This is a genomic window from Enterobacter sp. fkY84-1, assembly GCF_052974705.1.
The window spans coordinates 3,768,021-3,883,363 of the sequence record NZ_CP169393.1; the positions used below are offsets into that span (position 1 = coordinate 3,768,021).

Annotated in this window: 102 protein-coding genes and 3 tRNA genes (1 of these 105 only partly in view); 33 read left to right on the forward strand and 72 right to left on the reverse strand. The window is 56.7% G+C overall.

The annotated features are described in order from the left end of the window. Both ACEPLT_RS17975 and ACEPLT_RS17980 read right to left on the reverse strand, forming a co-directional pair. On the reverse strand, positions 1-61 hold the 5' portion of the coding sequence (locus ACEPLT_RS17975; RefSeq protein WP_008499594.1) for a non-oxidative hydroxyarylic acid decarboxylases subunit C. 1,367 nt of this gene lie to the left of the window's left edge; only the first 61 of its 1,428 coding nucleotides appear in the window; its start codon is at positions 59-61; its stop codon lies off the left edge, out of view. Further along, entirely contained in the window at positions 51-653 is a 603-nt protein-coding gene (locus tag ACEPLT_RS17980; RefSeq protein WP_008499595.1) for a non-oxidative hydroxyarylic acid decarboxylases subunit B, read from the reverse strand. The genes ACEPLT_RS17975 and ACEPLT_RS17980 overlap by 11 nt, the downstream gene beginning before the upstream one ends. Before the next feature lie 172 nt (positions 654-825). Between ACEPLT_RS17980 and ACEPLT_RS17985 the strand changes: the two genes are divergently transcribed. Further along, on the forward strand, positions 826-1,233 hold the full coding sequence (locus ACEPLT_RS17985; protein ID WP_008499596.1) for a MarR family winged helix-turn-helix transcriptional regulator: 408 nt from the start codon (positions 826-828) through the stop codon (positions 1,231-1,233). Here ACEPLT_RS17985 and ACEPLT_RS17990 read toward each other — a convergent pair. After that, positions 1,230-2,117: a LysR family transcriptional regulator gene (locus ACEPLT_RS17990; protein WP_232927405.1), complete on the reverse strand. Its 888-nt coding sequence runs from the start codon at positions 2,115-2,117 to the stop codon at positions 1,230-1,232. The two genes, ACEPLT_RS17985 and ACEPLT_RS17990, sit on opposite strands and share 4 nt — an antisense overlap. Positions 2,118-2,225: 108 nt before the next feature. Between ACEPLT_RS17990 and ACEPLT_RS17995 the strand changes: the two genes are divergently transcribed. Together ACEPLT_RS17995 and ACEPLT_RS18000 are read left to right on the forward strand one after the other, a co-directional pair. Beyond that, positions 2,226-3,428: an MFS transporter gene (locus ACEPLT_RS17995; protein ID WP_232927406.1), complete on the forward strand. Its 1,203-nt coding sequence runs from the start codon at positions 2,226-2,228 to the stop codon at positions 3,426-3,428. Next, complete coding sequence (locus ACEPLT_RS18000) at positions 3,425-3,805, forward strand: DUF4440 domain-containing protein (RefSeq protein ID WP_032675421.1); 381 nt, start codon at positions 3,425-3,427, stop codon at positions 3,803-3,805. The genes ACEPLT_RS17995 and ACEPLT_RS18000 overlap by 4 nt, the downstream gene beginning before the upstream one ends. Positions 3,806-3,857: 52 nt before the next feature. Here ACEPLT_RS18000 and rpoS read toward each other — a convergent pair whose 3' ends face one another. The 13 genes from rpoS to cysG form a co-directional block, all read right to left on the reverse strand. Beyond that, complete coding sequence (gene rpoS / locus ACEPLT_RS18005; RefSeq protein WP_008499600.1) at positions 3,858-4,850, reverse strand: RNA polymerase sigma factor RpoS; 993 nt, start codon at positions 4,848-4,850, stop codon at positions 3,858-3,860. Positions 4,851-4,909: 59 nt separating this feature from the next. Then, positions 4,910-6,034 carry a murein hydrolase activator NlpD gene (gene nlpD, locus ACEPLT_RS18010; RefSeq protein WP_008499601.1) on the reverse strand — a complete coding sequence of 375 codons (1,125 nt, stop codon included), beginning with the start codon at positions 6,032-6,034 and terminating at the stop codon, positions 4,910-4,912. Positions 6,035-6,150: 116 nt separating this feature from the next. After that, positions 6,151-6,777: a protein-L-isoaspartate(D-aspartate) O-methyltransferase gene (locus tag ACEPLT_RS18015; protein ID WP_008499604.1), complete on the reverse strand. Its 627-nt coding sequence runs from the start codon at positions 6,775-6,777 to the stop codon at positions 6,151-6,153. Continuing rightward, on the reverse strand, positions 6,771-7,532 hold the full coding sequence (gene surE / locus ACEPLT_RS18020) for a 5'/3'-nucleotidase SurE (RefSeq protein ID WP_021241911.1): 762 nt from the start codon (positions 7,530-7,532) through the stop codon (positions 6,771-6,773). Before surE ends, ACEPLT_RS18015 begins: the two co-directional genes overlap by 7 nt. Continuing rightward, complete coding sequence (gene truD / locus ACEPLT_RS18025; protein ID WP_023616746.1) at positions 7,513-8,562, reverse strand: tRNA pseudouridine(13) synthase TruD; 1,050 nt, start codon at positions 8,560-8,562, stop codon at positions 7,513-7,515. Before truD ends, surE begins: the two co-directional genes overlap by 20 nt. Then, positions 8,559-9,038, reverse strand: a complete 480-nt coding sequence (gene ispF, locus ACEPLT_RS18030; RefSeq protein WP_008499607.1) for a 2-C-methyl-D-erythritol 2,4-cyclodiphosphate synthase — start codon at positions 9,036-9,038, stop codon at positions 8,559-8,561. Before ispF ends, truD begins: the two co-directional genes overlap by 4 nt. Further along, positions 9,038-9,748 (reverse strand): 2-C-methyl-D-erythritol 4-phosphate cytidylyltransferase, encoded by a 711-nt coding sequence (gene ispD / locus ACEPLT_RS18035; RefSeq protein ID WP_023344811.1) that lies wholly within the window; start codon positions 9,746-9,748, stop codon positions 9,038-9,040. The genes ispF and ispD overlap by 1 nt, the downstream gene beginning before the upstream one ends. A 19-nt stretch (positions 9,749-9,767) precedes the next feature. Beyond that, positions 9,768-10,079: a cell division protein FtsB gene (gene ftsB / locus ACEPLT_RS18040; protein ID WP_008499609.1), complete on the reverse strand. Its 312-nt coding sequence runs from the start codon at positions 10,077-10,079 to the stop codon at positions 9,768-9,770. A 166-nt stretch (positions 10,080-10,245) separates the two neighbouring features. Further along, positions 10,246-10,572: a DUF3561 family protein gene (locus ACEPLT_RS18045; RefSeq protein ID WP_008499610.1), complete on the reverse strand. Its 327-nt coding sequence runs from the start codon at positions 10,570-10,572 to the stop codon at positions 10,246-10,248. Positions 10,573-10,630: 58 nt separating this feature from the next. Beyond that, complete coding sequence (gene cysC, locus ACEPLT_RS18050; protein WP_021241908.1) at positions 10,631-11,236, reverse strand: adenylyl-sulfate kinase; 606 nt, start codon at positions 11,234-11,236, stop codon at positions 10,631-10,633. After that, a complete protein-coding gene (gene cysN, locus ACEPLT_RS18055) occupies positions 11,236-12,660 on the reverse strand; it encodes a sulfate adenylyltransferase subunit CysN (RefSeq protein ID WP_039265531.1) in 1,425 nt (474 codons plus the stop codon). Before cysN ends, cysC begins: the two co-directional genes overlap by 1 nt. Before the next feature lie 9 nt (positions 12,661-12,669). Continuing rightward, positions 12,670-13,578 (reverse strand): sulfate adenylyltransferase subunit CysD, encoded by a 909-nt coding sequence (gene cysD / locus ACEPLT_RS18060; RefSeq protein WP_008499613.1) that lies wholly within the window; start codon positions 13,576-13,578, stop codon positions 12,670-12,672. A gap of 9 nt (positions 13,579-13,587) precedes the next feature. Continuing rightward, the gene (gene cysG / locus ACEPLT_RS18065; protein ID WP_165614934.1) at positions 13,588-14,937 is read right to left on the reverse strand and encodes a siroheme synthase CysG; all 1,350 of its coding nucleotides are present in this window, start codon (positions 14,935-14,937) and stop codon (positions 13,588-13,590) included. 246 nt (positions 14,938-15,183) lie between these two features. Here cysG and ACEPLT_RS18070 point away from each other — a divergent pair, with 246 nt between their 5' ends. Continuing rightward, the gene (locus tag ACEPLT_RS18070; protein WP_008499615.1) at positions 15,184-16,227 is read left to right on the forward strand and encodes an aminopeptidase; all 1,044 of its coding nucleotides are present in this window, start codon (positions 15,184-15,186) and stop codon (positions 16,225-16,227) included. Between the two features lie 96 nt (positions 16,228-16,323). On the opposite strand, the gene cysH is transcribed toward ACEPLT_RS18070, so the two are convergent. From cysH to cysJ, 3 genes are read right to left on the reverse strand one after another with little or no spacing between them, the layout of a single operon-like run. Continuing rightward, entirely contained in the window at positions 16,324-17,058 is a 735-nt protein-coding gene (cysH, locus tag ACEPLT_RS18075) for a phosphoadenosine phosphosulfate reductase (RefSeq protein WP_008499616.1), read from the reverse strand. Between the two features lie 15 nt (positions 17,059-17,073). After that, a complete protein-coding gene (cysI, locus tag ACEPLT_RS18080) occupies positions 17,074-18,786 on the reverse strand; it encodes an assimilatory sulfite reductase (NADPH) hemoprotein subunit (protein WP_008499617.1) in 1,713 nt (570 codons plus the stop codon). Then, positions 18,786-20,591 carry an NADPH-dependent assimilatory sulfite reductase flavoprotein subunit gene (gene cysJ / locus ACEPLT_RS18085; RefSeq protein ID WP_232927408.1) on the reverse strand — a complete coding sequence of 602 codons (1,806 nt, stop codon included), beginning with the start codon at positions 20,589-20,591 and terminating at the stop codon, positions 18,786-18,788. Before cysJ ends, cysI begins: the two co-directional genes overlap by 1 nt. 306 nt (positions 20,592-20,897) lie before the next feature. On the opposite strand from cysJ, the gene queD reads away from it, so the two are divergent. Continuing rightward, positions 20,898-21,260 (forward strand): 6-carboxytetrahydropterin synthase QueD, encoded by a 363-nt coding sequence (gene queD / locus ACEPLT_RS18090; RefSeq protein ID WP_023294450.1) that lies wholly within the window; start codon positions 20,898-20,900, stop codon positions 21,258-21,260. Between the two features lie 87 nt (positions 21,261-21,347). Here queD and queE read toward each other — a convergent pair whose 3' ends face one another. From queE to ACEPLT_RS18105, 3 genes are read right to left on the reverse strand one after another with little or no spacing between them, the layout of a single operon-like run. Beyond that, complete coding sequence (gene queE, locus ACEPLT_RS18095; protein ID WP_126348668.1) at positions 21,348-22,019, reverse strand: 7-carboxy-7-deazaguanine synthase QueE; 672 nt, start codon at positions 22,017-22,019, stop codon at positions 21,348-21,350. A 54-nt stretch (positions 22,020-22,073) separates the two neighbouring features. Continuing rightward, a complete protein-coding gene (locus ACEPLT_RS18100) occupies positions 22,074-22,781 on the reverse strand; it encodes an N-acetylmannosamine-6-phosphate 2-epimerase (protein ID WP_046091899.1) in 708 nt (235 codons plus the stop codon). Further along, positions 22,781-24,340: a PTS transporter subunit EIIC gene (locus ACEPLT_RS18105; protein ID WP_126348667.1), complete on the reverse strand. Its 1,560-nt coding sequence runs from the start codon at positions 24,338-24,340 to the stop codon at positions 22,781-22,783. The genes ACEPLT_RS18100 and ACEPLT_RS18105 overlap by 1 nt, the downstream gene beginning before the upstream one ends. A 165-nt stretch (positions 24,341-24,505) precedes the next feature. Between ACEPLT_RS18105 and ACEPLT_RS18110 the strand changes: the two genes are divergently transcribed. Together ACEPLT_RS18110 and ACEPLT_RS18115 are read left to right on the forward strand one after the other, a co-directional pair. Further along, positions 24,506-25,330, forward strand: a complete 825-nt coding sequence (locus ACEPLT_RS18110; protein WP_021241902.1) for a MurR/RpiR family transcriptional regulator — start codon at positions 24,506-24,508, stop codon at positions 25,328-25,330. Positions 25,331-25,688: 358 nt separating this feature from the next. Next, positions 25,689-26,798 (forward strand): SDR family oxidoreductase, encoded by a 1,110-nt coding sequence (locus ACEPLT_RS18115; RefSeq protein ID WP_179367053.1) that lies wholly within the window; start codon positions 25,689-25,691, stop codon positions 26,796-26,798. Positions 26,799-26,851: 53 nt separating this feature from the next. Here ACEPLT_RS18115 and eno read toward each other — a convergent pair whose 3' ends face one another. The 5 genes from eno to rlmD form a co-directional block, all read right to left on the reverse strand. Next, complete coding sequence (gene eno, locus ACEPLT_RS18120; RefSeq protein WP_003862715.1) at positions 26,852-28,150, reverse strand: phosphopyruvate hydratase; 1,299 nt, start codon at positions 28,148-28,150, stop codon at positions 26,852-26,854. 82 nt (positions 28,151-28,232) lie between these two features. Next, a complete protein-coding gene (gene pyrG, locus ACEPLT_RS18125; protein WP_008499626.1) occupies positions 28,233-29,870 on the reverse strand; it encodes a glutamine hydrolyzing CTP synthase in 1,638 nt (545 codons plus the stop codon). Between the two features lie 223 nt (positions 29,871-30,093). After that, entirely contained in the window at positions 30,094-30,885 is a 792-nt protein-coding gene (mazG, locus tag ACEPLT_RS18130; protein WP_008499627.1) for a nucleoside triphosphate pyrophosphohydrolase, read from the reverse strand. Positions 30,886-30,951: 66 nt separating this feature from the next. Further along, positions 30,952-33,183: a GTP diphosphokinase gene (gene relA, locus ACEPLT_RS18135; RefSeq protein ID WP_008499628.1), complete on the reverse strand. Its 2,232-nt coding sequence runs from the start codon at positions 33,181-33,183 to the stop codon at positions 30,952-30,954. Between the two features lie 51 nt (positions 33,184-33,234). Then, complete coding sequence (gene rlmD / locus ACEPLT_RS18140; RefSeq protein WP_232927409.1) at positions 33,235-34,533, reverse strand: 23S rRNA (uracil(1939)-C(5))-methyltransferase RlmD; 1,299 nt, start codon at positions 34,531-34,533, stop codon at positions 33,235-33,237. Between the two features lie 57 nt (positions 34,534-34,590). Between rlmD and barA the strand changes: the two genes are divergently transcribed. Beyond that, the gene (barA, locus tag ACEPLT_RS18145; protein WP_021241900.1) at positions 34,591-37,350 is read left to right on the forward strand and encodes a two-component sensor histidine kinase BarA; all 2,760 of its coding nucleotides are present in this window, start codon (positions 34,591-34,593) and stop codon (positions 37,348-37,350) included. Positions 37,351-37,439: 89 nt separating this feature from the next. On the opposite strand, the gene ACEPLT_RS18150 is transcribed toward barA, so the two are convergent. The 8 genes from ACEPLT_RS18150 to syd form a co-directional block, all read right to left on the reverse strand. Further along, the gene (locus tag ACEPLT_RS18150) at positions 37,440-38,579 is read right to left on the reverse strand and encodes a glycerate kinase (RefSeq protein ID WP_065101584.1); all 1,140 of its coding nucleotides are present in this window, start codon (positions 38,577-38,579) and stop codon (positions 37,440-37,442) included. A gap of 77 nt (positions 38,580-38,656) precedes the next feature. Beyond that, positions 38,657-39,994: a glucarate dehydratase gene (gene gudD, locus ACEPLT_RS18155; protein WP_023294457.1), complete on the reverse strand. Its 1,338-nt coding sequence runs from the start codon at positions 39,992-39,994 to the stop codon at positions 38,657-38,659. A gap of 15 nt (positions 39,995-40,009) precedes the next feature. Beyond that, positions 40,010-41,350, reverse strand: coding sequence for a glucarate dehydratase family protein (locus ACEPLT_RS18160; RefSeq protein WP_232927410.1), 1,341 nt, complete (start codon positions 41,348-41,350; stop codon positions 40,010-40,012). Next, positions 41,350-42,705, reverse strand: coding sequence for a galactarate/glucarate/glycerate transporter GudP (gene gudP / locus ACEPLT_RS18165; RefSeq protein WP_008499635.1), 1,356 nt, complete (start codon positions 42,703-42,705; stop codon positions 41,350-41,352). Before gudP ends, ACEPLT_RS18160 begins: the two co-directional genes overlap by 1 nt. Positions 42,706-43,039: 334 nt before the next feature. Then, entirely contained in the window at positions 43,040-43,489 is a 450-nt protein-coding gene (locus tag ACEPLT_RS18170) for a flavodoxin (protein WP_023325989.1), read from the reverse strand. A gap of 24 nt (positions 43,490-43,513) precedes the next feature. Continuing rightward, on the reverse strand, positions 43,514-44,290 hold the full coding sequence (gene truC / locus ACEPLT_RS18175) for a tRNA pseudouridine(65) synthase TruC (RefSeq protein ID WP_045408494.1): 777 nt from the start codon (positions 44,288-44,290) through the stop codon (positions 43,514-43,516). Next, positions 44,287-44,616, reverse strand: a complete 330-nt coding sequence (locus ACEPLT_RS18180; protein WP_023294461.1) for a YqcC family protein — start codon at positions 44,614-44,616, stop codon at positions 44,287-44,289. Before ACEPLT_RS18180 ends, truC begins: the two co-directional genes overlap by 4 nt. A 632-nt stretch (positions 44,617-45,248) precedes the next feature. Next, positions 45,249-45,794, reverse strand: a complete 546-nt coding sequence (gene syd / locus ACEPLT_RS18185) for a SecY-interacting protein (protein ID WP_055322085.1) — start codon at positions 45,792-45,794, stop codon at positions 45,249-45,251. 69 nt (positions 45,795-45,863) lie between these two features. On the opposite strand from syd, the gene queF reads away from it, so the two are divergent. From queF to xni, 5 genes are all read left to right on the forward strand, one after another. Continuing rightward, the gene (gene queF, locus ACEPLT_RS18190; protein ID WP_232927411.1) at positions 45,864-46,706 is read left to right on the forward strand and encodes an NADPH-dependent 7-cyano-7-deazaguanine reductase QueF; all 843 of its coding nucleotides are present in this window, start codon (positions 45,864-45,866) and stop codon (positions 46,704-46,706) included. Between the two features lie 116 nt (positions 46,707-46,822). Further along, a complete protein-coding gene (gene ppnN, locus ACEPLT_RS18195) occupies positions 46,823-48,187 on the forward strand; it encodes a nucleotide 5'-monophosphate nucleosidase PpnN (protein WP_021241893.1) in 1,365 nt (454 codons plus the stop codon). A 515-nt stretch (positions 48,188-48,702) separates the two neighbouring features. Continuing rightward, positions 48,703-49,998: an HAAAP family serine/threonine permease gene (locus tag ACEPLT_RS18200; protein WP_008499642.1), complete on the forward strand. Its 1,296-nt coding sequence runs from the start codon at positions 48,703-48,705 to the stop codon at positions 49,996-49,998. Positions 49,999-50,063: 65 nt separating this feature from the next. Beyond that, on the forward strand, positions 50,064-51,431 hold the full coding sequence (gene sdaB / locus ACEPLT_RS18205) for an L-serine ammonia-lyase II (protein ID WP_023294463.1): 1,368 nt from the start codon (positions 50,064-50,066) through the stop codon (positions 51,429-51,431). A gap of 112 nt (positions 51,432-51,543) precedes the next feature. Further along, positions 51,544-52,299 (forward strand): flap endonuclease Xni, encoded by a 756-nt coding sequence (xni, locus tag ACEPLT_RS18210; protein ID WP_021241892.1) that lies wholly within the window; start codon positions 51,544-51,546, stop codon positions 52,297-52,299. 63 nt (positions 52,300-52,362) lie between these two features. Here the strand turns inward: xni and rlmM are convergent, their stop codons facing one another. The 4 genes from rlmM to ACEPLT_RS18230 form a co-directional block, all read right to left on the reverse strand. After that, positions 52,363-53,463 carry a 23S rRNA (cytidine(2498)-2'-O)-methyltransferase RlmM gene (rlmM, locus tag ACEPLT_RS18215; protein ID WP_021241891.1) on the reverse strand — a complete coding sequence of 367 codons (1,101 nt, stop codon included), beginning with the start codon at positions 53,461-53,463 and terminating at the stop codon, positions 52,363-52,365. Then, positions 53,456-53,851 carry a DUF423 domain-containing protein gene (locus ACEPLT_RS18220; RefSeq protein ID WP_447088303.1) on the reverse strand — a complete coding sequence of 132 codons (396 nt, stop codon included), beginning with the start codon at positions 53,849-53,851 and terminating at the stop codon, positions 53,456-53,458. Before ACEPLT_RS18220 ends, rlmM begins: the two co-directional genes overlap by 8 nt. A gap of 39 nt (positions 53,852-53,890) precedes the next feature. Then, positions 53,891-54,808, reverse strand: a complete 918-nt coding sequence (gcvA, locus tag ACEPLT_RS18225) for a glycine cleavage system transcriptional regulator GcvA (RefSeq protein ID WP_008499647.1) — start codon at positions 54,806-54,808, stop codon at positions 53,891-53,893. Between the two features lie 349 nt (positions 54,809-55,157). After that, positions 55,158-55,385, reverse strand: coding sequence for a YgdI/YgdR family lipoprotein (locus ACEPLT_RS18230; protein WP_008499648.1), 228 nt, complete (start codon positions 55,383-55,385; stop codon positions 55,158-55,160). A 192-nt stretch (positions 55,386-55,577) separates the two neighbouring features. Between ACEPLT_RS18230 and csdA the strand changes: the two genes are divergently transcribed. Beyond that, positions 55,578-56,783: a cysteine desulfurase CsdA gene (gene csdA / locus ACEPLT_RS18235; protein WP_232927412.1), complete on the forward strand. Its 1,206-nt coding sequence runs from the start codon at positions 55,578-55,580 to the stop codon at positions 56,781-56,783. Continuing rightward, the gene (csdE, locus tag ACEPLT_RS18240) at positions 56,783-57,229 is read left to right on the forward strand and encodes a cysteine desulfurase sulfur acceptor subunit CsdE (RefSeq protein WP_045908462.1); all 447 of its coding nucleotides are present in this window, start codon (positions 56,783-56,785) and stop codon (positions 57,227-57,229) included. The genes csdA and csdE overlap by 1 nt, the downstream gene beginning before the upstream one ends. Here csdE and tcdA read toward each other — a convergent pair. After that, positions 57,220-58,026, reverse strand: a complete 807-nt coding sequence (gene tcdA, locus ACEPLT_RS18245) for a tRNA cyclic N6-threonylcarbamoyladenosine(37) synthase TcdA (RefSeq protein ID WP_008499651.1) — start codon at positions 58,024-58,026, stop codon at positions 57,220-57,222. The two genes, csdE and tcdA, sit on opposite strands and share 10 nt — an antisense overlap. A 75-nt stretch (positions 58,027-58,101) precedes the next feature. Continuing rightward, complete coding sequence (gene mltA / locus ACEPLT_RS18250) at positions 58,102-59,199, reverse strand: murein transglycosylase A (protein ID WP_021241890.1); 1,098 nt, start codon at positions 59,197-59,199, stop codon at positions 58,102-58,104. Positions 59,200-59,407: 208 nt separating this feature from the next. On the opposite strand from mltA, the gene ACEPLT_RS18255 reads away from it, so the two are divergent. The 3 genes from ACEPLT_RS18255 (at position 59,408) to ACEPLT_RS18265 (ending at position 59,726) form a co-directional block, all read left to right on the forward strand. Next, positions 59,408-59,484, forward strand: a tRNA-Met gene (locus tag ACEPLT_RS18255). 44 nt (positions 59,485-59,528) lie between these two features. After that, positions 59,529-59,605 (forward strand) — tRNA-Met (locus tag ACEPLT_RS18260). Between the two features lie 44 nt (positions 59,606-59,649). Beyond that, positions 59,650-59,726 (forward strand) — tRNA-Met (locus ACEPLT_RS18265). 87 nt (positions 59,727-59,813) lie between these two features. On the opposite strand, the gene amiC is transcribed toward ACEPLT_RS18265, so the two are convergent. Beyond that, positions 59,814-61,067, reverse strand: coding sequence for an N-acetylmuramoyl-L-alanine amidase AmiC (amiC, locus tag ACEPLT_RS18270; RefSeq protein ID WP_021242006.1), 1,254 nt, complete (start codon positions 61,065-61,067; stop codon positions 59,814-59,816). A gap of 227 nt (positions 61,068-61,294) precedes the next feature. Between amiC and argA the strand changes: the two genes are divergently transcribed. Next, positions 61,295-62,626 (forward strand): amino-acid N-acetyltransferase, encoded by a 1,332-nt coding sequence (gene argA / locus ACEPLT_RS18275; RefSeq protein ID WP_008499655.1) that lies wholly within the window; start codon positions 61,295-61,297, stop codon positions 62,624-62,626. Between the two features lie 34 nt (positions 62,627-62,660). Here argA and recD read toward each other — a convergent pair whose 3' ends face one another. From recD to rppH, 12 genes are all read right to left on the reverse strand, one after another. Next, on the reverse strand, positions 62,661-64,481 hold the full coding sequence (recD, locus tag ACEPLT_RS18280; protein WP_008499656.1) for an exodeoxyribonuclease V subunit alpha: 1,821 nt from the start codon (positions 64,479-64,481) through the stop codon (positions 62,661-62,663). After that, complete coding sequence (recB, locus tag ACEPLT_RS18285) at positions 64,478-68,020, reverse strand: exodeoxyribonuclease V subunit beta (RefSeq protein WP_232927414.1); 3,543 nt, start codon at positions 68,018-68,020, stop codon at positions 64,478-64,480. Before recB ends, recD begins: the two co-directional genes overlap by 4 nt. Next, entirely contained in the window at positions 68,017-70,899 is a 2,883-nt protein-coding gene (gene ptrA / locus ACEPLT_RS18290) for a pitrilysin (RefSeq protein WP_063616919.1), read from the reverse strand. The genes recB and ptrA overlap by 4 nt, the downstream gene beginning before the upstream one ends. A gap of 139 nt (positions 70,900-71,038) precedes the next feature. Beyond that, positions 71,039-74,413, reverse strand: a complete 3,375-nt coding sequence (recC, locus tag ACEPLT_RS18295; RefSeq protein ID WP_063922207.1) for an exodeoxyribonuclease V subunit gamma — start codon at positions 74,411-74,413, stop codon at positions 71,039-71,041. A 12-nt stretch (positions 74,414-74,425) separates the two neighbouring features. Continuing rightward, complete coding sequence (locus ACEPLT_RS18300) at positions 74,426-74,749, reverse strand: prepilin-type N-terminal cleavage/methylation domain-containing protein (RefSeq protein WP_063618223.1); 324 nt, start codon at positions 74,747-74,749, stop codon at positions 74,426-74,428. Then, the gene (locus ACEPLT_RS18305) at positions 74,734-75,135 is read right to left on the reverse strand and encodes a DUF2509 family protein (protein ID WP_126288459.1); all 402 of its coding nucleotides are present in this window, start codon (positions 75,133-75,135) and stop codon (positions 74,734-74,736) included. Before ACEPLT_RS18305 ends, ACEPLT_RS18300 begins: the two co-directional genes overlap by 16 nt. Further along, entirely contained in the window at positions 75,132-75,692 is a 561-nt protein-coding gene (locus ACEPLT_RS18310) for a prepilin peptidase-dependent protein (protein WP_045407119.1), read from the reverse strand. The genes ACEPLT_RS18305 and ACEPLT_RS18310 overlap by 4 nt, the downstream gene beginning before the upstream one ends. Next, positions 75,683-76,147, reverse strand: coding sequence for a prepilin peptidase-dependent protein (locus ACEPLT_RS18315; protein WP_126288495.1), 465 nt, complete (start codon positions 76,145-76,147; stop codon positions 75,683-75,685). The genes ACEPLT_RS18310 and ACEPLT_RS18315 overlap by 10 nt, the downstream gene beginning before the upstream one ends. A 184-nt stretch (positions 76,148-76,331) precedes the next feature. Beyond that, positions 76,332-77,126, reverse strand: a complete 795-nt coding sequence (gene thyA / locus ACEPLT_RS18320) for a thymidylate synthase (RefSeq protein WP_021242014.1) — start codon at positions 77,124-77,126, stop codon at positions 76,332-76,334. Between the two features lie 6 nt (positions 77,127-77,132). Then, positions 77,133-78,008 carry a prolipoprotein diacylglyceryl transferase gene (gene lgt / locus ACEPLT_RS18325; RefSeq protein ID WP_008499664.1) on the reverse strand — a complete coding sequence of 292 codons (876 nt, stop codon included), beginning with the start codon at positions 78,006-78,008 and terminating at the stop codon, positions 77,133-77,135. Between the two features lie 192 nt (positions 78,009-78,200). Beyond that, a complete protein-coding gene (gene ptsP, locus ACEPLT_RS18330) occupies positions 78,201-80,447 on the reverse strand; it encodes a phosphoenolpyruvate--protein phosphotransferase (protein WP_008499665.1) in 2,247 nt (748 codons plus the stop codon). Between the two features lie 12 nt (positions 80,448-80,459). Continuing rightward, positions 80,460-80,990 (reverse strand): RNA pyrophosphohydrolase, encoded by a 531-nt coding sequence (gene rppH, locus ACEPLT_RS18335; RefSeq protein WP_013098553.1) that lies wholly within the window; start codon positions 80,988-80,990, stop codon positions 80,460-80,462. 683 nt (positions 80,991-81,673) lie between these two features. Between rppH and mutH the strand changes: the two genes are divergently transcribed. The 3 genes from mutH (at position 81,674) to ACEPLT_RS18350 (ending at position 83,885) form a co-directional block, all read left to right on the forward strand. Next, a complete protein-coding gene (gene mutH / locus ACEPLT_RS18340; protein WP_021242015.1) occupies positions 81,674-82,366 on the forward strand; it encodes a DNA mismatch repair endonuclease MutH in 693 nt (230 codons plus the stop codon). Between the two features lie 128 nt (positions 82,367-82,494). Then, a complete protein-coding gene (locus ACEPLT_RS18345; RefSeq protein ID WP_008499668.1) occupies positions 82,495-82,713 on the forward strand; it encodes a YgdI/YgdR family lipoprotein in 219 nt (72 codons plus the stop codon). Positions 82,714-82,844: 131 nt separating this feature from the next. Further along, a complete protein-coding gene (locus ACEPLT_RS18350) occupies positions 82,845-83,885 on the forward strand; it encodes an NADP(H)-dependent aldo-keto reductase (RefSeq protein WP_021242016.1) in 1,041 nt (346 codons plus the stop codon). A gap of 92 nt (positions 83,886-83,977) precedes the next feature. Here the strand turns inward: ACEPLT_RS18350 and lplT are convergent, their stop codons facing one another. Next, positions 83,978-85,171, reverse strand: coding sequence for a lysophospholipid transporter LplT (gene lplT / locus ACEPLT_RS18355; RefSeq protein WP_248213936.1), 1,194 nt, complete (start codon positions 85,169-85,171; stop codon positions 83,978-83,980). Continuing rightward, positions 85,164-87,323 carry a bifunctional acyl-ACP--phospholipid O-acyltransferase/long-chain-fatty-acid--ACP ligase gene (gene aas / locus ACEPLT_RS18360; protein WP_008499671.1) on the reverse strand — a complete coding sequence of 720 codons (2,160 nt, stop codon included), beginning with the start codon at positions 87,321-87,323 and terminating at the stop codon, positions 85,164-85,166. The genes lplT and aas overlap by 8 nt, the downstream gene beginning before the upstream one ends. 425 nt (positions 87,324-87,748) lie before the next feature. Here aas and galR point away from each other — a divergent pair, with 425 nt between their 5' ends. Further along, the gene (gene galR / locus ACEPLT_RS18365) at positions 87,749-88,765 is read left to right on the forward strand and encodes an HTH-type transcriptional regulator GalR (protein ID WP_021242019.1); all 1,017 of its coding nucleotides are present in this window, start codon (positions 87,749-87,751) and stop codon (positions 88,763-88,765) included. On the opposite strand, the gene ACEPLT_RS18370 is transcribed toward galR, so the two are convergent. Beyond that, positions 88,726-89,211 carry a GNAT family N-acetyltransferase gene (locus ACEPLT_RS18370; RefSeq protein ID WP_023294480.1) on the reverse strand — a complete coding sequence of 162 codons (486 nt, stop codon included), beginning with the start codon at positions 89,209-89,211 and terminating at the stop codon, positions 88,726-88,728. The genes galR and ACEPLT_RS18370 overlap by 40 nt on opposite strands. Positions 89,212-89,431: 220 nt before the next feature. On the opposite strand from ACEPLT_RS18370, the gene ACEPLT_RS18375 reads away from it, so the two are divergent. Further along, positions 89,432-90,469, forward strand: coding sequence for a LacI family DNA-binding transcriptional regulator (locus tag ACEPLT_RS18375; RefSeq protein WP_232927417.1), 1,038 nt, complete (start codon positions 89,432-89,434; stop codon positions 90,467-90,469). Here the strand turns inward: ACEPLT_RS18375 and lysA are convergent. Next, complete coding sequence (lysA, locus tag ACEPLT_RS18380) at positions 90,439-91,701, reverse strand: diaminopimelate decarboxylase (protein ID WP_248213938.1); 1,263 nt, start codon at positions 91,699-91,701, stop codon at positions 90,439-90,441. The two genes, ACEPLT_RS18375 and lysA, sit on opposite strands and share 31 nt — an antisense overlap. Positions 91,702-91,822: 121 nt before the next feature. Here lysA and ACEPLT_RS18385 point away from each other — a divergent pair, with 121 nt between their 5' ends. Next, positions 91,823-92,749, forward strand: a complete 927-nt coding sequence (locus tag ACEPLT_RS18385) for a LysR family transcriptional regulator (protein ID WP_232927419.1) — start codon at positions 91,823-91,825, stop codon at positions 92,747-92,749. On the opposite strand, the gene ACEPLT_RS18390 is transcribed toward ACEPLT_RS18385, so the two are convergent. The 7 genes from ACEPLT_RS18390 to ACEPLT_RS18420 all read right to left on the reverse strand — a co-directional run bounded on the left by ACEPLT_RS18390 (position 92,744) and on the right by ACEPLT_RS18420 (position 100,622). After that, positions 92,744-93,436 carry an aspartate/glutamate racemase gene (locus ACEPLT_RS18390; protein WP_069598749.1) on the reverse strand — a complete coding sequence of 231 codons (693 nt, stop codon included), beginning with the start codon at positions 93,434-93,436 and terminating at the stop codon, positions 92,744-92,746. The two genes, ACEPLT_RS18385 and ACEPLT_RS18390, sit on opposite strands and share 6 nt — an antisense overlap. Positions 93,437-93,526: 90 nt before the next feature. Continuing rightward, complete coding sequence (gene wzz(fepE), locus ACEPLT_RS18395; RefSeq protein WP_163341690.1) at positions 93,527-94,651, reverse strand: LPS O-antigen length regulator Wzz(fepE); 1,125 nt, start codon at positions 94,649-94,651, stop codon at positions 93,527-93,529. Between the two features lie 208 nt (positions 94,652-94,859). Beyond that, the gene (araE, locus tag ACEPLT_RS18400) at positions 94,860-96,275 is read right to left on the reverse strand and encodes an arabinose-proton symporter AraE (RefSeq protein ID WP_023344841.1); all 1,416 of its coding nucleotides are present in this window, start codon (positions 96,273-96,275) and stop codon (positions 94,860-94,862) included. A 311-nt stretch (positions 96,276-96,586) separates the two neighbouring features. After that, on the reverse strand, positions 96,587-97,348 hold the full coding sequence (gene kduD / locus ACEPLT_RS18405; protein ID WP_008499679.1) for a 2-dehydro-3-deoxy-D-gluconate 5-dehydrogenase KduD: 762 nt from the start codon (positions 97,346-97,348) through the stop codon (positions 96,587-96,589). A 63-nt stretch (positions 97,349-97,411) separates the two neighbouring features. Beyond that, on the reverse strand, positions 97,412-98,248 hold the full coding sequence (kduI, locus tag ACEPLT_RS18410) for a 5-dehydro-4-deoxy-D-glucuronate isomerase (RefSeq protein WP_008499680.1): 837 nt from the start codon (positions 98,246-98,248) through the stop codon (positions 97,412-97,414). A gap of 235 nt (positions 98,249-98,483) precedes the next feature. Further along, on the reverse strand, positions 98,484-99,662 hold the full coding sequence (locus ACEPLT_RS18415; RefSeq protein WP_008499681.1) for an acetyl-CoA C-acetyltransferase: 1,179 nt from the start codon (positions 99,660-99,662) through the stop codon (positions 98,484-98,486). 93 nt (positions 99,663-99,755) lie between these two features. Continuing rightward, a complete protein-coding gene (locus ACEPLT_RS18420) occupies positions 99,756-100,622 on the reverse strand; it encodes a LysR family transcriptional regulator (protein WP_021242027.1) in 867 nt (288 codons plus the stop codon). Positions 100,623-100,727: 105 nt separating this feature from the next. Here ACEPLT_RS18420 and ACEPLT_RS18425 point away from each other — a divergent pair, with 105 nt between their 5' ends. Further along, complete coding sequence (locus tag ACEPLT_RS18425; RefSeq protein WP_008499683.1) at positions 100,728-101,189, forward strand: multidrug/biocide efflux PACE transporter; 462 nt, start codon at positions 100,728-100,730, stop codon at positions 101,187-101,189. Between the two features lie 119 nt (positions 101,190-101,308). Beyond that, positions 101,309-102,538 (forward strand): amino acid permease, encoded by a 1,230-nt coding sequence (locus tag ACEPLT_RS18430; protein ID WP_021242029.1) that lies wholly within the window; start codon positions 101,309-101,311, stop codon positions 102,536-102,538. A gap of 55 nt (positions 102,539-102,593) precedes the next feature. Here the strand turns inward: ACEPLT_RS18430 and ACEPLT_RS18435 are convergent, their stop codons facing one another. Beyond that, positions 102,594-103,046 (reverse strand): Lrp/AsnC family transcriptional regulator, encoded by a 453-nt coding sequence (locus ACEPLT_RS18435; protein WP_021242030.1) that lies wholly within the window; start codon positions 103,044-103,046, stop codon positions 102,594-102,596. A gap of 116 nt (positions 103,047-103,162) precedes the next feature. Between ACEPLT_RS18435 and ACEPLT_RS18440 the strand changes: the two genes are divergently transcribed. Then, a complete protein-coding gene (locus ACEPLT_RS18440; RefSeq protein ID WP_232927420.1) occupies positions 103,163-103,774 on the forward strand; it encodes a LysE family translocator in 612 nt (203 codons plus the stop codon). A 169-nt stretch (positions 103,775-103,943) separates the two neighbouring features. On the opposite strand, the gene ACEPLT_RS18445 is transcribed toward ACEPLT_RS18440, so the two are convergent. Further along, the gene (locus tag ACEPLT_RS18445; protein ID WP_008499687.1) at positions 103,944-104,216 is read right to left on the reverse strand and encodes a GNAT family N-acetyltransferase; all 273 of its coding nucleotides are present in this window, start codon (positions 104,214-104,216) and stop codon (positions 103,944-103,946) included. A 10-nt stretch (positions 104,217-104,226) separates the two neighbouring features. After that, positions 104,227-104,457 carry a 4Fe-4S mono-cluster protein YjdI gene (yjdI, locus tag ACEPLT_RS18450; protein WP_008499689.1) on the reverse strand — a complete coding sequence of 77 codons (231 nt, stop codon included), beginning with the start codon at positions 104,455-104,457 and terminating at the stop codon, positions 104,227-104,229. A gap of 176 nt (positions 104,458-104,633) precedes the next feature. Between yjdI and ACEPLT_RS18455 the strand changes: the two genes are divergently transcribed. The 5 genes from ACEPLT_RS18455 (at position 104,634) to ACEPLT_RS18475 (ending at position 111,123) form a co-directional block, all read left to right on the forward strand. Further along, a complete protein-coding gene (locus ACEPLT_RS18455) occupies positions 104,634-106,274 on the forward strand; it encodes an ATP-binding protein (protein WP_126288453.1) in 1,641 nt (546 codons plus the stop codon). Next, positions 106,258-106,953: a response regulator gene (locus tag ACEPLT_RS18460; protein ID WP_023326016.1), complete on the forward strand. Its 696-nt coding sequence runs from the start codon at positions 106,258-106,260 to the stop codon at positions 106,951-106,953. Before ACEPLT_RS18455 ends, ACEPLT_RS18460 begins: the two co-directional genes overlap by 17 nt. Positions 106,954-107,121: 168 nt before the next feature. Further along, positions 107,122-108,210 carry an ABC transporter substrate-binding protein gene (locus tag ACEPLT_RS18465; protein ID WP_126288451.1) on the forward strand — a complete coding sequence of 363 codons (1,089 nt, stop codon included), beginning with the start codon at positions 107,122-107,124 and terminating at the stop codon, positions 108,208-108,210. Positions 108,211-108,290: 80 nt separating this feature from the next. Beyond that, complete coding sequence (locus ACEPLT_RS18470) at positions 108,291-110,060, forward strand: ABC transporter permease (RefSeq protein ID WP_023294491.1); 1,770 nt, start codon at positions 108,291-108,293, stop codon at positions 110,058-110,060. Beyond that, complete coding sequence (locus tag ACEPLT_RS18475; RefSeq protein ID WP_232927421.1) at positions 110,053-111,123, forward strand: ABC transporter ATP-binding protein; 1,071 nt, start codon at positions 110,053-110,055, stop codon at positions 111,121-111,123. Before ACEPLT_RS18470 ends, ACEPLT_RS18475 begins: the two co-directional genes overlap by 8 nt. Positions 111,124-111,995: 872 nt before the next feature. Here ACEPLT_RS18475 and ACEPLT_RS18480 read toward each other — a convergent pair. From ACEPLT_RS18480 to ACEPLT_RS18495, 4 genes are read right to left on the reverse strand one after another with little or no spacing between them, the layout of a single operon-like run. Next, entirely contained in the window at positions 111,996-112,451 is a 456-nt protein-coding gene (locus tag ACEPLT_RS18480; RefSeq protein WP_023294493.1) for a hypothetical protein, read from the reverse strand. 3 nt (positions 112,452-112,454) lie between these two features. Beyond that, positions 112,455-114,158, reverse strand: coding sequence for a VENN motif pre-toxin domain-containing protein (locus ACEPLT_RS18485; protein WP_232927422.1), 1,704 nt, complete (start codon positions 114,156-114,158; stop codon positions 112,455-112,457). Further along, positions 114,155-114,817, reverse strand: a complete 663-nt coding sequence (locus tag ACEPLT_RS18490) for a hemagglutinin repeat-containing protein (RefSeq protein ID WP_032675458.1) — start codon at positions 114,815-114,817, stop codon at positions 114,155-114,157. Before ACEPLT_RS18490 ends, ACEPLT_RS18485 begins: the two co-directional genes overlap by 4 nt. Continuing rightward, positions 114,789-115,226: a hemagglutinin repeat-containing protein gene (locus ACEPLT_RS18495; RefSeq protein WP_059364535.1), complete on the reverse strand. Its 438-nt coding sequence runs from the start codon at positions 115,224-115,226 to the stop codon at positions 114,789-114,791. The genes ACEPLT_RS18490 and ACEPLT_RS18495 overlap by 29 nt, the downstream gene beginning before the upstream one ends. Positions 115,227-115,343 lie beyond the last annotated feature (117 nt).

A 115,343-nucleotide genomic window follows, 5' to 3' on the forward strand; every position in this document is an offset into this window, starting at 1 on the left:
TCAGCAGTTGCCCTTGCTCATCGAGCGCCTGCAGGAAGCTTCTCAGATCATCAAATGCCATCTTTATTCTCCTGTGAAAAATGTTTCGCCTCCCGCAACCCGTTCCAGCGGCGCGCCTTTTTATGCTCCAGGCCAAACTGGTCGAGCACGCGGGTCACAATATGCTGGGTAATGTCATCGGCGGTTTGCGGGTGGTTGTAGTACGCAGGCATGGGCGGCACCATCGCCACGCCCATGCGGGAGAGCGCCAGCATGTTCTCCAGATGAATGGTGCTGAGCGGCGTTTCACGGGGCACCAGCACCAGCTTACGCCCCTCTTTCAGCACCACATCCGCCGCACGGCCCACCAGCCCTTCGGCATAGCCCGCGCGGATCCCGGCCAGCGTTTTCATGCTGCAGGGAATGACGATCATGCCGTCGGTACGAAACGAGCCGGAGGAGATGGTGGCGGCCTGGTCAGCCGGGCTGTGGACGACGTCAGCCAGGGCAGCAACGTCCTGGGCGGTGTAAGGCGTTTCCAGCTCAATGGTGGTTTTTGCCCACTTCGACATCACCAGATGCGTCTCTACTTCCGGCATTTCCCGCAGCGCCTGCAGCAGCGCCACGCCCAGCGGAGCACCCGTCGCCCCCGTCATTCCCACGATCAATCTCATTCATCACCTCAATCAATTTGTTCGTGTACGAACATTGTGGGTAAACTACTCCCGGATTGTTTTTCTGACAAGATTGTTCGTACACGATCACACAAAATGCTAAAAAATGCCGCATTATCATCCTGGACTTTAGCGGCTATCATAGGGGGTGATTTTTTCTGTCGGAGTGTTCATGGAACTAAGACAAGAGGCGTTCCACCTGTTACGTCAGCTTTTTCAACAGCATACCGCGAAGTGGCAACATGCCCTGCCGGAACTGACCAAGCCGCAGTATGCGGTGATGCGCTCGATTGCCGAGCATCCGGGCATTGAACAGGTGGCATTGACTGAAGTCGCGGTCAGCACGAAAGCGACCCTGGCGGAAATGCTGAGCCGCATGGAGGCGCGCGGGCTGGTCAAACGCGAGCACGACCCTGCGGATAAGCGCCGTCGCTTTGTCTTCCTCACGCCAGAAGGTGAGGCCCTGCTTGCAGACTGTAAGCCGGTAGGCAATGAGGTTGATGAGGCCTTTTTAGGACGCCTTAACAAGGCCGAGCGGGAGCAGTTCTCTGCGCTCATCAAAAAGATGATGCACGATTAACTCACGCTGGTGCGCATAAAATCGATAAAGGTGCGTACTTTTGCGGGCACATGCCGGGCATCAGGATAGACCGCATAGATCCCCTGCCGCGCAAAGGTATACTCCGGTAAAATCGTCACCAGCGTTCCCGCATCAAGCGCATCGCGCACCAGCCATTCCGGCAGTAACGCCACCCCACCGCCTGCGAGCGCAAAAGCCATAAGGGCCTGAGCGCTGTCGGCAAACAAACGCGGCGCCTTTTTTATCTCCAGCACGTCAGGCGCACCGCGGGCATCTTTCACCTGCCAGCGCAGCGGCGAGGCTAAGCGCTCGTGGATAATCCAGTCGGCCTGCGCCAGCTGCGCAAGCGATTCGATCGGGTTTCCCGCAAGCCACTCGGGCGTCGCGACGGGGAGAATAGAAAAGTGAGAAATCAGTGCGGCGTGGTTGCGCGAATCAACAAGCGTTCCCAGCCGGATGGCCACGTCAAAGCGCTCCGAGATAAGGTCTGCGTGCAGTGACGACGAAACATGTCGGACGCGAAGATCCGTGTGCTGCTGGCTAAACCTGGCCAGCAGCGGCACCACGACCCGGGCGCCATATTCAGGCGTGGTCGTGATCCGCAGTTCGCCGGTGAGCCCCGCATGGTTCGCACGGACATCATCCTGCAGCCGTTCGGCCTCCTTCAGAAGCGCCACGCTGCGCTGATGAAAAAGCACGCCCGCCTCGGTTAGCGTCAGGCGGCGGGTGGAGCGCAGCAGCAGCGTAACGCCCAGCTCATCTTCAAGCTGGCGGATATTGAAGCTAATCACCGCTTTTGTCAGCCCCATCGCCTCGGCGGCCGCCGTAAAACTGCCGGTGTCGGCCACCGCGACAAACATCTGCGTCCGCTGCAGGTTAATCATCATCACACCCTTTACTGTCAAAATATTTTTGACAGTATATCGCGCTTTGTCAGGTTTATCCGTGCTTCCCGGATCGATACGATACGCCACCTCACCGGAGGATCCAACATGACGTATCGCAGCCAAGTTGCCGTTGTCTATCTGCTGGGCTTTTTTCTTGATTTGATCAACATGTTTATTGCCAGCGTCGCCTTTCCGGCGATGGCTCACGCCTTTAACACCACGCCTTCGGCCCTTACCTGGGTCAGTAACGGCTACATTGCCGGCCTGACGCTGGCGATCCCGTTCAGCAGCCTGCTCTCGCGCCGCATTGGGCCAAAGCGCGTGATCCTGCTCTCGCTTTTTCTGTTCAGCGCAGCCTCCGCAGCGGCGGGCCTGTCTGCAACGCTTGAAAGTCTGATTGCCTGGCGAGTGCTTCAGGGCGTGGGAGGAGGCTTACTGATCCCCGTCGGACAGGCGCTGACCTGGCAACAGTTCAGGCCTCAGGAGCGTGCGAAGCTCTCCTCGGCGGTGATGCTGGTCGCGCTGCTTGCCCCGGCCTGCTCCCCGGCTATCGGGGGACTGCTGGTACAGACGCTAAGCTGGCGATGGATATTTTTCGCCACGCTACCGGTGGCTATCGTGACCTTTGTTCTGGCCTGCCTGTGGCTTAAACACGAAATGCCTGCGATGAACGCGGCCAGACTGCTAAACCTGTCATTGCTCGCGGACCCGCTTTTGCGTTTTTCCATGCTTGTGTATATCTGCGTACCCGGCGTATTTATTGGGGTGAACGTCACGGGCATGTTTTATCTTCAGAACGTGGCGAACATGAGCCCAGCCGCTACGGGCATGCTCATGCTGCCGTGGTCTGTGGCATCGTTTATCGCCATCACGGCAACGGGACGTTATTTTAACCGTATCGGCCCCCGACCCCTGATCGTCATCGGCTGCCTGCTGCAGGCGACGGGCATTCTGCTTTTGATTGACGTCAGTTCGGCTACGCTGTTGCTTGCCGTCGCGTTTGCCCTGATGGGCGCCGGGGGAAGCCTGTGCAGCAGCACGGCTCAGAGCAGCGCGTTTCTGACAACGCGCCGGGACGAGATGCCGGATGCCAGCGCGCTGTGGAATCTCAATCGTCAATTGAGCTTTTTTGCCGGTGCCCTGCTGCTGGCGCAGGTGCTGAACCTGGCGCAGGCGTGGCTGACGCCACACGCCGCCTGGCACGGGATGTTTATTTTTGCCGCAGGCATGACCTTGCTGCCGGTACCGTACGTTTTTCGTCTTAACAATACGCAGGTGCTAAACCCGCTGCGACAGGAGAATTCATGACGCCTTTCGAACACGACATTATCGACCTCCACATTGCGCTTGAAGCATGGTTAGGCAAAGGTGAAGGCGAGGCCGACGCCCTGCTCGCCCGTTTCCGTCGCGATTTTCTGATGATCCCGCCGGGCGGTGTGCAGGTCGACTATAACGGCCTGGCCAGTTTTCTGGAAAAACAGCGCGGAAGCCGTCCCGGGCTGAAAATCGTCATTGACGAATTAACCACGATCCAGAGCGGCGAACGGGGTGCAGTGCTTCACTACCGGGAGACGCAAACCCGGCCAGACCTGCCCGTTAACGTGCGCTGGTCAACCGCGGTGCTTAATCAGGAAGGTGACAAAATAACCTGGCGTCTGCTGCACGAGACGGCGACGCAGCCGTAACACAAAAGAAAAAGGCCCGTCTCACGACGGGCCTTTTTTGACGAAAGGTTGCTTATTCGCGGAACAGCGCTTCGATATTCAGACCTTGCCCCTGCAGGATTTCACGCAGGCGACGCAGACCTTCAACCTGAATCTGACGAACACGTTCACGGGTCAGGCCAATTTCGCGGCCGACGTCTTCCAGTGTCGCAGCTTCATACCCCAGTAAACCGAAGCGACGCGCCAGCACTTCACGCTGTTTGGCGTTCAATTCGAACAGCCATTTGACGATGCTCTGTTTCATGTCATCGTCCTGCGTGGTGTCTTCCGGACCGTTATCTTTTTCATCGGCCAGGATGTCCAGCAGCGCTTTTTCGGAGTCGCCACCCAGCGGGGTGTCAACGGAGGTAATGCGCTCGTTGAGACGCAGCATACGGCTTACGTCATCAACCGGTTTATCGAGTTGTTCGGCAATTTCTTCTGCGCTTGGCTCGTGGTCCAGCTTATGGGACAACTCGCGCGCGGTACGCAGATACACGTTCAACTCTTTGACGATGTGAATCGGCAGGCGAATCGTACGGGTCTGGTTCATAATAGCCCGTTCGATGGTCTGACGAATCCACCAGGTCGCGTAGGTTGAGAAACGGAACCCGCGTTCCGGGTCAAACTTCTCAACTGCGCGGATGAGACCTAAGTTGCCCTCTTCAATCAGATCCAGCAGAGCCAGACCACGATTGCCGTAACGGCGGGCAATTTTCACGACCAGTCGCAGGTTACTTTCAATCATGCGACGACGCGAGGCCACATCACCACGCAAAGCACGACGTGCGAAATAGACTTCTTCTTCGGCCGTTAGCAGTGGGGAGTAACCAATCTCCCCAAGGTAAAGCTGAGTCGCGTCCAGTACACGCTGTGTGGCGCCCTGCGATAACAGCTCTTCTTCAGCCAAATCGTTATCACTGGGTTCCTCTTCTACTAAGGCTTTTTCGTCAAAAGCCTCTACTCCGTTCTCATCAAATTCCGCGTCTTCATTTAAATCATGAACTTTCAGCGTATTCTGACTCATAAGGTGGCTCCTACCCGTGATCCCTGAACGAGACACCCTGGCTGGCATGCCCCGTCAAATTATCGCTGCGGCAAGTACTGCAGCGGGTTTACGGATTTCCCCTTGTAACGAATTTCAAAATGCAAGCGTGTAGAACTGGTTCCGGTGCTACCCATGGTAGCGATTTTTTGCCCCGCCTTAACTTCTTGTTGTTCCCGGACCAGCATTGTGTCGTTATGGGCGTAGGCACTCAGGTAATCATCGTTGTGTTTGATGATGATAAGATTACCGTAACCGCGCAGAGCGTTACCGGCATACACAACGCGTCCATCTGCGGTCGCGATGATAGCCTGTCCTTTACTCCCTGCGATATCGATCCCTTTATTTCCCCCTTCGGAAGAAGAGAAGTTCTCGATAACCTTGCCGTCAGTCGGCCAGCGCCATGCAGAAATCGGCGAACTGGAGGTCATACTGCTGGCAGTCGGTTCAGTAGAGCTAACCACAGGTGCCGTAACCGGTGCTGTGACAGCAGTCGCAGTCCCTTTATTATTCGGCAACATTTTGTTAGCAGTCTGATCACCTGAATCCTCAGAATACGTAATTACAGGTTGTGAAGCAACCACCGTGGTGGATTTTTGTGCAGGCTTAACGCTGTTATTTTGAGCCGTCACATCGGCCGCTGAAACCGTGTTGCCAGGCGTAAGCGGCGTACCCGTCGCGTTGCCCACCTGGAGCGTTTGCCCGACTTCCAGACCATATGGGGCCTGGACGTTGTTGCGCTGCGCGAGGTCACGGAAATCGTTCCCGGTGATCCACGCAATGTAGAACAGCGTATCGCCGCGTTTCACGGTATAGGTGCTGCCACCGGTGTAGCTGCCTTTCGGAATGTTCCCATACTGGCGGTTATAGACTATGCGGCCGTTTTGGGTCTGAACAGGCTGTTCAACTGGCTGAACCTGCATTGGCTGTGTAACAGGATGTTGCACAGGCTGGATTTGTGGTGTTTGCTGCGGCGCAGCTGTTCCCATTTTAGGTGGCGGCGTGATTAACATTCCGCTGGACGTGTTACCGGAGCCGCTGTTTCCGCCGACGGAACTGACGGGCGCAGGTGCGTTGTTAGAACTTGTACAGCCTGCCAGCCAGAGCGAAACCAGTGATAATGCCGCAACACGGCTGATGGTGAATTTAGGGCTTCCCGCGCTCATTTATCCCCCAGGAATGTGTTAACTACCAGTGACTTAAAATTTACCGTGATGGCACGAATCTTTCGCGCCACACCATACGCTGAATTTGCCTTAATAACCCTGGATAATTCCGAGTCTCAGGCCAACTCCCCCTTCACCAGAGGCACAAAGCGCACGGCTTCCACGGTGTCGATAATAAACTCGCCGCCGCGCCGACGAACGCGCTTCAACAGCTGCTGCTCGTCCCCGACAGGCAGAACCAGAATGCCCCCCTCATCCAGCTGCGACAACAGGGCTGCTGGAATTTCTGGCGGGGCCGCCGTCACGATGATCGCGTCAAACGGGGCACGAGCCTTCCAACCCTGCCATCCATCACCGTGTCGTGTCGAAACATTATGTAAATCAAGTTGTTTCAGGCGACGACGCGCCTGCCACTGTAAACCTTTGATCCGCTCAACGGAGCATACGTGATGAACGAGATGCGCCAGGATCGCGGTCTGATACCCCGACCCGGTGCCAATCTCCAGCACGCGGGAGTCGGGCGTCAGCTCCAGCAGCTCCGTCATGCGAGCTACCATGTAAGGCTGCGAAATCGTCTGGCCCTGCCCGATGGGCAGCGCCACGTTTTCCCACGCTTTGTGTTCAAACGCCTCGTCTACAAATTTCTCACGCGGAACCAGGGCGAGCGCTTCAAGCACGTGCTCGTCGCGGATCCCCTGCGCGCGTAGTTGTTCCAGAAGAGTTTGTACACGTTTGTTTACCATTGCGCGTTCACTCCTGCGCGATCCAGCCAGCCCGACACCACATCATGCGCGCTATACGCGGTTAAATCTACGTGCAGCGGGGTAACCGAAACATAGCCTTCCTCCACGGCGGCAAAGTCGGTATCCGGACCCGCATCGCACTTATCGCCGGGAGGGCCGATCCAGTAAAGCGTGTTGCCGCGCGGATCCTGCTGCGGGATCACCTGATCGGCAGGATGTCGACTCCCGCAACGGGTGACGCGGATGCCTTTAATTTCATCGAGAGGAAGATCCGGCACGTTGATGTTGAGGATGCGCCCGGTACGCAACGGCTCGCGGCCGAGCGCCCGCAGGATCGAACAGGTCACCGCGGCGGCCGTGTCGTAGTGCGTGTAGCCGTTCAACGAGACCGCCAGCGCCGGGAACCCCAGATGGCGGCCTTCCATTGCGGCCGCCACGGTGCCGGAGTAAATCACGTCATCGCCGAGGTTAGGCCCGGCGTTAATGCCGGAGACGACGATATCCGGACGCGGCCGCATCAGCGCGTTCACGCCCAGAAAAACACAGTCGGTTGGCGTGCCCATCTGTACGGCAATATCGCCATTTTCAAAGGTAAAGGTGCGAAGCGACGACTCCAGCGTCAGCGAGTTAGACGCTCCACTGCGGTTACGATCGGGCGCCACAACCTGCACATCCGCAAACTCACGGAGGTGTTTCGCCAGGGTCTGAATGCCTGGCGCGTGGATCCCGTCATCGTTACTCAGCAATATTCGCATAATCACCCGAGGTGTTGATAAGTTCCCTGACAACACTGGTGGCAAAGCTGCCTGCCGGCAGCCAGAAGCGTAACTCGACGGTCACGTCATCCCACCAGTTCCAGCTTAACTGCTGCGGATAGAGCAGCATCGCGCGGCGTGCCGCGTCGACTTTTTCCCGCACCAGCAAGGACTGCAATTCTGGCGCATCCGCCACGGCTGACTGCTCGGCGGCCAGGGCCTCCCCCTGGGTTCCCCAGTCGCCCGTACCGGGCAACGCGGCGGTGATCAGCAGCCCTTTTGCGTCCACGCGCGACTGGACATCGGCCATCTCTTCGGCCGTTGCCACAAACCAGCTTCCGCGTCCCGCTAATTGTAGCGCATCGCCAACAACAACTTGATTCGCGTCCGGTTTTTTCAGCCTTTCGCTCACAATCTGATTAAACAACGCACTGCGGGCCGCCGACAACCAAAAACTGCGTTTATTCCTGTCACGCACCGGCGCGTCGCTTTGCGCCCAGCGCAGTGCGCCCTGCAGGTTGCTGCCGCCGATGCCAAAGCGCTGCGCGCCAAAGTAGTTCGGTACGCCGCGGTCGCTGATGGCATTCAGGCGTTTTTCAACGTCTTCACGGTCAGTCACTTCGCGCAGCACCAGCGTAAACGCGTTGCCTTTTAACGCGCCCAGACGCAGTTTGCGCTTGTGGCGGGCATATTCCAGTACCTTACAGCCCTCAAGCTCAAATTTGCTTAAATCAGGCATCGCATTGCCGGGAACGCGCGCGCAGAGCCACTGTTCCGTGACGGCGTGTTTATCTTTCTGCCCGGCAAAGCTCACCTCACGGGCATGAATTTTGAGGAATTTTGCCAGCGCGTCGGCCACAAAGCGGGTATTGCAGCCATTTTTCAGAATACGCACCAGGATATGTTCGCCTTCGCCATCCGGCTCAAAGCCCAGATCCTCCACCACGAGGAAATCTTCAGGGCTGGCTTTCAGCACCCCGTTACCCTGCGGTTTACCGTGCAGGTATGTCAGGTTGTCGAAATCTGTCATTTGCTCGCCTTCACCAGCAGCGCCACGGCTTCACAGGCAATGCCTTCGCCGCGACCGGTAAAGCCCAGCTTCTCGGTCGTCGTCGCTTTCACGTTCACGTCGTCCATATGGCAGCCCAGATCTTCTGCAATAAATACGCGCATCTGCGGAATGTGCGGCAGCATTTTTGGGGCCTGAGCGATAATCGTCACGTCGACGTTGCCAAGGGTGTAGCCTTTCGCCTGGATGCGGCGCCACGCTTCGCGCAGCAGTTCACGGCTGTCCGCCCCTTTAAACGCCGGATCGGTGTCCGGGAACAGCTTGCCGATATCACCCAGTGCGGCCGCGCCCAGCAGCGCGTCGGTCAGCGCATGCAGCGCCACGTCGCCATCAGAATGCGCCAGCAGCCCTTTTTCATAAGGAATGCGCACGCCGCCAATGATAATTGGGCCTTCGCCGCCAAAGGCGTGTACATCAAAACCGTGTCCAATTCGCATTATGCCTTCTCCTGATGGGTCGAACGGGTAAGATAAAATTCCGCGAGCTGTAAATCTTCCGGACGCGTCACTTTAATATTATCAGCACGTCCTTCAACAAGCTCAGGGTGGAAACCGCAGTACTCCAGCGCAGAGGCTTCGTCCGTGATGGTCGCACCTTCGTTAAGCGCGCGCGTTAAGCAATCGTGGAGCAGTTCGCGGGGGAAAAATTGCGGCGTCAGCGCGTGCCAAAGATCGACGCGATCGACGGTGTGGGCGATAGCCCGTTTGCCCGGCTCGGCACGCTTCATGGTGTCGCGCACGGGAGCGGCCAGAATGCCGCCCACTTTGCTGGTTTCGCTCAATGCCAGCAGGCGAGCGAGATCGTCCTGATGCAGGCACGGACGCGCCGCGTCATGGACCAGCACCCACGGCGCGTTACCGGCCGCCTGAATGCCTGCCAGCACGGAATCGGCGCGCTCGGCACCGCCATCGACAACGGTAATCTGTGGATGATTTGCCAGCGGGAGCTGCGCGAAGCGCTCATCGCCGGGGCTGATAGCGATGATCGCCCGCGTCACCCGCGGGTGCGCCAGCAGCGCCGCCACGGCGTGCTCGAGGATCGTTTTATCGCCAATAGAGAGGTATTGCTTGGGACATTCTGTCTGCATGCGCCGGCCAAAACCTGCGGCCGGCACCACGGCGCATACGTCCGAAAAAGTTACTGCCATGTCGTAATCCTGGGCCTGATTATCGATTGTTTTGTGCTGAGCCCTGATTGCGTTTAGACGCATCCGGAACCAGACGATAAAAGGTTTCGCCCGGCTTAGTCATACTGAGTTCATTGCGTGCGCGTTCCTCAATCGCCTCTTGCCCGCCATTGAGGTCATCAATTTCAGCGAAGAGTTGATCGTTTCGCGCCTTAAGTTTGGCGTTTGTTGCCTGCTGAGCCGCGACGTCATCGCTCACCCGGCTATAGTCGTGCAGTCCGTTCTTACCGAACCACAGCGAATATTGCAGCCAGATTAGCAAAGCCAGCAACAGCAGCGTTAGTTTACCCATCCTGCCCCCTGAAAAACGGCATCATCATCCCAAGACTTCCCCAGAGCACTACGCCGGGGTAACAGAGATGCCGCAACATCGCGGGCAAATGTACCACATTTTTTCCGCAGAATCGTCCTGCTCAATATCGTTACACAGTTGGTTACGGTTTGAATTATGGCTGAAGTTAGCCCATGAGCCACAAAAATAACAGACCAAACATCAGCACCACCGTCACAATCGTGACCACGGTACTGTACAGGAGCTTGCCGTTGAGCAGCGAGTGCAGCGCAATGCCGACGACAACCGCCACGGGCATCAGCGCCAGAAAGAAAGGCCAGGTGTAGAGAAAGAAGAACAGCGTGTTTCCGCCGTAGATAAGAAACGGGATACCCAGCGCCAGCAACCATGAGACGAAGCCAATGATGGCCCCAGGAAATGACCAGGTCGTTTCGTCGTCGGTCGCAAGCGGCTCCGACCCGGTGGTGGTGATGTAATGTTCACTGTTGCGCATAGCTAGTCCTGTGACCGTGACTCATCGTTCGGGAAGACAGCTCCCGAACGATACCGTCTCAGGATCTGATAATATCGTCCCGTCTGAGCAGGTCTAATAATTGGCTTACTAAATTTGTTACCAATTGTTGACCCTCCAGGTGAATTTCTGGCGATTCAGGCGCTTCGTATACCGCGTCAATGCCGGTGAAGTTGCGCAATTCTCCGGCACGCGCTTTTTTGTACAACCCTTTCGGGTCGCGCGCTTCGCAAACCTCCAGCGGCGTATCCACAAACACTTCGATAAAGCGATCCTGTCCGACCCGTTCGCGCACCATCTGGCGCTCGGCGCGGTGTGGAGAGATAAATGCGGTCAGCACCACCAGCCCGGCGTCGGCCATCAGGCTGGCAACCTCCCCGACCCGGCGGATGTTCTCTTTGCGGTCGTCGTCGCTGAACCCTAAATCGCTGCACAGGCCATGGCGCACGTTGTCGCCATCCAGCAGGTACGTGCTTACGCCCTGCTGATGCAATGCCTCTTCCAGCGCGCCCGCCACCGTCGATTTACCCGAGCCGGACAGCCCGGTAAACCACAGCACAACTCCACGGTGACCGTGGAGTTGTTCGCGCTGGGCGACGGTGACCGGATGAGGATGCCAGACGACGTTCTCATCATGGGCAGCCATTACTTGCCTCCCAGCAGATCGCGCGCGCCCCAGTGCGGGAAGTGCTTACGCACCAGCGCGTTCAGTTCCAGCTCAAAGGCGCTGAATTCTGAAGCCGCGGACGCCTGTTCGTTTGGCTCACGGACCATCCCCGCGCCGACGGTGACGTTCGTCAGGCGGTCAATAAAGATAAGCCCGCCCGTCACCGGATTTTGCTGATACGGATCCAGCACCAGCGGTTCGTCAAAGGTCAGATCGACCAGACCAATACCGTTCAGCGGCAGCTCGGTGACCTCGCGCTGGGTCAGGTTGTTGATGTCCACCTGGAACTGAATACCGTCCACGCGGGCGCGGGTCTTCTTGCCGGCGATTTTGATGTCGTAGCTCTGGCCCGGCGTCAGCGGTTGCTCCGCCATCCACACCACATCCACGGAAGCCCCCTGCACGGCGGCCAGCGTTTCCTGGGCATCCACCAGCAGATCGCCCCGGCTGATATCAATCTCGTCTTTCAGCACCAGCGTAACCGCTTCACCGGCGCCTGCGTCCTGCAGGTCACCGTCGAAGGTGACGATGCGTGCGATGGTCGATTCCACGCCGGATGGCAGCACCTTGACGCGCTGACCCACCTTCACGGCGCCTGACGCGAGAGTACCGGAGAAACCGCGGAAGTCGAGGTTAGGACGGTTCACGTACTGCACTGGGAAGCGCATCGGCTGAGTGTCGACCACGCGCTGAATTTCAACCGTCTCCAGCACCTCCAGCAGCGTCGGGCCGCTGTACCACGGCATGTTCGCGCTCTGGGAGGCGACGTTATCCCCTTCCAGCGCCGAGAGCGGCACAAAGCGGATATCCAGGTTGCCCGGCAGCTGTTCGGCAAAGGTCAGATAGCTCTGGCGGATCTCCTCGAACTTCTCTTCGCTGAAGTTCACCAGATCCATCTTGTTGACCGCCACCACCAGGTGTTTGATCCCCAGCAGCGTGGAGATAAAGCTGTGGCGACGGGTCTGATCCAGCACGCCTTTACGGGCGTCGATCAGCAGGATCGCCAGGTCGCAGGTCGACGCGCCGGTCGCCATATTGCGGGTGTACTGTTCGTGCCCCGGGGTGTCGGCAATAATAAATTTGCGCTTCTCGGTAGAGAAATAGCGGTAGGCCACATCGATGGTGATGCCCTGCTCGCGCTCCGCCTGCAGGCCATCCACCAGCAGCGCCAGATCCAGCTTTTCGCCCTGGGTACCGTGACGCTTACTGTCGTTATGCAGGGAGGAGAGCTGATCTTCATAAATCTGGCGCGTATCGTGCAGCAGGCGGCCAATCAGGGTACTTTTCCCGTCATCCACGCTGCCGCAGGTCAGAAAACGCAGCAGGCTTTTGTGTTGTTGCGCGTGCAGATACGCTTCCACGCCGCCTTCGTTGGCAATTTGTTGAGCAATAGTGGTATTCATGGCGGCTCCTTAGAAATAACCCTGACGTTTCTTCAGCTCCATGGAGCCTGCCTGGTCGCGGTCAATCACGCGCCCCTGTCGCTCGCTGGTGGTCGACACCAGCATCTCTTCGATGATCTCCGGCAGCGTCTGGGCGTTGGATTCCACCGCGCCGGTCAGCGGCCAGCAGCCGAGGGTGCGGAAACGCACCATCTGTTTTTTGATCACTTCACCCGGCTGCAGGTCGATGCGATCGTCGTCGATCATCATCAGCATGCCGTCACGCTCCAGCACCGGGCGCTCGGCGGCCAGATACAGCGGAACGATCTCGATGTTTTCCAGATAGATGTACTGCCAGATATCCAGCTCGGTCCAGTTGGAGAGCGGGAAGACGCGGATGCTTTCGCCCTTGTTAATCTGGCCGTTGTAGTTGTGCCACAGCTCCGGACGCTGGTTTTTGGGGTCCCAGCGGTGGAAGCGGTCGCGGAACGAATAGATACGCTCTTTAGCGCGGGACTTCTCTTCGTCACGGCGCGCGCCGCCGAAGGCCGCGTCAAAACCGTATTTGTTCAGCGCCTGCTTCAGCCCTTCGGTTTTCATGATATCGGTGTGTTTGGCGCTGCCGTGCACGAACGGGTTAATGCCCATCGCCACCCCTTCCGGGTTTTTATGCACCAGCAGCTCGCAGCCGTAGGCTTTCGCGGTACGATCGCGGAACTCGTACATCTCGCGGAATTTCCAGCCGGTGTCCACGTGCAGCAGCGGGAACGGCAGCGTGCCCGGATAAAACGCTTTACGCGCCAGATGCAGCATGACGCTGGAATCTTTGCCGATGGAGTACATCATCACCGGGTTAGAAAACTCGGCGGCCACTTCGCGGATAATATGGATACTTTCCGCTTCGAGCTGCCGCAGGTGTGTAAGACGTTTTTGGTCCATAACCGTTCCTTAAGCCAAATTTACAACAGAAGAACCAAAGCCTTCTGTATCGGTTGTGTGCTGAAACCAGGCGAGCGTGCTGTGCAGCTGCACCACTTCCCCCACCACGATCAGGGCAGGCATCGGGGCATCTTTCGCCAGGGTTGCAAGGTCTTGAAGTGTGCCGACAGCAACATGCTGATCGACGCGCGTGCCGCGAGAAATGACGGCGACGGGGGTCGTCGCCTCGCGACCGTGCTGAATAAGCTGTTCGCTGATGTCCGCCGCCTTCATCGTGCCCATGTATATCGCCAGCGTCTGGCGGCTCTGGGCGAGATGCGACCAGTCGAACGGCGTGCTGTCCGCCTTGTAGTGGCCGGTCACAAAGGTGACGCTCTGGGCGTAATCGCGGTGGGTCAACGGGATACCGGCGTAGGCCGTTACCGCAGAAGCCGCCGTGATGCCGGGCACCACCTGGAACGGAACGCCCGCTTCGGCTGCCGCCTGCAGCTCTTCGCCGCCGCGACCGAAAATGAACGGATCGCCCCCCTTCAGGCGCACCACGGTTTTGCCCGCTTTCGCGGCGTCAATTAGCATCTGGTTGGTGTCGTGCTGCGGCACCGAGTGTTCGCCCGCCCGTTTGCCGACGCAGATTTGCTCCGCGTCGCGACGGATCAGCTCGCGCACGCCGTCGGTGACCAGGTGGTCGTAGAACACCACGTCCGCATCCTGCAGCACCTGCAGGCCGCGCAGCGTCAGGAGCCCGGCATCGCCCGGCCCCGCGCCCACCAGAATGATCTCCCCGCCCGTACTGCCGGGGTTATCCAGTTCGTCCTCGAGGATTTTCTGCGCCGCTGTCTCATTACCGGCATGCATCAGGCTGGCAAAGCGGCCGCGAAACACGCGTTCCCAGAAGCGACGGCGTTCCGTCACGCTGGTCAGGCGGGTTTTCAGATGGTTGCGCCAGTAGCTGGCTTTCTCCGCCATGCGCCCGAGGCTGGTCGGCAGCAGCGCTTCGATTTTTTCCCGCAGCACGCGCGCCAGCACCGGTGCGGTACCGCCGGAGGAGATCGCCACCAGCAGCGGCGAACGGTCAACGATCGACGGGAAAATAAACGAGCATAAAGGCTGGTCGTCCACCACGTTCACCAGGCGGTAACGGGCCTGAGCGGCGTCGGAGATCCGCTGGTTCAGTTCACGATCGTCGGTCGCCGCAATTACCAGCACGACGCTGTCGATTTGTGACTCGTCGAAATCCGTCTCTTCAACGACCTGCACCTGGGCCCCTGCGCGCTGCAGAAACGCGATTTTACGATCGGCGATTTCACCCGTGCCAACCACCAGCACCGGTTTCTCTTTAATCGCAGCAAATAAGGGCAGATAGTCCACAGGCAACAACTCACTAACAACGAGGAATAGAGGGACTATAGGGGGCGGCTTAGACCGAATGAAATTACGAATTGGAATGAGTAGTTACTCAATGGAATAACGCTGTGAAAAAGCTAATACCAAAAAGTGCTTAACGCGCGAAATTTCGGGCATTTAAGAACGATTCAAATTGTGTATGGACGATCACAGTTTCATACTAGGCGGGTTATTATTTTGCTCTGTTTTTAAGGACTCACTATGTTTTCCGCAACGCGCCACCGTATTGCTGCCCTGGCGCTCGGCGTTTGCTTTATTCTTCCTGCCCAGGCAAAAAACCAACCTTATGGTGAAATCGCCACTATGCAGGCGCGGCATATTGCCACCGTTTTCCCTGGCCGCATGACCGGATCGCCTGCGGAAATGCTCTCCGCGGACTATCTTCGCCAGCAGTTTGCCGACATGGGTTACCAGAGCGATATCCGATCGTTTCACAGCCGCTACGTCTATACCTCACGCAATAAAACGAAAAACTGGCATAACGTGACCGGCAGTACGGTGATTGCGGCCCACGAAGGCAGCGCAAAAGAGCAAATTATCATTATGGCGCACCTTGATACCTACGCCCCGATGAGTGACGCCGATACGGATAACAATCTTGGCGGGCTGACGCTGCAGGGCATGGACGACAATGCCGCAGGCCTGGGCGTGATGCTCGAACTGGCCGAGCGGATGAAAGATATTCCCACCCAATATGGCATTCGTTTTGTTGCCACCAGCGGTGAGGAAGAGGGCAAACTCGGCGCTGAGAATCTCCTTAAGCGTATGAGCGCTGAGGAGAAGAAAAATACGCTGCTGGTGATCAACCTCGATAACCTGATCGTCGGCGACAAGCTCTATTTCAACAGCGGGCAGAGTACGCCGGGTACCGTGCGGAAACTGACGCGCGACCGGGCCCTGGCGATAGCCCGCAGCCATGGGGTTTATGCCACCAGCAATCCCGGCGGTAACCCGGATTATCCGCGAGGCACAGGCTGCTGCAACGACGGGGAAGTGTTCGATAAGGCGGGCATTCCGGTGCTGTACGTGGAAGCGACGAACTGGGCGCTGGGCAAAAAAGATGGCTACCAGCAGCGGGCTAAATCGAAGGCCTTCCCGGACGGGACGAGCTGGCACAACGTGATGCTGGACAATCAGCAGCACATCGATCGCGCGCTGCCGCAGCGGATTGAACACCGCAGTCGTGATGTGGTGAAGGTGATGCTGCCGCTGGTGAAGGAGCTGGCGAAAGCGGGGAAAGCCTGAGGCCGTTAAGCATAGTGCGGCCTGATGCCCTCACCCCACCCCTCTCTTAAGCCTTTGTAGGCCCGGTAAGCGCAGCGCCACCGGGCAAAAAGGTTATCACCCTTCGTGCAACCCGCACTCGCGCTTCAGCCCGAAGAATCGCGTCTCTTCTTCCGCCATGCCCGGTTCCCACTTACGCGTGGTGTGGGTATCGCCCACCGACAGATAGCCCTGGTCCCACAGCGGATGGTATTTCAGCCCGTGCTTTTGCAGGTACTGGTACACCGTCCGGTTATCCCAGTCGATAATCGGCAGCACTTTAAACACCCCGCGCTGCACCGCCAGCACCGGTAAGGTTGCCCGGCTGCCGGACTGCTCACGGCGCAGGCCCGCAAACCACGTCTGCGCATTAAGCTCTTTCAGCGCCCGGTTCATCGGCTCAACTTTGTTGATCTCATTGTATTTCTCAATGCCCTCAACCCCCTGCTCCCACAGCTTGCCGTAGCGCGCCTCCTGCCAGGCCGCGCTTTCCGTCGCGCGGTAAACTTTCAGGTTCAGCCTGAGCTTGTCCGTCAGCTCGTCAATGAACTGGTAGGTTTCCGGGAACAGATAGCCGGTATCGGTGAGGATCACCGGAATGTCCGGACGGATCTGATTCACCAGATGCAAACTGACCGCCGCCTGAATACCAAAGCTTGACGAGAGCACATACTCTCCCGGCAGGTTTTCCAGCGCCCACGCCACGCGCCCTTCAGCGTCCAGCTTTTCAAGGTGGGCATTGGTTTCTGCCAGCGCCAGAATGCGTTCGACTTTTGGCAGGTCATTAAGGGCGTTTAGATCGAGTACGGACATAATTACCTCTCGTGTTTACTCCCAGAAATCCCTGGCGGGATCGAGCACCGGGCGAATGATGCCCGCACGCACCGTAAAGTCGCCGAAGCCTTCACCCGCTTCGCGCTCTTTCGCCCAGCGCCCGACAAGCTCGTCGATGGAATCAAGAATTTCCGGCTCGGTGATGTTCTCGCGGAACATACGCGGAATGCGCGTGCCGATACGGTTACCGCCCAGGTGCAGGTTGTAGCGCCCCGGCGCTTTCCCCACCAGCCCCAGTTCGGCCAGCATCGCGCGACCGCAGCCGTTCGGGCAGCCCGTCACGCGCATAACAATATGCTCGTCCGGAATGCCGTGTTTTTCCAGAATCGCTTCTACCTTGTCAGTGAATGACGGCAGGAAACGTTCCGCTTCCGCCATCGCCAGCGGACAGGTCGGGAACGACACGCAGGCCATTGAGTTTTCACGCTGCGGCTTCACCGCATCCATCAACCCATGTTCGCGCGCCAGCTTCTCGATCTTCGCCTTCTGGCTTTCCGGCACGCCGGCAATGATCAGGTTCTGGTTAGCCGTAATGCGGAACTCGCCCTTATGGATCTTCGCAATTTCCAGCAGGCCGGTTTTCAGCGGACGCCCCGGATAATCCAGAATACGGCCGTTTTCGATAAACAGCGTCAGGTGCCATTTATTGTCGATACCCTTCACCCAGCCAATGCGATCGCCGCGACCGGTGAATTCGTAAGGGCGGATCGGCTCAAACTTGATGCCCGCGCGACGCTCCACTTCCGCTTTGAACGTCTCCACGCCCACGCGCTCCAGGGTATATTTGGTTTTCGCGTTTTTACGGTCGGTACGGTTACCCCAGTCGCGCTGGGTCGTCACCACCGCTTCCGCCACGGCCAGCGTGTGCTCCAGCGGCAGGAAGCCGAACTCGCTCGCGGTGCGGGCATAGGTTTTCTTGTTACCGTGCTCAATGGACAGGCCGCCGCCCACCAGCAGGTTAAAGCCCACCAGCTTGCCGTTTTCGGCAATCGCCACGAAGTTCATGTCGTTGGCGTGCAGGTCGATATCGTTCTGCGGCGGGATCACTACCGTGGTTTTAAACTTACGCGGCAGGTAGGTCTGGCCGAGGATCGGCTCTTCATCGGTGGTCGCGACTTTTTCCTGATCGAGCCAGATCTCCGCATAGGCGCGCGTGCGCGGCAGCAGGTGCTCGGAGATCTTCTTCGCCCACTCGTACGCTTCAGCGTGCAGCTCGGACTCATACGGGTTCGAGGTGCAGAGCACGTTACGGTTCATGTCGTTGGCGGTCGCCAGCGCGTCCAGCCCAACGGAGTGCAGCATCTGGTGCACCGGCTTGACGTTCTTCTTCAGAATGCCGTGGAACTGGAAGGTCTGACGGTTGGTCAGACGGATGCTGCCGTAGATCGTGTTTTCACCGGCAAACTTGTCGATCGCCTGCCACTGTTTGGTGGTAATCACCCCACCCGGCAGACGGCAGCGCAGCAGCATCGCGTGACGCGGCTCCAGCTTCTGCTCTGCACGCTCGGCGCGGATGTCGCGGTCGTCCTGCTGGTACATGCCGTGGAAACGGATCAGCAGGAAGTTGTCGCCTTTGAAACCGCCGGTGAGACCGTCATTCAGATCTTCAGCAATGGTGCCACGCAGATAGTTGCTTTCCAGCTTCATGCGCTCGGCGTCTGTCAGTTTACCTTCGACCACCAGTGGCCCTGGATGTTTTTCGCTCATTAGTAGACATCTCGCTGATAACGGCGCTCAACGCGCAGCTCACTTAAAAATTCATCCGCCGCTTCGGCATCCATACCGCCGAATTCGGCAATCACTTCCAGCAAAGTCTGTTCAACGTCTTTCGCCATGCGATTGGCGTCGCCGCAGACATAAATGTGGGCACCGTCATTGATCCAGCGCCACAGCTCTGCGCCCTGTTCGCGCAGTTTGTCTTGTACGTATACTTTTTCTTTCTGGTCGCGGGACCAGGCCAGATCGATGCGGGTCAGTACGCCTTCTTTCACATAGCGCTGCCACTCCACCTGGTAGAGGAAATCTTCCGTAAAGTGCGGGTTGCCGAAGAACAGCCAGTTTTTACCCGGCGCGCCGTCTGCCGCACGCTGCTGCATGAAGGCGCGGAACGGCGCAATGCCGGTGCCCGGGCCAATCATGATGACCGGCGTTTCCGGGTTTGCAGGCAGGCGGAAGTTGTCGTTGTGCTCGATAAAGACGCGCACTTCGCCCTCTTCTTCCACGCGGTCTGCCAGGAAGCCCGATGCCCCACCCGTACGGGCGCGGCCTTCGATGTCGTAGCGCACCACGCCGACGGTGATATGCACTTCGCTCTCCACCTCGGCCTGAGACGAGGCAATGGAGTACAGGCGTGGGGTCAGCGGACGCAGCAGGCCGATCAGCGCATCGGCATCCAGCTGAGCCGGAGAGAAGCGCACCATATCGACAATTGGCGTCGTCGCGGCGTAATGCTGCAGCTTCGCCTTGTCGCCCACCAGCGGCAGCAGGGATTCGCTGCGCGTTAAGGTGGCATAATTTTCGACGATATTCGGGGTATTCACCGTCAGCTCAAAATGCCACTGCAACGCTTCAGAAAGCGGCTGCGTTTTGCCGTCAACGGTGACGGGCTCGTCGCCTTTCAGCCACAGCAGCTCAACCAGCTCTTTCACCAGCGCCGGATCGTTCTGATACCAGACGCCCAGCGCATCGCCAGGCTGATAGCGCAGGCCCGAGTCGCCGAGATCGATTTCGATATGGCGAACGTCTTTTTCGGAATCGCGGCCGGTAATTTTCTGGTTCACCGACAGGCTCGCCGCCAGCGGCGCCTCTTTGGTGTACGGGCTGGTGTGGATGTCGTTAACAGCACCCGTCGCGGTGAACACGGCCTGCGTCGACGTCTCTTTCGGCACGCGCGCTTTTAGCACGTCAACGATGCGGGCACGCCATTCAGCGGCGGCGGTCTGGTATTCGACATCTGCGTCAACGCGGTCCAGCAGGCGCTCTGCGCCCAGCTCCGCCAGCCTGCTGTCGAAGTCTTTGCCGGACTGGCAGAAGAATTCATAGGAGGTATCGCCCAGGCCAAAGACGGCAAACGCCGTGCCATCCAGCTTCGGCGCTTTTTTCGAGAACAGGAACTTATGCAGCGCCACCGCTTCTTCTGCGGGTTCACCTTCACCCTGCGTAGAAGCCACCACCACCAGCAGTTTTTCTGACGCGATTTGCTTAAATTTATAATCCCCGGCGTTGACCAGGTTCACGTTCAGCCTGGCGGCCAGCAGGTCGTCACGCAGCGCTTCGGCCACGCGGCGGGCGTTACCCGTCTGCGAGGCGGAAATCAGGGTAATGGCCGGAATTTCTACGGCCGTGGCCGGTGCACCCGCCACAGCGCCAGGCTGCTGATTGAGCATTCCCCAGAAATAGCCGGAGACCCAGGCAAGCTGAGTGGGAGAAAAATCAGAGGTGGCAGCCTGAAGGCGCGCCAGCTGCTCCGGGTTCAGGGGAAGCAAGTTTGAAGGTGGGGCCTGTGTTGTCATGCGTCGTTATGTTCCAGTAGCCAAGCGGACTTTAAGCGAATAAATCCAAACTGAAGATAAGGTTAACGGCGAGGATAATAACAATTAAAGAAGGGATGGAAATAATAAATAACCAAATGGACTAACCTGTTTTGGTTGTCATGCTTAGCGATAAAACCGATTAAATAATTATTTGAAATATAATAAGAAATAGCGATAAACACCCCGTATACGAGGCGGTTGCCGCTCAGAGCCGTTTTAGTTAATGCTAAAAATTGTGCTTTCCGGTACTATGCGGCGGTTTTTTCCGCATTACTGAGAGCGATCATGTCCACCACACTGTTTAAAGATTTCACCTTCGAAGCCGCCCACCACCTTCCGCATGTCCCTGAAGGGCATAAATGTGGCCGTCTGCACGGGCATTCGTTCATGGTGCGTCTTGAGATCACCGGTGAAGTTGATCCGCATACCGGTTGGATCATGGATTTTGCCGAGCTGAAGGCGGCGTTTAAGCCGACCTACGATCGTCTGGATCACTACTACCTGAATGAGATCCCGGGCCTTGAAAACCCGACCAGCGAGGTGCTGGCAAAATGGATTTGGGATCAGATGAAACCGCGGGTACCGCTGCTGAGCGCGGTGATGATCAAAGAGACCTGTACGGCAGGCTGCATCTATCGCGGCGAGTGATGCTTGCCGGGTGCGGCTTCGCCTTACCCGGCCTACAAAAGCCTCGAAACCCAGGCCCGGTAAGCGCTCGCGCCACCGGGCTTTTTTTCAGGCGATATTCAGATACTTGTGCGTCTGCATCGACAGGCGCCAGTTGCGCGCAATACAGGTTTCAATGCACAGGCGCGTTGCATCGTCTTTCTGGCTGATAGGCTGCAGGGCAATGACCCGCTGCTTTTCGTCCGTCAGCGTGGCCAGCAGTTCATCCAGCGCTTCGATATCACGCACGCGCCCTACCGGGTGCTTAATCTCATCCGCGCGCTCCAGCGCCTGAGACAGCACGTCATACCCGCCGCGCATATTCACTTTTGGCGATACCGTCACCCAGGTGGTGTGCGAGCAGCGCACTTCATGGGTGCCGCTGGTTTCGATCTGGCAGCTGTAGCCGTTCTTTTCGAGCAGCTCGGTCAGCGGCGTCAGATCGTGGACGCAGGGTTCACCGCCGGTGATCACCACGTGACGCGCCGTCCAGCCCTGACGACCAATGATGGCGAGCAGATCTTCGGCACTGCCCGCGCCCCACTTATCGCTCTCTTTGGTTTTCGCCAGAATGCTAAACAGCGACACTTCCCGATCTGCGAGCTTATCCCACGTATGTTTGGTATCACACCAGGCACAGCCAACCGGGCATCCCTGTAAACGAATGAAAATAGCGGGAACGCCGGTAAAGTAACCCTCGCCTTGCAGGGTCTGGAACATCTCGTTAATCGGGTACTGCATAGTCATCTCAGTAAAAGGGATAAACGATAAGTATCGCAGATCCCCGCCGGATGGTCATGCTCCATCGGTGCTTTGCGCGTCAATCGCCGCCATAAACCGTTCGGTAATTTGCTGCGGACGGGTGATCGCGCCGCCGACCACCACCGTATGCGCGCCCAGCGCCAGACACCTGGCCGCACGCTCGGGGGTATCCACGTTGCCTTCGGCAACCACGGGCACCGTCACGGCCGCCAGCACCGCCTTCAGGAACGCGCAGTCGTTTTCCGGAAGTGAATGGCCCGCCGTTTCCGCCGTGTAGCCGTAAAGCGTGGTGCCGACGCAGTCAAAGCCCAGCGCCTGCGCCGTCACGGCTTCCTCCACGGAGGAGATATCCGCCATCAGCAGCACCGCGGGATAACGTGCGCGGATGCGTGAGACCAGCGTTTCCAGAGATTCTCCGCCGGGACGTGGCCGCGCCGTCGCATCAAGCGCAATGATGTCCGGCGAGACGCTCATGAGCTCATCCACTTCTTTCATTGTCGCGGTGATAAACACCTCGCTTTCGGGATAATCCCGTTTGATGATGCCGATGACCGGCAAAGACACCTGCTGCCTGATGGCCTCGATATCCACCACGCTGTTCGCGCGAATGGCTGCAGCCCCGCCCTGTGCCGCAGCCAGCGCCATGCGCGACATAATAAACGGGCTGTGCAGCGGTTCATTTTCCAGCGCCTGACAGGAGACGACCAGTTTTCCCTTCAGGGTATCCAGTACAGTTTTCATTACGATAAGATCTCTTCCACTTCGTTTTTGATAATCGTGACGTGCGGGCCATAAATGACCTGAACGCCGTTGCCGCGCACGATAACGCCGCACGCCCCGGTGGCTTTCAGTGCCGACTCATTCACTTTGCTGCCGTCTTTAACCGTGACGCGAAGACGCGTGGCGCAGCAGTCCACCTCGTCCAGATTCTCTTTTCCGCCTAATCCGGCGATCACCGCGGCTGCGCGTTCGTTTTGCGGCAGACTGACCTCATCAGCCATCGCCTCCTTTTCCCGACCTGGCGTCGCGAAATCAAAGCGGTTAATCAGATAGCGGAAGGTAAAGTAGTAAAGGAAGAACCACGGTACGCCGACCAGCGGAACGAACATCCAGTTGGTTTTGGCTTCTCCCTGCAAAATGCCGAACAGCACGAAGTCGATGAAACCGCCGGAGAAGGTTTGCCCGATGGTGATATGCAGCATGTGCGCGAGCATGAATGCCAGCCCGTCAAACAGCGCATGGATGACGTAGAGCACCGGCGCAATAAACAGGAACGAGAATTCGATAGGCTCGGTAATCCCGGTCAGGAACGAGGTTAACGCCGCAGAAAGCAGCAGCCCGGCAACGCGTTTTTTGTTCTCGGGTTTTGCCGTGTGGTACATCGCCAGGCACGCCCCGAGCAGGCCAAACATCATCGTAATAAAGCGCCCGGACATGAAGCGTGACGTGCCCTCATAGAAATGTTGCGTGTTCGGGTCAGCCAGCTGAGCGAAGAAGATCCGCTGCGTGCCTTCCACGAGGTGTCCGTTGACGATTTCACTCCCGCCAAGCGCGGTGGTCCAGAAAGGCAGATAGAAGATGTGGTGCAGACCGAACGGGCCCAGCATGCGTAAAATGAAGCCGTACAGCAAAGTGCCCAGATAGCCGGTCGCATCCACCAGCCCGCCGAGACCAAAAATCAGCTTCTGGAAATGCGGCCAGACCACGGTCATGAGCGCACCGACGAGTATCGCCGCCAGCGAGCTGATGATAGGAACAAAGCGCGAGCCGCCAAAAAAGCCCAGGAACTGCGGAAGTGCAATCTTGTTAAACCGATGATGGAGCGCGCAGGTTACCAGCCCAATCACCACGCCGCCAAAGACGCCGGTTTCCAGCGTCTGAATACCCAGCGTCATGCCCTGCCCCACCGCACCCGGGTTCTCATGCGCCAGTTTGCCGGTGAGGATCAGCAGCGCGTTGATGGTGGCATTCATCACCAGAAACGCGAGTAACGCCGCCAGCCCCGCCGTGCCCTTATCGCTTTTTGCCAGCCCGACGGCGACCCCAACCGCAAACAGCACCGAGAGGTTCGCAAACACGATGGATCCTGCGCTGCTCATGATGGTGAAAATGGCCTGCAGCCAGCTCACGTCTAAAAACGGATAGGCCGCCAGCGTGTTGGGATTGGATAGCGCGCCGCCTATCCCCAGCAGCAGACCCGCCGCAGGCAGCACGGCAATCGGCAACATAAAGGATTTGCCAAAGCGCTGCGCTTTTTCAAACCATCCCCCTGAAGAAGCCCCACTGAATATTTGCATCATTTTTTCATCCCCCCATTAATAGATGAAAATTTTTACCATATTAATTTTAAATAGTGAAAATTATCATCAAAAACCAGGATAACGATCATACTTTTTCGAAATGACTGGCATCCCGCCCCCGCTTTCCGCCACACTAGTCGCAGAGAAACGCATTAAGGATCGAGCATGTCAGACCATGAAAACCTGCTGCTGAAGCTACGCCAGGAGGCTTCCGGGTACAGCCCAACACAACAAAAACTCGGTGAGTTTGTTCTCAGCGATCCTGCCCGGGTGCTCTACCTGACGATCACCGAACTGGCGCGCGAGAGCCACACCAGCGAGGCCAGCGTGACGCGTCTTTGCCGCACGCTGGGCTGCAAGGGCTATAACGAATTTAAAATGGCGCTTGCGCTGGATATTCAGCAGGGCCAGCCCGCGCGTCAGGCGGGGGATGAGATTGATAACGTCGTGGATGAGTCGGTGCAGGCTTTGCAGGACACCGCCAGGCTCCTTGACCGCACGCTGCTTGAAAAGGCCGCGCTGGCTCTGCATCAGGCGCAGTCGGTGCAGATTTATGGTGTTGCAGCCAGCGCGATCCTCGGGGAGTATCTGCACTACAAGCTGTTGCGGCTGGGCAAACCTGCACAGCTGTTTAGCGATATGCACCGCGCGGCCATGAATGCGACAACGCTTTCGGAAGAGACGCTGGTGGTGGCAATCTCCAGTTCCGGCTCAACGCGAGATCTACTCCACGTGGTGAAGCTTGCCCGCAAGCGCGGCGCTAAGGTTCTGGCACTCAGCAATACGCCCCGCAGCCCGCTGGCGTCCCTGAGCGACATGCAGCTGGTGGCCGCCAAGCCAGAGGGGCCGCTTAGCGCGGGCGCGCTCAATGCCAAAGTTGGGGTCATGCTGCTGGTCGAACTGCTGACCACGTCCATGATTGCGCTGGATGGCCGTTACGGCGACGTTAGCCAGCAAACGGCCAGCGCCACGCTTCCTCTGTTACTCTAAAAACCCTTCGCAGGCTAAATAAAATAGCCTGCGCTTAATGTCGCCTGATTTAAGTTAAGTGGTGTTTAAATCATTTATCCGGTAAATGTTTGGTGTAACAAAGTATTATATTTATTACATTTAGAATTAAGTTCATCACCCGATAAGCACCACAAAAAGGACTTTAAAATCATCACGTTGAAATATTCATTTTAATAAATTGAATTTTCACCCTGCCTGTAATGTCCAATATCTCCACCTGAATTCCTTTCCTTAAAATAAGCTTAAGATGCTGTCTATTTCGGCGTTTTATTATTTAAATGCCGTTTACTTTTGCACGCCTACAATCCGCCTCATCAATCATAATGAGACGGTATTAATGAAGATGTTAATGATTACAGGTGTGACGGGGTTTCTGGGCGGTGCAGTACTGGAAAAAATTCTGACCAGCGATCAATCCGTAAAACTGCTTTTGCTCGCGCGTGCCAGCGATCCGCAGAGCGGGCTGGAGCGCGTGCTGGAGAACATGCGCAAGTTCAACGTTCCTGAGGACAAACTGGCCACTCTGAGCGTGGACAATATCCTCATTGGCGATCTCAGCCAGCCTGAAGCCTTCCTGAACGATCCGCGTCTGGACCAGGTCACGCATGTCGTGAACTGTGCAGCTGTTGCCTCATTTGGTAACAACCCGCTCATCTGGAAGGTCAACGTGGAAGGAACGCTGGCACTGGCGCGCCGCATGGAGCAGGTTTCAACGCTACAACGCTTCCTCCACGTGGGCACGGCAATGTCATGTACGCCGGAGCAGGATTCCCTGGTCGCCGAAAGCGCCGAATTCAGAGAGAATGCTGAACACCTGGTGGAATACACGTTTTCGAAGTCAACCATCGAACAGCTGATGCGCCAGGAGTGTCCGAACCTGCCGCTGCTCATCGCGCGTCCGTCCATCGTTGTCGGCCATACCCGCCACGGCTGCACGCCCTCGAGCAGTATTTTCTGGGTCTTCAGCATGGGCCTGATGCTGCAGAAGTTTATGTGCTCGATGGAGGACCGGATCGACGTTGTCCCGGTGGATTATTGTGCCGACGCGCTGTTAATGCTGCTCAGCAGCAACGCGCGTCCGGGGGAAGTGGTACACATTTCGGCCGGAGAAGAGAACAGCGTTCGCTTTGCGGATATTGATAATGCGATGGCGCAGGCGCTGGAGAAAGCACCCGTCGGCGATAAGTATGCACAGGTCAGCTACGAAACGCTGGTCAGAATGCGCCGTGAACTGAAAACGATTTTTGGCCCGTGCAACGAACGTCTGATGCTGAGAGCCATGCGGTTATACGGTGCGTTTGCCACGCTTAACGTGCGATTCAGCAACGATAAGCTGCTGAGCATGGGGATGCCGAAGCCACCCCGGTTTACGGATTATATTGCCCGCTGCGTGCAAACCACCCGGGGGCTGACCATTCCGGAGCAAATGGCGGTCGATTTTAAATAGCCAAAAAAAATGCCAGTCATTCGACTGGCATTTTCATGTTAAGGCTTAAGCGATTATGCCTGGCCTTTGATCTCTTTACGACCGTTGTATGGTGCTTTTTCGCCCAGCGCTTCTTCGATACGAATCAGCTGGTTGTATTTAGCAACACGGTCAGAACGGCTCATAGAACCCGTTTTGATCTGGCCAGCAGCGGTACCCACAGCCAGGTCAGCAATGGTCGCGTCTTCAGTTTCGCCAGAACGGTGAGAGATAACCGCGGTGTAGCCAGCGTCTTTAGCCATTTTGATCGCAGCCAGCGTTTCGGTCAGGGAACCGATCTGGTTGAATTTGATCAGGATGGAGTTAACGATGCCTTTCTCGATACCTTCTTTCAGGATCTTGGTGTTGGTTACGAACAGGTCGTCACCCACCAGCTGGATTTTGTCGCCCAGTACTTTAGTCTGGTATGCGAAGCCAGCCCAGTCAGACTCGTCCAGACCGTCTTCGATAGACACGATTGGGTACTGTTTGGTCAGGTCTTCCAGGAAGTGAGTGAACTCTTCGGAGGTGAACGCTTTGTTGCCTTCGCCAGCCAGAACGTATTTACCGTCTTTGTAGAATTCTGATGCTGCACAGTCCATCGCCAGGGTTATGTCTTTGCCCAGCTCGTAGCCCGCTGCTTTTACCGCTTCTGCGATAACAGCCAGTGCTTCTGCGTTAGAACCCAGGTTTGGCGCATAGCCACCTTCGTCACCCACAGCTGTGTTCATACCTTTAGCTTTCAGAACTTTAGCCAGGTTGTGGAACACTTCAGAACCCATACGTACTGCTTCTTTCAGGGATTTCGCGCCAACTGGCTGAATCATGAATTCCTGAATATCAACGTTGTTGTCTGCGTGCTCACCACCGTTGATGATGTTCATCATTGGTACAGGCATGGAGTATTTGCCTGGGGTGCCGTTCAGTTCAGCGATGTGCTCGAACAGTGGCATACCTTTAGCCGCCGCAGCCGCTTTGGCGTTCGCCAGGGAAACGGCCAGGATTGCGTTCGCACCGAAGTTAGATTTGTTTTCAGTACCGTCCAGATCGATCATGATCTTGTCGATGCCAGCCTGATCTTTGGCATCTTTGCCAACGATAGCCTGAGCAATAGGACCGTTAACAGCGCCAACCGCTTTCAGTACGCCTTTGCCCATGAAACGGGATTTGTCGCCATCACGCAGTTCCAGCGCTTCGCGGGAACCGGTAGAAGCACCTGATGGAGCAGCTGCCATACCGACGAAACCACCTTCCAGATGAACTTCGGCTTCAACGGTCGGGTTACCACGGGAGTCGATGATTTCACGACCGATGACTTTAACGATTTTGGACATTAGATTTTCCTCAGTACAAGTTAAACTAAAACTCCAGACAAACAACGCGTACCAAAGGTACGCGTTGCCGTTCTAACTTTTTTTACTTCGCCTGACGCTTCTGGTAGTCGCTGGCGGCCTTCACGAAGCCTGCAAACAGCGGATGCCCGTCACGTGGCGTTGAAGTAAATTCCGGGTGGAACTGGCAGGCGACAAACCACGGATGGTTTGGCACTTCGATGATCTCGACTAACTGATCATCCCCGGAGCGGCCCGCAACACGCAGACCCGCAGCTTCAATTTGTTTCAACAGCATGTTGTTGACTTCATAGCGGTGACGATGGCGCTCGGTGATGACCGGCTCGCCGTACAGCTTGCGAACCACGCTATCGTCAGTCAGCTGGCAGGCCTGTGCGCCGAGACGCATAGTGCCACCCAGATCGCTCTTCTCGGTACGGACTTCGACGTTACCGTCTTCATCACGCCATTCAGTGATAAGCGCCACAACAGGGTACTTACAGTCTGGCACAAATTCCGTAGAGTTCGCGTTTTCCATTCCCGCTACGTTGCGCGCAAATTCGATCAGCGCAACCTGCATACCCAGACAGATGCCGAGGTATGGAATATTGTTTTCACGCGCATAACGCGCGGTGGCGATCTTGCCTTCTACACCACGGTAGCCGAAGCCGCCAGGGATAAGGATAGCATCCAGATCTTTCAGGATTTCAACGCCACGCGTTTCAACATCCTGCGAATCAATCAGCTTGATGTTCACGGAGACACGGTTCTTCAGACCACCGTGTTTCAGCGCTTCGATCACGGACTTATAGGCATCCGGCAGCTCAATGTACTTGCCGACCATACCGATAGTCACTTCGCCTGCCGGGTTGGCTTCTTCGTAAATAACCTGTTCCCATTCAGACAGGTTTGCTTCCGGACAGTTCAAGCTGAATCGTTTACAAATATAATCGTCCAGACCCTGTGATTTCAACAGGCCCGGGATTTTATAAATGGAATCGACATCTTTCATTGAAATAACGGCTTTTTCAGGCACGTTACAGAACAATGCAATTTTCGCACGTTCGTTCGCCGGAATGGCGCGATCGGAACGGCAAACCAGGATGTCAGGCTGAATACCGATAGAGAGCAGCTCTTTAACAGAGTGCTGGGTCGGTTTGGTTTTCACTTCACCTGCCGCCGCCATGTAAGGCACCAGCGTCAGGTGCATGAACAGCGCGTGTTCACGACCAATGTCTACCGCCAGCTGACGAATCGCTTCGAGGAACGGCAGGGATTCGATATCACCCACGGTACCGCCGATTTCAACCAGCACAACGTCATGCCCTTCGCCACCGGCAAGGACACGCTCTTTGATGGCGTTAGTGATGTGTGGGATAACCTGCACGGTCGCGCCCAGATAGTCACCACGGCGCTCTTTACGCAGAACGTCAGAGTAGATGCGGCCAGTCGTAAAGTTATTACGACGGGTCATTTTGGTACGAATGAAACGCTCGTAGTGGCCAAGATCCAGATCGGTTTCAGCGCCGTCTTCAGTAACGAACACTTCCCCGTGTTGGGTTGGGCTCATGGTGCCAGGATCGACGTTGATGTACGGATCCAGTTTCATCATGGTCACATTGAGGCCACGGGCTTCAAGAATGGCTGCGAGGGAGGCTGCGGCAATGCCTTTACCCAGAGAGGATACGACCCCGCCGGTCACAAAAATATAGTTCGTTGTCATGCTGAACCTGAGAAGTTAGGGTGAAACGATGGAATAACCAGGACGGGAAAGTAGTATACCCGAACACGGCGAGCGCCACAAACTTTCATTCTCCGTCTCCATTCCAGGCCATGACAAACATAAGGAGTGAGAAAATAGCCCCTTTTGGGTAAATGTTTTTGACGCAAATCAAGCGCTTGTCATTTAAAAAATCACACAAATTGCGCTTGATCGCAAAATTTCGTTAGAGATCAGATTCCTGGCGCTTTACTTCCTGCCAGACTTCTTCCATCGCGTCGAGGTCAATACCGCTCATTTCCAGGCCTCGCGAGGCGACAATCCGCTCCACTTCGCGAAAGCGGCGTTCGAACTTAAGGTTGGCTTTTTGCAGCGCCGTTTCCGCTTTTACACCCAGGTGGCGAGAAAGGTTGACGGTCGCAAACAGCAGATCGCCCATCTCTTCCTCAAGCTTTGCTTCATCCACCACCGCCTGCTGCGCTTCGTGCATCACCTCGTCAATCTCTTCGTGCACTTTATCCAGCACCGGGCCGAGTGAGGTCCAGTCAAACCCCACGGCGGAGCAGCGTTTCTGGATTTTGTGCGCGCGCATCAGCGCGGGCAGGCTCAGCGGAATGTCGTCCAGCGCGGAGTGCTGGGATTTTTCTGCCCGCTCGGCGCTTTTAATCTGCTCCCAGCGGGCCAGGACTTCGGTGCTGGTTCCTGCGGTAGCGTCACCGAAAATATGGGGATGACGGCGCTCAAGCTTGTCGCTGATGGCAGCGCAGATATCGTCAAAGTTAAAGCGCCCCTCTTCCTGCGCCATCTGCGCGTAGAACACAACCTGGAAAAGCAGATCGCCCAGCTCGCCGCGCAGGTCGTCAAAATCTTCACGGGAAATCGCGTCCAGCACCTCGTAGGTCTCTTCAAGGGTGTACGGGGCGATGGTGGCGAAAGTCTGCTCTTTGTCCCACGGGCAGCCGTTTTCCGGGTCGCGCAGGCGTTTCATGATGCCGAGCAGGCGGTCGATTTGAGTCATAATACTGTCCTGATGAAAAAATGCCGGGTGGCGGCGTTGCCTTACCCGGCCTACGGAAGAGGATGTTTAGCCGCCGTGCAGACGACGCGCGTCAATCACATCCGGCACCTGGTTCAGCTTGCCAAGCACGCGGCCCAGCACCTGCAGGTTGTAGATTTCGATGGTCATATCGATGGTGGCAAGCTGCTCGCGGGTATCGCTGCGGCTGGCGACGCCCAGCACGTTGACCTTCTCGTTGGCGAGAATGGTGGTGATGTCGCGCAGCAGGCCGCTGCGGTCGTTGGCAGTGACGCGCACCACCAGCGAGTAGCCGGCGGAGTAGCTCTCGCCCCAGACCGCTTCCACGATGCGCTCCGGCGCATGGGACTGCAGCTCGGCAAGCTGGTCGCAGTCGGAGCGGTGAATCGAAATTCCGCGCCCCTGAGTGATAAAGCCGACGATATCGTCGCCTGGAATTGGCTGACAGCAGCGGGCAATGTGGTGCATCAGGTTACCGACACCTTCGACCACCACGCGGCCGTTGTCTTTGCTGCGCTGCTGCGGCGCGTAGGTTTTCTGCTGCAGCTGCTTCAGCGCCGCCGCGTCCTGCTCTTCCGCGCTTGGCTTATTGAACTGCGCCTGCAGGAAGTTCACCATCTGATTCAGGCGAATATCACCGCCGCCAATCGCCGCTAACAGCTCATCAAGCTCGTTGAAGTTGTAGCGCGGCAGCAGGAATTTCTCCGCCTCTTTCAGGCTGATCCCGATATGCTCCAGCTCGTCGTCAAGGATCTGGCGACCGGCAAGGATATTCTTGTCTCGATCCTGTTTACGGAACCAGGCGTGAATCTTCGAGCGCCCGCGGCTGGTGGTGACATACCCCAGGTTCGGGTTAAGCCAGTCCCGGCTCGGGTTCGGCTGCTTCTGGGTAATGATTTCAATCTGGTCGCCCATCTGCAGCTGATAGGTGAACGGTACGATACGCCCGCCAATTTTCGCCCCGATGCAGCGGTGCCCCACATCGCTATGGATGTGGTAGGCAAAATCGAGCGGCGTAGAGCCGGCCGGCAGGTCGACAACGTCCCCTTTCGGGGTAAAGACGTAGACGCGATCGTCAAAGACCTGGCTGCGCACTTCGTCGAGCATCTCGCCGGAATCGGCCATCTCTTCCTGCCACGCAATCAGCTTACGCAGCCAGGCAATGCGGTCTTCGTGGCCTGAACGCGCCCCGCCGGACGTGCCTTCTTTGTATTTCCAGTGCGCGGCAACGCCCAGCTCGGCGTCCTCGTGCATCTGTTTGGTGCGGATCTGAATCTCGACCGTTTTACCGCCAGGGCCAAGCACCACGGTATGGATTGACTGATAGCCGTTCGGTTTGGGGTTGGCGACATAGTCGTCAAACTCATCGGGCAGATGGCGGAAGTGCGTGTGCACTATCCCCAGCGCGGCGTAGCAGTCCTGCAGACGCTCCGCCACGATACGCACGGCGCGCACGTCAAACAGCTCGTCAAAGGCGAGGTGTTTCTTCTGCATTTTGCGCCAGATGCTGTAGATGTGCTTTGGTCGACCGTAGACTTCGGCGCGCACGTTCTCTTCTTTCATCGCCTGGCGCAGTCCGCCGACAAACTCCTCGATATAGTGCTCGCGATCGATACGGCGCTCGTGCAGGAGTTTGGCAATCCGTTTGTATTCCGCCGGGTGCAGATAGCGGAAGCAGTAATCTTCCAGCTCCCACTTCAGCTGACCAATCCCTAAGCGGTTCGCCAGCGGCGCATAGATGTTCGTACACTCTTTGGCAGCCAGCACGCGCTCGTCTTCCGGCGCATCCTTCACCTCTCGCAGATGGGCAATACGCTCGGCCAGCTTGATGACCACGCAGCGGAAATCATCCACCATGGCCAGCAGCATCCGGCGAACGTTATCGACCTGCTCTGAGGAGACGGAATCCGTATGCGCGGCTTTGAGCTGACGAATGGCTGCCATATCGCGCACGCCGTGGATCAGCGCGACGACGGATTTTCCGACGCTGTCGCGCAGCACGTCTTCGCTGACTACGTCCGCATCCGCGAGGGGGAAGAGCAGCGCGGCCTGCAGCGTTTCGATGTCCATGTTCAGCATGGACAGGATTTCAACCATCTCCACGCCGCGCCACAGGAGAAGATCGGCGTCGGGATGCCCCTGCGTGGTGCGCAGACAATAGGCCCAGGTTTCGGTTAAGCGTTCACACGACTGCTGGCTGGAAATTCCCAGACTTGCGATCCATTTTTGTGGGTCAAACTCCCCAGCTTTATTGAGATGTGCACTTCTTACCGCAACCATTGTCCTCTCCTTTAGGGACCAGGGCCTGTCGAAGTCGACAAGCCAAACAAATTAGATGTGCTCGAACAACACCATCGATTCCAGATGCCCAGTGTGCGGGAACATGTCCAGCATTGCCAGACGCTGAATCTGGTAACCCGCGCTGAGCAGTGCCTCGCTGTCCCGGGCAAGCGTTGCCGGGTTACAGGAAACATAGACCACACGCTTTGGCGCGAGTTTAATAATATGTGCCATCACGCCCGGGGCACCGGCACGCGCCGGGTCGAGCAAAATTTTATCAAAGCCCTGCTTTGCCCACGGCTGTTGGGTGACATCGTCCTCAAGATTTTGATGAAAGAATGTCACATTTTGCAAGCCGTTCTGCCGCGCGTTCTCCTGCCCTTTCGCCACCAGCGCCTCAACGCCTTCCACACCGACGACGCTGGCCGCTTCTCGCGCCAGCGGCAGCGTGAAGTTGCCCATTCCGCAGAACAGATCGAGCACCCGGTCGCTTTTCTGAACGTCCAGCCACGCCAGCGCTTTCGCCACCATCTGCTGGTTAACGCCATCATTCACCTGAATGAAATCCCGCGGGCTGAACGTTAAGCGTAGCCCGTTTGACGCATACCAGGGCGCCTCACCGGTAACCTGTTCAAGTATCTCGCTTTGTGATGCAAGGAAAAGCGCCAGGTCGTGGGAATGCGAAAAGCGTTCCAGTTTTTCGCGATCTTTCTTCGACAACGGCGCGGTATGACGCAGCACCATCAGCGGGCCATTGTTTGCCATGACCAGTTCGACGTGCCCAAGATGGCGTACGCCGTCCAGCCCGGAGAGGCAGATGCGCACTTCCGGAAGCAATGCCTCAAGATGGGGCACCAAAATGGGGCACTGCTTCACGTCAACGATGTCGCTGGAGCCGGCCTTGCGAAACCCCATCTCCAGCCGCTCCGTTTTTGGCTGATAGCTGAGGCTCAGGCGCGCGCGACGACGATAGCCCCAGGGCTCATCGGCAACAATTTCGTTAACGTCATGTTTGAGCAGACGCGCCAGCGCGCGGCTTTTGCTTTTTTGCTGTAATTCTGTGCTCGCATGCTGTTGCTGGCAGCCGCCGCACACGCCAAAATGGGGGCAGCGGGGTGCCACACGCTCCGGGCTATCGCTGAGGCGACGCTTAACCTGCCCGCGCGCAAACTGGCGTTTATCTTCCGTCAGCGTAATTTCTGCTCGTTCTGCTGGCAGTAAACCTGTTATAAACAGAGCCTTACCATTGTGGCGTGCCACTCCCTGGCCAAACGGATCGAGGTCCGTGGCCTCAACAGTGATGATTTGACGCGTCGTCACGCGTCGCTTTGCAGAGTAGAATTGCGCCATCGCCGAGATTTTTCTCACATAACCATAATTATCTTAATTGTCCCATAACGGAACGCCATGACCAACTACAGCCTGCGCGCGCGCATGATGATTTTGATCCTCGCCCCCACCGTTCTCATCGGTTTGCTGCTGAGTATCTTCTTTGTGGTGCACCGCTATAACGATTTGCAGCGACAACTGGAAGATGCCGGCGCCAGCATTATCGAACCGCTTGCCGTCTCCAGCGAGTACGGCATGAACCTGCAAAACCGCGAATCCATTGGGCAGTTAATCAGCGTACTCCACCGTCGTCACTCGGATATCGTACGCGCCATTTCCGTTTACGACGAACATAACCGCCTGTTCGTCACCTCAAACTTTCATCTCGATCCGGCAGCACTGAAAATCCCAGACGGTACGCCGTTCCCGCGCCACCTCACCGTATTGCGGCGCGGCGATATCATGATCCTGCGCACGCCGATCGTGTCGGAAAGCTATTCCCCCGATGAGTCTGCGCAGTCCGACGCCAAATCCAGCAATAATATGCTGGGATATGTGGCGCTGGAGCTGGATCTCAAGTCGGTCCGGCTACAGCAGTACAAAGAGATTTTCATTTCCGGCGTGATGATGCTGTTCTGCATCGGCATTGCGCTGATCTTCGGCTGGCGCCTGATGCGCGACGTGACGGGCCCCATCCGCAACATGGTTAACACGGTTGACCGCATTCGCCGGGGACAGCTCGACAGCCGTGTGGAAGGGTTTATGCTGGGCGAGCTGGACATGCTGAAAAACGGCATCAACTCGATGGCGATGTCGCTGGCGGCCTATCACGAAGAGATGCAGCACAACGTTGACCAGGCGACGTCCGACCTGCGCGAAACGCTGGAGCAGATGGAGATCCAGAACGTTGAGCTGGATCTGGCGAAAAAGCGCGCTCAGGAAGCGGCGCGTATTAAATCGGAATTCCTTGCCAATATGTCGCACGAGCTGCGCACGCCGCTCAATGGCGTGATCGGCTTTACCCGTCTGACCCTGAAAAGCGAGCTCAACCCCACTCAGCGGGATCACCTGCACACCATTGAACGTTCGGCCAACAACCTGCTGGCGATCATTAACGACGTGCTGGACTTCTCCAAGCTGGAAGCGGGCAAGCTGATCCTCGAGAGTATCCCCTTCCCGCTGCGCAGCACGCTGGATGAAGTGGTGACGCTGCTCGCGCACTCGTCGCACGACAAAGGCCTGGAGCTGACGCTTAACATTAAAAACGACGTGCCGGATAACGTTATTGGCGATCCGCTGCGCCTGCAGCAGGTCATAACTAACCTTGTCGGGAATGCCATTAAGTTCACCGAAAGTGGTAATATCGACATCCTGGTAGAGAAACGCTCCATCAGCAGCAATAAGGTCCAGATTGAAGTCCAGATCCGCGATACCGGCATCGGCATTCCGGAGCGCGACCAGTCGCGTCTGTTCCAGGCGTTCCGTCAGGCGGACGCCAGCATCTCCCGCCGTCATGGCGGTACCGGTCTGGGGCTGGTGATCACCCAGCGCCTGGTGAACGAGATGGGCGGCGATATCTCATTCCACAGCCAGCCAAACCGCGGTTCAACCTTCTGGTTCCACATTAATCTGGACCTTAATCCGAACGTGCTGACCGATGGCCCGGTGACGGACTGCCTGAAAGGCAAGCGTCTGGCCTACGTTGAACCTAACGCTGCGGCGGCGCAGTGTACGCTCGACATCTTAAGCACCACGCCGCTGGAGGTGGTCTACAGCCCCACCTTCTCGGCGCTTGCCGTAGAGCATTACGATATTCTGCTGATGGGCATTCCGGTCACCTTCACCGGCGAGTTGACCATGCAGCAGGAGCGCCTGGCGAAAGCCGCGTCGATGACCGACTACCTGCTGCTGGCGCTGCCGTGCCATGGGCAGCTCAACGCAGAAGAACTGAAAAACGACGGCGCGGCCGCGTGCCTTTTGAAACCACTGACCGCAACCCGTTTGCTGCCAGCCCTCACGGAATATTGCCGTCTTAGCCAGCATGCCCTTCCGCTGATTAACGATGAGCAAAAATTGCCGATGAGCGTGATGGCGGTGGATGATAACCCGGCCAACCTGAAGCTCATTGGCGCATTGCTTGAGGACCAGGTTCAGCATGTGGAGCTGTGCACCAGCGGCGCGCAGGCGGTTGAACAGGCTAAGCAGATGCAGTTCGATTTAATCCTGATGGATATTCAGATGCCGGGCATGGACGGCATCCGGGCCTGCGAGCTGATCCACCAGTTGCCGCATCAGCAGCAAACGCCGGTTATTGCTGTCACCGCGCACGCGATGGCGGGCCAGAAGGAGAAGCTGCTGAGCGCCGGGATGAATGACTATCTGGCAAAGCCCATCGATGAAGAGAAACTTCATAGCCTGCTGTTGCGCTACAAGCCGGGTCATATTGGCGGAACGTACACGGTTTCCAGCGAGCAGGCTGAGATAAGCGTTAATCAGAACGCCACCTTTGACTGGCAGCTCGCGCTGCGCCAGGCGGCAGGTAAACCCGATTTGGCCCGCGACATGCTGCAAATGCTGGTCGCGTTTCTGCCAGAAATTCGCAACAAGGTGGAAGAGCAGCTGGTGGGTGAAAACCCGGAAGATCTGCTGGACGCAATCCACAAGCTGCACGGCAGCTGCGGGTACAGCGGCGTACCGCGGCTGAAAAACCTCTGTCAGTTGCTGGAGCAGCAGCTGCGTGCCGGTACGCCGGAATCGGAGCTTGAACCGGAGTTCCTGGAGCTGCTGGATGAAATGGATAACGTGACGCGGGAAGCGATGAAGGTGTTGGGGAGCTGAGGTAAAAGCCCGGTGGCGCTACGCTTGCCGGGCCTACAGGTGCACTAACGTAGGCCGGGTAAGGCAAAGCCGCCACCCGGCAATCACAGTTAAAATGCCTGCCCCACTTTCAGCACCGCCGCGATATTCCTTGCGGCCATCCTGACGTTCTCGCCGGCATTTTCCAGCGCGTCTTCCAGCGTGCAGATGGTGTAAATCACGCTAAACACGGCATCAATGCCGTGATCGTGTACCACGCCAACGTCCGCCGTCAGGCTGCCTGCAATGCCAATAACGGGTTTGTTAAAGCGTTTTGCCACCTTCGCCACCCCCACCGGGACTTTGCCGTGGATCGTCTGGCTGTCAATGCGGCCTTCCCCCGTGATCACCAGATCCGCATCGGCCACCTGGTCGGCCAGGTGTAGCGCATCGGTCACGATCTCAATGCCCTGGCGCAGCTGCGCGCCGCAAAAGGCGTAGAGCGCCGCGCCCATGCCCCCCGCCGCGCCGCCGCCAGCAAGGTTCAGCACGTCGATATCCAGGTCCCGGGCAATCACGCTTGCATAGTGCGCAAGCGCGTTGTCCAGGGTGACGATCATCTCGGGTGTGGCGCCCTTCTGCGGGCCGAATACCGCTGACGCGCCATCCTTCCCGGTAAGCGGATTGGTTACATCGCAGGCCACCTCAATCCGGCATTCCACCAGACGCTTGTCCAGCCCGCTCAGGTCGATACGCGCGAGTTTTCCCAGCTCGCCCCCGCCCTGCCCAAGAAGCTGTTCATTGTCGTCCAGCAGCTTCGCCCCCAGCGCCTGCACCATCCCTGCGCCGCCGTCGTTGGTAGCGCTGCCGCCAATGCCAATAATAATATGCTTAACGCCCACATCCAGCGCGTGACGAATCAGTTCGCCCGTGCCCCAGGAGGTGGTTTTCAGCGGATTACGCTGCGAAGGCGCAACCCGCTCCAGGCCGCTTGCCGCCGCCATTTCAATAAAGGCGCTCTGCTTATCTCCGGATAAGCCATAAAACCCCTCCACGCGCTCGCCCAGCGGGCCGGTCACCGGAACATGTACAATGCTTCCCTGCGTTGCCGCGATCATCGCCTCAACCGTCCCTTCGCCACCGTCCGCGACCGGCAGCTTCACGTAAACCGCCTCGGGAAAGATCTCGCGAAAACCACGCTCTATCGCTGTCGCAACCTCAAGCGCACTCAAACTTTCCTTATACGAGTCCGGTGCGATAACAATTTTCATAAGCCATCCTTACGCATAGTCGTTACGTTAAGCATACACCACGTAAAAGACCGCTCATGGGAGCGGTCCCAATGCGTTTATCGTACCATGCACGGGCGTTTATTGTCGAATGTCCAGTCAGGGATCAGATACTGCATCGCCATCGCATCGTCGCGCGCGCCCAGGCCGTGTTTCTGATACAGCTCATGGGCCTTCATGACCTGATCCATATCCAGCTCAACCCCCAGCCCCGGCGTGGAAGGCACCTGCACCATGCCACCTTTGATCTCAAACGGCTGCTTAGTGAGACGCTGATTACCTTCCTGCCAGATCCAGTGGGTGTCGATAGCAGTGATCGTGCCCGGCGCAGCGGCGGCGACGTGCGTGAACATCGCCAGCGAGATATCGAAGTGGTTGTTGGAGTGCGAACCCCAGGTCAGGCCAAACTCATGGCACATCTGCGCCACGCGAACCGACCCCTGCATCGTCCAGAAGTGCGGGTCAGCCAGCGGAATATCGACTGACTGGAGGGATAAGGTGTGTCCCATCTGACGCCAGTCGGTCGCAATCATATTGGTCGCGGTCGGCAGCCCCGTAGCGCGACGGAATTCCGCCATCACTTCACGGCCAGAGAAGCCTTGCTCAGCCCCGCACGGGTCCTCCGCGTAGGCCAGCACGCCTTTCAGCTGCTTGCCGATCGCAATCGCTTCATTGAGAGACCAGGCCCCGTTCGGATCGAGCGTCACACGCGCCTGCGGGAAACGTTTTGCCAGCGCGGTGACGGCTTCCGCCTCTTCTTCCCCGGCCAGCACGCCGCCCTTCAGTTTGAAATCGTTGAAGCCATATTTTTCGTATGCCGCTTCCGCCAGGCGCACCACCGCATCCGGGGTCATTGCCTCGTCGTGGCGAAGCCGGTACCAGTCGCATTGTTCATCCGGCTGGCTCTGATACGGCAGTGGCGTCAGCTTGCGGTCGCCGACAAAGAACAGATAGCCCAGCATTTCCACTTCGCTGCGCTGCTGCCCCTCGCCCAGCAGCGACGCAACGTTAACGCCCAGATGCTGGCCCAGCAGATCCAGCATCGCGGCTTCAATGCCGGTCACCACGTGGATAGTGGTGCGCAGATCGAAGGTCTGCAGACCCCGGCCCCCGGCATCGCGATCGGCAAAGGTGTTACGCACGGTGTTGAGGACATTTTTGTACTCACCCAGCGTTTTGCCCACCACCAGCGGAATGGCGTCCTCCAGCGTGTTGCGGATCTTCTCCCCGCCCGGAATTTCACCCACGCCGGTATGGCCGGCATTGTCTTTGATGATGACAATGTTGCGCGTGAAGAACGGCGCGTGCGCGCCGCTCAGATTCATCAGCATGCTGTCATGGCCCGCAACCGGAATGATTTGCATGGAAGTGACGACAGGGGTCGTAAAAGTACTCATCGTGTAATCCTTTTATCAGTGACGTCCGAAAACAGGGCGCTTACGGTCAAATGTCCAGCCGGGAATAAGGTACTGCATCGGGCCCGCATCGTTTCGCGCGCCGCCCGGCAATTTTTTATACGCCTCATGGGTTTTATGGATCCGATCCCAGTCCAGCTCCACGCCCAGGCCCGGCGCATCCGGTACGGCAATTTTGCCATTGATGATTTCCAGCGGATTTTTCGTCAGGCGGGCTTCGCCTTCCTGCCAAATCCAGTGCGTGTCGATGGCGGTCGGGTTACCCGGCGCCGCCGCGCCAACGTGGGTAAACATCGCCAGCGAAATATCAAAGTGATTGTTCGAATGACAGCCCCAGGTGAGTCCCCAGTCATCGCACAGCTGCGCCACGCGGACCGCGCCTGAGAGCGTCCAGAAGTGCGGGTCCGCCAGCGGTATGTCCACGGCGTTCAGCATCACCGCATGGCCCATTTCGCGCCAGTTGGTAGCGATCATATTGGTCGCCACCGGCAGTCCGGTGGCCCGACGGAACTCGGCCATCACTTCGCGGCCCGAAAAGCCCTGTTCCGCGCCGCAGGGGTCTTCCGCATAGGACAGGATATCCCCCAGCCCTTTGCACAGGCTAATCGCTTCATCCAGCAGCCATGCGCCGTTGGGATCGACGGTGATCCGCGCATCCGGGAAGCGCTTTTTCAGCGCCCGGGCCGTTTCAATCTCCTGCTCGCCGGGCAGCACACCGCCCTTCAGCTTGAAATCCTTAAAGCCGTAGCGATCCTGCGCCGCCTCGGCCAGCCGCACCACCGCGTCGCTGGAGAGCGCTTCCTGGTGGCGCAGGCGATACCAGTCGTGATCGCCCGTGGATCGAGCCAGATAGGGGAGATCGGTTTTATTGCGATCGCCAATGTAGAACAGATAGCCCAGCACGGTGACCGCATCGCGCTGTTTGCCCGGCCCCAACAGCTCGCAAACCGGGACATTGAGCGCCTTCCCCAGTAAATCAAGCAGAGCCGCTTCCAGGGCGGCAACCGCGTTGACGCGCAGTTCAAACGTCCAGGCACCGTTACCGAACGTCTCAAAGTCTGCCGACTGGTTGCCTTTATGCACCCGCTGAACCACCTTGTTCAGACGGGCAATCTCCTGCCCCACGACCTGCGGAATGGCATCGACCAGCGTCTGGTAAATCACCTCTCCGCCAGGGGCCTCGCCCACGCCGGTATTCCCTGCGCTGTCTTTTAGCACGACGATATTACGGGTAAACCAGGCGTTATGCGCGCCGCCAATATTGAGCAGCATGCTGTCCTGCCCGGCCACCGGGATGACCTTCATCTCGGTGACGATAGGGCTCGATTGCGTTGTCATCAGCCACGCTCCGCAACAGGTTTAAGTTCGACGCGTTTGATATCCCCCACCAGCACCAGGTAACTCAGGACCGCCACCAGCGCATGCACACCCACGTAGATTAGCGCACCGTTGAAAGAGCCGGTGGTACCGACGATGTAGCCGATAGCGATGGGCGTCACAATCCCGGAGATGTTGCCGAACATGTTGAACAGACCGCCGCTCAGGCCGCTGATCTCTTTAGGGGCCGTATCCGCCATCACCGCCCAGCCCAGCGCGCCAATGCCTTTGCCGAAGAAGGCCATCGCCATAAAGCCGATAATCATCCACTCGGCATTGACGTAGTTACAGAACACCATGGTCATGGAGAGCAGCATGCCGAGCACGATGGGCGTTTTACGCGCGATGTTCAGTGAACCCGTGCGGCGCATCAGCCAGTCGGAAATCACCCCGCCGAGCACGCCCCCCACGAAGCCACAGATGGCCGGGACCGAGGCAACAAACCCCGCTTTCAGAATCGACATGCCGCGTGCCTGCACCAGGTACACCGGGAACCAGGTGATGAAAAAGTAGGTCAAGGCGTTGATACAGTACTGGCCCAGATAGATCCCGATCATCATGCGCGATCCGACAAGCTGCCTGATCTGCGCCCATTTCTGGCTGAACGGCACTTTCGCCGTCGAGGATTTCTGATCCATGTTGATCAGCGCGCCACCTTCAGCGATGTACTCCAGCTCTTTTTTGTTTACGCCAGGGTGCAGGTTGGGTTCGTGGATCACTTTCAGCCAGATAAAGCTGATGACGATCCCGAGTCCGCCCATAAAGAAGAACACGTGCGACCAGCCCACCTCATGGGTTAGCCAGCCCATAATGGGCGCAAAGATCACCGTCGCGAAGTACTGTGCGGAGTTGAAAATCGCCACCGCCGTTCCCCTCTCCTGCGCCGGGAACCAGGCCGCCACAATGCGGCTGTTGCCCGGGAAGGAAGGCGCTTCCGCTAAGCCCACCAGGAAGCGCAGCGTGAAGAGCGCGACGATAATGCCGAAGCCGCTGAAGATATCGACGAAGCCCTGCAGCAGAGTAAAGGCAGACCAGATGAAGATGGACCAGAAGTAGACCCGTTTCGAGCCAAAGCGGTCGAGCAGCCAGCCGCCAGGAATTTGCCCGATGACGTAGGCCCACGAGAAGGCGGAGAAAACGTAACCCATGCCCACGGGATCAAGGCCGATATCTTTTGCCATTTCCGAGCCGGCAATCGACAGCGTGGCGCGGTCACCATAGTTAAAGGACGTGACGATAAACAGCATCACCACTATCCAGTAGCGGGCATTGGTGCGCTTTTCAGCGCTGCTCGCTGCGTGGCTTAATGAACTCATTGTTGCACTCCTGAAACATAGCTTTCGCCTGGTTCATTCTGTACAGCACCGGTAGGGTAAGCAGAATGAGATTGGTTTTTGTCGTTTTGGTACGGCCTGAAGCCGTTTTATCGTGACCGGAAAAGTATATGAAGGAGTGCCTCTTCACCTCACCGTGCAAAAACACAGTATTAAAGGGCGTGAGGGAGGTTGTTTAGGGCATAAGCCCAGAGGAGTGGAAGGTGGTTCACGGAAATGGCGTTTGGTGCGGAGTGTGATGCCGGGTGGCGGCTACGCCTGACCCGGCCTGGAAAACCCGCAGGCCCGCGCAAGCGAAGCGCCGCCGGGCAGAGCGTTATTTGAGAAGTGAGGCCCAGTTCTCCACCCACGGGTTTGATTCGCTTTCTGGCTCCGGGTGCTCACCCGCATCAATCAGCAGCATCTCGCCGACGCGCTGGGCGCTCTGCTCCTGCAACAGCGCATCGAACTGCTTGCCGCCGCCGCAGAAGTTGGCGTAAGCGCTGTCGCCGAGGGCGATGATGCCGTAGTGAACGTCTGGCTGATAGCCAAGCTGGTCTTTAATGCCCTGGAACAGCGGCACGATGCTGTCCGGCAGATCGCCCTGCCCGGTAGTGGAGGTCACCACCAGAATGTATTTATCTTTATACTTTTCCCAGTCCGCCAGCTCCGGATCTTCATAGACCGTGGCTTTATGACCCTGGCTTGCCAGAATCGCCTCCGCCTCTTCCGCGACCAGCAGCGAGTTGCCGTACATTGTACCGACAAAAATGCCTACTTCAGCCATGCTATTTTCCCATAGTGAATACGCTTACTCTTCATCCTGAACGTTGCCCGATACAAACTCAACCCTTTCATTTTCGGGGAGTTGTCCCAGCCAGCCAAACTGTGACAGCGCCTGCATCCAGACGTCGTCCAGCCCCGCGCGGAGAGTCAGCGGCTCGCCGGTAAACGGGTGCATCAGGCTGAGCTCGCTTGCGTGTAACATCAGACGATGGCAGCCAAAGTGTTCGGCCGCGCTGCGGTTCTGGCGCAAATCACCGTGTTTGCTGTCGCCAATAATCGGGTGGCGCAGATGCGCAAGATGGCGTCGCAGCTGGTGCTTACGCCCGGTTTTGGGCAGAAGCTCAACCAGGCTGTAGCGTGTGGTCGGAAATTTGCTGGTGGCCACCGGCATTTCCGTCGTCGCCATGCCGCGATAATCCGTCACGGCGGGCTGCGGACCTTTGTCATCCCGGGCAAATTTATCGGCGATTTTGTCCAGTTCCTCCACCAGCGGGTAGTCCAGGGTGGCAGACTCGGTCAGCCAGCCACGCACGACCGCGTGGTAGCGCTTCTGGATCTGGTGCTGTTCGAACTGCTGCGCCAGCAGTCGGCCAGCTTCGCTGGAAAGCCCCATCAGCAGCACGCCGGAGGTCGGCCTGTCGAGGCGGTGGGCGGTAAAAACATGCTGACCAATCTGGTCGCGCACGGTCTGCATCACCACCACTTTCTCGTCGCGATCCAGCCAGCTGCGGTGCACCAGCCAGCCTGACGGTTTATTCACCGCCACCAGCCACTCGTCCTGATAGAGGATCTCAAGCGTCATGCATCTTCACCGGCAAACAGGGCATCCAGCTTTTCCAGTTCGACCAGCATGACGTCGCGCGCAGGGTGCGTCGCGTCGAGCGCCATTTCATAATAGGGAGAGACGGCAAACGCCTGCGGCAAGGGGTGTCCCCCCTCAAGCAGGGCGTGCATGCGCGGAATTAACACCCACTGCAGCCACTCGAAAGGCGCCAGCGTATCCAGGCAGAAAGGCTGGGTGCTGGCGAACGCTTCTGGCTGCGGCGCGGTCTCCTGCCACAGCTGATGTTGGCGCAAAAGGGCTTCGATGGCGTGCAACTGAGCACGAACGCTATCGTGTTGCGTCATAGTAACCTCAACTGAAAATGTGAACGGCGCGCAGCATAGCATTGCGAAAGGCAGAAATAAAAAAAGGGAGCACTGTAAAAACAGTGCTCCCGGTTCGTTCCGCAGCATTCCAGCTACAATTCGTGCTCCCTGCTCATCCGTGACAACTTTTCCTGAAGCCCGAAGGCCTGGTCATCCGTCTACCTTTCGCATCCTGCACACATCTTCCTGACGTGTTTGTTTCATCCTGAAACGTCCTGGCCTTCCTGACCCACCGACCATCCTGACCGGCTCTCGTTCTCCTTCCTGGAGGTGTCCCTTACGCATCCTGCGTTATCCACTTCGCTTCATCCAGAAGCCTTCCTGCTGCGCCATCCTGACGAGTCCTGTGTGAGAAACGCCATCATCCTGATGTTCGTTTCTCGTGTCGGCTTCCTGTCGACGGAGATAGAATCCGCTATTCCGCTTCGTCTTACAACCCACTCAGCCAGCGTTGTAAGACGCGGGGACTCCCTAAAAATAATAGGAGGAACAACTAATTCGTTGAAAAATAGAGTGATATTAATCTGAATTTAATGAGGTAATACTGAATGTTCCAGCGATCTCTCACAAACCTTGTAAGAGATCTCTCACACGCGCTGTAGCAGCATGGATTACAGAAGGGGCTCAAGTCGGGTGAGGAAATCCGCAAGAGAAGGGGCGAGAGTCTCGCGATTGCGGGTACCGATAGTCTCTTTAATCACTTCGCCTGACAGGTTACAGACGGAGATAACGTCCAGTTCGCTGTCCAGCGTGGCAATAAAGAGCGTCGGAGAAAGCTTAAGGCGCTTTTGCGTGACCAGATGACCAATCAGGTTTTCCTGAACACGCTGCAGATCGTCTTCGCTCCAGGTCTGCAACAGCGTCAGCGTCATGTCCGCAAAGCGCGCGGGCATATCCCCTGCAAACTGCGTGGCATAAAACGCATGAACCGCTGGTTGTACCACAATGTCCATTGCCCGTTCAACCGCATTTACATTCTGCTCGCCGTTATTCGGCTTCGGCTGCCAGATCACGTAATCATCAAGCGAAGAGATAATGCACGGCGAAGGGACGCCATATAAATCAGCACTTTGCGGCCACGTGCCCTGCTTTTCATGCCATGCGTCGCAGTAGCGGGTCGTGAAGGTAGTGAGGGCATTTGCAGTTTCGATGTCCACCGATTTCTCTCTTCTTGTCAGACAGGATAAACTCAGGCCATAAGTGTACCTGTAAAGTGGCTATGAAACATGTCTTACGAAAATCATCAGGCGTTAACCGGCTTAACGCTGGGTAAATCGACCGATTACCGCGATACCTACGATGCAAGCCTGCTGCAGGGCGTGCCGCGTAGCCTGAACCGCGACCCTCTGGGACTGCACGCGGACGCGCTGCCGTTCGTGGGTGGCGATATCTGGACGCTGTACGAACTCTCGTGGCTCAACGCGCGCGGCCTGCCGCAGGTGGCGGTGGGACACGTTGAGCTGGACTATGCCAGCGTGAATCTCGTCGAGTCCAAAAGCTTTAAGCTCTATCTCAACAGTTTTAACCAGACCAAATTCAACAGCTGGAACGACGTTCAGCACACCCTGGAACGTGATTTAAGCGCCTGCGCGCAGGGAAAGGTGAGCGTATCACTGTATCGCCTGCACGAACTGGAAGGCCAGCCAGTCGCCCACTTCAACGGGACCTGCATCGACGATCAGGATATCGAGGTGGAGAATTATGAATTCAGCGCCGATTACCTCGAAAACGCGGCGAGCGGCAAGGTGGTTGAAGAGACGCTGGTGAGCCATCTCCTGAAATCCAACTGCCTGATTACCCACCAGCCGGACTGGGGCTCGGTGCAGATCCAGTATCGCGGGCCAAAAATCGACCGGGAAAAGCTGCTGCGCTACCTGGTGTCGTTCCGCCATCACAATGAATTCCACGAGCAGTGCGTGGAGCGCATCTTTAGCGATATCCAACGCTTCTGCCAGCCGGAAAAATTGAGCGTTTACGCGCGCTACACCCGCCGCGGCGGCCTGGACATCAACCCGTGGCGCACCAATACCGATTTTGTCCCGGCGACGGGCCGGCTGGTGCGTCAGTAATATAAATATTTTCACAATATGCGCGGTATCTTCCGCGCTTTAGGTTGTGAAACGTCACGCGCCAGGGCTATTGTAATCAACAGGGAAAGACGATAATCGTCCCGTAAGGAGCTCACTTGATTACACATATTAGCCCGCTTGGCTCAATGGATATGTTGTCGCAGCTGGAAGTGGACATGCTTAAACGCACGGCCAGCAGCGATCTTTATCAACTGTTTCGTAACTGTTCACTTGCCGTTCTGAACTCCGGAAGCCTGACAGACAACAGTAAAGAACTGCTGTCCCGCTTCGAAAGCTTTGATATCAACGTGCTGCGCCGCGAGCGCGGCGTGAAGCTTGAAGTCATCAACCCGCCGGAAGAGGCGTTTGTCGACGGACGCATCATCCGTTCACTTCAGGCTAACCTGTTTGCCGTGCTGCGTGACATCCTGTTTGTTAACGGGCAGATCCACAACGCAGGCCGTTTCCAGCATCTCGACCTGGAAAGCTCGGTCCATATCACCAACCTGGTGTTCTCTATTTTGCGCAACGCCCGTGCCCTGCACGTGGGTGAAGCGCCGAACATGGTCGTCTGCTGGGGCGGTCACTCCATTAACGAAACCGAATACCTTTATGCGCGTCGGGTGGGCACCCAGCTTGGCCTGCGCGAGCTGAATATCTGTACCGGATGTGGTCCGGGTGCGATGGAAGCGCCAATGAAAGGTGCCGCAGTGGGTCACGCGCAGCAACGCTACAAAGAGGGACGGTTTATCGGCATGACCGAGCCGTCCATCATCGCCGCTGAGCCACCTAACCCGCTGGTTAACGAGCTGATTATCATGCCGGATATCGAAAAACGTCTTGAAGCGTTTGTCCGTATCGCCCACGGCATCATCATCTTCCCGGGCGGCGTAGGGACAGCGGAAGAGCTGCTCTATCTGCTGGGTATTCTGATGAACCCGGCCAACAAAGATCAGGTCCTGCCGCTGATCCTGACCGGACCAAAAGAGAGCGCCGACTACTTCCGCGTGCTGGACGAGTTTATCGTGCACACGCTGGGTGAATCCGCGCGTCGTCACTATCGCATCATCATCGATGATGCTGCGGAAGTGGCGCGCCAGATGAAAAAAGCGATGCCGCTGGTGAAGGAGAACCGCCGCGATACCGGTGATGCCTACAGCTTTAACTGGTCAATCCGCATTGCGCCGGATCTGCAGATCCCGTTCGAGCCTTCACACGAGAACATGGCGAACCTGAAACTCTACCCGGACCAGCCGGTGGAAGTCCTGGCCGCCGATCTGCGTCGCGCCTTCTCCGGGATTGTGGCGGGCAACGTCAAAGAGGTCGGTATCCGCGCCATTGAGCAGTACGGTCCGTACAAGATCCACGGCGACCCGGAGATGATGCGCCGCATGGATGACATGCTGCAGGGCTTTGTCGCCCAGCACCGCATGAAGCTGCCGGGCTCCGCCTATATTCCTTGCTACGAAATCTGCACATAACGCTTAGCGGCATCTCATCAAAGCCGGGTCGCCCTGTCGCGCGTTCCGGCTTTTTTTATTCCTGATGTAATTCATAGGCATCACTTATATCTTTTACAAAATCGCCACAAACGCAAACGATTACCTGTATTTTTCAACCGTAAATTATCAGCCTTAATCCAAATTACCTGCCAGAAAATACTAAAAACCCATTTCTTTACAGCGAAAGACACCTATATCAAGGGCCAGTCTTTCAGCGCACATGTCGTTGGTGGTAGCCTTCGCGCGCGTAAATTCTCTTTGATGTTTTTTTAACAGATAAATGGTCTAAAGATGCCCACATCATAAGTGGATTATTGCATTTGGGATCGCGATCACTGATAGATTCATAACGAGAATGTATCTTTCCGCCCGCCAATAGTTACGGGCGAAAATTATTAAAAAACCGTCACTGAACGAATTTCATATTACCGTCAGGCACTTTTTCATCGGATTTGACTAAAAACCTGACAATTTGCTTCCTCCAGGAGATACAGATGGAAACCACTCAAACCAGCACCGTTGCTTCGATTGAATCCCGAAGTGGTTGGCGCAAAACGGATACCATGTGGATGCTTGGCCTTTACGGCACGGCAATCGGCGCTGGTGTACTGTTCCTTCCTATCAACGCAGGCGTCGGCGGTCTGATTCCGCTGATCATTATGGCTATCATTGCTTTCCCGATGACCTTCTTTGCACACCGCGGTCTGACCCGCTTCGTGCTGTCCGGTAAAAACCCGGGCGAAGACATCACTGAAGTGGTTGAAGAGCATTTCGGCGTGGGCGCAGGTAAACTGATTACCCTGCTCTACTTCTTCGCGATTTACCCTATCCTGCTGGTCTACAGCGTGGCGATCACCAACACCGTTGAAAGCTTCATGCTGCACCAGCTGCACATGACGCCGCCACCGCGTGCCATCCTGTCTCTGATCCTGATTGTCGGCATGATGACCATCGTGCGCTTCGGTGAGCAGATGATTGTGAAAGCGATGAGCGTACTGGTGTTCCCGTTTGTGGCCGCACTGATGCTGCTGGCCTGCTACCTGATCCCACAGTGGAACGGCGCAGCGCTGGAAACCCTGTCCCTGAGCAGCGCGTCTGCGACCGGTAACGGCCTGCTGATGACCCTGTGGCTGGCGATCCCGGTAATGGTCTTCTCCTTCAACCACTCCCCAATCATCTCCTCTTTCGCCGTGGCGAAACGTGAAGAGTACGGTAATGGCGCAGAGAAGAAGTGCTCCAGCATCCTGGCACGCGCTCACATCATGATGGTGCTGACCGTTATGTTCTTCGTCTTCAGCTGCGTACTGAGCCTCTCCCCGGCGGACCTGGCGGCAGCGAAAGAGCAGAACATCTCAATTCTGTCTTACCTGGCGAACCACTTTAACGCACCGCTGATTGCGTGGATGGCACCGATCATCGCGATGATCGCCATCACCAAATCCTTCCTGGGTCACTACCTCGGCGCACGTGAAGGCTTCAACGGTATGGTGATTAAATCTCTGCGCGGTAAAGGCAAGAGCATTGAAATCAACAAGCTGAACAAAATCACTGCACTGTTCATGCTGCTCACCACCTGGGCGGTAGCGACGCTGAACCCAAGCATCCTGGGCATGATTGAAACCCTGGGCGGCCCGGTCATCGCGATGATTCTGTTCCTGATGCCGATGTACGCGATTCAGAAAGTCCCGGCTATGCGTAAGTACAGCGGTCATGTCAGCAACGTCTTTGTGGTTATCATGGGGCTTATCGCTATCTCTGCGATCTTCTACTCCCTGTACACCATGTTCTGATTCTCACCTGCGCCGTCCCCGGACGGCGCACACCCTCCTCTCTGACTGAAAGCAATGGACGCATCATGATTAGCGTATTCGATATCTTCAAAATCGGTATTGGTCCTTCCAGCTCTCACACCGTCGGACCGATGAAAGCCGGTAAGCAGTTCACGGATGACTTGATTGCACGCGGCATCCTGCACGACATCACCCGCGTGGTTGTCGATGTATACGGCTCACTTTCCCTGACCGGGAAAGGCCACCACACCGATATCGCCATTATCATGGGCCTGGCGGGAAACCTGCCGGATACCGTTGATATTGATGCGATCCCTGGCTTTATCCAGGACGTGAACACCCACGGGCGCCTGCTGCTGGCGAACGGCGAGCATGAGGTTGAATTCCCGGTTGACCACTGCATGAATTTCCATGCGGACAACCTGTCGCTACACGAAAACGGCATGCGCATTACCGCGCTTGCCGGCGACAAAGCGGTATACAGCCAGACTTACTACTCTATCGGCGGCGGTTTTATCGTCGACGAAGACCACTTTGGTCAAACCAGTACCTCTTCTGTCGAGGTGCCGTATCCGTACAAAACGGCGGCAGACCTCCAGCGCCACTGCCAGGAGACGGGACTTTCCCTCTCCGGTCTGATGATGAAAAACGAGCTGGCGCTGCACAGCAAAGAGGAGCTGGAACAGCACTTCGCTAACGTCTGGGAAGTGATGCGCGGCGGTATTGAGCGCGGGATCACCACCGAAGGCGTTCTGCCGGGCAAGCTTCGCGTACCGCGTCGTGCGGCAGCGCTGCGCCGTATGCTGGTAAGCACCGACAAAACGACTACGGACCCAATGGCCGTGGTGGACTGGATCAACATGTTCGCCCTGGCGGTAAACGAAGAAAACGCCGCAGGGGGCCGTGTGGTCACCGCGCCAACCAACGGTGCCTGCGGCATCGTTCCGGCCGTACTGGCGTACTACGACAAGTTTATCCGTGAAGTGAACGCGAACTCGCTGGCACGCTACCTGCTGGTGGCCAGTGCGATTGGTTCGCTGTATAAGATGAACGCCTCCATTTCCGGTGCGGAAGTGGGCTGTCAGGGTGAAGTCGGCGTGGCGTGCTCCATGGCGGCGGCAGGTCTGGCGGAGCTGTTGGGCGCAAGCCCGGCGCAGGTGTGCATCGCTGCGGAAATCGGCATGGAACACAACCTGGGGCTGACCTGCGATCCGGTTGCCGGACAGGTACAGGTTCCGTGCATCGAGCGTAACGCGATTGCCTCCGTGAAGGCGGTAAACGCGGCGCGTATGGCGCTGCGCCGCACCAGCGAACCGCGCGTCTGTCTCGATAAGGTTATCGAGACCATGTACGAAACCGGTAAAGATATGAACGCCAAATACCGCGAAACCTCTCGCGGGGGCCTGGCGATGAAGATCGTGACCTGCGATTAAGCCTCTCAGGAAGCCTCGTTTTGCGAGGCTTCTTCCTGATTTCCCCACCATTCATAGTTTCACGCTGCTGACAGTGTTACCCTTCTTGCATGAGATAGAAGGGAGATTATCTGTGGCCGTTCATTTACTTATCGTCGATGCACTTAACCTGATTCGCCGTATCCATGCGGTACAGGGGACGCCCTGTAAAGACACCTGCCTGCACGCGCTGGAACAGCTTATCCGCCACAGCGAGCCCACCCACGCGGTCGCGGTTTTTGATGACGAAGCCCGCAACACGGGCTGGCGGCACCAGCGTCTGCCCGACTACAAAGCCGGACGCGCACCGATGCCGGACGATCTTCACGCCGAATTACCCATGCTGCGCGCCGCATTTGAACAGCGGGGCGTCCCCTGCTGGGGCGCACAGGGAAATGAAGCCGACGATCTCGCGGCCACCCTGGCCGTAAAGGTGGCGAGTGCCGGGCATCAGGCCACGATCGTTTCAACGGATAAAGGCTACTGCCAGCTGCTCTCCCCGACTATTCGCATTCGCGACTATTTTCAAAAACGCTGGCTGGACGCGCCGTTCATTGCCAGCGAGTTTGGCGTATCGCCTGAGCAATTGCCGGATTACTGGGGCCTGGCAGGCATCAGCAGCTCTAAAGTTCCGGGAGTAGCCGGTATTGGGCCGAAGAGCGCCGCGCAGTTGCTAACCGATTTTCAGAGTCTGGAGGGCATTTACGCCCGTCTGGACGAGGTGCCAGAAAAATGGCGCAAGAAGCTGGAGGCGCATAAAGAGATGGCGTTTATCTGCCGGGAAATCGCAACGCTCCAGACGGATTTACAGCTGGACGGGAATTTACAGCAGTTGCGCTTAGAACGTTAAAACGACTACAGGGTTTTTGTAGGCCCGGTAAGCGCAGCGCCACCGGGCAAAACAAAGTACGTGCTATCGCTCGTCGCGACGCCCGCCTACGGCCGCCCACCAGCGACGAATATGCACCGTCACCTCTTCGCGGTCGTGATACAGCTGACGCGCCTGGATCTCCACGTTAATCCCGTGTTCGTCCAGTTGCTCCTGAATGTAGGCCAGGTTCTGCGACACCTCCTCATAGCGCTTTTTCATCGGCAGCTTGAGGTTGAAAATGGTCTCGCGACACCAGCCGTTCACCAGCCAGGAGGCCATCAGCGCGGCCACTTTCGCCGGTTTCTCAACCATGTCGCACACCATCCATGAGATGTTGTTGCGGTTCGGGCGATAGCGGAAACCGTCTTCACGCAGCCAGGTGACCTGTCCGGTGTCCATCAGGCTTTGCGCCATTGGGCCGTTATCAACGGACGATACCCACATGTTGCGTTTCACCAGCTGATAGGTCCAGCCGCCCGGGCACGCGCCGAGATCGACAGCGTACATGCCGTTTGCCAGACGCTCATCCCACTCATCCGCCGGGATAAAGACGTGGAACGCCTCTTCCAGCTTCAGCGTAGAACGGCTTGGCGCATCGGCCGGGAAGCGCAAACGCGGGATGCCCATAAAGAAAGGAGAGTTGTTGGTGGTGTACGAGTAGCCCGTATAGCAGCAGCCCGGTGCAATAAAGAAGATATGCACCACCGGACGCTTCGGCGTTTCGTAGTTCGTCAGCACGCCCGCATCACGCAGCGCGGCGCGCAGCGGAACGGTGAACTTACGGCAGAACTTCATCAGCTCTTTACTTTCGTTGGTATCCGCCACTTCAACGCGCAGATCGCCGCCCTTCTCCACCACGCCCTGCAGCATGCCCACGATTGGCGTGATGCGGTCTTCAGGGGGAAGGTCTTTGAGCAGCTCACCCGCGACAAACATCTGGCGCGCAAAAATCAGCGAGCTGAACGGCAGCTCGCGCGCCAGCTTATCCGCATCTTCAGGCTGATAGCATTCGAATACCACATAGCCCGCGTTTTCTTTTACGCGGGCAAAGCCGAAGATTTCGCGCTTCGCCGCTTTATCGGTAATTTCCGCGGCGCACTCTTTCTCAAACCCCGGGCGACAATATAAAACAACCTTATTCATGAACAACGCCCTTGCGTTTCAGACGGATAGCTCCGATAAACATTAATACCCAACCCGCCAGCAAGCTGACGCCACCGACAGGTGTAACAAACGCCCACAGGCGTAAATGCGAAAGTGCCAGACAGTAAAGGCTGCCGCTGAAAAGCACCGTACCCAGCGCCAGAAAGACGCTGCTCCAGTAAAACCAGATGCTGATACGGCGCTGCATCGCCACCGCCAGCCCAAAGATTGCCAGCGTATGGAACGCCTGATATTCAAGGCCGGTCTGGATCCAGCCCATCTCTACAGCGCCCAACGACTTGCTTAAGACATGTGCGCCAAAGGCGCCCAGTGCAACAAAAATAAAGCCACTCACCGCGGCAAAAATCAGCATGAATCGGCTGGTCATGTTTAAGTCCTGAATTGATGCGTGCCCGGCACACAAACGTTATTGTTCATACCTGAAGCGGAATTTTTCTTGCTCGCTTGCCGCCTTCGCCAGTATCCACTGCCGGAAGGCGGCTATTTTACCCAGTTCTGCCTGACTGTCATGACAAACCAGATAAAACGCATTCTTGCTGACCAGTACATCATTAAAAGGGCAGACCAGGCGACCTGCCTCTATTTCGGACTGCGCCATGACGTTGTTCGCCAACGCCACGCCTTGCCCGTGAATGGCAGCCTGTAACACCATCGCACTGTGGCTAAAGATGGGTCCCTGCTGCACGTTTATATGTGTAAGACCTAATTGACGGGTATAAGTTTGCCAGTCGCGTCGAGAGGCATCATGCAAAAGCGTATGCTGCGCCAGGTCAGCGGGAGACTTCAGCGCTTTGTCGCCCGTTAATAGCAGAGGGGAACAGACCGGCAGGAGATATTCTGCGTATAATTTCTCAACACGCAAGCCCGGCCAGTTACCGCGCCCATAAAAAATCGCGACATCCACGTCATCGGCCAACTTGTCTTCCTGACGATCCACGGCCTGGATTCGAACGTCTATCCCCGGATAAGCTGAGTTAAAGCTTGAGAGTCTTGGCACCAGCCACTGAATGGCAAAACTGGGCAATAAACTAACAGTCAGAGCACCTTTTGCACTGCGGGCCTGTAGCTTACGCGTGGCTTCAGTAAGCTGCGAAAAAATCTCTTTAATATCCTGAAAATAGCTCTGCCCCTCTTCGGTCAACAGCAACGAGCGGTTGCGTCGACGAAACAGCTTAAGGCCCAGAAAATCCTCCAGAGACTTGATTTGGTGACTTACTGCGGCTTGTGTCACAAAAAGCTCATCGGCTGCGCGGGTGAAGCTCAGGTGACGTGCTGCTGCATCAAAAACACGTAATGCGTTGAGGGGGGGCAATCGCTTTGACATGGTTATATGGCTTAGATGTTAAAGGAATTTAACAAATAGGAAACAACGTTTAACCTATTAGTTTTTTTTATCTGAGCCATTATAATTTGTCCGTTGAGGAACTACCAGCAAATACCTATAGTGGCGGCACTTCCTGAGCCGGAACGAAGAGCTTTTTTCGGAATGCGTGTTCTGAAGGGCTTTTGGCTTACGGTTGTGATGTTGTGTTGTTGTGTTTGCAATTGGTCTGCGATTCAGACCACGGTAGCAACGCTACCAATTTTTCACTTCCTGTACATTTACCCTGTCTGTCCATAGTGATTAATGTAGCACCGCCAACTTGCGGTGCTTTTTTTTCGCCTGCGATCGGTTAATGCTCGATCTCTTTCATCTCTTTCACGTCCGTGCGGTTGATCTGCTGCTTGTTCCCGTTAGCATCTTTGTACGAAATCATCCCGGTATCGTTATCGGTTGTCGGTTTCCCTTCCGAAACGATGGAACGACCATCGTTGGTGTGCATCACGTAGTTGTTACCGGAACAGGCGCTCAGGGCAAAAGTAAACGCACAGGCAGAGATGATTGCAGCTGTCTTATTCATGATTATTCTCCTTTAGCAATTAATGCTATTCAAACCTCGATTTATAACAGGCTAAAACATCCGCCTAACACTATTTAGCATAACCTGCTTTTTTGGGGTCATGAGGATAAGCAGACAATTCTGATAGATATCAACCTCCTTGCCCTGCCGCGGAAATTGCGCGACGATCGTGATATTGAAATGAGGAATCCCATGAACGCTTTCAGTCCTGCGCAGTTCCGCGCACAGTTTCCGGCGCTGGCCGATGCCGGTATTTATCTGGACAGTGCCGCCACCGCCCTTAAGCCACAGGCGGTCATTGACGCCACGCAGCAGTTTTACAGCCTGAGCGCCGGGAACGTGCATCGCAGCCAGTTTGCCGAGGCGCAGCGATTAACCGCGCGCTACGAAGCCGCACGCGATCGCGTGGCGCACCTGATCAATGCCGAAAGCGGGAAAAATATCGTCTGGACGCGCGGCACCACCGAGGCCATCAATATGGTGGCCCAATGCTACGCGCGCCCGCTGCTTCAGCCGGGCGATGAGATTATCGTCAGCGAGGCGGAACATCACGCCAACCTGGTGCCGTGGCTGATGGTGGCCGAACAAACGGGTGCACGCGTGGTGAAGCTTCCGCTGGGCGCAGACCTTCTGCCCGATGTGGCCCGTCTCCCCGAGTTGATTACCCCTCGCAGCCGCATTCTGGCGCTCGGACAGATGTCTAACGTCACCGGTGGTTGCCCGGACCTGGCTCAGGCGATTCGCATCGCGCATGCCAACGGTATGGTGGTGATGGTTGACGGCGCCCAGGGCGTGGTGCATTTCCCCGCCGACGTGCAGGCGCTGGATATCGACTTCTATGCCTTCTCAGGACATAAGCTCTACGGGCCAACCGGTATTGGGGTGTTGTACGGCAAGCCGGAACTTCTGGCAAAAATGACCCCGTGGCTCGGTGGCGGCAAGATGATCGCTGAAGTGTCGTTCGAGGGCTTCAAAACGCAGGATGTCCCCTATCGCCTTGAAGCCGGTACGCCGAACGTGGCCGGCGTGATTGGCCTAAGCGCGGCGCTGGAGTGGCTGGCAGAAACAGACAGTGTTCAGGCTGAAAGCTGGAGCCGGGGGCTGGCGACGCTGGCAGAGGAAGAACTGAAAAAGCGCCCGGGTTTCCGCTCGTTCCGCGTTCAGGATTCAAGCCTGCTCGCCTTTGATTTTACGGGCGTGCATCACAGCGACATGGTGACGCTGCTGGCGGGGTATGGCATCGCCCTGCGCGCCGGGCAGCACTGCGCGCAGCCGCTGCTGGCGGCGCTCGGCGTGAGCGGCACGCTGCGCGCCTCGTTCGCGCCCTATAACACACAAAGCGATGTTGACGCGCTGGTTGCCGCCGTTGACCGCGCGCTTGAAATACTGGTGGATTAATGACTCACGCTGCTTTAGCCGGACATCCGTTTGGCACCGTCATCACTGAAGAGACGTTAAAACAGACCTTTGCCCCGCTTTCACAGTGGGAAGATAAATATCGCCAGCTGATTCTTCTTGGTAAGCAATTACCGACCCTCTCTGACGATCTCAAGGCGCAGGCGAAAGAGATCGCTGGCTGTGAAAACCGCGTCTGGCTGGGCGTAAGCGTTTCCGGCGAGAAGCTGCACTTCTTCGGCGACAGCGAAGGCCGCATCGTCCGGGGTCTGCTGGCCGTATTGTTGACCGCTGTGGAAGGGAAAAGCGCGGCGGAACTGCTGGCACATTCGCCGCTGGCGTTATTTGATGAGCTGGGGCTGCGCGCGCAGCTCAGCGCCTCGCGCGGTCAGGGGTTGATCGCGCTCAGCGACGCGGTACTGGACGCCGCACGTCAGGCTCAGGCCTGACGTTCCGCCTTCGCCATCATCTTCTTCAGGGCGTGAGACACCGCCACAAAGCCAAAGGAAGCGGTCACCATGGTGGCCGCGCCAAAGCCTGAGGCGCAATCCATTCTCTTTGGCCCTTCCGCCGTGCTTTTCATCGCACACACGGAGCCATCCGCCTGCGGGTAGACCAGCGCTTCGGTCGAGAACACGCAGTCTACGCCCAGCTTGCCCTTGCTGTTCTTCACCACGTTGAAGTCGCTCTTCAGGCGTTCACGCAGCTTGGCGGCAAGAGGATCCTGAATGGTTTTCGCCAGATCGGCCACCTGGATCTGCGTAGGGTCGATTTGCCCGCCCGCGCCGCCGGTCGTCACCAGGGGAACCTTGTAACGACGACAGTAGGCGATCAGCGCCGCTTTTGGACGCACGCTGTCGATGGCGTCAATCACATAGCTGTAGCCTTTGCTCATGTATTCGGCGACGTTATCAGCCGTCACAAAATCATCAATCACCGTGACCCGACATTCCGGGTTGATCAGGCGGATACGTTCCGCCATGACCTCCGATTTTGCCAGGCCGACGCTATCACGCAGGGCGTGGATTTGACGGTTGGTGTTGGTGACGCACACGTCATCCATATCAATCAGCGTGATTGCGCCAATACCGGTTCTCGCCAGCGCTTCTGCGGCCCACGACCCCACACCACCAATGCCCACGACGCAGACGTGCGCATCCGCAAACAGCTGCAGGGCTTTTTCACCATAGAGACGTGCCGTGCCGCCAAAACGCTGGCGCCAGGCATCGCTGATTACCACAGACATAACACCTCAGATGTAAAAAGGGTGAGGTTCTCCTCACCCTGAACAGTAATCCGTATTGCGCTCAGAATACCACAATCAGCCGCTGAATACGTTTCCGGCACCCGGTGCCGCCTTAAGCACCCACACGCGTCCGTAGTGGTTATACCAGCCTGCGCGGTGGCCTGCATCCGGGCCAATGCCCTGATAGATATCGAAGTGCTGCCCTTTGATCGCGCCGCCAACGTCCAGCGCCACCATCAGACGCAGCTCATACTGGCCGTTGAACTTGCCGTTGTTGTCCAGCAGCGGGACCTCTGCCAGCAGCGTGGTGCCCGCAGGAATAATCGAACGATCCGATGCCACCGACGCGCGGCCAATCAGCGGTACCGCACTCGCCCCTTTCACCGGCGCGAAGTTTTGCGGTTTAAAGAAGACGAACGACGGGTTCTGCTCCAGCAGCTCACGCACCTCGGCTTCGCTGTGCTTTTCGCCCCACTCGCGGATCGCCTGCATCGACATGTCTTCTTTCTTCACTTCGCCGCGGTCGATCAGCACCTTGCCAATACTGCGATAGGCGTGGCCGTTTTTACCGGAATAGCTGAAGAAGTTAAGCGGCGAGCCGTCGCCAAAATCAATATAGCCGCTGCCCTGAACGTCCATGATGAAGTTGTCCATCAGGGAGTTGCTGTAAGCAAGAACGTAGTTTTCGCTCAGCGCACCGGCGTAGATCTCAGCGCGCGACGGCAGACGGCCGCGTTTTGGCGGCATACGGTAGATAGGGTACTGGAACTCGCCCTGACGCGTGTGTCGTGCCTGAATAACCGGGGTGTAATAGCCGGTGAACTGGACGTTGCCGTAGTTATCGGCCCCTTCCATCTGCCAGGCGTCGATACCAAACTGGCGCATGTTGCGCGTATCGCCGCCCGCCCGCAGCCAGTCCTGTACCGCGCTATAAACGTTATTCTGTGCGCTATATAAACGCGGTGACGCGTTGCGGATCTGGTAAACCTGCTCGGAGAAATCTCCGGCATTGATCGGTGCGCCGACCGCATCAGGCTGATTAACTAAAGAGAAAGGCTGGGATAACTTCCCGTCTTTATACTGTTGACCGCGATCGGTCGGTTTGGAAGAACAGGCCGCAAGAATCGCTACCATTGCGCCCGCCATCAGATACTTCGCCCAACGTCCTTTCATTCTGTCTCGTCTTTAAGTTGCCCATTTCCGCGTGATGAAGATAACAAACCGCCAGGGCTAATGAAATGCGATCGCATGCCCTTTGGCAAATTTTGCGCAAAAAATAGTCCAAACCGCGCCATGTCGTTCAATTTGCATACAAAATCATGATAAATGTGAAAAAGGGGTTGCATCACAAGTCTATCCGAGTATAGTGCGCATCCACGGACGCGGGGTGGAGCAGCCTGGTAGCTCGTCGGGCTCATAACCCGAAGGTCGTCGGTTCAAATCCGGCCCCCGCAACCAATTAAAATTTGATGAAGTATCTTCTACGACTGTAGAAAGACGGACGCGGGGTGGAGCAGCCTGGTAGCTCGTCGGGCTCATAACCCGAAGGTCGTCGGTTCAAATCCGGCCCCCGCAACCAATCAAATTTGAAGAAGTAAGTTTCTGCGAGAGTAGAAAGACGGACGCGGGGTGGAGCAGCCTGGTAGCTCGTCGGGCTCATAACCCGAAGGTCGTCGGTTCAAATCCGGCCCCCGCAACCAACACTTCTAAAACAATAAACACCCTTAAGGGTGTTTTTTTGTATCTGTCGTTTGTGAATTTGCCGGGCGTTTACCCGGCCAAAAGATCTACCCGCGCCGCGCCAGCGTCGCCCCGTCAGAGAAATACGCACGAATCCCTGCCAGAATCGACTCCGCCACTTCCTGCTGGAATTTTGCCGTCTTGAGCTTACGCTCCTCTTCCACGTTACTGATAAACGCGGTTTCAACCAGGATGGACGGGATATCCGGCGCCTTGAGTACCGCAAATCCGGCCTGTTCAACGCTGTTCTTGTGCAGCTTATTGATGTTGCCCAGCTTGCCCAGCACCGCTTTACCAAACTTCAGGCTGTCGTTAATGGTCAGCGACTGCACCATATCGAACATGGTGTGGTCAACGTAGCGATCGCCGCTTTTGCTCACGCCACCGATCAGGTCCGAGGCGTTCTGGGTGTCCGCCAGGTATCGCGCGGCGGTACTGGTTGCGCCTTTGGTTGAGAGCGCAAACACCGACGAGCCGCTTGGCTGACGGCTGGTAAACGCATCCGCATGGATCGAGACGAACAAATCTGCGCGCTGCTTCTGCGCTTTCGCCACCCTGACCTTCAGCGGAATAAAGACGTCTTCATTACGCGTCATATAGGCGCGCATGTTGCCTTCTTTATCAATCAGCGCCTTCAGACGACGGGCAATTTGCAGAACCACGTCTTTTTCACGCGTGCGGTATTTCCCCACCGCACCGGAGTCTTCGCCGCCGTGGCCTGGATCGAGCATGATCACAATCGGACGATCGCGCCCTGCTTTCCCCGGCTGCGGACCGCTTTGCGCCGGCGGAACCTGACGCTGCAGATCGCCTTTGTTGTAATCTTCCAGCAGGGCAAGAAGCGGATCCTGAATATCCGTCGCATTGGCCGGGTAGAGATCCATCACCAGGCGCTCTTTGAACGTCGCGACAGGCGCCAGGGCAAACAGCTGCGGCTTCACGTTCTGCTTCAGTTCAAACACCATGCGTACGGTTTGCGGATCGAACTGCCCGACGCGCGCCGATTTAATAAACGGATCGTCGCCGCGGATCTGCGCCGCCATCCCTTTCAGCACGGAGTTGAGGTTAACGCCTTCGAGATCCACCACCACACGTTCCGGGTTGCTGAGGGCAAATTGCTTATATTTCAGCACGCGATTGGATTCGACCGTCACGCGCGTATAGGTCGACGATGGCCAGACGCGCACCGCCACGACCTGACTGGTGGCGGCAAGACCGACCTGACTGACGCTAAGCAACCACATTGCCCCGGCCCCTTTTAACAAACGGCGGCGGCTTATTGCTGAATTGGATCCCGACATGCTTCTCCCGAGCAAGAACACTGACTGATATACAAAATGTCCAGATTGACCGAAAACTTTAACGAATGACGCATAAACTGTCATCTATAAAAGGGTAAACAATCATACGCTAACGCACGGATTACTTATCATTTTCTGTGGGTCGCGGAAAATTTGCGCTTGCACACGCGGCCACAATCGAATAAAAATACAGAAATTACGAATAAACATTCATTAAGGGTTGTGCCATGGTGAAGGAACGTAGAACCGAACTGGTCCAGGGATTCCGCCATTCTGTTCCCTATATCAACGCCCATCGGGGAAAAACGTTTGTCATCATGCTTGGCGGCGAAGCCATTGAGCATGAAAATTTTTCCAGCATCGTCAATGACATTGGCCTGCTGCACAGCCTGGGGATCCGCCTGGTGGTGGTCTATGGCGCGCGCCCGCAGATCGACGCTAACCTGGCCGCTCACCACCACGAGCCGATTTACCACAAGCATACCCGCGTCACGGATGCCAAAACCCTTGAGCTGGTGAAGCAGGCGGCAGGTCTGCTGCAGCTGGATATCACCGCTCGCCTGTCCATGAGCCTGAACAACACGCCGCTGCAGGGCGCGCATATCAACGTCGTGAGCGGCAACTTCATCATTGCCCAGCCGCTCGGCGTGGACGATGGCGTGGATTACTGCCACAGCGGCCGCATTCGTCGTATTGATGAAGAAGCCATTCACCGCCAGCTGGACAGCGGCGCCATCGTCCTGATGGGCCCGGTCGCCGTTTCGGTGACCGGCGAAAGCTTTAACCTCACCTCAGAAGAGATCGCCACGCAGCTGGCGATCAAGCTGAAGGCGGAAAAAATGATTGGGTTCTGCTCCTCCCAGGGCGTCGTGAATGATGAAGGAACGATCGTGCCGGAACTCTTCCCGAATGAAGCCCAGGCCCGCGTGGAGGCGCTGGAAGCCGAAGGCGATTATCACTCCGGCACGGTCCGCTTCCTGCGTGGCGCCGTGAAGGCCTGCCGCAGCGGCGTGCGCCGTAGCCACCTGATCAGCTATCAGGAAGACGGCGCCCTGCTGCAGGAGCTGTTCTCCCGCGACGGTATTGGTACGCAGATTGTCATGGAGAGCGCGGAGCAGATCCGCCGCGCCACCATTAACGACATCGGCGGTATTCTGGAGCTGATCCGCCCGCTGGAACAGCAGGGTATTCTGGTGCGTCGTTCGCGCGAGCAGCTGGAGATGGAAATCGACAAATTCACCATTATTCAGCGCGATAACCTGACCATCGCCTGCGCCGCGCTCTATCCGTTCCCGGAAGAGAAGATCGGTGAAATGGCCTGCGTGGCGGTGCATCCTGATTACCGCAGCTCTTCACGCGGTGAAATGCTGCTTGAGCGCGTGGCGGCACAGGCGCGCCAGATGGGGCTGAGCAAGCTGTTCGTCCTGACGACGCGGAGCATTCACTGGTTCCAGGAGCGCGGGTTCACGCCGGTGGATATTGATTCTCTGCCGGAAACGAAGAAAGAGATGTACAACTATCAGCGCCGTTCAAAAGTGCTGATGGCGGACCTGGGATGATACGACGCCCTCACCGTCCGGCGAGGGCGTTCGTTCAGAGTGACTCAAATATCGCGCCCAGCCCGCTTCGGCGTTCCGTTCGGGTGGCAATCGCCTGCACCAGCACGCGTTCATCGGTATACAGCGACAGGCGCTGACGCGCGCGCGTAATGGCGGTATAGATCAGCTCGCGGGTAATGACGGGGGAAAGCTGCGTGGGCAGGATCAGCGCCGCGTGGTTAAACTCGGAGCCCTGGGATTTATGCACCGTCATCGCCCAGGCGGTTTCATGCTCGGGCAAACGGCTGGGCTGGAAAGACTTCACGCTCCCGTCCGGCATCTGAAACCAGACGCGCAGCCCCTGGCCGCAGTCGAGCGCAATCCCGATATCCCCGTTAAACAACCCCAGCGCGCTGTCGTTGCGTGAAATCATCACCGGCCGCCCTTCATACCAGCGCGAGTGCGGGGTGCGGTTTATTTTACGCTTTTGCACCAGCAGCTGTTCCAGCCTGTCGTTCAGGCCCCGGACACCAAAGGGACCTTCCCTCAGCGCACAGAGCAGCTGATATTCACCAAACGCGGCAATGACCTGCTCCGGCGAACGCTGCTGTTGTACGCCCGTCAGAAAGTGCTGATACCCCTGCAGGGCATCATCCAGCATCGCCTGATACTCTTCCCCGGTCTGCAGCGATTTTTTCTCAATATCCGTAAAGGTGCCGTCAAACACCGCAGTGGTTGTTCGCCGGTCGCCCCGGTTCACGGCCGCCGCAAGCTGGCCGATACCGGAATCGCTGCCGAAGCGGTAGCTTTTCTGCAGCAGACACAGGCTGTCGCGCAGCGCTCCTGCAAGCGAATGGTTTTCAGAGGTGAGCGAGCATCCGGTGAGACGGGCTAATTCCTGAGCGCGTTCTGCGGTATATCCCAGGCTGGCATAGGTGCAGATATCGCCCAGCACAGCCCCCGCCTCCACGGAGGCAAGCTGGTCGCGATCGCCCAGGAAAATAACGCGCGCGTGCGGCGGTAGCGCATCAATCAAACGCGACATCATCGTCAGGTCAATCATCGACGCCTCATCCACCACCAGCACATCCAGGTGCAGGGGATTACCGGCATGGTAGCGCAAACGCTGGCTGCCGGGCTGAGCGCCAAGCAAACGGTGCAGCGTGCTGGCTTCGTTGGGGAAAAGCGCAAGCTGCTCCCCGGTAAGCGGCAGCTTTTGCAGCGCGCCGCCTAACGATTCCGTCAGACGCGCCGCGGCTTTACCGGTGGGGGCCGCCAGGCGAATACGGCACTTTTGCTCACCCGAGAGCTGAATTAGCGCGGCAAGCAGTTTTGCCACGGTGGTCGTTTTCCCGGTGCCCGGTCCGCCTGAAATCACCGAGATCCGACGCGTTAAGGCCACGGCTGCCGCCACTTTCTGCCAGTCTGTCGCCTCGTCAGAGGAAAACAGCGCATCCAGCGTTTGCCGGAGCTGCGTTTCATCACAGGGAAGCGGGGCGTTGGTCTCGCTGAAGAAGCGCGCCACCGTCAGTTCGTTACGCCACAGCCGGTTAAGATACAAACGCTCGCCGACCAGAATCATTGGCGTCCCGGTATCGGCCCCGCTCACGGCAGGCGAACCGCGTAGTATCGCCTGCCAGTCCACGGCGTCACCCAGCAGCGCGAAACACGCCTGTAAAGCCGGAGGCATTTTCTCATCCACCGCCAGACGCGACAGCGGCAGACATACGTGCCCCTCCCCCGCATCTTTGCTCAGAATGGCGGCGGCAAGCATGACGGCAGGCTCCTCGCCTGCCACCATCATGGCAAACTGCACGTCCAGGTGGCGCAGTAATCGTTGTTCAACCGCGTCCAGCAGTAGCGCCTGCATCGTCATGCCATCTCCTCCGTGCCTGCGGCAAACAGGTTATCCATTTTTTCAATCAGTTCCACAGCCGGACGCGTGCTAAAGACGCCGGAATGCGGGTCGTTGGCATCCACGCCGCGCAGGAACAGGTAAATCACGCCACCAAAATGCGCGTCGTAACGGTAATCGGCAATACGATGGCGCAGGTAACGGTGCAGCGCCAGGGTATAAAGCTGGTACTGCAGATCATAGCGATGCAGTTGCATAGCCGACGCCATCGCCTGTTGGGTATAGGCTGTGCTGTCTTCGCCCAGCCAGTTCGATTTGTAATCCAGCAGGTAGTAGCGCCCGTCGTGGCGGAAAACAAGGTCGATAAAGCCTTTTAGCATTCCCTGCACCTGGCGGAAGTTCAGCGGCGGGCATCCGGCGGACAGCGGATCGTACTCGCGGATCAGCGCATCAAGCGCCTCGGCCCTGAGCGGGCAGGCGATGGGGAGGTAAAACTCCATCTCCACCTGCTTATCTTTGGTAGTCAACTGGCTAAGCGAGATCCCCTGTGCGGTGAGCGGGGCGTGCAGAACCGCGCGGATCCATTCAGTAAGAACCGGCTGCCATTGCGCGTCGTAACCACCGCTCTGTAGCATCTTCAGCACCCACTCTTCGGAAACCGGCTGGGTAAAATCCAGCTCTTCAAACAGGCTGTGTAAAAACGTGCCCGGCGAGGCGCCGCGCGGGAACTGGTGCGGCGTCAGCACCGGCTCAGCGGGTACGCTACCGGCGCCTGCGGCATCCACGTCCAGTTTTGGCATCAGATCCTGGGCAATACTCTGCCCGTGCTGCTGTAAGCCAGAGTAGCTGGTAACGCGCCAGTCGTCGGCAATCGTGCGTATCACCCGACGGGCATGGAGATCTGACTCGTGCGGCTCCGGCATGTGCCAGCGGCTGTTGTCGGGCAGCGATGGAATATGAAGGGCAACATGCTCAGTACAAAGCGATTCGATGCACTGTCGCAGGCCCGCCGCGTCTTTGGGTTCACCCTGCTGAATAAGCCGCCCCAGCGCGCTCAGATGAAAATCGCTCTCTCCGCTCTTTTCGCCACGGCGACGGAACAGCGGCGCAACGCCCAGGCTGCAGTGCCATACCGAGCGGGTCAGCGCCACGTAGAGCAGGCGCAAATCCTCCGCCAGACGTTCGGCCTCTGCCAGCTCAACGCTGGACTCCGCGTTGCTGAGATCGAGCACCGCCTCGAACGACTCGCGATCGTGGTAAAAAGCCTGATCCTGCACGCGGTAATTGGCGATAAACGGCAGCCAGACCAGCGGATATTCCAGGCCTTTCGACTTGTGGATGGTGACGATCTGCACCAGATGTTTATCACTCTCGAGGCGCATCTGCTGGCTGGAGGAATTGCTGTTCGGATCGGCAATCTGCTGCGCCAGCCAGCGCACCAGGGCATGCTCGCTCTCCAGCTGCGTACCCGCCTCCTGCAAGAGTTCGCTGATGTGTAAAATATCGGTCAAACGCCGCTCGCCACCTGCGGTAGCCAGCATATTCTCGGCAATGTGGCGCTGAGCCATGAGCTCGCGCACCATCGCCATCACCCCGCGCTTCTGCCATCTTTCCCGGTAGTGGACAAACTCTTCCACCACCGCATCCCACGCGGCTTCGTCATTGTTGAGGGTATCAATATCGCGCGCGTTCAGTCCGAGCATCGCGCTGGCTAATGCGCTGCGCAGCGTGCTTTCCCGCTCCGGGGCCAGCACGGCCTGCAGCAGCCATAACATCTCCTGCGCCTCCAGCGTTTCAAAGACGCTGTCGCGGTTCGAAAGGTAGACGGAGGGGATATTCAGTAACGTCAGGGCGTCGCGGATGAATGCGGCCTCCTGACGGCTGCGCACCAGCACCGTAATATCCGATGCCTTTACCGGGGTGGGGTTATCCCCCTTCCACAGCAGCGCCTCGCCTCGCGCTCCCGCACTGAGCCAGTCACGGATTTGCGCAGCACAGTGCTGGGCCATGGCATTTTGATAGTCGGCAACGCCGCAGCCTTCCCCATCCAGCAGCCAGAAGTTCATGGCAGGCTGCGTCACGCCGTTAAACTCGAAGCGCAACGAGGCATTTTTCGGGGCAAATTTTACCGGCTGAAACGGGATCTCATGGAACATAAACGCCGTATCCATGCGGCTAAACAGCGCGTTGACGCTTTCCACCATGCCGGGGGAGGAGCGCCAGTTGGTATCGAGCGTGTAGTGCGCGGCAACCTCGCTGCGGGCCTTCATATAGGTGAAAATATCCGCACCGCGGAAGGCGTAAATGGCCTGTTTCGGATCGCCGATTAACAGCAGCGCGGTGTCGGGCTGCTGGCGCCAGATACGGCGGAAAATGCGGTACTGCTGAGGGTCGGTGTCCTGGAATTCGTCTATCATCGCCACCGGGAAGCGGGTGCGAATCGCGGCGGCAAGCGCTTCGCCATTTTCACTGCACAGCGCCGCATCCAGGCGGCTCAGCATATCGTCGAACCCCAGCTCGCCACGGCGGCGCTTTTCGCGTGCCACGGCCTCACGAATTTCGGTCATGGCGCGAGCGATCATCAGATCGTTGAGCGTAAGGGGCTCCGCCAGCAGGGTTTCAATCGCCACAAACAGGGGATGCTCAGGTACAATGCCGTCGGCTTTTGTCCGCTCAGCCAGGAAACGTTGGGAGAATTTCTCCAGCGCGTCCGGGAGCTGGTAGCCCCGCGTCTCTTCCTGCGCCCAGGCGCTGACCTTGTCGATCCATTTTCCCTGATTGCCACGGTTGAACTTGCGACGATCGATGCCGGAATTTTCGATGATGGCGTCAATCTCGCCGACTGACTCCATCCACTTTTGCTTGATGTCCGCAATTTTCGCGATGATTTTTTCATGCCGCGTGGCCAGGGTTTCATCTGCCGGCGGCGGGGATTTGATGACCGGCGCTTCCCCCTGCAGATAACGATCGATCGCGCGCAGCAGCGCCTCCGGGCCTTTCCAGAGCGCGTGTACCGCTTCGGCAATATCGCGCTGTAAGGGGTAGCAGTGGCGACGCCAGAAATCCGCGCAGGCCTGATAGCGAAGCACGGATTCATCTTCAATAAGCTGCTGTTCGAACAGCATACCGGACTCGAACGCGTTCAGGCTCAGCATGCGCTGGCAAAAACCGTGAATGGTAAAGACGGACGCTTCGTCCATCTGCCGTTCAGCGAGCAGCAGCCACTGGGCTGCCTGCTTCTTATCGGCAATCTCTTCCAGAAGGCTGGCGTAGAGGGGGTTATCCGTGCTCTGACGTAGACAGGCGATGCGCAGCTCGTGGATATTGGTACGAATACGGCCCCGCAGCTCCGCGGTAGCGGCCTCGGTGAAGGTGACCACCAGCAGCTCTTCCACGCTCAAAGGGCGTGGAAAAGCGGCGTTGCCGCCAAGCCCTAACAGCAGGCGCAGATAGAGGGCGGCAATGGTGAAGGTTTTTCCCGTTCCCGCTGAGGCTTCAATCAATCGTTCACCCTGCAGAGGTAAACGTAAGGGATCAAGGGACTCAGCGGTATCGGTCATTCTTTCTTACTCCAGGGCATAGATTGCTGCAGCGCGCTGACGCTCTTCCAGACTTTCCAGCCTTTCGGGTTCACGTATTCCGTTTTCCCGTTCTGGCTACCGGAAACCTGGGACAGGATGGTGATTCCCTGCGGCTTAATGACCGCCTGATGGAAGAAGTCGGCAACCTTCTGCGGCGTCAGCTGTTTTATCTCGGCCACTACTTTATCACGCGAATCAAATTTCAGATTACCGCGATCGAAATCTTTGCTCAGCTGCGAGGCTTCTTCACCCAGCGTCTGCGGCGGCTGCATCACCTGCGCGATGACGGCCTGCTGGATCTGGGCAAACTCTTCCGGCTTCATGGCACGCAGTTTTGCTTCCACCTGCGGGAAGAAGGCCTGGTAACGCTGCCAGAGATACGCCGGTTGTTTATCGCTGCTTTGCAGCAGGAAACCCAGCCCCCACTGACGACCGACGTTCATGGAGAAGGCAAACACCGCGTAGCCAAGCTGCTCCTCTGTGCGTAACTGGTTATAGAACCACGGCTGAATAATCTGTCCCAGCACGGCGCTCTGCGCTGAACTGGCGAATTCATCGTAGCCCGTTGGCACAAAGACCGCGGCCAGCGCGGAATCCGTGCTGTTGCCCGCCTTTTCAAAAATCACATTCTGTTTTTTCTCAACCAGCACGTCCTGGTTGCGGCACCACTCGTCGCCTTTAGAGCCGAGCTGAGTGCGAACATTCTGCGCCAGGGTTTTGGCCTGCTCCTCACTCATGTTGCCAACGATCAGGAACTCCGGACGCGTGTTGGTTTTCAGCGCGTCGCGGTACGCGAGCACGTCTTTTAAGGAGATGGAAGGCAGCAGCGCGCGGCGATCCTCACGCTGGAAATAAGGAACCTGAGACAGCATTTGCGCTGGCATAAGCGCCAGATCGTAAGCCTTGCCCTTCTCGGCTGAATCCATCATCTGGGCATACCAGGATTTAGCCTGCTCAAGCTGCTCTTCCGTCGGCGTGTAGCTGAAGTAGCCCTCCAGCAGGGCCTGGAACAGCTGAGGCAAGCGCTGGGTATAGCCGTTTGCATTAAGCATCAAACCGTTATTGGCGTTGGTGGAGAAGCTGATCCCGCCCACGGCGGCCTGGTTGCTGAGCTGATCGAGCGCGATACCGGCGAGATAGTCATTGAGCGCGAACATCACCTGATTTTTGGCGCTGTTCATGGCTTTCGGGTTACGCAGCACCACGCTGACATCGGCCTTTGGCTCGCTGGCGAAATAGCGGCTTGGGGTGTACACGACGCGCAGCGTTGGCTCATCAATGATGAGTTCCGGATGCGGGTAATCTTTCGTCGTTTTGATCAGCGAGAAGTCATCCGGAATGTAGGGGTTCAGCTCCGGCAGCTTCAACGCAATCTCACCGGCCTTCTTCTGCCAGTCGGCGAAGGTCTGGGCGCTGATTTTATCCACCTGATAAGGGGCATCGACAAAGTACGCCGTCTTGTTATGCGGTTCGTTCGGGCTGATGTACCAGATGCGGGCATTCTCCGGCGTCATCATCGCCAGGCGGGCTTTTACCGCCCCGGCATCGTACCGGTCGGCAATATTCACCGCGTCGAGGGTATGTTCCACCGGCACGCGGATCATGGTGTCAGCAAGCCACTCCACATAATCCATGTCGCGGGTGATGGACGGGTAGCGGAAATCGAGATCCAGCACGTGCGCGAGTTCATCAAAATAGCGCTTATCGACGCCTTTCTCACGCAGTAAGGAGAGGTAGCTAAAGATAGCCGCTACGACTTCATCACGGTTGGCCTGTCCTTTGTCAGTCAGGGTCGCGGAGATCGCCAGCACGCCGCTATTGCCGTTCACAACCGGATCGGAGTCGGCGCGAATGCCTTCCGCCAGCCCCTGCTTTTGCAGCCAGTCAGACAGCGTACCCGGGCTACGGTTACCAATCAGATAGGTGACCAGCTCATCGGTTTTACTGCGAAACTGTGCCGTGTTGTTATCAATGCGGAATTCCACGCGCAGCACTTTGCGCGGCATGGCAGGAACGTAGTGGATCACGATGCCTTTTTGCGCGTCCGTGACCACCGGAACGGTTATTTGCGGCAGGTCGATATTTTTATTCGGCACCCGGCCAAAGGTTTTGGCCGCCATGGCTGCCAGCTCCGGCAACGGTTTATTGCTGTAGATGACCGCTTTCATCAGGTTGGCGGAGTAGTATTTATCGCGAAACGCGTGCAGGGCATCCAGCACCGGGCTGTTCGGTTTGTCGCTCAAGGTTTCCAGGTTACCGCCGGAGAAGCGCGAACCCGGGTGCGCAGGGTTGATGGTTTCGGCGCTGACCTGCGCCATGCGCATACCGTCTCGCGTGCGGGCCATGGTCAGCTCGGCATTCACCGCATTGCGTTCACGCTCGGCGTATTTTTTATCCAGCAACGGCGCGGCGATGGAATCAGCGAGGCGATCGACCGCCCCTTCCAGCGCATCATTTTCGACTTCGAGATAAAAGGCCGTGCGGTACGGTGCCGTACTGGCATTGTGGCTGCCGCCATGCATCTTCAGAAATTCGGACAGGCTATCTGGCTGCGGGTATTTTTTTGACCCCATCAGCGTCATATGTTCCAGATAGTGTGCAAGCCCTGGATGAGCGTCAGGATCTTCCAGCGACCCAACCGGCACCACTAATGCCGACAGGGATTTCACCGCCTGCGGGTCGGAAACCAGCAGCACGGTCATCCCGTTATCAAGGCGAATAGCCTGATATTGACGGGTATCTTTTTCGCTCTTACGGATAGTTTCCTGAACGGGTTGCCAACCGGAGTCTGCGTGAGTGACGGGCGCCCAAAGGGCAATAAACAAAACAAACGCTTTAAACAAGGTGCTGCCTGGCATTACGACCTCTTTATCACGGCTACATCATTAACAAACTGCGTGCTGGACACGCCAACATCTCTTTCTTTGGGTACATCAGTCCGTGATAAGAAGTGCATCATAAATGAACACCTTTATCTGCGCAATTTTTATACAGCACTCAGGACTGATTAAATCTAAACAACGGCAACAGGTAGCGCTGCGCCTCTTCCGTGATCGCCTCAAAGTATTCTGGCTCGAGCGCTCGCCACAAACGCTGATACCAGACATCCTCACCTTCACCCCGCACCATCATGTTTCCTTCATAGGCCTGCATAAACTTACTGCGCGCTTTCTGGAGCGAAGCCTCATCCGTTAACATCGCATCATTCTGCGCGTCATAACAGGCTTTTATCCAGGCGCCGCCACTTTCCGGTAGTAACAGGAGCGGTTTGTTCATTCCCTGACGGTAGCCTTCAATGTACAAAGACAGATAACCTAACGCCTGCTCGGCTTCCATCGGCGGGAAGCGCCATTCGCCCTCTTTGCGCACGAAAATTCGGCTTTCGCCTTTATGCCCACCCGCACTGTAGACAAGATGTTCCAGCCAGAGTTGCAATCCTTGCGAAACGCTTAGCATTGAGGGCCGCCAGCGCAGCAGCCCATCCGGCTGTACCTGGGTTAACCAGCCCGTGAGCTGTACCCCGTTGCAGTTGAGATCAATTTCAATACTTTTCCCCGGCTGTCGGCACGCTCTTACGCGCTCTGCCAGAGCGGTCATCTCCTGGCACTGCGCCTCCCAGACGATCTCCCCGAACGCTCCGTAGGGCAACTGACCCGCAGCACGGTAGCGACGGTAAAGTTTGTCCGCATCTTCCTCTTCAACCAGCGCATTCAGCAGCTGCAGGTTTAACTGGTAGCGCTCCAGACCTTCCAGCGTAAACGGTTCTGCATCAGGAATTTCACTCTCTTCAGAGCGGAAGTTGACCTGCAGTCGCTGCTGGAAGAAGGCGCGCACCGGATGCGCCCAAAACCGCTGAAGCTGCTCGAAGGTCAGGGTGTCGATAGGGCGCGGGGCAAGTTCCTGAATGAAATCGGTATGCGCATTCCCTTCCTTTTTCGCCGCCGGCAACCACTCAAGGGCGTAGCTCTGGCGCTCGCCGGCAATATAGTTCACCGGGTCAAACGGCATGCGGCTGTGGAAACAGGTGATATGGGCTTTCACCCTCTGCTCGCTTTCATCACAGTTGCGCTCTTCATCTCCCGGCAGGTAGTGGCTCTGGCCGATATAGTCCACCAGCTCCTGCACCAGTACGGAGGGGAAACGCTCGCTGTTGTCCTGAATAGAACGGCCGATATAGCTGATATAGAGCTTGCTCTGAGCAGAAATGAGCGCTTCAAGGAAGAGGTAGCGGTCATCATCGCGGCGGCTACGATCGCCCCGTTTTGGGTTTGCGCTCATTAAGTCGAACCCCAGCGGCGGCAGCGCGCGCGGATACACACCGTCGTTCATGCCAAGCAGGCAGACCACCCTGAACGGGATAGAACGCATGGGCATCAGGGTGCAGATATTGACAGGCCCCGCCAGGAAACGCTGGCTGATTCGCTCCTGGTCAAGCCGCTGCGTCAGCTCATCACGCAACAGCGACAGCGGGATGGCCTCGTGGTAGTGGGAATTCACGCCTTCGTCGATGATGGCCTGCCACTGGGTTTCAATGAGCGCCATCGCCGCTTCGGTGTCATTGTCCGGCAGGAAGAAATCATTGAGTAACGCCCTGCAGACCGGGAGCCATTCTTCAAGTGGACGCGGCTGCAACAGCGCATATCGCCAGCGATTAAGCTGCATTAATAGCGATGCTAAATGCCCCACCAGTTCAGCAATTAACCCGCTGGACTCATCGTAAGGCAGCACCTCATTCCACTCGCCCTGGCTGCTTTCCATGGCGTAGCCCAACAGCATACGCGTCAGGCCAAATCGCCAGGTGTGCTGTCCGGTTGCGGGAAGCTCGAACTCCTGAACGTTATCGTCATCGATCCCCCAGCGCACGCCAGACTCGTTCACCCACTGACGAAGGTAGCGCAGACCCTCTTCATTAATGTTGAAGCGTGCGGCCAGCACGGGAACATCCAGCAACGCCAGGACATCTTCGGAGATAAACCGGCTATCCGGCAGTGAAAGCAGAGTGATAAACGCCTGCAATACCGGATGCGACTGGCGGGCACGACGGTCAGAAATCGCATAAGGCAGGTACCGTTCCCCCGTCGCGCTGCCAAAGACGGCCTGAATAAAGGGACTGTAGGTGTCGATATCCGCCACCATCACCACGATATCGCGTGGCGTCAGATCGGGATCCTCCTGCAGCATCGCCAGCAGCTGGTCGTGAAGCACTTCGACCTCACGCTGCGGGCTGTGGCAAACGTGGATCGTGACGCTGCGATCGTCAGGATCGAGTTTTCGCTTATTGTCGCTGCGTTCGAACTCGTTCGCCGTCACGCCCATGACGGCGCGGTTTTCCAGATCCAGAATATCTAACTGAATATTATGCAGCAGGCAGTCCGGGGCGATCTCAACAAAGGCATCCACATCACCTTCACCTGAGGAAGTGATGTCTGAAAGCATGTGAATGTAGTCACGCCCCAGCTTCCCCCACGAGGCAAGCAGCGGATTGGGCAGGTTCTGGATACCGTCTTCATCGAAAAGCTGCCCGGCAGTCGAACCGTCTTTAAACAGCGGGATGGATCGTTCTTCAAAAAGGCGTTTTCGTTGGCGGGTTACCAGCCGTGCAAGCCAGCGTTCGTCGAGAATATCCCCCCAATACTGTCGGCAAGGGTTGGTAAACAAAATATGAATATCAATATGTTTACCCAGCGCATTCAGCGCCTTCAGATAGACAGGGGGTAATGCGGATATCCCGCAGATAAAAACGCGTGACGGCAGTCGGGCCGGGCGTTCCGACCCATTTTCAAGTATCGAAATAAACCGATCGTAGAGATTGGCACGGTGCCACTTAGGCTGGCCCAGTCTCTCAGTATGCTCCACCAGCGCTTTCCACAGCGGGGCCTGCCATATTTGCGCCTCCGGCAGGCCTTCAACCAACTCGCCCGCTTCCCAACGAATTAACCAGTCAGAGCGGTAAACAAGGTATTGGTCGTAGAGATCGGCAGTGCGCGATGCCAGCTGGAACAGCTTGCGCTTGTCGGTATCGTCATTGAGGTAGTGGCGCAGCATGGCAAATTCATCGTGCTGCAGCATTTCCGGCAGCAGCGCCATCAGCTTCCAGCTCATGGCCTGCTTGTTGAAGGCGCTCTGCTCCGGGATATCCGGCAACACGCGGACAAACATCTCCCAGATGAAGCTCGCAGGCAGCGGGAAATCAATATTCGCGGCAATACCAAACTTGCGGGAAAGCGACATTTGCAGCCACTGCGCCATACCGGTGCTCTGCACCAGCACCATTTCAGGCTCAAAAGGATCGTCAAGCCGCTCGCGCTCAACGATAAACTCCATCAGTGCTTCCAGCACATCCAGACGATTTGAGTGGTAGACCCTTAACATAGACGCTCCCGACTACTGGCTAACCGGGCAATGCAGACGCGTTAACTCACCGCGCCGACCCAGAGGAGAAATAAGTGTAACCGTGATGCTGACACATCCTGCGAGCGTTGTCTGCCCCCGACTGGCCTGCCAGCCTGCCGGGAGAACATTTGTTGAGAGCTGAGACTGGTTCCAGGCATGGTGCCAGAGCTGGCGATACTGATTAAACACGGTGAACCGCGCCGCCAGCGCCCGGTGATACCCCGACAGTGCCGTCACGACCACCACCAGCAGCATCATCGCCAGCAGGACCTCAACCATGCTAAACCCTTTTTCTCTGCTCACGGCAGTTGACATAACGCACTCTCCTTAAGGGGGCAAAAATCGCTCCAGCCGTGAGGCGAAAAGCGCACTATCCCGTCGACGATCTCTCCCCTGCGCCAGAGCAGCAGGTCGTTGCCGCCGGCTATCAGCAGTACCCGCGCCTCGCTCAGCTGACGCAAACACACCCGCCATGTCGATGTCGTTTTGCACTGGACTGGTGGCGCTGACGCCCAGGGCTGAATACGTCCCCACTCAAGCGCGGACTGAACCGTCGCCTGCTGCTGAAGCGAGCGGCTCTCACCGCCAACGAGCGCACTGAACGTTATGACCTGCTGATTGAGTCCCGTCAGAATCAAAGTACCGAGCACCAGTAAAAGCAGAACCAGCGCCAGCGAAGATATGCCGCGTTGACGATTCACAGGTTGTACCCCGTGACCGTATACAACGCCTGCCAGGGTTCCCCTTTTTCATCTTTACGCCTCGCGGCCAGTTCGATATTCAGCTCTGGCGCAAAACCGGCATGTTCGACTCTCCTCACCACAAAGTGTGCTATCGTAAGCCTGTCCGGGTCCGTGAGCTTTTCCCACCCTTTTCCTTCACACGACGTCGCGCCACGCAGGGTTTCCAGCGCCCCCGATTCCAGACGAAAACCGGTGCTGTCATTTTCTGATGCGCTGCTATCCCAGTAGCCGTTACTGTTGGCATCCCACCGCGCAATGATGCAGCGCCCCTGCCTGCCGATCGTCAGCGCCTGTCCCTGGCAATTTCCCGCGCAGTACCCCGCACGCTGAAGCTGTTTGCCGAGGGCGAACAGGCGTTGCCAGACCTCTTCTTCCAGCTCTCGCTGGGCAGATTGCAGTAATACCGCCCGCTGCAATCCGGGTAAAAAGCGCGATGCACTTATCAATAACAGGCTGCTGATGGCCGTAGCAATCAGCACTTCGGTAAGCGAAAAGCCGCCCTGTCTCATCGACATTGTCCTCCCTCGGAGACCTTACACATCCTGATGCGCCCTCCGTCTGAAACGATAATCAGCCAGTCTCCGGCACGACTTTGAACGCGTATCCGCCCTGCCCATGCCGTATCCCGTAATCCATAGAACCCCAGCGACGGCGTGACCTCGCCGATCGCGACCTCAGGCCAGAGGGGGAGCAGCACAAAGGGACTGTCCTTCTCACAGCCCTGCATGGCAGAGCTCACCAGACAGTCCCTGTCGCCAACCCGCTGACGGGTAATTTGATGGTCGCGGTTGTGGCGGTTGGCATGGTTGCGCAGAAACAGCAGGTAATCTCGCACCTGACTGGCGGTTTGCCACAGCCGCTGATGCCGTTGCCAGCTGTCCCAGCCGTACAGACCTGAAGCGCTGAGGATAACGACAAGCGAAACAGCGACCAGCGATTCGATAAGCGTAAAACCGTTCTCTTTTTTCATACCGGGAGTGTGGCGAAGCGCCGTGAACATGACGAGCATCGGATTATCGTTTTACGAGGCGTCATCCGCAGAATTGGGAGGGTTGCAGCGCGTTGCACGCCTTCTGGATAGCGCTTCGGGAAACGGGAGAAAGGCGAAAAAAAACCGGCGCTAAACAGCACCGGTTGTGTCAGGCTTTACCGCATCAGATAGCGACAGGCGCTTTGATGCCCGGATGGGGGTCGTAGCCCTCAATCTCGAAATCTTCAAAGCGGTAGTCGAAGATGGATGCCGGTTTGCGTTTGATAATCAGCTTCGGCAGCGCACGCGGTTCGCGGGTAAGCTGGAGATGCGTCTGTTCCATATGGTTGCTGTAGAGATGGGTATCCCCACCGGTCCAGACGAAATCACCCACTTCCAGGTCGCACTGCTGCGCCATCATATGAACTAACAGCGCATAGCTGGCAATGTTAAACGGCAGGCCGAGGAACACGTCACAGGAGCGCTGGTAGAGCTGGCAGGAGAGCTTGCCGTCAGCGACATAGAACTGGAAGAACGCGTGGCACGGCGCCAGCGCCATTTTATCCAGCTCGCCGACGTTCCAGGCGGAAACGATGATGCGGCGCGAGTCCGGATCGTTTTTCAGCTGGTTCATCACGGTGGTGATCTGGTCAATATGGCGGCCATCAGGCGTTGGCCATGCGCGCCACTGCTTGCCATAAACGGGGCCCAGGTTACCGTTCTCGTCTGCCCATTCGTCCCAGATGGAGACGTTATTTTCGTGCAGATACGCAACGTTAGTATCGCCTTGCAGGAACCAGAGCAGTTCATGAATGATCGAGCGCACGTGGCAGCGCTTTGTCGTCACCAGCGGGAAGCCTTCTTGCAGGTTGAAGCGCATCTGGTGGCCAAAAATGGAGAGCGTACCGGTACCGGTGCGGTCGTTTTTCGGCGTGCCCTCATCGAGCACTTTTTTCATCAGTTCAAGATACTGTTTCATGGTTCCTCAGGAAAGTTGTTGCTGTGGACGACGACGATACGCCCAAATCATCATAATGGCACCCGCGACGATCATCGGAATGGAGAGGATCTGCCCCATGCTGATGTACTGTACCCACTCGCCGGTAAACTGTGCGTCAGGCTGGCGGAAGAATTCGACGATAATACGGAATGCACCGTAGCCGATCAGGAACAGGCCGGAGACAGCCCCCATCGGGCGCGGTTTGCGGATAAACAGGTTGAGGATGATAAACAGCACCACGCCTTCCAGCGCCAGCTCGTACAGCTGAGACATATGGCGCGGCAGCACGCCGTAGGTATCGAAAATGGACTGCCACTCAGGATGCGACGGCAGCAGCGCCATGTCTTCCGCGCGCGAGCCCGGGAACAGCATGGTAAAGGAAACGCTCGGGTCGACACGCCCCCACAGCTCACCGTTGATGAAGTTGCCCAGACGGCCTGCCCCGAGACCAAACGGGATCAGCGGTGCGATGAAATCTGACACCTGGAAGAAGTTGCGTTTGGTGCGTTTGGCAAAAATCACCATCACCAGGATCACCCCAATCAGGCCGCCGTGGAAGGACATGCCGCCGTCCCAGACGCGGAACAGATAGAGGGGATCGTTCAGGAATACCGGGAAGTTATAGAACAGCACATACCCAATACGGCCACCGAGGAACACGCCGAGGAAGCCCGCATACAGCAGGTTTTCAACTTCGTTTTTAGTCCAGCCGCTGCCAGGACGGCTGGCGCGACGGCCAGCGAGCCACATGGCAAAAATGAAGCCCACCAGGTACATCAGACCGTACCAGTGAAGCGAAACAGGTCCTACTGAGAAAATGACCGGATCAAATTCCGGAAAATGCAGATAACCACTGTTCATCTGTCACCACAAGATGTTGTTATTCCGCTGAAAGTGGACAGCGGTAGAAATGCGATTCTGCCGTAAGCAGAGGCTCCAAAGTTGCGAATCATAGCACAAGGCGGGCGCGGAGGATGCGCCCGAGATGTAAAAGATGTGTATAGGGTTTTATGCGCGCTGGTGCCCTCTCCCACAGGGAGAGGGAGAAAGGCTTTAGCGGCCGCCGCGGATCAGACCGCCCATACCGCGTCGTTCCATAAACGCCGCGACCTGGTGGCGAACCTCAGCAGCCAGCTGCGCCTCAAGGCTACGTTCTGCCAGTTCGCGGGCATCATTGATGTCAATATGCCGCAACAGATACTTCACGCGGGCAACAGCGCGACCGTTCATTGACAGATGGCGGTACCCCAGACCAATCAGGATTGCAACGCACATGGAGTCCCCGGCCATTTCACCGCACAGGCGTAAATCAATGCCGTACTGCTCCGCTTCACGGGCAATCATCGCTAAGGCGCGAATGATCGCCGGATGCAGGCTGTCATAGATACTGGCGACGCGGGTGTTGTTACGGTCTACGGCCAGAATATATTGCGTCAGGTCGTTCGTGCCGACAGAGATAAAATCAACCCGGTTCGCCAGCTGCGGCAGCATAAAGACCATAGACGGCACTTCAAGCATGACGCCGATCCGCGGTTTCGGAATCGCATAACCGATCATCTCTTCCACTTCACGGCCTGCACGTTCGATCAACCGACGCGCTTCGTCGATCTCGTCGATGCTGGTGACCATCGGCAGCAGGATGCTGAGATTGCCCGTCGCCGCGTTGGCGCGGAGCATCGCGCGCACCTGGATCAGGAAGATCTCAGGCTGGTCGAGCGTAATGCGGATCCCACGCCAGCCAAGGCAGGGGTTCTCTTCGCTGATCGGCATATAGGGCAGCTGTTTATCCGCCCCGACGTCCAGGGTTCGCAGGGTGACAGGTTTGTCGTTAAACATTTGCAGCATGCCCTGATACTGCGCCACCTGCTCCTCTTCAGAGGGGAAACCGCTTTGCAGCATGAAAGGGATTTCAGTGCGGTACAGGCCAATGCCGTCGATGCGGCTGCCCAGCTTCTCTTCATGCTCAGGACTTAAACCGGCGTTGAGCATGACTTTGATCCGCTCACCGCTCTTAAGCTGGGCGGGCAGGTTAACGTCATCTTCCGCCAGCTTGCTTAATTCATTCTCTTCGCTGATAAGACGCTGGTATTCCTGGAGCAGAACTGGCTCAGGATCGACCAGTAGCTCACCGCGATAGCCGTCGACCACCAGCGTACGGCGATGAAGCACCGACGGCTGAATGTCCGCCCCCATAACGGTAGGGATACCCAGCGCGCGCACCATAATGGCGGCGTGCGAGTTGGCGGCACCATCGCGCACCACCACACCGGCCAGCCTGTCCTGCGGCAGTTCAGCCAGCGTCGTTGCTGAGAGTTCATCGGCGACCAGAACAAACCGTTTTGGCCAGGCGTTAGGCCCCTGAATGGTGTCATCAAGATGGAACAGCAGGCGCTGCCCCAGGGCGCGCAGATCGCCTGCGCGCTCTTTCAGGTAACCGTCGGTCAGTGCCGCAAATTGATCGGCAAATTTTTCGATGACCTTCTTAACCGCCCACTCCGCGACCGAGCCTTTATCCACTTCCGCAAAAAGCTCACGACGCAGGCGCGCATCGGAAAGCAGGTGCGAATAGAGGTCAAAGATGGCCGCCGTCTCTTTTTGCGCGCCTGCGGCAAAGCGCTTGCTGTAGCGACGAAATTCATTCGCGGCCTCTTCCAGCGCGGCGGTAAGACGCTCGCGCTCCAGCGCTTCATCAAGCGTTGAGGCTTCATAAACCTGCTCCATGAGCGGCAGCGTGGCATCCATCCAGCCTTCAGCAATCGCCACGCCTGGTGAGGCCGGAAGGGCACGAATGCGCGTATGGCGATACTGGCCAAAGAGCGCGGCAAGCTGAGACTGGGAGAGGATCGCCGCCATCTGCGTGGCCAGCGTGACGAGGAATGACTCCTCGCTTTCGTCGTACTGACGTAGCTCACGCTGCTGGACAACCAGCACGCCGAGAAGCTGGCGACGCTGGATAATCGGCACGCCAAGGAAAGCGCGGAAGCGCTCTTCTTTTACGGAAGGAATGTATTTAAAGCTGGGGTGTTTTTGCGCGTCAGCAAGGTTAATGGGTTCAGCCAGTCGCCCAACCAGACCCACGATACCCTCATCAAATGCGAGCGTTACGGTACGTCCACGCGGTTTTTTCAAACCACGGGTCGCCATCAGGTAATAGCAGCGCCGATCGTGGTCGGCCAGATACACCGAACAGACCTCGGTCTCCATCGCAAGACAGATGTCGGTGACCAGAATATTCAGCGCCTCGTTCAGACGCGGCGCGCTGGCCACCTTCTCGACTATTTCTCGCAAGCGGGTGAGCATGATTTGCGTAGCTTAACCTCTTTTACGTCGCCAGGCAGGTGCGCTCTGCGGCTTAGGCGGGATCTCCTGAAGCTGCATCACCACACTTGCAAATTCTTTCATCACCCTACGGTAAACATCGCGCTTAAATGACACGACCTGACGAACAGGATACCAATAGCTCACCCAGCGCCAGCCATCGAACTCCGGCGTACTGCTGGTTTGCATATTGATGTCTGAATCGTTGCCCACCAACTGCAACAGAAACCACTTCTGTTTCTGGCCGATACAAACCGGCTTTGTGTCCCAACGCACCAAACGTTTCGGTAACTTGTAACGCAACCAGTTGCGGGTCGAAGCCAGGATGCGAACATCTTTTCGGCTCAAACCGACCTCTTCAAAAAGCTCCCGGTACATCGCTTGTTCTGGGGACTCTCCAGGATTGATCCCGCCTTGCGGGAACTGCCAGGAGTGCTGACCATATCGACGGGCCCACATCACCTGGCCCTGACGATTACAAATTACTATTCCTACGTTTGGGCGGTAGCCATCGTCATCAATCACCGGACTACCCCAAACTAAACCTTATATATGAATGATTGTTTCACACTACAGGGAGGCGGTAAACCACTCTCTTACAGGCCTGCAACCTAATAACAATTGAATAACTCACAAATATGTGCGGAGTTATAAACAGATGTGAGACAGCAAAGGGAATTTTATTCACCTTTTCTGTGGATATAGTTGTGAAGAAGTGTCTGATTACCGATGAACAACCTCAAGTACCACAAAACGTCCTTTTATACCCCACTCCATTAATATGATTATTTTCATATGGTTATACGCATTGAGATAAACAAAAAACTGATTAGCGTGACGATCGTCACATCAGGGATCGTCGCACTGATGAAAGATCGAACAGCGTCGGTTTTATCCACAGATTGTGCCAATAAGTTAGTCACAATTTGTTTGAAAATTCGATTTTCATCGCACGTCAAGGCTGTAAATGGAAACAGTAGTCAGGGTTATGCCCAGTTATCCCATTTTTCTGTGGATAACATGGTGTAAGATCCTGTTCATTGTCAGTGACCAGATTTGAACAACCGGTTTTCTCACCCAGGCGGAACGATTTCAAACCAATAAAAAATCCTATAAATCATAGAGATGTCATATTGGTACAGAAATAGTTAAACTCTATCCACAGGGGACAATTTCTTCGTTTATTTTTTAATCAAAAGGTTACCGTCATGCACCCGCTTACACCCTTGCTCTCACCACCGTCCAGCGAGAGCCAGTTGCTACTGCAGGCACAGCGTCTGGCTGGCTTTTCGCTTGGCGAGCTGGCGGCAATGGCCGGGCTTCCGATCCCAAAGGATCTGAAGCGGGATAAAGGCTGGATCGGTATGCTGCTGGAGCTGTGGCTGGGTGCCAGCGCAGGGAGCAAACCCGAGCAGGATTTTGCAGCCCTTGGCGTGGAGTTAAAAACCATTCCTGTAGACCGCCAGGGCAAGCCGCTTGAGACCACCTTCGTCTGCGTTGCGCCATTAACCGGCAATACCGGTGTAACCTGGGAAACCAGCCACGTTCGCCACAAGCTGAAGCGCGTATTGTGGGTACCGGTTGAGGGTGAGCGTCAGATCCCCCTGGCCGACCGACGCGTCGGCGCGCCGCTGCTCTGGAGCCCTGACGAGGATGAGGAGCATCAGCTGCGTCTGGACTGGGAGGAGCTGATGGACATGATTGTGCTTGGGCAGGTAGAGCGTATCACCGCCCGACACGGAGAAGTATTACAGCTGCGTCCGAAAGCGGCCAACAGTAAAGCACTTACCGAGGCAATCGGCGCGCAGGGCGAGCCTATCCTGACGTTGCCGCGCGGTTTTTATCTCAAAAAGAATTTCACCGGTGCACTACTCGCACGTCATTTCCTGTTGAAAACATAGTTTTTTACTTATTTTGAGAGCTCTCGAACATAATCGACTGCTTTTTAAGATTTTACCGCTTCCTCAAGTCGCCATATCGGGTTAATACTAGATGATGATTTGATACAAGCCAGATGAGGACGATAACGATGAAAAAATGGGCAGTGTTAGTGTCAGCAGTCGGTTTAGCGTTTGCTGTATCGGGCTGTAGCAGCGATTACGTCATGGCGACAAAAGATGGTCGAATGATCCTGACCGACGGCAAACCCGAAGTCGACGATGATACCGGTCTGGTCAGCTACCGCGACCAGGAAGGCAATAAAATGCAGATCAATCGCGACGAAGTCTCGCAAATTATCGAGCGATAAACAGAGAGAGGTCAGTCGCTTGCTGGCCTTTTTGATTTTTTTCTTCCCCTTTTGCTTCCCCTCTGCCATGTTTATATTCCTTTGTCGGGCACGGCCTGACGCGGTCTTTAAGTCTATTGAGGAAGCCGGCTATGCATTATCACCGTATCCCCCACAGCGCTCTGGAAATTAGCCAACTGGGGTTGGGCACGATGACATTTGGTGAACAAAACAGCGAAGCCGATGCCCATGCACAACTCGATTACGCCGTCAGCCAGGGCATTAACCTGATTGATGTCGCAGAGATGTACCCTGTTCCGCCACGTCCTGAGACGCAGGGACTTACCGAAACCTACGTCGGTAACTGGCTGGCAAAACGCGGCAACCGTGAAAAGCTGGTAATTGCCTCCAAAGTCAGTGGCCCCGCGCGCAACAACGATACCGGGATCCGCCCGAACCAGATCCTCGATCGCAAAAATATCCGCGCCGCGCTGGACGCCAGCCTCAAGCGCCTGCAAACCGACTATCTCGACCTCTACCAGGTGCACTGGCCGCAGCGGCCTACCAACTGCTTTGGTAAGCTCGGCTACAGCTGGAATGAGAGCGCCCCCACCGTGACGCTGCTGGAAACGCTGGAAGCGCTGACCGAATGCCAGCGTGCGGGAAAAATCCGCTACATTGGCGTGTCTAACGAAACGGCCTTTGGGGTCATGCGCTATCTGCACCTGGCGGATAAGCACGATCTGCCGCGTATCGTGACTATCCAGAACCCGTACAGCCTGCTTAACCGCAGCTATGAAGTGGGTCTGGCCGAAGTGACGCAGTATGAAGAGGTGGAGCTGCTCGCCTATTCCTGTCTCGGCTTCGGCACGCTGACGGGGAAATACCTGAACGGTGCGAAACCGGCCGGTGCGCGTAATACCCTCTTTAGCCGCTTTACCCGCTACAGCGGCGAGCAGACGCAGAAAGCCGTTGCCGCCTATGTGGATATCGCGAAGCGTCACGGTCTTGACCCTGCGCAGATGGCGCTGGCCTTCGTGCGTCGTCAGCCGTTTGTTGCCAGTACCCTGCTGGGTGCAACCACGATGGAACAGCTGAAAACCAATATTGAGAGTTTCCATCTGAACCTGAGTGAAGAGGTGCTAGCGGAGATTGAAGCGGTGCATCAGGTTTATACTTATCCTGCACCGTAGCCTGATACTTTTGCCCGGTGGCGCTACGCTTACCGGGCCTGCAGGTGCGCAAACCCAGGCCGGGTAAGGCGAAGCCGCCACCCGGCTATATATCAACGGCGACGTTGCCACATCCACAAGCCCGCAATCGCAATCGCAAACAGCCCGCCAAACCCGACGCCAATCCCCACCACCGGCACACCCACTTTTACCGCCAGCGAGTAGAGTCCCAGCATTAACAGCATCGCCAGGTTTTCACCCAGGTTTTGTACCGCGATGGCATTCCCCGCCCCGACGGTTTGCTTGCCCCGTTCCTGCAGTAACGCGTTCAGCGGCACCACGAAGAAGCCCCCCAGAATACCAATCAGGATCAGGAGGACATACGCAGGCAATAACGCATGCTGCAGCGAGAAGATAAGCACCACCACGCCAATCAGGATCCCGGCGGGCATGCAGCGTGCAACCGTCTCAAGCGTCACCAGCTTCGCTGCCGCACCTGCCCCCACAACAATGCCAATGGCCACCATCGCATTAAGATAGGTTGGCGTCGCGTTGTCCGTAATGCCCAGCGCCACCGGCACCCACAGGACCAGCAGGAAGCGCAGCGTAACGCCCGCGCCCCAGAACATACTGGTCCCCATCAGGGAGAAACGCGTTTCACCGTTACGCCACAGCACGCGGCAGGCATTAAAGAAGCTGCCGGTCATTGGTTTAACTCGCCAGGACTGGCCCGGGCGAGCCACCGGCAGCTTCGGAATAAACAGGTTCGCCACGACCGCCCCGCCATACACCACTGCACACACGCCCAGTGCCGCCAACACATGCCAGTCGGCCAGCACGCCGCCCGCAACGGAGCCAATCAGGATAGCGGCAATAGTGGATGACTCCATCAGACCATTGGCTTTCACCAGCTTATCCCCCGTGGTCAGCTCTCCGAGGATGCCGTACTTCGCCGGCGAGTAAGCGGCGGCCCCAATGCCCACCAGCGTATAGCCAATAAACGGATTGAAGCCAAAGCAAATGCTGGCCGCCCCCAGCAGCTTGAGGCCGTTGGCGAACATCATCACCCGGCCTTTCGGGAAGCTGTCCGCCACCTGTCCCACAAACGGAGCAAAGATAATGTAAGCGCCCACAAACACCATCTGCAGGATCGGCTGACTCCAGTCGGGGTAAAACTCGGCTTTCAGCAGCGCCAGCGTGGCAAACAGCAGCGCGTTATCACCGAACGCAGAGAGAAACTGCGCGGCGATGACGGCCATCATGCCTTTCGACCTGAGGGATGTGTTAGTGTGTACTGACTCACGCATTTTGCTGTTCCGCCTCTTCAACCATGCCTTTCAGGGTCACGAAATCGGGCTTCCCGCTGCCCAGCACCGGGAGCTGTTTCAGGTAGCGAATATCGCGCGGCACGGCCAGTTCAGGAATACCGTGTTCGCGTGCATAGCTCAGTAATCTGTCGCGCTTAAGCTCACTGTCGGTCGTAAACAGTACCAGCGCCTCACCTTTGCTGGCATCGCTCTTCACGACGGTGGCGTGCATCTTCTCGGCGGACACGGCCGTCGCCAGCTGCTCCACCATTTCCAGAGAGACCATTTCGCCGGCAATTTTGGCGAAGCGTTTCGCGCGTCCCTGGATCTGTACAAAGCCTTGTTCATCAAAGCGGACAATATCACCGGTGTCGTACCAGCCGGTTTCAACCTCGCCGTTGACGTTCTCCGCCGTCGGCGCTTCCAGCACGCCTGGATTTTCCACGCGCAGATACCCGTTCATCACGTTTGGCCCTTTCAGCTGCAGGCGGCCGCCGTCCTCTATGCCCGGCACCGCCAGCAGACGCGCGTCCATCCCCGGCAGAATGCGGCCAACCGTTCCCGGTTTCGCCGCCATCGGCACGTTAATCGAGACCACGGGCGCACACTCGGTCACGCCATAGCCTTCGAGGATGCGCAGGCCAAACTTGTCCTGCCAGATCTGCCGCGTGCTCTCCTGCAGTTTTTCCGCGCCAGCCACCACGTACCGCACGCGATAGAAGTCATACGGATTGGCGAAACGCGCATAGTTCCCCAGGAAGGTAGAGGTCCCGAACAGCACGGTGCAGTTACGGTCATACACCAGCTCCGGCACGATGCGGTAATGCAGCGGGCTTGGGTAAAGGAACACTTCTGCACCGGTCAGGAGCGGCGTGAACAGCCCCACCGTCAGGCCAAAGGAGTGGAACAGCGGCAGCGCCGACATAAAGCGGTCGTTCGCGGTAAAGTCGGCGATGCTTTTAATCTGCTCGACGTTCGCCAGAATGCTCTTGTGGCTGTGGACGACGCCTTTCGGGTTGCCCTCCGATCCCGACGTGAAGAGGATAATCGCGTCATCTTCCGGCTGCTGTTTGACCTGGGCCAGACGCGGCATCAGCAGATGCGCAAAAATCCACAGCTTGTCGCCGGTGGTCACGTCCGCTTTCAGATCCTCCAGGAAGACCCAGCGCACCTGAGTGAGCTGCTCGGGAAGATGCCAGAGCTTGCCTTTGTCCAGGAACTGGCGGGAGGTGAATACGGTATTGATTTGCGCAGCGGTTATCGCGCTGGTCAGCCCCTTCACGCCCGCCGTGTAGTTCATCATCGCCGGAATACGGCCTCGGGAAACCGCACCGAAAATCACCGCCGCGCTGATGCCCGCGTTAGGCAGCATCAGGCCAATCTTTTCGCCCTTTTTGCTGTACTTCTCCAGAATACGCCCCACAAACAGGGTTTTGGTCAGCAGCTTGCGATAGGTATCCGGGGTAAAGTTAATGTCTTCGATGCAGTTTTTCTTCGCGCCATAGCGGTACTGCGCGGAAAGCAGGGATTCGTAGAGCGTTTCGCGCGGGCGCACGGCCATACGCGCTTCCATCATGATCTGATGCAGCATTTCCCCGGCGATTTTACGGCGATCGCGGGCACGCGGCGCGTCGGGCATCGGTAACGACGTTGGCGGCAGAATATGCAGCGTGATTTTGGGGAACAGACGCTGCTTCACCAGCCCCTTCAGACGGCTGAAATGGGTCAGCTCCGCGCCTTCAATACGCAGCGGCACCACGGTCGCTTTTGACTTCGCCGCAACAAACCCCGCGCCGTCGTAGATTTTCATCAGCGAACCGGTCACGGAGATCCGTCCTTCAGGGAAAATGACCACCGGACGCCCCTGCTCGACCAGACGTACCAGATGCTTAATCATCATCGGCTTTGTCGGGTCGAGCGGCACAAAATCAATCAGCGGCGAGAGCCAGCGCATGTACCACTGCTGGCTGATGGAGGTATACACCGCAAACACCGGACGCACGGGCAAAAACAGCGCCAGCAGGATGCCGTCTATAAAGGAAACATGGTTTGGTGTGATCAAAACGCGTTCGCCGCTAAGCGCCCGGGTGTCGCCAGTGATGCGGATGCGAAAAAGAATACGGAAAAGCGTACGGAAGAACCCAAATAGCATCTCAACTCCCTTTGCCAGCCAGTGTGGAGGGTTATTAGTAAATGGTGGCAGATTACACGAGAAGTGATAAGGGAGCGACAGCAAAAGTGGAGGCGAAAAAAAACCTGCGCATCCGCGCAGGTTGGTGCAAGAGATGAGTACGAAACCGTACTAAGAATTCTCACCAATCAATACCTCTGGGATCTCAACTGTATCAACCTCTTTAACGCCCTTGCTATCGGACAATCGCAACAGCCTGAGGCAAAGTGTAACTAAAGGTTCAGATTCACATTTTTCAGACATGACTGGGCGTGTAACGATTACACCGCCAGGGGTGTGCTGCGTCACGTTTGTGGAGAGCGGAAATCCGCTCCCCTTGAATGCACGCCGCTTTTCCGCAACACTATTTGGTGTGTAAACGCTTACCCCCAATAAGAAGGTAATGAATGGCGACAATAAAGGATGTGGCCCGTCTGGCTGGCGTGTCGGTGGCCACCGTCTCGCGCGTGATTAATGATTCACCAAAGGCCAGTGACGCATCACGTCAGGCGGTACAAAGCGCCATGGAATCCCTGAATTATCATCCCAATGCAAACGCTCGCGCGCTCGCCCAACAGTCAACAGAAACGATTGGTCTGGTGGTGGGCGATGTTTCTGATCCCTTTTTCGGCGCCATGGTGAAAGCGGTTGAACAGGTTTCCTATCAGACAGGCAATTTTTTGCTGATCGGCAATGGCTATCATAACGAACAAAAGGAACGCCAGGCCATTGAACAGCTGATCCGCCACCGCTGCGCGGCGCTGGTGGTTCACGCTAAAATGATCCCGGATGCCGAACTGATTCACCTGATGAAGCAGATGCCCGGAATGGTGATTATCAACCGTATCATTCCCGGCTTTGAGAAACGCTGTGTGGCCCTCGACGACCGCTACGGCGCCTGGCTTGCCACGCGGCACCTCATTCAGCAGGGCCATACCCGGATTGGCTATCTCTGTTCCAATCACCCCATTTCTGATGCGGAAGACCGTCTGCAGGGCTACTACGATGCCCTGCGTGAAAACGGGCTGCCGTGTAATGACCGTCTGGTGGCCTACGGTGAACCGGACGAGAGCGGCGGTGAACAGGCCATGACCGAACTGCTGGGCCGCGGACGGAATTTCACGGCGGTTGCCAGCTATAACGACTCTATGGCCGCAGGGGCAATGGGGGTGTTGAATGACAACGGAATTGAGGTACCGGCAGAAATTTCGCTGATTGGCTTCGACGACGTGCTGGTCTCCCGCTACGTTCGCCCGCGTCTGACCACCGTGCGCTACCCAATCATCACCATGGCAACGCAGGCCGCCGAGCTGGCGCTAGCGCTGGCTGAACAGCGCCAGCCGCCGGAAATTACCCATCTGTTTAGCCCGACGCTGGTCCGTCGTCACTCCGTTGCGTCGCCTGCAGAAGCACAGAGCGAATAACGATAGAGATGCACTCGCGTGTTGGGGTATTCCAGCCCATCACCGATATACTGCCAGCCGTAACGTTCGTAGAAGTCGCGGCAGGCAGACCAGAGATGGAGCTCCTCATACCCGGACTGCGCGGCGTAAGCGATAACATGCTGCTGAAGCTGCCCCGCCAGCCCTTTGCCTCGCGCCGCGTCGTCAACGTAGAGCGCCGCCAGCCACGGACAGAGATCCTGACGGGTGATCAAATCGCAGCGCCAGAGTCCCACCGTGCCAAGAAGCTGTTCGCCGTCAACGGCAATAAACGTCAACGGTAATGCCCCAGGCGTCTGGCTGTGCTCAACAATGCTGTGGAAAAATGCCCGAGGAAGCCCTTCGCCAAAGGCCTGCCAGATCCAGTCGGTAACCTGCTCTGCGAAGTGTGGCGCCTTGTAAAGCGGGAGGATGACAGCCTTATTCATGTTTCACCTGCATTTTCTCATGTATTTACTGGCCTGATGCTCCAGCCCGGTTCGGTGATTATCTTACCAGAGTCAGGCTATTGAGTTTGACTTCAGGCTGGCCGGACGAATCGTTACCAAAAAGCGTGATCGTGGCAGAGTTTTTGCGCTTCCCGCATCGCTTATACGGCATAAGCTCTGTGGTAAACTGCAGATCGTTACGTGGAAGCAGGAATATAGAATGGCAACAATGCTGGATGTATCACTGCGCGCGGGCGTGTCGAAGGCCACGGTATCGCGCGTGCTGAACGGCACAGGTCAGGTAAAAGAGAGTACGCGTCAGCAGGTGTTTGCTGCGATGGAAGAGCTGGGCTATCGCCCGAACTTTCTCGCGCGCTCGCTGGCTAACCAGACCAGCAACAGCATTGGTCTGGTCGTCTCGACCTTTGACGGCTTTTATTTTGGCCGCCTTCTCCAGCAGGCGTCGCGGCAGACCGAAACTCACGGGAAACAGCTGATCGTCACCGACGGTCACGACGCGCCGGAACAGGAAGAGCAGGCGGTGCAGATGCTCGCCGATCGCCAGTGCGACGCCATCGTGCTTTACACGCGCTACATGAGCGAAAAAGCGATCGTCAAACTGATGAACACCGTGAAAACGCCGCTGGTGGTCATTAACCGTGAAGTGAGCCAGGCGCCGGATCGCTGCGTGTTCTTCGAACAGCAGGATGCCGCGTTTAAGGCCGTGGACTATCTGATCGATCAGGGCCATCGGGAGATCGCCTGTATCACCGTCCCGATCCATACCCCAACCGGGAAAGCGAGGCTGATGGGCTATCGCAAGGCGCTGGAAAAGCATGGTATCCGTCTGGACGAGCGTCGGATAAAGTACGGCGATGCAGGAATGACGCGGGGATACGAGCTTTGCAAGGAATTGATTGCCGACGGAGTACCGTTTAGCGCCCTGTTTGCCTGTAACGACGATATGGCGCTGGGGGCGTCCAAAGCGTTGCACCAGGCGGGGCTGAAAATCCCGCAGGATATCTCCCTGTTCGGCTTTGATGATGCCCCAAGCGCGAAATGGCTGGAGCCTGCGCTCTCGTCGGTTTATCTGCCCATCGACAATATGATTGTCACCGCCATCGATCAGGCGATCCGGCTGGCAAGAAACCAGCCGGTCGATGCCATCCCGCCGTTTACCGGCACGCTGGTGTTACGCGATTCGGTCACAACGGGGCCGTATTTTCATCAGACGAGTTCTAAAGCCAGCAGTTCCTGAATGGTCTGGCGACGGCGTATCAGCCGCGCCTTGCCATTATCAAACAGCACTTCCGGCAGCAGCGGGCGGCTATTGTAGTTAGAGGACATAGACGCCCCGTAGGCACCGGTGTCGTGCAGCACAAGAAAATCACCCGGTTTGACCTCTGGCAGCGCGCGGGTCTCCACTTTGCCGCCCTCCTGCTGGGTAAACACGTCACCCGATTCGCACAGCGGCCCCGCAACGACCGTCTCAACGCGCGGCGCCTGCGTTAAATCGCGGCCGTCGGCAGCCAGGGCGGTAATGTGGTGATAGCTACCGTACATGGACGGACGCATCAGGTCGTTAAAGCCTGCATCAATCAAGACGAAGTGGCGAGACCCCATCTCTTTCACGCTGCGCACCTGAGAAACCAGCACGCCGGCTTCCGCCACCAGGAAACGACCCGGCTCAATTTCCAGCTTCACCGCGTGGCCCAGATGCGCGGCGATTTGGTCACGCGCGGCGCTCCACAAACCGTAATAGTGATCGGTATCGATCGCCTCTTCCCCTTCGCGATAAGGAATGGAGAGACCACCGCCCGCAGAGATCGCCTCCAGATCCTGACCGAAGTCGACAACCTGACGCACCATCGCGCCGCACACCTGTTCCAGGTGGCCGTAATCCACCCCAGAGCCAATGTGCATATGAATGCCCACCAGCTTCAGGTTGTAGCGCTGTAACACCTCCAGCGCGGCAGGCATGTCGGCATACCAGATCCCGTGCTTGCTGTTTTCGCCGCCGGTATTGGTTTTTTGGCTGTGGCCATGACCAAAGCCCGGGTTTACGCGCAGCCAGACGCGGTGGCCGGGAGAAACCTGACCGAGCTGCTCGAGCATATCCACAGAACCGGCATTTACCGGGATCTGCAGTTCGTGAACGCGCGCCAGCGTCGCATCGTCGATCACATCGGCAGTAAAGACGATCGCGTCGCTGTCGGCTTTCGGATCGTATCCGGCTACCAGCGCGCGCTCGATTTCGCCGAGTGAAACGGAGTCAACCTTCACGCCCTGCTCGCGCATCAGGCGCAGAATATGAATATTGGAGCAGGCCTTCTGGGCAAAACGCACCACGTCGAACTGATGCAGGGCGGCGATCTTCTCGCGGACGATCTGCGCGTCGTAGACCCACACCGGACAGCCAAACTCGGCAGGCAGGCGCAGCAGGTTGTCGGCGTTCAAATCGGTATCAGTCTGGTTCAGCGGGCGTGGCATGGTCTTCTCCGGATAAATGCGTTTTGATGATTACGCCACAGCGCAAAGAGAATAAAAAATATCGTTTTATCGCGAGTCTATGCAAAAATGATATGGTCACTTCTCTGCTTTCAGGTGCCCTATGCCCGCCGTCAATTTACGCCATATCGAGATCTTTCACGCCGTGATGACCACCGGCAATCTCACCGAAGCCGCACAGATGCTGCACACCTCGCAGCCGACGGTGAGCCGCGAGCTGGCGCGCTTCGAGAAAGTGCTGGGGCTGAAGCTGTTCGAACGCACCCGGGGCAGGCTTCACCCAACGGTACAGGGGTTACGCCTGTTCGAGGAAGTTCAGCGCTCCTGGTACGGGCTGGACAGAATAGTAAGTGCCGCGGAAAGCCTGCGCGAGTTTCGCCAGGGCGAGCTGTCGATCGTCTGCCTGCCCGTCTTTTCGCAATCCTTTTTGCCGATGCTGCTGCAACCCTTTCTGGCCCGATACCCGGAGGTCAGCCTCACCATCGTGCCTCAGGAATCTCCCCTGCTTGAAGAGTGGCTTTCGGCTCAGCGCCATGATTTAGGGCTAACCGAAACCCTCACCCCCCCAGCGGGCACGGCGCGCACGGAGCTGCTCTCGTTAGATGAAGTGTGCGTTCTGCCCGCCGGGCATCGGCTTGCCGGTAAGGCGGTGCTCACGCCGGAGGATTTCCACGGGGAAAACTACATTAGCCTGTCGCAGACCGACAGTTACAGACAGCTGCTGGATACCCTGTTTGCCGAGCATCAGGTCAAACGGCGAATGGCGGTGGAAACGCACAGCGCGGCCTCGATTTGCGCGATGGTGCGTGCCGGCGTCGGCGTCGCGGTGGTCAATCCGCTCACGGCGCTGGATTATGCGGGAAGCGGGATCGTCATCCGCCGCTTTAGCGTGTCCGTCCCGTTCACCGTGAGCCTGATCCGTCCGCTACACCGTCCGGCTTCCGCGCTGGTGGACGCTTTCACCGAACACGTCATGGAGCACGCGCGTCAGGTGGCGCTTCGCTTACCTGACCTGCAGGACCCATTATGACAACATAAACGCCACGGCATCCGCAGCATGAATAGCGGTGGTATCAAATACCGGAAGAGGGCTTCGCTCAACGGGTACCAGCAAACCGATCTCCGTGCAGCCGAAGATCACCCCTTCAGCCCCCTGCTGCGCGAGTTTTTCGATGACGCTGACGTAGAAGGCGCGGGAGGTTTCGCTGAAGGTGCCGAGACAGAGCTCGTCAAAGATAATCTGATTGATGCGCGCCCGGTCTTCTTCTTCAGGGATCAGGCTTTCGATCCCAAACGCGCTGCGCAAACGCCCGCGATAGAAATCCTGCTCCATGGTGTAGCGCGTGCCCAGCAGCGCTACGCGGCGCATCCCGGATGCCGCAATTGCACGCCCGGTCGCGTCAGCGATATGCAGGAACGGCAGCGAGCAGCGGTTCTCAATATGCGATGCCACCTTGTGCATGGTATTGGTACAAAGCAATATCCCCTCGGCCCCAGCCCGCTCTAGCCCCAGCGCCGCCTGGGCCAGGATCGCCCCGGCTTTATCCCACTCGCCGCTCGACTGGCAGGCTTCGATTTCATGAAAATCCACGCTGTGCAGCAGCAGGCTTGCGGAGTGCAGACCACCCAGATGCTGCTTCACCCCTTCGTTAATCAGGCGATAATAAGGGATTGTCGATTCCCAGCTCATTCCACCTAACAGGCCGATCGTTTTCATCATCCCTCCTTTTCGTTGATTTCTTCTTTTAACACAACCGGTGCCAATAAAAAAAGGCGCTCTCTTGAGCGCCTTGTTAATCTGCAGGGTTTATTCCGTCACCGGCTCGGGGAGTGGATTACGGGTGAGCATCGCCTCGCGCAGTAAAACGCTACTGCAGGCAAACAGTGCCCCCAGGAGTGCCGCCAGAACGACAATCAGGGCCTTGCCCGGACCATCCTTTTTCACCGGCATGGAGGGAGAGAGCTGGTACCGGAATGGCTCAAGTTTAACATCCGCAAAGGAGAGCTTTTTCAACTGCGCCAGATAATATTCCCGGTTCTGGAAATCCGCATTCAGCTCGGTCACGTCCTTGAGATTTTTTTCAATCTGCAGCTTTTGCGCGATACCGTCAGCACCGAGCGCAACAGAGTAATCCGGATCATCTTTTACCGCCTGCCCGTTGCTGTAGACCGGCTTCTTGATGCCGGCGGCATTCGCGACTTCCAGGGAATAATTCAGCCGCTGCAGGTTGGTATTGTGAATATTGGTCAAACGGACGCGATCCAGCTCTAGCTGCTGCTCAACGACTTTCGTTTTCAGCGCGATCTGGTTGCGGATATTCTGCACTGTCTCTTTCTCAACAATAGCCGCGATATAATTGATGTATCCCTCCAGAACGGATTGCGCATCGCCTGCTGCCGGCGCAGTGAAGTTTAATGTCCAGGAGATATAGGGGGTTTTATCCGCGTCTTTTCCCTGATCGTTATTCACCGCTTTCATTCTGTCTGAGATATTGACTATCGCCCGATGCAGCTCAAGCGGATCCACCTCAGCGTCTTTAAGCTGCGACATCACGTAAGAAGAGGATTTCAGATACTCTTCAAGCAATGACTGCGACTGAAACTTTTTAATAAAAAGATCAAAGACTTCCGGACGGGTAATCTTCACGTCCACATCCAGCACCTGTAACGCCACCATCATCTGGCGCAGCGGGTTCCACTGCGACTGTTCTGCCGGGGTGATCACCGCTTTACTGGTCCATTTTTGCGGCAGCAAAAATGAAATGGCCAGCCCCACGAGAGCAAAAGCAAGGGTAACGGCCACGATGCGCTTTTTAGCCGCCGCTAAAACCGCTAATAAACCTAAAAGATCTATTTCTTTAGCGTGTTCGTTACGGGTGGAATAATGGGGGAAATCAATATCTGTGCTTTTTTTGAAATCCATTTCTGACATAGGAATTCTTCTTTCTCTTGATGCTACGCATCTTTGTTCATTGATCGCTGTGGCTCAATAATACAATAGATTAAGAAAAATCCTAATTCCAAACACCATTATCTGACTACCCCTGCCAGAGTTAGTAGTGAGTTTCATCACGTTATGATTGTGATTAATCTCCCTTTCCACCTCCGGCATAGGTTAAACATGTAAACAGGCAATCCGATCACACGCCAATATTCCGCAGCTTCTCCCCGGCCATCAGCTTGCGCTCGATGTGTTCCAGCGTCACGCCTTTGGTTTCTGGAATCAGCCAGAACGTGACGCCAATAAATGCCACGTTCAGCACCGTATAGAGCCAGAACGTTCCCGCTGCACCAATCGCGTCCAGCAGCGTCAGGAAGGTCGCGCCGATGATCATGTTCGATACCCAGTTGGTGGTCGTGGAACAGGTGATGCCAAAGTCGCGGCATTTGAGCGGCTGAATTTCGGAGCACAGGATCCACACCACCGGCGCGGCGCTCATCGCGTAACCTGCGATACACATCATGGTCATCCCGACAGAAAGCCAGGAGAGTCCGCTGGAAGCCGTGCCGTTATCAAACTGCATCAGGCAGTAGCCGAGGATCAGCGTGCCGAGCGCCATCACGCTGAAGCCAATTTTCAGCGCCGGTTTGCGGCCCGCCTTGTCCACGGTGAATACGGCAATAAAGGTGGCAAACATGAAGGTCAGCCCGACCACCAGGGTGGCGATCATCTGCTGTTCGGTGGTGGTGAACCCGGCCATTTTGAAAATGCGCGGCGCGTAGTACATGATGATGTTCATGCCGGTGAACTGCTGCATCGCCTGCAGCAGCATGCCGAGGAAGACCGCCCGGCGCACGTTGCGGTTGATTTTAAACAGCGCCCAGCCCCCCTGCTTGAGCTTCAGGCTTTCGCGGATCTCGTTCAGCTCCTCGCGGGCTTTTTCAGAGGTATCGCGCAGCATGCGCAGCACCTCTTCCGCCTCCACGTGGCGCCCTTTTTGCGCCAGCCAGCGCGGGCTGTTCGGCAGGAAAATCACTAAAACAATCAGCACCACCGCTGGCAGCGCCAGCACGCCAAGCATTGCGCGCCAGTTGCCGCTGTAGCTGAAGTAGGTGTCAGACAGAAACGCCAGCACGATACCCAGCGTGACCATCAGCTGATACATGCTGATCATCTTTCCGCGCACGTTCTCGCTCGCCATTTCGGAGAGATAAAGCGGCGCCGTGTAGGAGGCAATCCCCACCGCCACGCCCAGCAGCACGCGGGAAAGCAGCAGAACCTCAACGTTTGCGGCAAAGGCGGAGCCAATGGAGCCGGCGACAAAAAGAATCGCCCCGGCCATCAGGCTGTATTTGCGCCCCAGGCGAAACGAGAGCCAGCCGTTGAACAGCGCGCCGATGGCCGCGCCGAGCATCATGCTGCTCACCACCCACTCCTGCAGGCGGCTGCTCAGGGTAAAGTGATCGGTAATAAAGGGCAATGCACCGGCAATGACGCCAATATCCAGTCCAAATAACAGGCCCGCCACGGCGGCGGCAATAGAGACAAACTGGTTCATGCGGCGAGTATCACGCAGCGCAGCGGGCATTAGGGTAGAGTCATTTATCGAGGTCATATTTTCCTGCCTGAACAGTGAAATTCGTTAAGTGAAATTACGAGATAGCGAGAAAAAGTGTCAGGCGGGAAAAGGTGAAGATATGGATTATTTCGCTGCGACATAGCGTTCTGTGATGGACATTACAATTTCAACTAACGCTGAATAATCACATGCTTTTACTAATCATCTAATTTTTAAAGATTAAAAGTGTGATGGCTGTCGTTCATGACTTTTTAGTATGGATTTTCCGTGTTTATCCATATGGATTTTGACAATTTTTAAGCAAAAAAAACCTCTGCCCAAAAGCAGAGGTCCAGACCCGATGCGGGCTATCGCGCCAGCCAGCCGCCATCGACCGCCACGGTGTAGCCGTTGATATAGTCCGATGCCGACGAGGCCAGAAAGACCACCGGCCCCATCAGATCGCCCGGAAGCCCCCAGCGCCCCGCCGGAATGCGGTCGAGGATTTCCGCGCTACGCTGCTCGTCCGCACGCAGCTGCTGCGTGTTGTTGGTCGCCATGTAACCCGGCGCAATCGCATTCACATTGATGTTGTGTTTCGCCCACTCGTTTGCCAGCAGGCGGGTCACGCCCATCACGGCGCTTTTGGACGCGGTGTAAGACGGCACGCGGATACCCCCCTGGAATGAGAGCATGGAGGCAATATTCACGATCTTGCCGCCGTTCCCCTGCGCAATAAAGTGCTTTGCCGCCGCCTGGGACATGAAAAATACGCTCTTGATGTTCAAATCCATCACGTCGTCCCAGTCGCGCTCGCTGAAATTGATCGCATCTTCACGGCGAATCAGCCCGGCGTTGTTGACCAGAATGTCGATGTGACCGAATTCCGCCACCGCGCGATCCAGCAGTTCAGGAATGGCATCGATTTTACGCAGGTCGGCGGTCAGGCTCAGGAAGCGGCGGCCCAGGGCCGTCACGCGCTCGAGGGTTTCCGTCGGTTCAACGATATTAATTCCGACGATATCGCAGCCCGCTTCCGCCAGGCCTAACGCCATCCCCTGACCCAGCCCGGTGTCACACCCGGAAACCACCGCCACTTTTCCCTGCAGAGAGAATGCATCCAGAATCATGTTTATTCCTTACTCTTTCAGAGCCTGTCACTCACAGGCAGGTTTATGCGTCACTGCCCGCGACTAGCGCAGATCGCTGACCGCAACATGGTCCATGTCATCAAAGACCTGGTTTTCACCCACCATTCCCCAGATAAAGGTGTAGGCTTTTGTCCCTACGCCGGAGTGAATAGACCAGCTCGGCGAAATCACCGCCTGCTCGTTATGCATCACGATATGGCGCGTTTCCTGCGGCTGTCCCATCATGTGGAACACGCAGGCGTCCTCATCCATGTTGAAGTAGAAGTAGACTTCCATGCGGCGCTCGTGGGTATGGCACGGCATGGTATTCCACAGGTTGCCCGGCGCAAGTTCGGTCAACCCCATGCTGAGCTGGCAGGTCTCCAGCACGTCCGGCACGAAGTATTTATTGATGGTGCGGCGGTTGCTGGTGAGGTTGTCGCCCAGCGTCACGGGCGCGACGTCTGCCGGGGTCACCTTTTTGGTTGGACAGGTGGCGTGGGCCGGCGCGCAGTTATAGTAGAATTTCGCAGGCCTGCTGGCGTCGATGCTGGCAAAGACCACGTCCTTCGCCCCTTTACCCACGTACAGCGCCTCGCGATGGCCAATCTCATAGCACCGTCCGTCTACGGTGATGGTGCCCGGCCCGCCGATGTTAATCACCCCCAGCTCGCGACGTTCGAGGAAATAATTCACGCCCAGCTGTTTACCGACCTCGCCGCCCACGGAGACGCTTTTCGTGACGGGCATAATGCCGCCCACAACAATGCGGTCGATATGGCTGTAAACCATGGTGTACCTGTCAGCCTCGAATATCTGCTCGACTAAAAATGCCTTACGCAGCCCCTGCGTATCCAGCGTTTTGGCGTGCGCGCTGTGGATGCTTTCTCTGACGTCCACGGTAACCTCCAGATGTGGTCATGCCCGAAGGCGGGAAGTAAAACGAAACAGCGTTCCGTTTTACATGATGAGCACATACTATCGGCATAAAGTGGGCTTTTCAATTATATTTAAAACAACGTTTCATTTTTATTTTTATTTATAACGGAAATGGTGTTCGGATCACAATTAAGCCGCCAGGAGAAAAAGGGCGCGAAAAAAAACCTCCCGGAGGAGGTTTTTTAATGAGAAGAGGTTAGCGTTCGATGGCCAGCGCCACCCCTTGCCCGCCGCCTATACACAGCGTGGCAATTCCTTTGCGGGCATTGCGCTTTTTCATTTCGTGGACCAGCGAAACCAGGATCCGGCAGCCGGACGCCCCGATCGGGTGCCCCAGCGCGATCGCTCCACCGTTTACGTTGACCCGCAGCGGATCCCACTCCAGCATTTTTCCGACGGAGATCGCCTGCGCGGCATAGGCTTCGTTCACTTCGATCAGATCCACATCAGAAAGCTGCCACCCCGCACGCTCCAGACAGCGACGGGTCGCATAGACCGGCGCGATCCCCATTAACGCAGGATCCACGCCCACGCTGGCAAATGCCTTAATGCGGGCTAATACGGGAAGATCGAGTTCGAGGGCTTTGCTTTCGCTCATCATCATCACGGCCGCGGCGCCGTCGTTAATGGAAGAGGCATTTCCCGCCGTGACCGAGCCCTGCATTTCAAACGCAGGATTCAGCCTCGCCAGCCCTTCAGCGCTGGCGTCGGTGCGCGGCTGTTCATCGGTATCCACAACGATAACCTCGCCCCCCTGACGCTGCGTGCTGACCGGGACAATTTCGTCGCGAAAACGGCCGGAATCAATCGCCGCACGCGCTTTTTGCTGCGAGCTTAACGCATAGGCATCCTGCACCTCACGGCTGATGCCGTACTCGCGCGCCAGGTTTTCCGCCGTTACGCCCATATGATAATCGTTGAAGGCATCCCACAGCCCGTCATGCACCAGGCTGTCGAGCAGCTGACTGTTACCCAGCTGTGCGCCGGTACGGCTGTCGGTCAGGACGTGCGGCGCGCGGCTCATATTCTCCTGCCCGCCCGCAATGATTACGTCCGCCTCACCACACTGAATGGCCTGCGTCGCGAGATGCAGCGCTTTTAATCCTGAACCACAGACGTCGTTGATAGTGATAGCGGAGACGGTATTGGGCAGTCCGCCCTTCAGCGCCGCCTGTCGCGCAGGGTTTTGCCCGGCACCGGCCGTGAGGACCTGTCCCAGAATCACCTCATCAACTTCATGTGCTGCGATCCCGCTACGTTCTACCAGCGCTTTCACCACCACGCTGCCCAGGTCAACCGCCGAGTGACGCGCGAGCGCTCCCTGAAAACAGCCGATAGCTGTACGCAACGCACCCACTATTACGACATCTTTCATCACGACCTCTGTGTTAAATGACATGACGATAGTAGAGGATTGTTACTGGCAATTATCTTAATTGTTTAAAAATAGTGAGTTTAATCACAAGGATCAGCGTGCATCCTGCAGATACTGCCGCAGCCAGCTTCCGGCAACGCCGGGAGGGGATCGTTTATTCCACAGCAGATCGATGCCGATCGCCCGCGGCCAGCCGGGAACATTGAGCTGTACCAGGGATTTCGCGGCGGCAAATTCCTCCACCAGCGCGCACGGCAAGACGCACCAGCCAAATCCCTGTACCGCCATACTCAAGAGTAACAGGTAATTCGGGGCTGACCAGACGGGCCCGCGCGCGATCTCCGCCTCACGCTCAAGATAGGTGCTCAGCCGCAGCTCTCGCCAGCCGTGCAGCTCGTCACGCTGAACGTCATCCTGCCCGGCCAGCGGATGCGTGGTCGCGACATAGATCGCCATGCGGGTCTGCATCGGCAGCCGGATGGCGCCGATATCCGTAGGATAACCGTCTCGCGCTTCGGTGAGGCCAATCTGCGCGCGCTCCTTTTGCAGCAGATCGATCACGTCCTCCTCTTCGCCAATCAGACATTCGAATTCCGTATGGGGAAAGCGCGCATCAAACTGCTTCATCATCTCTTCCAGCACGTCCGGGTTGAGGGTATCGGAAAGGACAAACGTCAGACGCGCCTCCGTTTGCGCCGTGAGCGACACCGCCAGCTCATCCAGCCGCGTGCTGGCGGCGAGAATAGCCTGCACGTAGCCCAGCACCTGTTCCCCCTGGGCCGTTAACACCGGCTGGCGGGCCGAACGGTCAAACAGCTCAAATCCCAGATCGGCTTCAAGGTTGGCAATGGACGTGCTGACCGTCGACTGGCTTTTACGCAGCCGGCGTGCGGCCGCAGAGAAAGAGCCTGCTGCAACGGTCTCGACAAACGCGGTCAGGGCTTCGGGTGAATAGCGCATAACCTATCTACTTTTACGATGGATACTATCTTTAATATATCAGCTTTAGCGATAAAAATAGGCCACATCAACGCCCATACTGGAGAATTAACGAGGTCTATCGCTATGCAACATCAGGATGCACTCCAACGTAAACTGCCGGAGCGGATCTTTCATGCTGTCTGTTTTGAAGGGATTGCGACGGCGATCCTCGCCCCTACCGCGGCGTGGCTTATGCAGCGTTCCGTGGTGGAAATGGGTGGGTTGACCATTATTCTGGCCACCACCGCCATGCTGTGGAACATTATTTATAACGTCGGCTTCGACCGTTTCTGGCCTGTTCAGCGCGTCAAACGTACGGCAAAAGTGCGTGCGCTGCATGCGCTGGGGTTCGAATGCGGCTTTATTGTGATTGGCGTGTCGATTGTCGCCGCCGTGCTGGGCGTCACCCTGCTGCAGGCATTCACACTGGAAATAGGTTTCTTCCTGTTCTTCCTGCCGTACACCATGTTCTATAACTGGGCGTACGATAATCTGCGTGAGAAATTTCTTAAGCGCCGCCAGCAACGACGCGCCCTGGCAGGCTGAACCGCCTCTGGCCGGACGCCCGTTCCGGCCCGACGTCTTCGAAGCAACTGCGCTCTTAAGGCATAACTATGGTAAATTGCACGCCATTCTGATGGTTTGATAGTTGATACGTTGCTCTAATGTCGAAAATTTGGTCAAAAGATGAGACTCTCTGGAGTTTCGCTCTCTACGGCACGGCCGTGGGCGCAGGAACGCTCTTCCTGCCCATTCAGCTGGGCTCCGCAGGCGCAATCGTCCTGTTTATTACCGCCCTCGTGGCCTACCCCTTAACCTACTGGCCGCACAAAGCGCTGGCGCAATTTATCCTGTCGTCGAAAACGAAAGGCAACGAAGGGATCACCGGCGCCGTTTCGCACTATTACGGCAGGAAGATCGGCAACCTGATCACCACGCTCTATTTCATCGCCTTCTTTGTGGTGGTGCAGATTTATGCGGTGGCCATCACCAACTCGTTAACCGAGCAGCTGGCAAAACACCTGACGGTAGACACCACCGTTCGCGTGCTGGTTAGCCTGGGCGTGGTACTGGTCCTGAATCTGATCTTCCTGATGGGACGGCATATCACGATAAAAGTGATGGGCTTCCTGGTGTTTCCGCTGATCGCCTATTTCCTGTTTGTCTCGCTCTACCTGATCGGCAGCTGGCAACCCTCGCTGCTGACCAGCCAGATGGCCGTCGATCGCCATACGCTGCACCAGGTCTGGATTTCGATTCCGGTGATGGTGTTTGCGTTCAGCCACACGCCGATTATCTCGACGTTTGCCGTTGACCGCCGCGAGAAGTTCGGGGACGAGGCCATGGCTAAATGCAAGAAAATCATGAAGGTGGCATACCTGATTATCTGCCTGAGCGTGCTGTTCTTTGTCTTCAGCTGCCTGCTTTCTATTCCACCGTCGTATATTGTGGCCGCCAAAGAGGAAGGAGTGACAATCCTGTCTGCGCTGTCGATGATGCCCTCTTCACCGGCGTGGCTCGGCATTTCCGGGATTGTCGTGGCGATTATTGCGATGTCGAAATCGTTTCTCGGCACCTATTTTGGGGTGATTGAAGGGGCGACGGAGATCGTGAAGTCGTCGCTGAACCAGGTGGGCGTGAAAAAGAGCCGCGCCTTTAACCGCGCGATATCCATCATGGGGGTGTCGTTAATCACCTTTGCCGTCTGCTGCATTAACCCGAACGCCATTTCGATGATTTACGCCATCAGCGGCCCGCTTATCGCCATGATCCTGTTTATCATGCCGACGCTGTCGACGTATCTGATCCCCTCCCTGAAACCGTACCGTTCCATTGGCAACCTGCTGACGCTGATCGTCGGGGTGCTGTGCGTGTCGGTGATGTTTGTCGGCTAATTCCCTTTCCTGCCCGGCGCGCTGCCGGGCAGGCCATTCAACCCCGGCCTCCTGCTTACAGCGGAAAAGGCCTGTCCTGCACCACCGTTTTCATGACAAGCGTTGAGCGAAGATGCTGCACGCCGGGCATAGCGGAGAGCTTCTCGTCGTAGAGCTTCTGGAAAGCGGAAAGGTCGCGGGTCACGACGTGCATCAGATAATCAGGATCGCCAAACAGGCGCTGAGCCAGCACAATCTGCGGGATCTCCTCCACCGCCTCTTCAAACGCGCTGACCGCCTTGCGGTCACCCTCTTTCAGCGTCGCGAAGACTATCGCCAGGAAATTAAATCCCATTTTGGCAGGGTCGAGGCTGGCACGGTATCCCGTTATGGCCCCGCTTTGCTCCAGCGCCCGCACGCGACGGTGGCACGGCGAAAGGCTCAGATTCACCCGCTCAGCCAGTTCGGTAAGCGACAGGCGGCCGTCAGACTGCAGTTCAGCAAGAATTTTTCTATCGATGCTATCCATGTGGAAGATTTTCTCATTTTCACCGTGTTATGAGCATAACATTGAAAGCCTATTTCGCAGTGTTAGCGATATTCTTTTTCGCAACGTATAACGCACTGCGGGAGTATTTCAGGACGATGGAAATGAGTATTGTGGCCGGCTTTTGGGTGGTTTCGTTTCTGCTCATCATGACCCCGGGGGCCGACTGGGCCTACGCTATTAGCGCCGGAATCAACGGCCGCCGCGTGGTCCCGGCGGTGATGGGGCTGATGTCCGGGCATCTGCTAGCCACATTGATTGTGGTGGCAGGCGTGGGGGTATTGATTGCTCAACATCCGCTGGCGTTAGCCGGGCTGACCGTGACGGGAGCCCTGTATCTCCTGTGGCTTGGCATAACGTTATTGCGTCACCCGGCCGTACCGGAAAAGGCCATCCAGCATGCGGATAACTGGACGCAGTGGGCGGTGAAAGGACTCTGCATTAGCGGCCTTAACCCGAAGGTTTTTTTGCTGTTCCTGGCCCTGCTCCCGCAGTTTACAGACCCAACCGGAAGCTGGTCGATAGCGATGCAGATGTCCGCGCTTGGGATGATGCACCTTATTACCTGTACCCTGGTCTATCTGCTGGTGGGGTATGGTTCGAAAGCGGTGCTGGCGACCCGGCCACAGGCGGCCCGTCTGGTGAGCAGGGCATCGGGAGGGTTGATGGTGCTGATAGCGCTGGTACTGCTGTTTGAGCAGGTGAGATAACTGTCTTTTTTGCCGGGTGGCGCTGCGCTTACCCGGCCTACATTTCACAACGATATCAATTAATTGCACAATTCATTGTAGGCCCGTGCAAGCGTAGCGCCGCCGGGCGAAACTCACAAATCGCACGTTGTCAGCAGTCTGAAAAAACACCGGCCATCGCCGGTGTGAGTTACGCCCGAATATCGTCATATTCCCGCGTTTTATCAAACTCATGTTTCGCAAACGGGCACAGCGGGATAATTTTGCGATTCTCACCGCGCATCTTCTCCACCACTTTCGCCACCAGCTGTTTACCGACGCCCTGCCCTTTCAGGCTCTCATCCACATCGGTGTGCTCGATAATGCTCAGGTGCTCGCCGGTTGGCACGAAGACAATCTCCGCGACCTGGTTGCCGTTCGCATCATTCACGTAAAACTTGTTATGGCCTTCCAGAATATCCATGGTTCCTCGCTTATTTTTGGCGATACTTCAGCGCACCGCTCGGGCAGGTATCAATCACGCGTACAACCGTTTCAACGTCCACTTCATCGGGAATGATCCACGGCTTACGTTTCAGATTAAACAGCTTTGCGCTCCCACGCACGCAGTTACCGGAATGTTTGCAGATCCCGGTGTTGAAGTAGACGTCAATTTTCTCGCCGGTATAGGCCCGGTAACCCGCATCCAGTAGCTCTTTATCCATGACATTGCCTCTGTAATTATTATCGTGCTGAATGAAGCATAGCCTTACGGGATCCTGATGGCTATAACGCCGAAAACGAAAAGCCAGGTCACAACTCTTTTCTTGCCAGATTGCGTCCGCTATTTGCCCATGTCAGGCTCGGGAAATGTCACTTTTACATAACATCCGCAGGTTGAATGAAACGCAGACTCTCATTTCAGGTAAAGCTGTTTTTAGCGCTGGTGTGCTTCTCCTGCCTGCTGTTAGTTCTGCTGGGAACGATCCTGTTTCATTTTATTGACCGACAGCTCCATCACGATCTCGGCCAGCGCGCCCGGGTGCAGGCCAGCCAGATCGCGCTGATGCCGGGTCTGGCGGCCCTAGTCGCGGCCAGAGATATCCCCGGCATCGCCCGGTTAATTCAGCCGCTGCGCGCCCAAAGCGATGCCAGCTACATTGTGATTGGCGATACCGAGGAACAGCACCTCTATCATTCGGAATCCCCGGAACGCATAAATTTACCGATGATCGGCGGGGATAATGCGGAGGTATTACAGGGCAAAACCATTATTTCCGTGCGCCAGGGCGGGATTGGGGTTTCACTGCGCAGCAAAGCGCCGATCTTTAACGCGCAGCACCAGGTGATTGGTATTGTCTCGGTCGGCTATCTGACCTCCTATATTGCCAATATTAACGCCCGCATTCTCTGGCAGTCCGGGCTGTACGGCGCGGGGCTTCTGCTGCTGCTGTTTATGTTCTCCTGGCTGTTTACCCGCAATCTCAAAAAACAGATGTTCCGACTGGAGCCGAAAGATATCGCTCAGCTGGTTTTGCAGCAGCGCGCGCTATTAGAAGCCATGTATGAGGGGGTATTTGCCGTCAATGATGAGAAGCAGCTGATTTTAATTAACCGCGCCGCACGAGAAATGTTGGATATCCGGCAAAGTGAGAAAGCGCTTATCGGCAAACCGCTGGAAGACGTTCTGCAGACGTCGCCGGGCTTTTTATCCCAGCGCTACGCCTCGGTGAGCAGTGGCAGCCACGACCAGATTGCCGTGCTGAACCAGCGGGAGGTAATCGTCAACCGCGTGGCGATTGAGGTCGAACCCGGCGTTGAAAGCGGCTGGGTCTACAGCTTTCGCGACAAAAATGACATCAACACCCTCAGCAGCCAGCTCAGTCAGATCAAGCGCTATGCGGATAACCTGCGCATTATGCGCCACGAGCAGCTGAACTGGACCGCCACGCTGGTGGGCTTGCTGCAGATGAAACACTATGACGAGGCGATTCGCTACATTCAGGTGCAGTCCGAAGGCGCGCAGCGCGTGCTGGACTTTGTCTCCGCCCGTTTTTCCTCTCCCGCGCTGTGTGGGCTGCTGCTCGGAAAATACGTCAGCGCCCGCGAAAAAGGGATCGAACTGCTGTTTGATCCCGCCTGCCAGCTCACCCGCATGCCTGCCACGCTCAACGAAACGGAGCTGATGTCCATTATTGGTAACCTGCTGGATAACGCGGTGGACGCGACCCTTAAGGCCCCGGTCCCCGCGCCGGTGGAACTCTACATTTCTGACCGTAACCAGGAGCTGCTGATCGAGGTGGCCGACCGGGGCTGCGGGGTGGAGGATGCGATGAAGCCGCATATTTTCCGCCAGGGATTCAGCAGCAAGCCGGAACGTGAAAACGACATTGTGGGCACCGAGCACGGTATTGGCCTGTATCTGGTGGCAGGATATATCGACAAGGCTGGCGGCAGCATTGAGATTGCCGACAACACGCCACAAGGGACCATTTTTTCTGTGTTTATTCCGAATGGGCAAAAGCATGACCCGAGCACTTGATGTTGTGATCGTTGAAGATGAGCCGCACCTGGCGGAGCTGCATCGCGAGTATATCGAGCAGAATTTTCATTTACGCGTGGTGGGCATCGCCGCGTCGATTGAGCAGGCATGCAGCCTGATTCGTCAGCATCAGCCGCGGCTTATCCTGCTGGACAACTATCTCCCGGACGGTAAAGGCGTGGAGCTCATCGATAACCCGCTGCTGAAAAGCTATGAGTGTTCGGTAATCTTCATCACCGCCGCCAGCGATATGCAGACCTGCAGCCACGCCATGCGCAGCGGCGCGTTTGACTACCTCATCAAGCCCGTCTTTTTCCAGCGCCTGCACGCCTCGCTGGAGCGTTTTATGCGCTTCATACACACCGTACAGCAGGTGAAGGTGGTCGACCAGCATGCGCTGGATCGCCTGTTTCATCTGCCTGCCGCGGAAGCCTCCGTAACGCCATCCACAAAGGGCATTGAACCCCAGACGCTGGAGCGGATAAAACGCCTGTTCGCCGAGCATCCCGACAGCGCGATGTCGGTTGAAGAGGTGGTGGAAAACGTGGGGATCAGCAAAACCACGGGGCGTCGCTACCTCGAATACTGCGTGGAGAGCGGGTTAATCAGCGTTGAAATGCTGTACGGCAATATTGGTCATCCTCGCCGGTTATACCGCAAAGCCCCCGATAAACCGTAATCCGCAACCGTTCGTTGGCTAACGTTCGCGGATTTTATGGTGTTAATTGCTGAAACGACGGCGACAATCACACTTCGGAATCATTGCCCTCGCCTCCCTATTGTCGGAGGCGCGCTTTACGCTATGTTGACAATTAGTTCCTCAAATGTAACTAAAAGGTTAACTATAATGTCGAACACGTTCCGAATTTCTCTGCTTACCGCTACCGTACTGTTCTCTGCTTCTGCACTGTCTGCCCTGCCGCAGGGTTATCCTGCTGAGTATCAAAAAGTGGTTGATGCCGCCACGAAAGAGGGCAAGGTTGTCATCTATTCCACTACCGACATCAAAGCTGCCGGGCCGCTGATCCAGGGCTTCGAAAAAACCTACCCGGGCATTAAAGTCGAATACAACGACATGAACAGCACCGAGCTGTACAACCGTTTCATCAGCGAACAGGCTTCCGGCGGCGTGAGCGGCGACGTGGTCTGGAGCTCCTCAATGGACACGGGCCTGAAGCTCGCCACCGACTACGCCATGGAGTACAAATCTCCGGAGCAAAGCCAGCTGCCGAAATGGGCGGTCTGGAAAGATAAGGCCTACGGCACCACCTATGAGCCGGTGGTCTTTATCTACAACAAGCGCCTGATCCCGACCGGTGACGTGCCGGATTCTCACGCCGCGCTGGCGAAGCTGATTGCCAGCCAGACGGACAAATTCAAGAACAAAGTCACCACCTACGACATCGAAAAATCGGGGCTGGGCTTTATGCTCTCGGTGCAGGATCACAACGCCGATCCGAACTACTTTAAGACCCTGGCCGACGTCGCCAAAGGGGGCCTGTCGGTGCAGTCGTCTACCGGCACCATGATGGAGCGCGTCTCCTCCGGTGAAAACCTGATTGGCTTCAACATCCTCGGTTCTTATGCGGAAGCGCGTGCGAAAAACGATCCGTCGCTCGGCATTGCCTATCCAAAAGACTACACCCTGGTGCTGTCGCGCGTGTCGTTCATCAGTCAACAATCGCAAAACAGCAACGCCGCGAAGCTGTGGCTGGACTACGTGCTCTCTGAACAAGGGCAAGGCATTCTGGCCAACCAGGCGGACATTCCCTCCATTCGTAACGATATCGAAGGGAAAAATGATATCGACGGCCTGACCAAAATCCTCGGCAACGCGCTGAAGCCGATCCCGGTTGATGAAACGCTGCTGGAATACCTGCAGCCGAAAAAACGCCTGGAGTACATCAAAGAGTGGCGTACCGCCGCCGGTAAATAAGCGTCTGAGCGCGGCGCTGGCCGCCGCGCGCCCTTATCGACTGAGTTCGTTTTTCTGGGCTGCAACACCAGGGATACCCCATGAATACATTACGCAGAAAGTGGCAAAGCCTGCCGCGAGGCATCGTCGTGCTGATAACCGCCCTGGTTATCTACACGCCGCTGTCGTTTATCGTGATCCAGAGCTTCCTGTCCGCGCCGTTCTTTTCGCCGTCAAAAGAGTGGAGCTTTGAATCATTTGATTTTATTTTCACCGACCCCGATTTTTATAAGGCCCTGAAAAGCGGTTTTATTCTGGCTTTCGGGCTGGTCTTTATCTCTATCCCGCTGGGCGGCGTGCTGGCATTTTTGATGGTGCGTACCGACCTGCCCGGTCGCCGGCTGATTGAGCCGCTGATCCTGGTCCCGATTTTCGTTTCACCGATGGTGCTGGGCTTCGGCTACGTGGTGGCCGCCGGTCCGGTGGGCTTTCTCTCCCAGTGGGCGGAGGCGCTGATTGGCTTTGTGCCGTGGAATATCTACGACATGTCGAGCATTGTGGTCATTGCCGGCCTGACGCACGTCCCGCACGCCTATCTGTATATCTCGTCAGCGCTGCGCAGCGTGGGCTCCGACGTGGAAGAAGCCGCGCGCACCGCGGGCGCGTCGCCCTGGCAGGTGATGACCTCCGTCAGCCTGCCGATGGTGCGCCCGTCTATTCTGTACGCCACCGTGCTGCTGTTCTTCCTCGGGCTGGAAGTGTTCGGCCTGATGCTGGTCCTCGGCGATCCGGAAGGCAATATGGTGTTGGCGACCTATCTTTATAAGCTGACGAACAAGATGGGTACCCCATCCTATAACCTGATGGCGGCGGTTGCCGTGGTGCTCATCTGCATCACCATCCCGCTGGTGATGCTCCAGCGTCGCTTGATGCGCACCGCCAACCGCTTCGTCACCATGAAGGGCAAGGCCTCGCAGGCCCGGGCTCTGCCGCTGGGTAAATGGCGCTGGGTGGCTGGCGCGGTGATTGCCTTCTGGCTCACCGTCACCATTGGCGTTCCGCTGCTCGGCGTGGTGCTGCGCGCGTTTATCTCCAACTGGGGCGTGGGCGTTTCGCTGTGGGACGAGCTTTCTCTGAACACCTTCCGCACCATCTGGGCGCAGCCCAACCTGCTGCGCGCCATCGTCAACTCCATGGCGATTGGCGTCATTGGCGGCGCGCTGGCCGTGGTGTGCTACCTGTTTGTCGGCATTGCCATGCACCGCAAGCCGGATAACACCACGCGTTTCCTGGACTACAGCGTGCTGGTACCGCGCGCCGTGCCTGGCCTGCTGGCGGGTCTGGCCTTCCTGTGGGTGTTCCTGTTCCTGCCGATGTGGCTGGATAACTCGCTGAAATCCGGCTGGCTTTCCGGATTCGCCTGGACCGACTGGATGCGTGAAAACGTCATCGTCTGGCTACGCTCGCTGCGCAGCACCATTTTCAGCGTCTGGCTGGCCTATACCGTGGTGTGGATGGCTTACGGGCTGAGGCTTATCTCTTCCACGCTGCTGCAGGTGGGGCCGGAGCTTGAAGAGGCGGCGCGCAGTACCGGAGCAACGCGCGGGCAGATCACCCGCCACGTTACCATCCCGCTCTCCCGCTACGGCCTTATCGGTTCGTGGCTGCTGATGTTCCTGATCTTTGAACGCGAATACTCAACGGGTGTGTACCTGCTTTCACCCGGCACGGAGACCATCGGCTCGATGCTGGTTTCCCTCTGGGCCGCGGGTGCCATCGATATCGTGGCGGCGCTCTCTTTCATTAACATCCTGCTGGTCGTGGTAGGTCTGGGCATTGCCCTTCGTTTCGGAGTGAAAATACATGATTGAATTAGCGGTTGACGATCTGCACTTAACCTACGGCGACAATCCTGTTTTAAAAGGTGTCTCCATGAACCTGAAGCGCGGCGAAGTGGTCTCCCTGTTAGGCCCCTCCGGCAGCGGCAAAACCACCCTGCTCCGCGCCGTCGCGGGTCTGGAAAAACCGACCCAGGGGTCGATTGTCATTGGACAGAATAAAGTTTACGACGGTACGCCGCGCAGCGAGGTCCCGGCGGAAGAGCGTAACCTGGGGCTGGTATTCCAGTCCTATGCCCTGTGGCCGCACAAAACCGTGTTTGAGAACGTGGCCTATCCGCTCAAGCTGCGCAAAGTCCCGGCCAAAGAGACCCAGCAGCGCGTGCAGGATGTGCTGGACCAGCTGGGTCTGGGCCATTTTGGCAAACGTCACCCGCACCAGCTCTCCGGTGGACAGCAGCAGCGCGTGGCGATCGGCCGGGCGCTGGTGTACAACCCGCCGGTGATTTTGCTGGACGAACCGCTCTCTAACCTCGACGCCAAGCTGCGCGAAGAGGCCCGCGTGTTCCTGCGCGAGCTGATTATCAAGCTCGGGCTATCGGCACTGATGGTGACGCACGACCAGAACGAAGCGATGTCCATATCCGACCGCATCCTGCTGCTCAACAACGGCAAAATTGAGCAACAGGGTACGCCGCAGGAGATGTACGGCTCGCCGAAGACGCTGTTTACCGCCGAGTTTATGGGCAGCAACAACCGCCTGCACGGCAAGGTCACCGACGTGCGCGACGGCAGAGCGCGCATCGAAGGAAAAGGCTGGGTGCTGTGGGGCCAGGCGGGCGAAGGGGTACAGAGCGGTAATGACGCCACGGCGGTGATCCGCGTCGAGCGCGTGGCGGTGGTCGAGGGACCAGGGGAAAATCAGCTTGAGCTACCGCTGCTCACCAGCATGTACCTCGGCGACCGCTGGGAGTACCTGTTCCGCACGGTGGGGGATGATTTTGTGATCCGCGCTTATGGGCATGAGGTTCGGGATCCGCAGCACTGCCATCTTTCGCTGCCGGAGAAGCATGTTTGGGTGTTCCCGAAAGGGTGATGAGTCAATAATTAATCTGCCATGGCCCGGTAGCGATTCGCTTACCGGGTCTACAAAACAAAGAAATGCACAGATGCCAGGATTGGTGGCGCTAGCGATTATTGTTAAGGCATTCCGACTTAAATATTTACCTGCCCCTTCTTTCCATCCCTACGCATAACGGGTTAAGGCTCCATATCAAAATGTTATTACAGAGCATATAAAGAAAATTTATGCATCATATCCAGCATTTTAGAAAATTAATTGAACATGCTCCGTCAGTCCAACAAGATCTTCATAGGCGATTGGGCCAAAATCAGGATAATGGTTTTCAATATACTCGTTAACATCTTCCATACCTTCACTGACTCTGTGATTATTAACAAACAATCTGTTCCCGGACTGTTTTCCCAGATCGCTTTGATAATGTTTTCGCTCTCCGGTAAATCACCGCACACAATATCCTGTAATCCAGACTAAACCTGCTCCGGCGAAAGATTGCTGTCCTCTGCATACTGTGCATAGGACTGTACCAACTGGCAGTTATACATCATCCCTTTTGGCAAATCGAACCCATCACTCAGAGAGTTATTCTCCACAACAACTCGATCCGACGCACATTGCTCTGATAATGTCTTATCCCTTTTCTTTTAGTGGCTTATTGACACTGTTGTATTTTATGCCCAAGCTTTTTTCGCTGTTAAGCATTTTGGAGCCACAGACGCTACCGCCGCGCAGTGACGCTCAGGTCTGCCACGCATTTATCATATAAATAGCACGCAGAAGAGCTCCCAACGAACATAACACGGTGTAACCTACTGATATCATTTAATATCCTGCCAAAATAAATTCATATATTATCGAATAATATCGCTATACCTCAAATTCATGTATCAACGATTTGATTCATGCCATTTTTTTAGAGTTTTATAAAAATTAATAACACTATCTAAATCAGTGTTCCACTCTGAAATTTTAACTCCATCTTCATTATGTGTTTTGCGCGAATCAGTAAATTTATTTATCATTTCAGGATTGAATCCCGGACACTCATCCAAAAATAAAATTTTATTTTGAACAAAAACATCATTACCCGAGAAATATAAAACCCAAGTAAATATAAAGTTCGCATCATCAGGCTCATACATTGAAACAACCAATGCAGCATGCTTTTTATTTGTCAATCCTTCTTTAAGAGAGTTTAGCCAGCTAACTTTGTAATTATCTATATTCCAGTAAGATAGTGGAATATTTATTACCTCTGAAAAACCACCAATAATTACCGATGATGGCAAGAAACATTCACCTTCATTATTCACTGGTTTATCCTCAGGGAAAATGCCAAACATATGTTAGTCCTTAATCCTGTTCAAGTTACTGTCATAAGTTCCTATTCTGTTGCCTTTACGATCAAACATTTTCCAACCATTTGTAACATTATGACTATCAATATCGGGAGTAATATATTTTTTACCATCAGAATAAACCGGCTGCCCATGAGAATTAAATGGTGCTTTCTGTGGTGGGATTCTGGTATCGAATCCTAATTTTTTAGCTGCTTCTTCAGCCTCTTTACCCTTAAGGGCCAGATAAGCTAAATCATCCTTATTCGGCCCTTCTGGAATCGGTGTAACCGTAGTATTGCCGCCAGTATCCGGATTTCCATCATTCTTACCTGTATTGGTTGCCCCCTGACCCGAGGACTGATTATTCCCTGTATTTGAAGGCACATTTCCAGTTACAGTCTGGTCTCCACCAGTGTTTGATGGTCCCGGGTTGATGACCTGCGTACCACCAGTACTGGTGATCGTCTTACCTGTCAGGGACTCATAGGCCGCTTTCTGAGCATCATTTAACTGACTGAGCTGGGAAGGATCATTGAGCGAGGCCACATAGATCAGATGCAACTGCTCATCTTGTGACAATGTATCCATTGCTGATGTGGATGCACCAATGCCCAGTAAAGCACCCAGACCACTGGCAACCAGGCGATCACGGCAAGCAGAAATTTTCAGACATCCCTGTGCAGCCAGTTTACCGCCCTGTATAACGACACCCAGCGAGTTATTCTCAACCTCCACCTTCGCCGTTTCCGACGCCGTCGCCGCCATGGAGACACTGCCATCCGTCACTGCTGCGCCCGCCAGACCACCTGCGATACTCACGAGGCTACTGACCAGCCGTTTCTCCTCTGCCGTCAGGTCACTGGATTTTTTATCTCCATACAGCGCGCTGACCAGATGGTCAGTCATCGCCGAGGCCGTAATGGCCCCTATGGCACCAGCCTTCAGGCCATCCGCACTGCTCCCGCCACTCAGCTGCGTCAGCGCCGCAGCCACAATACCGTGCAGCGCGGCACGGGCTGTCGGATCTTTCTGCTCCTTGACCAGGGTCGCCAGCAGAGGGGCCGCCCCCGCTGCCGCACCTGCCTTCAGGTTACCGCCAAGCGCACCTGCCAGTAATCCCGCCGCTGCGCTGCCCTTAGTCCAGAAGGCACTCCCCGGACCGTACTCGGTATTCTGATATCCGGGCTGCGTCTTCAGGAACGCTTCCTGCTCCTGCGGCGTATCGCCCTGCAGTTTTCCTTCTGACGCCAGCTTCGCGCCCAGCACCGCATTGGATTCCCGCGCTTTCTGCTCCGCATACTTGCCGTAAGCATCCAGCGCAGAGGTGGCCAGCGCCGCGCCTTCGCTCTGGACCGCCAGGTTATCCCTGACCTTCTGCACATCACCGTTCACGTCCACGCCGTGGTGGGCGTCAGCCGTATCACGGTTCAGGTCAGCAATATCCTGTTTCTGTCCCGCCGGGTTGCGAATGACAATGCTACCGCCACTCACCGCTGATGAGGTCGTCCCGGTATGGCTCTCTTCTGACTGGCCTGTACCGATGGCCGGTGCCAGGTTGCGGTTTTCACCGTTTCCGCTGCCGCCCGCGCTGCCGGAAAGCGCCACCGTGTAGCCGTTGCCGCTGGTCTGGCTCTCGTTGTGGAGATTACTGAAACCCAGCGTACCGGTGTCGAGGCTATTTTTATCTGCAGACGCCGTGGATGCAATCACCGCGCCGTCAAGCTGGGTATGATTTCCGGTGGTGACGGCAAAGCCGCCCTTGCCTGCGAATATCCCGCTCTGTTCAGCGACGCTCTTACCATTCTGGGTGATATTCTCACCGATGCACTGACGCTACCGGAAGAGGCACCATAACACAGTGGCGGTATGCACAGACTGAGGGACGCGCCTGACGAAGACTGCTTGCTGTCATAACTGGCTGTATCCTGCACGCTGCTGATGGTGAGATCGCGTCCGCTGTTCACCGTAAGCTGTTCATCAGCATGGACAACGCTGTTCGTATTGCGCTGTGACTGGCTGTTTTCCTTACCCTTATACTGTGACGCTCCCAGCTCCACCGAGATGCCGTTTTGTGCACCAATCAGGCTCACACCGACACCAACGCTGAACTGGCTAACGCTGTTTTTACTCTCAGAGAGGGTTGTGTTCTGGGAGGCAGACAACAGAATATCGCGCCCCGCATCCAGCGCCACGTGTTTACCCGCGATCTGTACCCCCATACCGGCAATGTCATTTCCGGCACGGACAGAGACATTCTCACCGGCATTAATGGTGGTGCCCTGCGTGTCGGTACTGTTGTAACGACTGTCCTGAGAGGACGTCTCCGCCGTTAAAGACACTTTAGCCTTGACGAGCGACGAGTCCGACATAGCGCCCTGCGCTGCGGGCAGCCGTCTCTGCGGCTTTAGCAGCCTCAACAGCCCAGCCGCCAGCAGATGCCGTCACACCATACTGGGCGCTGCTGCTGTGGTTTTCACCGTCGCGGGTATCCCGGCTCACCCCCATGAGGTCATTTTCGCCACTGAGTGAGACCGATTTACCGGCACGGATATCCGTACCTGACAGGGAGAGATCGTTACCGGCCTGCGCGACAAGAGTTTGCCGGGTTTTTGGGGAGATTAAGGTCGCACCGGAAAGAGTAATGGTATGAATGGTGAAACAGGGTCCGGAGCCGGAAACAGGCAGCGGTCTGGCGGGCGCAGGGCGAGGAATACTCCGCTCCAGTTCCTCACGCTGTTGCTGGCTCTTTAATAACAGTTCCTCCTGCTGCTGACGCACTGTGTCCCGGTCAGCAGGAGTAAGGGGGGCTGCATGGCTCAGAGAACAAAAATAAAACGAGCAAAAAAAGACGGCTTTGCTGTAATAGCGCATATTAAAGGATAATAGTTTTTGTTT

Excerpts from the sequence above, each read along its gene's own strand:
- recB (WP_232927414.1), bottom strand. The coding sequence starts at position 68,020 with ATGACCGATACCGCTGAGTCCCTTGATCCCTTACGTTTACCTCTGCAG.
- ACEPLT_RS18445 (WP_008499687.1), bottom strand. The coding sequence starts at position 104,216 with ATGGATATTCTGGAAGGCCATAACAAGTTTTACGTGAATGATGCGAAC.
- ACEPLT_RS18170 (WP_023325989.1), bottom strand. The coding sequence starts at position 43,489 with ATGGCTGAAGTAGGCATTTTTGTCGGTACAATGTACGGCAACTCGCTG.
- csdE (WP_045908462.1), top strand. The coding sequence starts at position 56,783 with ATGACTCACGCTGCTTTAGCCGGACATCCGTTTGGCACCGTCATCACT.
- ACEPLT_RS18150 (WP_065101584.1), bottom strand. The coding sequence starts at position 38,579 with ATGAAAATTGTTATCGCACCGGACTCGTATAAGGAAAGTTTGAGTGCG.
- yjdI (WP_008499689.1), bottom strand. The coding sequence starts at position 104,457 with ATGGATAAAGAGCTACTGGATGCGGGTTACCGGGCCTATACCGGCGAG.
- cysN (WP_039265531.1), bottom strand. The coding sequence starts at position 12,660 with ATGAATACCACTATTGCTCAACAAATTGCCAACGAAGGCGGCGTGGAA.
- ACEPLT_RS18105 (WP_126348667.1), bottom strand. The coding sequence starts at position 24,340 with ATGATGCAAATATTCAGTGGGGCTTCTTCAGGGGGATGGTTTGAAAAA.
- ptsP (WP_008499665.1), bottom strand. The coding sequence starts at position 80,447 with ATGCTCACCCGCTTGCGAGAAATAGTCGAGAAGGTGGCCAGCGCGCCG.
- ACEPLT_RS18070 (WP_008499615.1), top strand. The coding sequence starts at position 15,184 with ATGTTTTCCGCAACGCGCCACCGTATTGCTGCCCTGGCGCTCGGCGTT.
- gudD (WP_023294457.1), bottom strand. The coding sequence starts at position 39,994 with ATGAGTACTTTTACGACCCCTGTCGTCACTTCCATGCAAATCATTCCG.
- ACEPLT_RS18230 (WP_008499648.1), bottom strand. The coding sequence starts at position 55,385 with ATGAATAAGACAGCTGCAATCATCTCTGCCTGTGCGTTTACTTTTGCC.
- ACEPLT_RS18315 (WP_126288495.1), bottom strand. The coding sequence starts at position 76,147 with ATGAAAAAAGAGAACGGTTTTACGCTTATCGAATCGCTGGTCGCTGTT.
- sdaB (WP_023294463.1), top strand. The coding sequence starts at position 50,064 with ATGATTAGCGTATTCGATATCTTCAAAATCGGTATTGGTCCTTCCAGC.
- ACEPLT_RS18015 (WP_008499604.1), bottom strand. The coding sequence starts at position 6,777 with ATGGTAAACAAACGTGTACAAACTCTTCTGGAACAACTACGCGCGCAG.
- ACEPLT_RS18115 (WP_179367053.1), top strand. The coding sequence starts at position 25,689 with ATGAAGATGTTAATGATTACAGGTGTGACGGGGTTTCTGGGCGGTGCA.
- queF (WP_232927411.1), top strand. The coding sequence starts at position 45,864 with ATGTCTTACGAAAATCATCAGGCGTTAACCGGCTTAACGCTGGGTAAA.
- ACEPLT_RS18490 (WP_032675458.1), bottom strand. The coding sequence starts at position 114,817 with ATGTCGGACTCGTCGCTCGTCAAGGCTAAAGTGTCTTTAACGGCGGAG.
- surE (WP_021241911.1), bottom strand. The coding sequence starts at position 7,532 with ATGCGAATATTGCTGAGTAACGATGACGGGATCCACGCGCCAGGCATT.
- ACEPLT_RS18160 (WP_232927410.1), bottom strand. The coding sequence starts at position 41,350 with ATGACAACGCAATCGAGCCCTATCGTCACCGAGATGAAGGTCATCCCG.
- rlmD (WP_232927409.1), bottom strand. The coding sequence starts at position 34,533 with ATGGCGCAATTCTACTCTGCAAAGCGACGCGTGACGACGCGTCAAATC.
- ACEPLT_RS18220 (WP_447088303.1), bottom strand. The coding sequence starts at position 53,851 with ATGACCAGCCGATTCATGCTGATTTTTGCCGCGGTGAGTGGCTTTATT.
- tcdA (WP_008499651.1), bottom strand. The coding sequence starts at position 58,026 with ATGTCTGTGGTAATCAGCGATGCCTGGCGCCAGCGTTTTGGCGGCACG.
- eno (WP_003862715.1), bottom strand. The coding sequence starts at position 28,150 with ATGTCCAAAATCGTTAAAGTCATCGGTCGTGAAATCATCGACTCCCGT.
- csdA (WP_232927412.1), top strand. The coding sequence starts at position 55,578 with ATGAACGCTTTCAGTCCTGCGCAGTTCCGCGCACAGTTTCCGGCGCTG.
- ACEPLT_RS18420 (WP_021242027.1), bottom strand. The coding sequence starts at position 100,622 with ATGCGCTATTCACCCGAAGCCCTGACCGCGTTTGTCGAGACCGTTGCA.
- ACEPLT_RS18370 (WP_023294480.1), bottom strand. The coding sequence starts at position 89,211 with ATGAATAAGGCTGTCATCCTCCCGCTTTACAAGGCGCCACACTTCGCA.
- mazG (WP_008499627.1), bottom strand. The coding sequence starts at position 30,885 with ATGACTCAAATCGACCGCCTGCTCGGCATCATGAAACGCCTGCGCGAC.
- ACEPLT_RS18465 (WP_126288451.1), top strand. The coding sequence starts at position 107,122 with ATGTCGAACACGTTCCGAATTTCTCTGCTTACCGCTACCGTACTGTTC.
- mutH (WP_021242015.1), top strand. The coding sequence starts at position 81,674 with ATGCACCCGCTTACACCCTTGCTCTCACCACCGTCCAGCGAGAGCCAG.
- ACEPLT_RS18110 (WP_021241902.1), top strand. The coding sequence starts at position 24,506 with ATGTCAGACCATGAAAACCTGCTGCTGAAGCTACGCCAGGAGGCTTCC.
- ACEPLT_RS18100 (WP_046091899.1), bottom strand. The coding sequence starts at position 22,781 with ATGAAAACTGTACTGGATACCCTGAAGGGAAAACTGGTCGTCTCCTGT.
- ptrA (WP_063616919.1), bottom strand. The coding sequence starts at position 70,899 with ATGCCAGGCAGCACCTTGTTTAAAGCGTTTGTTTTGTTTATTGCCCTT.
- recC (WP_063922207.1), bottom strand. The coding sequence starts at position 74,413 with ATGTTAAGGGTCTACCACTCAAATCGTCTGGATGTGCTGGAAGCACTG.
- lysA (WP_248213938.1), bottom strand. The coding sequence starts at position 91,701 with ATGCCACGCCCGCTGAACCAGACTGATACCGATTTGAACGCCGACAAC.
- ACEPLT_RS17985 (WP_008499596.1), top strand. The coding sequence starts at position 826 with ATGGAACTAAGACAAGAGGCGTTCCACCTGTTACGTCAGCTTTTTCAA.
- ACEPLT_RS18455 (WP_126288453.1), top strand. The coding sequence starts at position 104,634 with ATGAAACGCAGACTCTCATTTCAGGTAAAGCTGTTTTTAGCGCTGGTG.
- amiC (WP_021242006.1), bottom strand. The coding sequence starts at position 61,067 with ATGTCGGGATCCAATTCAGCAATAAGCCGCCGCCGTTTGTTAAAAGGG.
- lgt (WP_008499664.1), bottom strand. The coding sequence starts at position 78,008 with ATGAACAGTGGTTATCTGCATTTTCCGGAATTTGATCCGGTCATTTTC.
- ACEPLT_RS18375 (WP_232927417.1), top strand. The coding sequence starts at position 89,432 with ATGGCAACAATGCTGGATGTATCACTGCGCGCGGGCGTGTCGAAGGCC.
- ispD (WP_023344811.1), bottom strand. The coding sequence starts at position 9,748 with ATGGCAGTAACTTTTTCGGACGTATGCGCCGTGGTGCCGGCCGCAGGT.
- aas (WP_008499671.1), bottom strand. The coding sequence starts at position 87,323 with ATGCTATTTGGGTTCTTCCGTACGCTTTTCCGTATTCTTTTTCGCATC.
- recD (WP_008499656.1), bottom strand. The coding sequence starts at position 64,481 with ATGACGATGCAGGCGCTACTGCTGGACGCGGTTGAACAACGATTACTG.
- ACEPLT_RS18415 (WP_008499681.1), bottom strand. The coding sequence starts at position 99,662 with ATGAAAGATGTCGTAATAGTGGGTGCGTTGCGTACAGCTATCGGCTGT.
- truC (WP_045408494.1), bottom strand. The coding sequence starts at position 44,290 with ATGACGCTTGAGATCCTCTATCAGGACGAGTGGCTGGTGGCGGTGAAT.
- pyrG (WP_008499626.1), bottom strand. The coding sequence starts at position 29,870 with ATGACAACGAACTATATTTTTGTGACCGGCGGGGTCGTATCCTCTCTG.
- queE (WP_126348668.1), bottom strand. The coding sequence starts at position 22,019 with ATGCAGTACCCGATTAACGAGATGTTCCAGACCCTGCAAGGCGAGGGT.
- ACEPLT_RS18440 (WP_232927420.1), top strand. The coding sequence starts at position 103,163 with ATGGAAATGAGTATTGTGGCCGGCTTTTGGGTGGTTTCGTTTCTGCTC.
- ispF (WP_008499607.1), bottom strand. The coding sequence starts at position 9,038 with ATGCGAATTGGACACGGTTTTGATGTACACGCCTTTGGCGGCGAAGGC.
- thyA (WP_021242014.1), bottom strand. The coding sequence starts at position 77,126 with ATGAAACAGTATCTTGAACTGATGAAAAAAGTGCTCGATGAGGGCACG.
- cysH (WP_008499616.1), bottom strand. The coding sequence starts at position 17,058 with ATGTCCGTACTCGATCTAAACGCCCTTAATGACCTGCCAAAAGTCGAA.
- ACEPLT_RS17995 (WP_232927406.1), top strand. The coding sequence starts at position 2,226 with ATGACGTATCGCAGCCAAGTTGCCGTTGTCTATCTGCTGGGCTTTTTT.
- truD (WP_023616746.1), bottom strand. The coding sequence starts at position 8,562 with ATGACAGATTTCGACAACCTGACATACCTGCACGGTAAACCGCAGGGT.
- ACEPLT_RS18390 (WP_069598749.1), bottom strand. The coding sequence starts at position 93,436 with ATGAAAACGATCGGCCTGTTAGGTGGAATGAGCTGGGAATCGACAATC.
- ACEPLT_RS18425 (WP_008499683.1), top strand. The coding sequence starts at position 100,728 with ATGCAACATCAGGATGCACTCCAACGTAAACTGCCGGAGCGGATCTTT.
- cysD (WP_008499613.1), bottom strand. The coding sequence starts at position 13,578 with ATGGACCAAAAACGTCTTACACACCTGCGGCAGCTCGAAGCGGAAAGT.
- ACEPLT_RS18000 (WP_032675421.1), top strand. The coding sequence starts at position 3,425 with ATGACGCCTTTCGAACACGACATTATCGACCTCCACATTGCGCTTGAA.
- rlmM (WP_021241891.1), bottom strand. The coding sequence starts at position 53,463 with ATGAATAAGGTTGTTTTATATTGTCGCCCGGGGTTTGAGAAAGAGTGC.
- relA (WP_008499628.1), bottom strand. The coding sequence starts at position 33,183 with ATGGTTGCGGTAAGAAGTGCACATCTCAATAAAGCTGGGGAGTTTGAC.
- cysJ (WP_232927408.1), bottom strand. The coding sequence starts at position 20,591 with ATGACAACACAGGCCCCACCTTCAAACTTGCTTCCCCTGAACCCGGAG.
- ACEPLT_RS18300 (WP_063618223.1), bottom strand. The coding sequence starts at position 74,749 with ATGTCAACTGCCGTGAGCAGAGAAAAAGGGTTTAGCATGGTTGAGGTC.
- ACEPLT_RS17980 (WP_008499595.1), bottom strand. The coding sequence starts at position 653 with ATGAGATTGATCGTGGGAATGACGGGGGCGACGGGTGCTCCGCTGGGC.
- ACEPLT_RS18470 (WP_023294491.1), top strand. The coding sequence starts at position 108,291 with ATGAATACATTACGCAGAAAGTGGCAAAGCCTGCCGCGAGGCATCGTC.
- queD (WP_023294450.1), top strand. The coding sequence starts at position 20,898 with ATGTCCACCACACTGTTTAAAGATTTCACCTTCGAAGCCGCCCACCAC.
- ACEPLT_RS18180 (WP_023294461.1), bottom strand. The coding sequence starts at position 44,616 with ATGACGCAACACGATAGCGTTCGTGCTCAGTTGCACGCCATCGAAGCC.
- araE (WP_023344841.1), bottom strand. The coding sequence starts at position 96,275 with ATGACCTCGATAAATGACTCTACCCTAATGCCCGCTGCGCTGCGTGAT.
- ACEPLT_RS18480 (WP_023294493.1), bottom strand. The coding sequence starts at position 112,451 with ATGTTTGGCATTTTCCCTGAGGATAAACCAGTGAATAATGAAGGTGAA.
- ACEPLT_RS18385 (WP_232927419.1), top strand. The coding sequence starts at position 91,823 with ATGCCCGCCGTCAATTTACGCCATATCGAGATCTTTCACGCCGTGATG.
- galR (WP_021242019.1), top strand. The coding sequence starts at position 87,749 with ATGGCGACAATAAAGGATGTGGCCCGTCTGGCTGGCGTGTCGGTGGCC.
- ACEPLT_RS18045 (WP_008499610.1), bottom strand. The coding sequence starts at position 10,572 with ATGCGCAACAGTGAACATTACATCACCACCACCGGGTCGGAGCCGCTT.
- ACEPLT_RS17990 (WP_232927405.1), bottom strand. The coding sequence starts at position 2,117 with ATGATTAACCTGCAGCGGACGCAGATGTTTGTCGCGGTGGCCGACACC.
- cysC (WP_021241908.1), bottom strand. The coding sequence starts at position 11,236 with ATGGCTGCCCATGATGAGAACGTCGTCTGGCATCCTCATCCGGTCACC.
- rpoS (WP_008499600.1), bottom strand. The coding sequence starts at position 4,850 with ATGAGTCAGAATACGCTGAAAGTTCATGATTTAAATGAAGACGCGGAA.
- cysI (WP_008499617.1), bottom strand. The coding sequence starts at position 18,786 with ATGAGCGAAAAACATCCAGGGCCACTGGTGGTCGAAGGTAAACTGACA.
- ACEPLT_RS18350 (WP_021242016.1), top strand. The coding sequence starts at position 82,845 with ATGCATTATCACCGTATCCCCCACAGCGCTCTGGAAATTAGCCAACTG.
- ftsB (WP_008499609.1), bottom strand. The coding sequence starts at position 10,079 with ATGGGTAAACTAACGCTGCTGTTGCTGGCTTTGCTAATCTGGCTGCAA.
- ACEPLT_RS18475 (WP_232927421.1), top strand. The coding sequence starts at position 110,053 with ATGATTGAATTAGCGGTTGACGATCTGCACTTAACCTACGGCGACAAT.
- barA (WP_021241900.1), top strand. The coding sequence starts at position 34,591 with ATGACCAACTACAGCCTGCGCGCGCGCATGATGATTTTGATCCTCGCC.
- gcvA (WP_008499647.1), bottom strand. The coding sequence starts at position 54,808 with ATGTCAAAGCGATTGCCCCCCCTCAACGCATTACGTGTTTTTGATGCA.
- ACEPLT_RS18430 (WP_021242029.1), top strand. The coding sequence starts at position 101,309 with ATGTCGAAAATTTGGTCAAAAGATGAGACTCTCTGGAGTTTCGCTCTC.
- ACEPLT_RS18310 (WP_045407119.1), bottom strand. The coding sequence starts at position 75,692 with ATGTCGATGAGACAGGGCGGCTTTTCGCTTACCGAAGTGCTGATTGCT.
- ACEPLT_RS18345 (WP_008499668.1), top strand. The coding sequence starts at position 82,495 with ATGAAAAAATGGGCAGTGTTAGTGTCAGCAGTCGGTTTAGCGTTTGCT.
- kduD (WP_008499679.1), bottom strand. The coding sequence starts at position 97,348 with ATGATTCTGGATGCATTCTCTCTGCAGGGAAAAGTGGCGGTGGTTTCC.
- mltA (WP_021241890.1), bottom strand. The coding sequence starts at position 59,199 with ATGAAAGGACGTTGGGCGAAGTATCTGATGGCGGGCGCAATGGTAGCG.
- nlpD (WP_008499601.1), bottom strand. The coding sequence starts at position 6,034 with ATGAGCGCGGGAAGCCCTAAATTCACCATCAGCCGTGTTGCGGCATTA.
- ACEPLT_RS18460 (WP_023326016.1), top strand. The coding sequence starts at position 106,258 with ATGACCCGAGCACTTGATGTTGTGATCGTTGAAGATGAGCCGCACCTG.
- ACEPLT_RS18200 (WP_008499642.1), top strand. The coding sequence starts at position 48,703 with ATGGAAACCACTCAAACCAGCACCGTTGCTTCGATTGAATCCCGAAGT.
- gudP (WP_008499635.1), bottom strand. The coding sequence starts at position 42,705 with ATGAGTTCATTAAGCCACGCAGCGAGCAGCGCTGAAAAGCGCACCAAT.
- ACEPLT_RS18435 (WP_021242030.1), bottom strand. The coding sequence starts at position 103,046 with ATGGATAGCATCGATAGAAAAATTCTTGCTGAACTGCAGTCTGACGGC.
- lplT (WP_248213936.1), bottom strand. The coding sequence starts at position 85,171 with ATGCGTGAGTCAGTACACACTAACACATCCCTCAGGTCGAAAGGCATG.
- argA (WP_008499655.1), top strand. The coding sequence starts at position 61,295 with ATGGTGAAGGAACGTAGAACCGAACTGGTCCAGGGATTCCGCCATTCT.